87 protein-coding genes and 1 other RNA gene are annotated in these 101,799 nt (G+C 45.6%); 55 read left to right on the top strand and 33 right to left on the bottom strand.

Annotated elements, in window-relative coordinates; genetic code table 11:
- Both NO989_RS09010 and NO989_RS09005 read left to right on the top strand, forming a co-directional pair.
- Positions 1-780, top strand: a 780-nt coding sequence (locus NO989_RS09010; RefSeq protein WP_371342420.1) for a DUF885 family protein, incomplete at its 5' end; no start/stop codon positions are given.
- Positions 781-989: 209 nt separating this feature from the next.
- Complete coding sequence (locus NO989_RS09005) at positions 990-1,325, top strand: VOC family protein (protein WP_371342419.1); 336 nt, start codon at positions 990-992, stop codon at positions 1,323-1,325.
- On the opposite strand, the gene NO989_RS09000 is transcribed toward NO989_RS09005, so the two are convergent.
- The 5 genes from NO989_RS09000 to NO989_RS08980 form a co-directional block, all read right to left on the bottom strand.
- Entirely contained in the window at positions 1,322-3,412 is a 2,091-nt protein-coding gene (locus NO989_RS09000) for an FAD-dependent oxidoreductase (protein WP_371342418.1), read from the bottom strand. The two genes, NO989_RS09005 and NO989_RS09000, sit on opposite strands and share 4 nt — an antisense overlap.
- 331 nt (positions 3,413-3,743) lie before the next feature.
- The gene (locus tag NO989_RS08995) at positions 3,744-4,217 is read right to left on the bottom strand and encodes a DUF4426 domain-containing protein (RefSeq protein ID WP_278346555.1); all 474 of its coding nucleotides are present in this window, start codon (positions 4,215-4,217) and stop codon (positions 3,744-3,746) included.
- Positions 4,218-4,313: 96 nt separating this feature from the next.
- Positions 4,314-4,850, bottom strand: a complete 537-nt coding sequence (locus NO989_RS08990; RefSeq protein WP_342325881.1) for a YggT family protein — start codon at positions 4,848-4,850, stop codon at positions 4,314-4,316.
- A 20-nt stretch (positions 4,851-4,870) separates the two neighbouring features.
- Positions 4,871-5,692 carry a pyrroline-5-carboxylate reductase gene (gene proC, locus NO989_RS08985; protein ID WP_014950466.1) on the bottom strand — a complete coding sequence of 274 codons (822 nt, stop codon included), beginning with the start codon at positions 5,690-5,692 and terminating at the stop codon, positions 4,871-4,873.
- A gap of 70 nt (positions 5,693-5,762) precedes the next feature.
- Positions 5,763-6,449: a YggS family pyridoxal phosphate-dependent enzyme gene (locus NO989_RS08980; protein ID WP_371342417.1), complete on the bottom strand. Its 687-nt coding sequence runs from the start codon at positions 6,447-6,449 to the stop codon at positions 5,763-5,765.
- A 27-nt stretch (positions 6,450-6,476) separates the two neighbouring features.
- Between NO989_RS08980 and NO989_RS08975 the strand changes: the two genes are divergently transcribed.
- From NO989_RS08975 to NO989_RS08965, 3 genes are all read left to right on the top strand, one after another.
- Positions 6,477-7,520, top strand: coding sequence for a type IV pilus twitching motility protein PilT (locus NO989_RS08975; RefSeq protein ID WP_014950464.1), 1,044 nt, complete (start codon positions 6,477-6,479; stop codon positions 7,518-7,520).
- An 8-nt stretch (positions 7,521-7,528) separates the two neighbouring features.
- Entirely contained in the window at positions 7,529-8,641 is a 1,113-nt protein-coding gene (locus tag NO989_RS08970) for a PilT/PilU family type 4a pilus ATPase (RefSeq protein WP_014977241.1), read from the top strand.
- Between the two features lie 187 nt (positions 8,642-8,828).
- On the top strand, positions 8,829-9,146 hold the full coding sequence (locus tag NO989_RS08965; protein ID WP_371342416.1) for a DUF2007 domain-containing protein: 318 nt from the start codon (positions 8,829-8,831) through the stop codon (positions 9,144-9,146).
- Between the two features lie 24 nt (positions 9,147-9,170).
- Here NO989_RS08965 and ruvX read toward each other — a convergent pair whose 3' ends face one another.
- From ruvX to NO989_RS08945, 4 genes are all read right to left on the bottom strand, one after another.
- Positions 9,171-9,602, bottom strand: a complete 432-nt coding sequence (gene ruvX / locus NO989_RS08960) for a Holliday junction resolvase RuvX (protein ID WP_371342415.1) — start codon at positions 9,600-9,602, stop codon at positions 9,171-9,173.
- Positions 9,595-10,161: a YqgE/AlgH family protein gene (locus NO989_RS08955; protein ID WP_371342414.1), complete on the bottom strand. Its 567-nt coding sequence runs from the start codon at positions 10,159-10,161 to the stop codon at positions 9,595-9,597. Before NO989_RS08955 ends, ruvX begins: the two co-directional genes overlap by 8 nt.
- A 113-nt stretch (positions 10,162-10,274) precedes the next feature.
- Positions 10,275-11,228: a glutathione synthase gene (gene gshB, locus NO989_RS08950; RefSeq protein WP_371342422.1), complete on the bottom strand. Its 954-nt coding sequence runs from the start codon at positions 11,226-11,228 to the stop codon at positions 10,275-10,277.
- A gap of 137 nt (positions 11,229-11,365) precedes the next feature.
- On the bottom strand, positions 11,366-12,094 hold the full coding sequence (locus NO989_RS08945) for a 16S rRNA (uracil(1498)-N(3))-methyltransferase (RefSeq protein ID WP_371342413.1): 729 nt from the start codon (positions 12,092-12,094) through the stop codon (positions 11,366-11,368).
- A 780-nt stretch (positions 12,095-12,874) separates the two neighbouring features.
- Between NO989_RS08945 and NO989_RS08940 the strand changes: the two genes are divergently transcribed.
- Positions 12,875-13,717 (top strand): mechanosensitive ion channel family protein, encoded by an 843-nt coding sequence (locus NO989_RS08940; RefSeq protein ID WP_370243811.1) that lies wholly within the window; start codon positions 12,875-12,877, stop codon positions 13,715-13,717.
- 93 nt (positions 13,718-13,810) lie between these two features.
- Here the strand turns inward: NO989_RS08940 and NO989_RS08935 are convergent, their stop codons facing one another.
- Positions 13,811-14,608: a M48 family metallopeptidase gene (locus NO989_RS08935; protein WP_014999295.1), complete on the bottom strand. Its 798-nt coding sequence runs from the start codon at positions 14,606-14,608 to the stop codon at positions 13,811-13,813.
- 413 nt (positions 14,609-15,021) lie between these two features.
- Here NO989_RS08935 and NO989_RS08930 point away from each other — a divergent pair, with 413 nt between their 5' ends.
- Together NO989_RS08930 and NO989_RS08925 are read left to right on the top strand one after the other, a co-directional pair.
- Positions 15,022-16,824 (top strand): choice-of-anchor I family protein, encoded by a 1,803-nt coding sequence (locus NO989_RS08930; protein ID WP_371342412.1) that lies wholly within the window; start codon positions 15,022-15,024, stop codon positions 16,822-16,824.
- Positions 16,825-17,123: 299 nt separating this feature from the next.
- Complete coding sequence (locus tag NO989_RS08925) at positions 17,124-18,248, top strand: beta-ketoacyl-ACP synthase III (RefSeq protein WP_371342411.1); 1,125 nt, start codon at positions 17,124-17,126, stop codon at positions 18,246-18,248.
- Between the two features lie 40 nt (positions 18,249-18,288).
- On the opposite strand, the gene NO989_RS08920 is transcribed toward NO989_RS08925, so the two are convergent.
- Positions 18,289-18,414: a hypothetical protein gene (locus tag NO989_RS08920; RefSeq protein WP_371342410.1), complete on the bottom strand. Its 126-nt coding sequence runs from the start codon at positions 18,412-18,414 to the stop codon at positions 18,289-18,291.
- 57 nt (positions 18,415-18,471) lie between these two features.
- Between NO989_RS08920 and prsK the strand changes: the two genes are divergently transcribed.
- Together prsK and prsR are read left to right on the top strand one after the other, a co-directional pair.
- Positions 18,472-20,562 carry an XrtA/PEP-CTERM system histidine kinase PrsK gene (prsK, locus tag NO989_RS08915; RefSeq protein WP_371342409.1) on the top strand — a complete coding sequence of 697 codons (2,091 nt, stop codon included), beginning with the start codon at positions 18,472-18,474 and terminating at the stop codon, positions 20,560-20,562.
- A 75-nt stretch (positions 20,563-20,637) separates the two neighbouring features.
- Positions 20,638-21,999 carry a PEP-CTERM-box response regulator transcription factor gene (prsR, locus tag NO989_RS08910; protein ID WP_371342408.1) on the top strand — a complete coding sequence of 454 codons (1,362 nt, stop codon included), beginning with the start codon at positions 20,638-20,640 and terminating at the stop codon, positions 21,997-21,999.
- 97 nt (positions 22,000-22,096) lie between these two features.
- On the opposite strand, the gene NO989_RS08905 is transcribed toward prsR, so the two are convergent.
- The 4 genes from NO989_RS08905 to NO989_RS08890 all read right to left on the bottom strand — a co-directional run bounded on the left by NO989_RS08905 (position 22,097) and on the right by NO989_RS08890 (position 25,672).
- A complete protein-coding gene (locus NO989_RS08905; RefSeq protein ID WP_371342407.1) occupies positions 22,097-22,414 on the bottom strand; it encodes an ADP-ribosylglycohydrolase in 318 nt (105 codons plus the stop codon).
- Between the two features lie 18 nt (positions 22,415-22,432).
- Entirely contained in the window at positions 22,433-24,565 is a 2,133-nt protein-coding gene (locus tag NO989_RS08900) for a diguanylate cyclase (protein WP_371342406.1), read from the bottom strand.
- 128 nt (positions 24,566-24,693) lie between these two features.
- Positions 24,694-25,017 (bottom strand): replication protein RepA, encoded by a 324-nt coding sequence (locus tag NO989_RS08895; RefSeq protein ID WP_371342405.1) that lies wholly within the window; start codon positions 25,015-25,017, stop codon positions 24,694-24,696.
- Positions 24,977-25,672, bottom strand: a complete 696-nt coding sequence (locus NO989_RS08890) for an AAA family ATPase (RefSeq protein WP_014950447.1) — start codon at positions 25,670-25,672, stop codon at positions 24,977-24,979. The genes NO989_RS08895 and NO989_RS08890 overlap by 41 nt, the downstream gene beginning before the upstream one ends.
- A 225-nt stretch (positions 25,673-25,897) precedes the next feature.
- Here NO989_RS08890 and NO989_RS08885 point away from each other — a divergent pair, with 225 nt between their 5' ends.
- The 7 genes from NO989_RS08885 (at position 25,898) to NO989_RS08855 (ending at position 35,131) form a co-directional block, all read left to right on the top strand.
- A complete protein-coding gene (locus NO989_RS08885) occupies positions 25,898-26,638 on the top strand; it encodes a glutathione peroxidase (protein ID WP_014950446.1) in 741 nt (246 codons plus the stop codon).
- Positions 26,639-26,722: 84 nt separating this feature from the next.
- Positions 26,723-27,811: a carboxylesterase gene (locus tag NO989_RS08880; RefSeq protein ID WP_170870507.1), complete on the top strand. Its 1,089-nt coding sequence runs from the start codon at positions 26,723-26,725 to the stop codon at positions 27,809-27,811.
- A 235-nt stretch (positions 27,812-28,046) separates the two neighbouring features.
- The gene (locus tag NO989_RS08875; protein WP_371342404.1) at positions 28,047-28,292 is read left to right on the top strand and encodes a hypothetical protein; all 246 of its coding nucleotides are present in this window, start codon (positions 28,047-28,049) and stop codon (positions 28,290-28,292) included.
- Positions 28,289-28,507, top strand: coding sequence for a hypothetical protein (locus NO989_RS08870; RefSeq protein WP_371342403.1), 219 nt, complete (start codon positions 28,289-28,291; stop codon positions 28,505-28,507). The genes NO989_RS08875 and NO989_RS08870 overlap by 4 nt, the downstream gene beginning before the upstream one ends.
- A gap of 180 nt (positions 28,508-28,687) precedes the next feature.
- Positions 28,688-30,109, top strand: coding sequence for a TolC family protein (locus NO989_RS08865; protein WP_371342402.1), 1,422 nt, complete (start codon positions 28,688-28,690; stop codon positions 30,107-30,109).
- 5 nt (positions 30,110-30,114) lie between these two features.
- Positions 30,115-31,863, top strand: coding sequence for an efflux RND transporter periplasmic adaptor subunit (locus NO989_RS08860; protein WP_371342401.1), 1,749 nt, complete (start codon positions 30,115-30,117; stop codon positions 31,861-31,863).
- Positions 31,856-35,131 (top strand): efflux RND transporter permease subunit, encoded by a 3,276-nt coding sequence (locus tag NO989_RS08855; protein ID WP_371342400.1) that lies wholly within the window; start codon positions 31,856-31,858, stop codon positions 35,129-35,131. Before NO989_RS08860 ends, NO989_RS08855 begins: the two co-directional genes overlap by 8 nt.
- An 85-nt stretch (positions 35,132-35,216) precedes the next feature.
- Here NO989_RS08855 and NO989_RS08850 read toward each other — a convergent pair whose 3' ends face one another.
- Positions 35,217-36,431: a dipeptidase gene (locus NO989_RS08850; protein ID WP_371342399.1), complete on the bottom strand. Its 1,215-nt coding sequence runs from the start codon at positions 36,429-36,431 to the stop codon at positions 35,217-35,219.
- Between the two features lie 393 nt (positions 36,432-36,824).
- Between NO989_RS08850 and NO989_RS08845 the strand changes: the two genes are divergently transcribed.
- The 21 genes from NO989_RS08845 (at position 36,825) to mutT (ending at position 61,906) form a co-directional block, all read left to right on the top strand.
- The gene (locus tag NO989_RS08845; protein WP_014950439.1) at positions 36,825-37,595 is read left to right on the top strand and encodes a SapC family protein; all 771 of its coding nucleotides are present in this window, start codon (positions 36,825-36,827) and stop codon (positions 37,593-37,595) included.
- Between the two features lie 158 nt (positions 37,596-37,753).
- Positions 37,754-38,578, top strand: a complete 825-nt coding sequence (locus tag NO989_RS08840) for a hypothetical protein (protein WP_371342398.1) — start codon at positions 37,754-37,756, stop codon at positions 38,576-38,578.
- A 491-nt stretch (positions 38,579-39,069) separates the two neighbouring features.
- Positions 39,070-39,528 carry a division/cell wall cluster transcriptional repressor MraZ gene (gene mraZ / locus NO989_RS08835; protein WP_012519465.1) on the top strand — a complete coding sequence of 153 codons (459 nt, stop codon included), beginning with the start codon at positions 39,070-39,072 and terminating at the stop codon, positions 39,526-39,528.
- Positions 39,525-40,466, top strand: coding sequence for a 16S rRNA (cytosine(1402)-N(4))-methyltransferase RsmH (rsmH, locus tag NO989_RS08830; protein WP_371342397.1), 942 nt, complete (start codon positions 39,525-39,527; stop codon positions 40,464-40,466). The genes mraZ and rsmH overlap by 4 nt, the downstream gene beginning before the upstream one ends.
- Positions 40,463-40,798, top strand: a complete 336-nt coding sequence (gene ftsL / locus NO989_RS08825) for a cell division protein FtsL (RefSeq protein WP_014950436.1) — start codon at positions 40,463-40,465, stop codon at positions 40,796-40,798. The genes rsmH and ftsL overlap by 4 nt, the downstream gene beginning before the upstream one ends.
- Positions 40,795-42,570: a peptidoglycan glycosyltransferase FtsI gene (locus NO989_RS08820; RefSeq protein ID WP_014977227.1), complete on the top strand. Its 1,776-nt coding sequence runs from the start codon at positions 40,795-40,797 to the stop codon at positions 42,568-42,570. Before ftsL ends, NO989_RS08820 begins: the two co-directional genes overlap by 4 nt.
- Positions 42,560-44,125: a UDP-N-acetylmuramoyl-L-alanyl-D-glutamate--2,6-diaminopimelate ligase gene (locus NO989_RS08815; RefSeq protein ID WP_321824748.1), complete on the top strand. Its 1,566-nt coding sequence runs from the start codon at positions 42,560-42,562 to the stop codon at positions 44,123-44,125. Before NO989_RS08820 ends, NO989_RS08815 begins: the two co-directional genes overlap by 11 nt.
- A complete protein-coding gene (gene murF / locus NO989_RS08810; protein ID WP_321824747.1) occupies positions 44,122-45,531 on the top strand; it encodes a UDP-N-acetylmuramoyl-tripeptide--D-alanyl-D-alanine ligase in 1,410 nt (469 codons plus the stop codon). The genes NO989_RS08815 and murF overlap by 4 nt, the downstream gene beginning before the upstream one ends.
- Positions 45,525-46,607, top strand: a complete 1,083-nt coding sequence (mraY, locus tag NO989_RS08805) for a phospho-N-acetylmuramoyl-pentapeptide-transferase (RefSeq protein WP_014950432.1) — start codon at positions 45,525-45,527, stop codon at positions 46,605-46,607. Before murF ends, mraY begins: the two co-directional genes overlap by 7 nt.
- A 21-nt stretch (positions 46,608-46,628) precedes the next feature.
- Positions 46,629-48,173 (top strand): UDP-N-acetylmuramoyl-L-alanine--D-glutamate ligase, encoded by a 1,545-nt coding sequence (gene murD / locus NO989_RS08800; protein WP_371342396.1) that lies wholly within the window; start codon positions 46,629-46,631, stop codon positions 48,171-48,173.
- Positions 48,170-49,594: a cell division protein FtsW gene (gene ftsW / locus NO989_RS08795; RefSeq protein ID WP_321824746.1), complete on the top strand. Its 1,425-nt coding sequence runs from the start codon at positions 48,170-48,172 to the stop codon at positions 49,592-49,594. Before murD ends, ftsW begins: the two co-directional genes overlap by 4 nt.
- Positions 49,587-50,705 carry an undecaprenyldiphospho-muramoylpentapeptide beta-N-acetylglucosaminyltransferase gene (gene murG, locus NO989_RS08790; RefSeq protein WP_014950429.1) on the top strand — a complete coding sequence of 373 codons (1,119 nt, stop codon included), beginning with the start codon at positions 49,587-49,589 and terminating at the stop codon, positions 50,703-50,705. The genes ftsW and murG overlap by 8 nt, the downstream gene beginning before the upstream one ends.
- A complete protein-coding gene (murC, locus tag NO989_RS08785; RefSeq protein WP_014950428.1) occupies positions 50,705-52,150 on the top strand; it encodes a UDP-N-acetylmuramate--L-alanine ligase in 1,446 nt (481 codons plus the stop codon). The genes murG and murC overlap by 1 nt, the downstream gene beginning before the upstream one ends.
- 1 nt (position 52,151) lies before the next feature.
- A complete protein-coding gene (locus NO989_RS08780; RefSeq protein WP_014950427.1) occupies positions 52,152-53,135 on the top strand; it encodes a D-alanine--D-alanine ligase in 984 nt (327 codons plus the stop codon).
- Positions 53,136-53,137: 2 nt separating this feature from the next.
- On the top strand, positions 53,138-53,908 hold the full coding sequence (locus NO989_RS08775; protein ID WP_014977223.1) for a cell division protein FtsQ/DivIB: 771 nt from the start codon (positions 53,138-53,140) through the stop codon (positions 53,906-53,908).
- A 7-nt stretch (positions 53,909-53,915) separates the two neighbouring features.
- Positions 53,916-55,145, top strand: coding sequence for a cell division protein FtsA (ftsA, locus tag NO989_RS08770; protein ID WP_014980043.1), 1,230 nt, complete (start codon positions 53,916-53,918; stop codon positions 55,143-55,145).
- 108 nt (positions 55,146-55,253) lie between these two features.
- Complete coding sequence (gene ftsZ, locus NO989_RS08765) at positions 55,254-56,420, top strand: cell division protein FtsZ (RefSeq protein ID WP_014980042.1); 1,167 nt, start codon at positions 55,254-55,256, stop codon at positions 56,418-56,420.
- A gap of 214 nt (positions 56,421-56,634) precedes the next feature.
- Positions 56,635-57,546 carry a UDP-3-O-acyl-N-acetylglucosamine deacetylase gene (gene lpxC / locus NO989_RS08760; protein WP_014980041.1) on the top strand — a complete coding sequence of 304 codons (912 nt, stop codon included), beginning with the start codon at positions 56,635-56,637 and terminating at the stop codon, positions 57,544-57,546.
- 208 nt (positions 57,547-57,754) lie between these two features.
- Positions 57,755-58,633 carry a M23 family metallopeptidase gene (locus tag NO989_RS08755; RefSeq protein WP_014950422.1) on the top strand — a complete coding sequence of 293 codons (879 nt, stop codon included), beginning with the start codon at positions 57,755-57,757 and terminating at the stop codon, positions 58,631-58,633.
- A gap of 181 nt (positions 58,634-58,814) precedes the next feature.
- Positions 58,815-61,523: a preprotein translocase subunit SecA gene (gene secA / locus NO989_RS08750; RefSeq protein WP_014980040.1), complete on the top strand. Its 2,709-nt coding sequence runs from the start codon at positions 58,815-58,817 to the stop codon at positions 61,521-61,523.
- Entirely contained in the window at positions 61,523-61,906 is a 384-nt protein-coding gene (gene mutT, locus NO989_RS08745) for an 8-oxo-dGTP diphosphatase MutT (protein WP_061486402.1), read from the top strand. Before secA ends, mutT begins: the two co-directional genes overlap by 1 nt.
- Positions 61,907-62,025: 119 nt before the next feature.
- Here the strand turns inward: mutT and NO989_RS08740 are convergent, their stop codons facing one another.
- From NO989_RS08740 to NO989_RS08700, 9 genes are all read right to left on the bottom strand, one after another.
- A complete protein-coding gene (locus NO989_RS08740; protein ID WP_061486401.1) occupies positions 62,026-62,898 on the bottom strand; it encodes an aspartoacylase in 873 nt (290 codons plus the stop codon).
- 219 nt (positions 62,899-63,117) lie between these two features.
- Positions 63,118-63,345, bottom strand: coding sequence for a DNA gyrase inhibitor YacG (gene yacG, locus NO989_RS08735; RefSeq protein ID WP_061486400.1), 228 nt, complete (start codon positions 63,343-63,345; stop codon positions 63,118-63,120).
- 141 nt (positions 63,346-63,486) lie between these two features.
- Entirely contained in the window at positions 63,487-64,239 is a 753-nt protein-coding gene (gene zapD / locus NO989_RS08730; protein ID WP_039227984.1) for a cell division protein ZapD, read from the bottom strand.
- A 243-nt stretch (positions 64,240-64,482) separates the two neighbouring features.
- On the bottom strand, positions 64,483-65,094 hold the full coding sequence (gene coaE, locus NO989_RS08725) for a dephospho-CoA kinase (RefSeq protein ID WP_061486399.1): 612 nt from the start codon (positions 65,092-65,094) through the stop codon (positions 64,483-64,485).
- Between the two features lie 18 nt (positions 65,095-65,112).
- Entirely contained in the window at positions 65,113-66,006 is an 894-nt protein-coding gene (locus tag NO989_RS08720; RefSeq protein WP_061486398.1) for an A24 family peptidase, read from the bottom strand.
- A 52-nt stretch (positions 66,007-66,058) separates the two neighbouring features.
- Entirely contained in the window at positions 66,059-67,267 is a 1,209-nt protein-coding gene (locus tag NO989_RS08715; RefSeq protein WP_061486998.1) for a type II secretion system F family protein, read from the bottom strand.
- Between the two features lie 80 nt (positions 67,268-67,347).
- The gene (locus NO989_RS08710; protein ID WP_061486397.1) at positions 67,348-67,776 is read right to left on the bottom strand and encodes a prepilin-type N-terminal cleavage/methylation domain-containing protein; all 429 of its coding nucleotides are present in this window, start codon (positions 67,774-67,776) and stop codon (positions 67,348-67,350) included.
- A 569-nt stretch (positions 67,777-68,345) separates the two neighbouring features.
- Entirely contained in the window at positions 68,346-69,200 is an 855-nt protein-coding gene (gene nadC, locus NO989_RS08705; protein ID WP_061486396.1) for a carboxylating nicotinate-nucleotide diphosphorylase, read from the bottom strand.
- Between the two features lie 32 nt (positions 69,201-69,232).
- Positions 69,233-69,751 (bottom strand): TIGR02281 family clan AA aspartic protease, encoded by a 519-nt coding sequence (locus tag NO989_RS08700; RefSeq protein ID WP_061486395.1) that lies wholly within the window; start codon positions 69,749-69,751, stop codon positions 69,233-69,235.
- Between the two features lie 183 nt (positions 69,752-69,934).
- Here NO989_RS08700 and ampD point away from each other — a divergent pair, with 183 nt between their 5' ends.
- The 6 genes from ampD to lpdA all read left to right on the top strand — a co-directional run bounded on the left by ampD (position 69,935) and on the right by lpdA (position 79,045).
- A complete protein-coding gene (ampD, locus tag NO989_RS08695; protein ID WP_061486394.1) occupies positions 69,935-70,474 on the top strand; it encodes a 1,6-anhydro-N-acetylmuramyl-L-alanine amidase AmpD in 540 nt (179 codons plus the stop codon).
- 42 nt (positions 70,475-70,516) lie between these two features.
- Positions 70,517-71,419, top strand: a complete 903-nt coding sequence (gene ampE / locus NO989_RS08690; RefSeq protein WP_061486393.1) for a beta-lactamase regulator AmpE — start codon at positions 70,517-70,519, stop codon at positions 71,417-71,419.
- Positions 71,420-71,784: 365 nt separating this feature from the next.
- On the top strand, positions 71,785-72,531 hold the full coding sequence (gene pdhR / locus NO989_RS08685) for a pyruvate dehydrogenase complex transcriptional repressor PdhR (protein WP_014950397.1): 747 nt from the start codon (positions 71,785-71,787) through the stop codon (positions 72,529-72,531).
- Positions 72,532-72,742: 211 nt separating this feature from the next.
- Entirely contained in the window at positions 72,743-75,418 is a 2,676-nt protein-coding gene (aceE, locus tag NO989_RS08680; RefSeq protein WP_061486392.1) for a pyruvate dehydrogenase (acetyl-transferring), homodimeric type, read from the top strand.
- Between the two features lie 21 nt (positions 75,419-75,439).
- Positions 75,440-77,491: a pyruvate dehydrogenase complex dihydrolipoyllysine-residue acetyltransferase gene (aceF, locus tag NO989_RS08675; protein WP_061486391.1), complete on the top strand. Its 2,052-nt coding sequence runs from the start codon at positions 75,440-75,442 to the stop codon at positions 77,489-77,491.
- Between the two features lie 132 nt (positions 77,492-77,623).
- Positions 77,624-79,045 (top strand): dihydrolipoyl dehydrogenase, encoded by a 1,422-nt coding sequence (gene lpdA / locus NO989_RS08670; RefSeq protein WP_156086794.1) that lies wholly within the window; start codon positions 77,624-77,626, stop codon positions 79,043-79,045.
- A gap of 156 nt (positions 79,046-79,201) precedes the next feature.
- On the opposite strand, the gene NO989_RS08665 is transcribed toward lpdA, so the two are convergent.
- Entirely contained in the window at positions 79,202-80,284 is a 1,083-nt protein-coding gene (locus NO989_RS08665) for a LysR family transcriptional regulator (RefSeq protein WP_321824745.1), read from the bottom strand.
- Positions 80,285-80,688: 404 nt separating this feature from the next.
- Between NO989_RS08665 and NO989_RS08660 the strand changes: the two genes are divergently transcribed.
- The 7 genes from NO989_RS08660 (at position 80,689) to NO989_RS08630 (ending at position 89,299) form a co-directional block, all read left to right on the top strand.
- Positions 80,689-81,966, top strand: coding sequence for an efflux RND transporter periplasmic adaptor subunit (locus NO989_RS08660; RefSeq protein WP_321824744.1), 1,278 nt, complete (start codon positions 80,689-80,691; stop codon positions 81,964-81,966).
- Entirely contained in the window at positions 81,966-85,088 is a 3,123-nt protein-coding gene (locus NO989_RS08655; RefSeq protein WP_321824743.1) for a multidrug efflux RND transporter permease subunit, read from the top strand. The genes NO989_RS08660 and NO989_RS08655 overlap by 1 nt, the downstream gene beginning before the upstream one ends.
- A gap of 163 nt (positions 85,089-85,251) precedes the next feature.
- Positions 85,252-85,962, top strand: coding sequence for an SIMPL domain-containing protein (locus NO989_RS08650; RefSeq protein ID WP_014977212.1), 711 nt, complete (start codon positions 85,252-85,254; stop codon positions 85,960-85,962).
- A 271-nt stretch (positions 85,963-86,233) separates the two neighbouring features.
- The gene (locus NO989_RS08645) at positions 86,234-86,524 is read left to right on the top strand and encodes a DUF1289 domain-containing protein (protein WP_039228189.1); all 291 of its coding nucleotides are present in this window, start codon (positions 86,234-86,236) and stop codon (positions 86,522-86,524) included.
- A 40-nt stretch (positions 86,525-86,564) separates the two neighbouring features.
- Positions 86,565-87,389 carry an HDOD domain-containing protein gene (locus NO989_RS08640; protein WP_281716449.1) on the top strand — a complete coding sequence of 275 codons (825 nt, stop codon included), beginning with the start codon at positions 86,565-86,567 and terminating at the stop codon, positions 87,387-87,389.
- Positions 87,390-87,522: 133 nt separating this feature from the next.
- The gene (locus NO989_RS08635; protein WP_321824742.1) at positions 87,523-88,326 is read left to right on the top strand and encodes a DUF481 domain-containing protein; all 804 of its coding nucleotides are present in this window, start codon (positions 87,523-87,525) and stop codon (positions 88,324-88,326) included.
- Positions 88,327-88,540: 214 nt separating this feature from the next.
- Positions 88,541-89,299: a DUF481 domain-containing protein gene (locus NO989_RS08630; RefSeq protein WP_321824741.1), complete on the top strand. Its 759-nt coding sequence runs from the start codon at positions 88,541-88,543 to the stop codon at positions 89,297-89,299.
- Positions 89,300-89,425: 126 nt separating this feature from the next.
- On the opposite strand, the gene serA is transcribed toward NO989_RS08630, so the two are convergent.
- The 7 genes from serA to ssrS form a co-directional block, all read right to left on the bottom strand.
- Complete coding sequence (serA, locus tag NO989_RS08625) at positions 89,426-90,655, bottom strand: phosphoglycerate dehydrogenase (RefSeq protein WP_321824740.1); 1,230 nt, start codon at positions 90,653-90,655, stop codon at positions 89,426-89,428.
- 346 nt (positions 90,656-91,001) lie between these two features.
- Positions 91,002-91,658, bottom strand: a complete 657-nt coding sequence (rpiA, locus tag NO989_RS08620) for a ribose-5-phosphate isomerase RpiA (protein ID WP_014950385.1) — start codon at positions 91,656-91,658, stop codon at positions 91,002-91,004.
- Between the two features lie 90 nt (positions 91,659-91,748).
- Complete coding sequence (locus NO989_RS08615) at positions 91,749-92,369, bottom strand: 5-formyltetrahydrofolate cyclo-ligase (RefSeq protein WP_371342421.1); 621 nt, start codon at positions 92,367-92,369, stop codon at positions 91,749-91,751.
- A 314-nt stretch (positions 92,370-92,683) separates the two neighbouring features.
- Complete coding sequence (locus tag NO989_RS08610; RefSeq protein ID WP_269351340.1) at positions 92,684-94,312, bottom strand: ATP-binding protein; 1,629 nt, start codon at positions 94,310-94,312, stop codon at positions 92,684-92,686.
- A gap of 66 nt (positions 94,313-94,378) precedes the next feature.
- Positions 94,379-95,320, bottom strand: coding sequence for a nucleoside hydrolase (locus NO989_RS08605; protein WP_014977204.1), 942 nt, complete (start codon positions 95,318-95,320; stop codon positions 94,379-94,381).
- Positions 95,321-95,342: 22 nt separating this feature from the next.
- Positions 95,343-96,239, bottom strand: coding sequence for a ribokinase (locus NO989_RS08600; RefSeq protein WP_014950380.1), 897 nt, complete (start codon positions 96,237-96,239; stop codon positions 95,343-95,345).
- Between the two features lie 21 nt (positions 96,240-96,260).
- Positions 96,261-96,443: non-coding RNA, 6S RNA (gene ssrS, locus NO989_RS08595), on the bottom strand.
- A gap of 594 nt (positions 96,444-97,037) precedes the next feature.
- On the opposite strand from ssrS, the gene NO989_RS08590 reads away from it, so the two are divergent.
- The 4 genes from NO989_RS08590 to NO989_RS08575 all read left to right on the top strand — a co-directional run bounded on the left by NO989_RS08590 (position 97,038) and on the right by NO989_RS08575 (position 101,684).
- A complete protein-coding gene (locus NO989_RS08590) occupies positions 97,038-97,604 on the top strand; it encodes a UPF0149 family protein (protein WP_039228193.1) in 567 nt (188 codons plus the stop codon).
- A gap of 75 nt (positions 97,605-97,679) precedes the next feature.
- Entirely contained in the window at positions 97,680-98,999 is a 1,320-nt protein-coding gene (gene pepP / locus NO989_RS08585) for a Xaa-Pro aminopeptidase (RefSeq protein WP_371342395.1), read from the top strand.
- Positions 99,000-99,178: 179 nt separating this feature from the next.
- Positions 99,179-100,525 carry an FAD-dependent monooxygenase gene (locus NO989_RS08580; protein ID WP_371342394.1) on the top strand — a complete coding sequence of 449 codons (1,347 nt, stop codon included), beginning with the start codon at positions 99,179-99,181 and terminating at the stop codon, positions 100,523-100,525.
- A complete protein-coding gene (locus tag NO989_RS08575; RefSeq protein ID WP_371342393.1) occupies positions 100,512-101,684 on the top strand; it encodes an FAD-dependent monooxygenase in 1,173 nt (390 codons plus the stop codon). Before NO989_RS08580 ends, NO989_RS08575 begins: the two co-directional genes overlap by 14 nt.
- The last annotated feature ends 115 nt before the right edge of the window (positions 101,685-101,799 follow it).

Below are 101,799 nucleotides of genomic sequence, written 5' to 3'. Positions count from 1 at the left end.
AAGCCTGAAAGCCGTGAAGCGCTAACACAGAGCTATTACGATATTGGCCGTGAAGTTGATGAGAAAATTGATCAGTATTTTTCATTGTTGCCGAAGTCTGAGCTAGAAATCAAACCCTACGACCCTGCTATCGAGCAATTCAGTGCAGGTGGATCATATCAGCCGGGCACGCCAGACGGCTCTCGTCCAGGTACTTTCTACTTTAATGCCTACGATTTGCCTAGCCGCTTAACCACCGGCAACGTTACCTTGTATCTACACGAAGGCGCTCCAGGTCACCATTTCCAAGTGAGTCTAGCGCAAGAAAATGAAGCGCTACCTTCATTCATGCGCTTTAGCTTCCTACCAGCCTTCGGTGAAGGTTGGGCGCTGTATTCTGAAACGCTAGGGTATGAAATGGGGTTCTTTGACGATCCATGGAATCGTTATGGAACGCTTCAAGATGAGCAGTTGCGCGCCATGCGTTTGGTGGTAGACACAGGTATTCATGCGAAAGGTTGGACCCGCGAACAAGCCATCGACTTTATGCTTGATAACTCAGGCATGACCCGCACAGAAGTTGTTGCCGAGGTAGAGCGCTATATTGCGATCCCGTCGCAAGCGCTATCTTACAAAGTGGGCGCGCTTAAAATTCAAGAATTGCGCGCGCGCGCGGAGAAGGCATTAGGTGATGATTTCGATATCCGTGAGTTCCACGCACAAGTGTTAAACACGGGAGGCATTCCACTTGCTATTCTTGAGCAGAAAATTGATCGCTGGATCGCTAGTCAAAAAAGTTAAGGAATAATATTTTTATTTAAACTTTTTACAGCGCAATCAGCGTTAGGTTAAGAGCAGTAAGACGCCGATATTTGACGTAAAGCCAGTAATATTCAGTATTACTGGCTTTTTTCTTTTTGCGACTAATGGCAGTGATATTGTTCAAAAGCTTCACTAGAGTATTAATTGGTATAAGTGAACAATGGTTACGAAATTTAAGGGAGAATAAAGTGGAGTTAGGGCTATTTTCGTTAAGTTTAACGGTTAAAGACATCAGAAAGTCGAAAGCGTTTTATGAGGCCTTGGGCTTTGAAGCCATGCCTTCATGCGGCTCGGTGGAAGATAAATGGTTAATGATGAAAAATGGCACCACCATGATTGGGTTATTCGAAGGGATGTTTGAAGATAACATTATGACCTTCAACCCAAGTGATGTTAGGGCACTTCAGGCAAATCTAGTTGAACAAGGCATCGCTTTAGACGTGCCTGTGAAAGGCGATAGCGGCCCCGGGCATCTAATTGTTAAAGACCCGGACGGCAACGCTATCATGTTCGATCAGTTTTAAATTCGCGCTGCCAGTTCAGCGCCCTGACGAATAGCGCGTTTAGCATCAAGTTCAGCCGCTACGTCAGCACCGCCGATAATGTGCACGGTAAATCCTGCCTCTTCTAGAGGTTGTTGCAGAGGCTTAAACGGCTCCTGACCAGCACATACAATGACGTTATCGACCGGCAATACTTTGGGGGTGTCGTTAATCAGCACGTGCAGGCCTTCATCGTCTACTTTCTTGTAGCTCACACCATTTATCATTTGAACATTGTGGTGTTTCAATGATTGCCTGTGGATCCAGCCCGTTGTTTTGCCTAGCCCTTTGCCCACTTTAGACGTTTTACGTTGCAATAGATACACTTCGTGATCTGAAGGCTCTATGGCTTTTTCCTTTAGTGCACCCGGTGCCGCATAGTCTTTATCTATACCCCAATGCGCCAGCCATTTTTCTTTATCTTTGGCTAAATGTTCGTGTTCAACTAAGAACTCTGCTACATCAAAACCAATGCCGCCGGCGCCAACAATAGCCACTTTCTTGCCTACTGGCTTGTGGTCGCGCAATACGTCTAAATAACTCATCACTTTAGGGTGGTCGTGCCCGTCAATTGTAAGCGTACGAGGATTAATACCGGTGGCTAGCACCACTTCATCAAACCCCTTGTTTGAAAGGCTCTCTACGTTTACTTGGGTGTTAAGGTGAACCGTAACGCCCAGGCGAGCTAATTGATTGTCAAAGTAGCGTAGGGTTTCGTAAAACTCTTCTTTACCCGGCACTTGCTTGGCGTAATTAAATTGACCGCCAATTTCACTGGCTTTATCAAATAGATGTACCTCGTGACCGCGCTCTGCGGCATACATGGAAAACGCCAAACCCGCAGGCCCTGCACCTACTACCGCTAGTTTTTTCTTATTTTGAGTAGGGGTAAAGGAAAGTTCGGTCTCGTAGCACGCTTGTGGGTTTACCAAGCAACTTGCACGCTTTTGTTCGAATGCATGGTCTAGGCAAGCCTGGTTACAGGCAATACACGTGTTGATTAGCTTAGACTCATTGCGCATAGCCTTCGCTACAAAGTGAGCGTCAGCCAAGAAAGGTCGCGCCATCGATACCATATCAGCATGGCCTTGTGCGAGTACCGATTCTGCAACTTCAGGTGTATTGATACGGTTAGTGGTAATAAGAGGGATAGACACCTCTTTTTTCATGCGTTCGGTTATCCAGGTAAACGCCGCTCGAGGCACAGATGTGGAAATAGTGGGTACCCGTGCTTCGTGCCATCCAATGCCAGTATTGATCAGGGTAGCGCCTGCTTTTTCGATTTCTTTGGCTAAATATACGACTTCTTCCCACCTAGCGCCGCCTTCGACTAAGTCCAGCATAGACAGGCGATAAATAATGATGAAGTTAGTGCCCACTTTCTCGCGTACACCTTTTACTATCTCAATCGCTAGGCGAGCGCGGTTTTCTAAGCTGCCACCCCATTCATCATTTCTGTGGTTGGTGCGCTCACAGAAAAACTGATTTATGAGGTAGCCTTCAGAACCCATAATTTCTACGCCGTCATAGCCCGCCTTTTGAGCTAGGCTAGCGCATTTTACGTAGTCTTTTATTGTGCTTCTTACGCCGCGAGAGGATAATTCGCGGGGCTTAAAAGGGGTAATGGGGGACTTCATCGGTGAAGCCGAAACAGCAAGTGGATGATAACCGTAACGGCCTGAATGCAAAATTTGCATGCAAATTTTGCCGTCTTCTTTATGCACAGCATCTGTAATAACACGGTGTTTTTTCGCGTGGCGAGAGCGGGTCATTCTGCCAGCAAAGGGCGCTACCCAACCTGAAATGTTCGGGCTAATACCACCTGTTACGATTAGCCCCGCACCGCCTTTTGCTCGCTCAGCGTAAAACGCAGCAAGTTTGTCAAAACCGCCTTTCTCTTCTTCCAGGCCTAAATGCATTGAACCCATAAGGGTGCGGTTGCGAAGTTTGGTAAAGCCCAAATCTAACGGAGCTAACAGGTTAGGGAAGTAAGGTGAGAGTTGTTCCGAATTGTTAGCAGACTGCGGTGTAGCTGTCTGAGATACGGTCTGAGACGAGGGCGTATTCATAATTGTTCTCTTTTTATTTGCTATGAAGGCAGTTAGTGCATGTCGCTCTTTGCTGCGGCGCAGTGCTCAACTGTCTTTCGTGATTTAAGTGCTAATGGTTACACATAATCCGATCACACTAACTTGCCCGACCAGTTGCTTTGATTATTTACCACCGCATTCGATTGGTAAAGTGCAGTTCCCATATTTTTAACATAATAAAAAAGCGAGATACCGGGCTAACAGATATCTCGCTTCGTTAATCATGGCTTTTTCTCAAAAGCATAAATGTTTTATGGGTGAGCGCTTACTAATGCCATGGGCATTATTAAAGCGCTAATCGCCCTATGAATTACTCGTCTACGTACATTTTCTGCTGGAACTTGAGTGTTTGTTTGCTGCTACCTTTTTGCACGTCAATCTCAAACCTAAAGGTTTCCTGGTCGCGAAATGGCAGCACGGCAAGGTAATAGATAGCATCTCCTTCTTCCACCTTCTTGAAAGTCAGCTTACGCGAGTTGCCTAACAGGTTCTTAGCTGTACCTGTAACATCTGCCCGTTGCGCTTCACCGGAAACTTTGTTTAACACCGAAATGTTAACCAACGCATTAAACTTACTTCTTACAATGCCGTAGCTAGCCGCTACTTCAGGTGTCAGAAATGGTGTACTCACCACCATATAGTGAACATCCCATTCACCAAGCGTTTGCTTTTGCTCGGCAAATGCGGAAAAGCTTAAGCATGACATAGCCATCGCAAGAAGTGCTACGTAAGCTTTTTTGATATGTTTTATTCTACCCATGATAGAAACTACCTCTGCCTTCATCTTGTTTTTAATTCTTACCCATTACAGCTTGTTTCGCTCTATGACCCAAACTGCATGACCGATATTTTCACTAACCGTGTCTTTAACAGACATTGTTTACATAGGGAAAATGTCTCGGATCAGAAGCTGTAGAAACTGTAATGCGATGATGGCAATAAGCACTGATAAGTCCAAACCGCCTAATGGTGGGATGACTTTACGTATTGGCGCTAAAAACGGCTCGGTTAGCTGATACAGTACATAGTCAACCGGAGACTGACCTTGTGAGACCCAGCTTAAAATAGCGCGTAGCAGCAGCACCCAGAACATTAATGACAGGGTTTCTTTTATCACGCCAACCACTGACAAAATCGCAATGCCGACTGGGTTTAGACTACCGCCAAACATTAACCCTAGGGTTATCAGCTTAAGCGCGCATACCGCTACCGCTAACACAAAGGTAGCGGTGTCGAACCTGCCGATCGACGGAATAATACGGCGCAACGGCCCCACGATAGGGTGGGTTGCTTTTACTACAAATTGACTGAGTGGGTTATAAAAATCTGCCTGAACCATTTGTAACCAAAGGCGCAGAATAACCACCATCAAATAAAGGCTAAATAAGGTATCAACCAAAAATACCGTTGCGTTCATGTTGTGTTTTTCCTAAAACGTTATAGCTGTTTTGCCATTTCTTCAGCACGTGCTACGGCGGCGCGCATCGACTTGCTGACAATATCTTTTAAACCTTCATTAATGAAAGTGTTAACGGCTTCTGCGGTAGTGCCGCCCTTAGACGTAACTTGGGCACGAAGCTCGCTTAATTCAAGGTCTGGGTTGTTACAAACCATTTCGGCTGCGCCTAACATGGCTTGTTGAACCATTAAGCGAGATTGCGCTTTGTCAAAGCCCATGTTCATGGCTTCTTCCTGCATATTTTGTAAGAACAAGAAGAAATAAGCTGGGCTGCTGCCCGCTGCGGCGATAACACCGTTAATACCCTCTTCTTTATCTACCCAAACGGTTTCGCCAACGCTGTTCATTACATCGTCAACGTATTGCCTGTCTGACTCAGAAACCGTGTCGTCGGCATACATCCCAGACATGCCCTTGCCTAACAAGCTCGGGGTGTTTGGCATAATACGAACAACAGGGTATTCACCACCTAGCATTTCTTGCAATCTGGCTACCGGCAGCCCAGCTGCAATGCTCATAAACAACTTGCCCGAAAGGTCATTGTTTTTCTGAAGCTCGCCGCACATATCGCCCATTATTTGTGGTTTTACCGCAAGGACTATGGCATCAGCGAATTGGCAGGCTTCATCATTAGATTGTGTGGTGTGAATACCAAACTCGGCCTTCAGGCCGTCTAACTTTGGTGTGGAAGGGTTTGCCGCAAGGATGTTTTCTTTCGCGTACCCAGATTTGATAAGACCACTGATGATGCTGCGGCTCATGTTACCCGCGCCAATAAATGCTAATTTTTTCTGTTGCATGTAAATCCTATTTGTTGGTTGCGTTTAAGTCTGTGTAGCGAGGCGAAGCGCTATCATTCAGATTAGCGCGCTAGTTTCGCTTACCGAAAATAGCGGTACCGATTCGCACCATAGTCGACCCGTTTTGAATCGCTTCAGCCATATCACTACTCATTCCTACGGATAGGGTATCAAAATTGCTCAATGATGTATGGTAGTGGTCGAATAATTCTTTTAGCTTAGACAGTGTGGCGTGCTGCTGTTCTTCACTAGGATCAGCTTTAGGAATCGCCATTAAACCACGCAAAGTCAGGTGCTCCTGAGAGTTAACAAACTCCACTAGCGCATCTAATTCACTTAGGGCTACCCCAGACTTACTCTCTTCATCATCAATATTAACCTGAATGCACACGTTTAACGGCGGCATAGAGTCAGGGCGCTGCTCGTTTAAGCGGCGAGCAATTTTTTCTCTATCTACAGACTGAACCCAATCAAAGTGTTCGGCTACCACTTTGGTTTTATTCGATTGGATTGGACCAATCATGTGCCACTCTATATCGCTTAAGTGAGAAAGTTCTTGAACCTTTTCAACACCTTCCTGCACGTAATTTTCGCCGAACATACGTTGTCCGGCTTCATACGCTTCCATGATATCTGATACGGGTTTTGTTTTGCTAACCGCTAGCAATTTCACGGAATTTGGTGGACGATGTGCACTGGTAGCGGCTTGGTCTATTCCTTTTCGTGCGGAATCTAGTCTTTCTGCTATTGTTTGCATTATTCACCTTGTTTTGGAGAAGTGGTTGTGGATATTACCGAACTTTTGGCTTTCAGTGTTAAGAATAACGCCTCAGATTTACACTTATCAGCGGGCCTACCACCAATTATTCGTGTAGATGGCGAAATGCGTAAGCTGAACGTGCCAGCCCTCGATCACAAACAAGTACATGGTCTCGTTTATGAGATTATGAATGACATGCAGCGCAAAGAATACGAAGAAAACCTGGAAACCGATTTTTCTTTTGAAGTTAATGGCCTGTCGCGCTTTCGTGTTAACGCGTTCGTGCAAAACCGAGGCGCAGCGGCAGTATTACGTACTATTCCCAGTAAAGTATTAACCTTGGATGACCTTGGCGCGCCCGAAATTTTCAAGGAAATTATAAATCAGCCTACTGGCATTGTACTTGTGACAGGCGCTACCGGCTCGGGTAAAAGTACCACGCTTGCGGCCATGGTCGACCATATCAACACCCACAAGCGTGAACATATTCTTACCATTGAAGACCCTATCGAATTCGTGCACGACAACAAGCTTAGCTTAGTAAACCAGCGGGAAGTACACCGCGATACGCACTCGTTTAATAACGCACTGCGCTCGGCGCTTCGTGAAGACCCTGACGTAATTCTAGTCGGTGAGCTACGCGACCTAGAAACCATACGCCTTGCGATTTCAGCTGCCGAAACCGGCCATTTAGTATTCGGCACTCTTCACACCAACTCTGCACCAAAAACCATTGACCGTATTATCGATGTTTTCCCGGCAGAAGAAAAAGCCATGGTGCGTTCTATGTTGTCGGAATCATTGCGTGCGGTTATTTCACAGACACTGCTTAAGAAAGTAGGCGGGGGCCGAGTTGCGGCTCATGAAATCATGGTGGGGATCCCCGCTATTCGTAACCTTATTCGAGAAGATAAAGTGCCGCAAATGTACTCGGTTATTCAAACGGGCCAGGCTCACGGTATGCAAACTATGGATCAGTGTCTTCAGCGCTTAGTGGCGATGGGGGTTATCACCAAACAAGACGCCGCAGCAAAGTCAGTTGATAAACAGTCGATGAACAGTTTCTAGAGGCCAATATGTTAGATTCACTACTACAAAAAATGGTCGATACCAACGCATCGGATTTATTCGTAACGGCGGGATTCCCCGTAAGCGCCAAGATTAACGGCAAACTAACACCAGTAACGGAAAGTGCAACATCGGAAGAGGCATCGCTGGCGCTGGTTCACGAAGCCATGACCGAAAAACAGCAGAATGAGTTTCACACCACCAAAGAGTGTAACTTCGCCATAGTACGAGAGGGCATAGGTCGCTTCCGCTGCTCAGCATTTTGGCAGCGTGACCAAGCAGGTATGGTTATTCGCCGCATTGTTACTCAAATCCCAAAAGCTGATGATTTGGGCCTGCCGCGAGTATTAAAAGAAATTATTATGGCGAAACGCGGTCTGGTTCTATTTGTAGGTGGAACGGGTACGGGTAAATCCACGTCATTGGCTGCGCTTATTGGACATAGAAATGAAAATTCGCACGGGCATATACTGACTATTGAAGACCCTATTGAGTTTGTTCACGAGCATAAGAACTGCGTTATTACCCAGCGCGAGGTGGGCATAGATACCCAGTCTTTCGACGACGCCCTTAAAAGTTCGCTACGTCAGGCGCCTGACGTCATTTTGATTGGTGAAATTCGCTCAATGGAAACCATGGAATATGCCATGTCGTTTGCTGATACCGGGCATTTGTGTGTGGCTACGCTACACGCTAACAACGCAAACCAAGCGATTGAGCGCATTATGCATTTAGCGCCGAAAGATCAGCACGATAAGTTGCGCTTTGACTTAAGCTTGAATATTCGCGCCATCGTGGCGCAGCAGTTAGTACCAACGCCAGACGGCAAGGGTAGGGTTGCGGCAATAGAAATATTGCTAAACTCGCCGCTAGTACGCGACCTAATACAGCGTAATGAAATAGGCGCGTTGAAAGAAGCAATGAAAAAAGGTAAAGAGCAGGGCATGCAGAGCTTTGATATGGCGCTTTACGACCTTTATAAGGCGGGTAAGATTGATATGGACCAAGCGCTGCACCACGCCGACTCGCCCAATGACCTGCGCTTAATGATCAAGCTTGATACCAGCGACGGTTCTAGCTTAGGTACACTGTCAAATGTATCTATTGATATGGATGACTAATTGCTTTCGCTTTATGATGACATGTCATCCGAATGTGTTCATTGGAATATGTTGCATTTGGAAAAGCACTTCTTGCATGAAACAGTATCAGAACAATGCATTTTTCTAGCACAAAAGCAGCCTATAGGCTGCTTTTGTGTATATGCTTAACGGGATAGGCGCTAATTTTTAAACAACAGGACTGTCATTGAAAAAACTCTTCACTTCACCAGATGCTTTTGAAGTTCAAGCCGTTCGCAGCGAACTCGATGCGCTTTCTATTCCTTATATGGTAAAAAATGAGTTTGCCAGTGGCGCAATAGGTGAATTGCCTTGGCAGGACGCTCAGCAAGAAGTTTGGCTAGTCGACGATAGCTGGTATGCAAGAGCGTCGAAAGTCATTGAAGCCTTTACCCAGAAATCAAACAAAAGTGTGGTGCCCAACCAAGACTGGGTTTGTGGTAATTGCGATGAAGAAAACGGCAGTGCCTTTGATGTGTGCTGGCAATGTGGCGCAGACAAATAGCCACAGCAAGCAGCGTACGGATAGTTATTCGTACTGACTTTCGCTCCAGCTAGTGAAAATTACACAGGCCGACACACTATCTACCTTATCTTTGGTTAGTTTTTTATAGCCACCTAACTCAAACAACATAGCTTTAGCATCAGTCGTGGTTAGACGTTCATCACAGGTTTCCACTGCCACCTTAAAGCGCCCATGTAGTCGGTTTGCAAATTTGCGAGCGCGCTGTGTCATTTCCTGCTCAGTACCATCCATATTAAGCGGTAAACCCACTACCACAATATGCGGCTGCCATTCTTCATAAAGCTTTTCTATTAACGTCCAATCAGGAATGCCATCTCTTGCCTTAAGCGCGGCAAGAGGAGAGGCAGTACCAGTAATTTCCTGACCTACCGCCACACCAATGCTTTTAGTGCCAAAATCGAACGCAAGTACAGTACGGTTTCCAATATCAGGCATGTCCTGCTCCCGGTGCTAGTTGCCATACGTCCACACCGAGTTTATTTACCGTGGCTTGCCACTTCTTGTGCATTGGCGTGTTAAACAGGATTTCTTCATCTGCTTCGATGGTAAGCCATGCATTTTCCTGCATTTCTTTTTCAAGTTGGCCGGCTGTCCAACCCGCATACCCTAAAGCAATCAGTACATCTTCTGGGCCTTCATTGTTTGCGATGGCGGTCAGTATATCTTTAGACGTAGTAACCATAATACCCGGCGCAAGTTCTAAGCTAGATGCCCATTTTTTTTGCGATGAGTGAAGCACAAAACCTCGCTCTTGGCTTACAGGACCGCCCGCTAATACGATTTGTTCTGCTTTATCGTCAGACACAGTAAGCTCTTTGTCTGTTTGCTCAAGAAGCTGCTTAACGTTCATGGTTGAAGGCTGGTTGACAACAATACCCATAGCCCCTTCAGCGTTGTGTTCACAAACATAAATAAGTGAGCGAGAAAAGTACGGGTCGTCCAAACTAGGCATCGCGACTAAAAAGTGATTCTGTAAGCTTTTTAATTCCGTCATATTCTGTCTTATATCTACTATCTTTTGCTCTGTGGCGGTCTTTAAATGCTTATAGCCAAAGACTCGCTATTCACTCATGTATGGTTGAACAACACGCATGTGCCAAGCTTGCGTTATTTCTTGGCTAAACGTTTTTCAATGGCGTCGAAAAGCGCACCCATAATATTGATATCGTATGCTGCTTCTATTTCTCTTACGCAGGTTGGGCTGGTAATGTTTATTTCAGTAATTTTACTTCCAATAACATCAAGCCCAACAAATAAAATATTATTTTCTTTGAGCTTAGGCGCAATGGCTTCGGCTAGGGCGCGATCAGAATCCGATATTGGCTGCGGACGTCCTGTGCCGCCAGCGGCTAGGTTACCTCTGGTTTCCCCTTTGGTAGGGAGTCGCGCTAAGCAGTACGGCATCACTTCGCCATCCACAATTAACACACGTTTATCGCCATCTTTAATTTCTGGCAGGTACTCTTGTACCATCATGTAACGCGACCCTAACTTGGTTAGGGTTTCAATAATTACGCCTAAGTTATTGCCATCAGGCTTCACTCTAAAGATAGACGCGCCACCCATACCGTCTAAGGGTTTGCAGATAATGTCTTGATGTTTAGCGTGAAACTCACGAATTAATGCTTGGTTATTTGTCACCAAAGTGTTGGGGATATGCTCTGGGAAATACGAGGTAAATAATTTCTCATTGTAGTCACGTAGTGCCTGAGGGTTATTCACAACGAGTGCCCCTGCGTCCTGGGCTAGCGACAATACCTGAGTTGCATACAAAAACTCGCTGTCAAACGGAGGATCTTTACGCATAAGTAATACATCAATATCACCTAAATGCAGAGTAGATTCGTCTTCAATGGTGTAGAAGTCCGTCGCTTGGTCTTTTACCGATACGGTTTTACCTATTCCCATAGGCTTACCATTGTCTAAGTACAGGTCTTTTAATTCAAAATAAACAACCTTTGCACCGCGGCGCTGGGCTTCAAGCATCATCGCAAAACTTGTGTCTTTATGTGGCTTAATGCTCGCGATGGGGTCCATAATTACGCCAACGGTATATTGCATAATGTTCTCACCTTGAATGTTGATAGATACTGGCTCGGATGGCCCTGCTGGTTCAACTCTATATGGGGGCACACCTGAATTCTTCAAGTTATAGCACTATCACCCAACGAGTTTAAAGCTAGGCTTCAACAACGGACTTAAAAATCGCCGTGCTGAGCTTGTAGAATACTTAAGCTGGTTATCGCCGCTGTCTCAGTACGTAAAATTCGTGGTCCCAAACTTACCGACTGATAACCATTTTCGTTAGCTTGATGAATTTCCGTCTCAGATAAACCGCCTTCAGGCCCTATTAGCAAACGAAAACCCTGAGCATTATAAGGTTGCCTTGCCAAGCTTTGCTCTGCACCAGGTGCAAGCACTAATCTTGTGGTATTGGTGGATGAAGACAACCATTGGTTAAGACTTACCGGCGCATTAAGTACGGGAATGATGTTGCGGCCACTTTGTTCGCAGGCGCCGAAAATAATCTTTTGCCACTGCTGAATTTTTTTCTCCCAACGAGACTCGTCGAGCTTTACCGTACAACGTTCAGTGATGACCGGCGTTATTTCTGTCACGCCTAGCTCTACACTTTTTTGTAATACGGTATCCATCCTATCGCCCTTAGAGACACCTTGACCCAAATGCAGATGGAGAGGGGATTCTTTTGCTAATGATAAACAAGCATCAGCTTCTACGGTTACTTTTTTTCGCTGCACGCTAATGATTTGTGCACTGTATTCATTGCCGTCGCCATTGAAGAGCACGATTGGTCGATTGGGCTTTATGCGCAATACCGTCGCGATGTGATGTCCAGCATCTTCGGTTAACTCAAACTCTTGTTCTAACGGAATAGGATTGGGGTAATAAACTCTTGGTATACGCATAACAAATTAGATGTGTAGTTTTAACGCGTATAATACGTGTGTAGATACAGGTTGCAATGCTGTCGACGACATCGCGTAAGTAAAAATGCAAAAACTTACACAAACGACAGCATGCTGCCTATTTAAGAATCACATGACTCGTTTTCTACGCCGCTGTTGGCGAAGAGTTTCTCGAAGTTGATTTCAACACAGTGGATGAAGGCTTCGATTGAGGTGCTGGGCGGTAGTCCGCTCTTGCATACTTAGTATGTTTTCCTTTGTCGGTGCGAAGTGAATATAAAAATAGACACAGAACAACCGAAAAGAGGGTTATGAGAAGCAACATGCGTTAATCCTTTACGTGACATAGTTTGCTAAAGCTCCTTCATGAAAATGTTCAACACACACTGGCAGGGTGTACTGAACAGTCAACTTTCATGAGGCTTTAGTCTAAAACTTTGTGGCTAAAAAATCATCAAAAAAAATGCCTTAAAACTCGGTAACTTCCATAAAATGGAAAAGAACACGACGTGCACACAAGCTTCAATGAAAAAATAATGCGTTTGTTGAGTGACAAGCGTGTGACAAATGAAAAAAAATGATCAATCTTTAGTCTAAGTGGTGAAAGAAATCGAACTGATGTTTCGCTACTTTAGAATAATACTAACTCTTTCAATCACCTATGTAGATTAGACTTTAGAGCAAATTTAGTGTGTTTGAGCCTGTATTGTATTGGTCTTATTTCAAATTGCTGCTACCGTATTTGAGCAAATCACAACTAACCATGACAAGGACCATATTATGGAAGAAAAACTCTCGCTTTTTTCTGCAAGCGATGTTGAAAGGTATATAAACGACTACGCCATCCCATGGGGTATTAACATTTTGATGGCGATTGCGATTTATGTAATTGGTAGGATCGTAGTTGGAGCTATTTTATCTGTATTTAGACGTCTAATGGCCAAGTCTAAGTACGACAGTATGCTAGTAGACTTCCTAGAAGCCATCTTAAGCGCCATTTTAATGCTATTTGTTATTGTCGCTTCGCTTGATCAACTAGGTGTAGATACTACATCGCTTGTTGCTATTTTAGGTGCTGCTGGTTTAGCTATTGGTCTGTCACTGCAAGATTCACTTAAGAACTTTGCTGCAGGTGTCATGCTATTAGTATTTAAACCATTTAAAGCTGGCGATTTTGTTGAAGCAGCGGGTACTGCTGGTTCTATCGTTAAAATCGGCATCTTCACTACTACGATGAATACACCAGACAACAAGGAAATTATTGTTCCTAACGGCAATATTTATGGTGGCAACATCACTAACTATTCTGCTAGAGACACACGCCGTGTAGACATGGTTGTTGGTATTGGTTACGACGCCGACCTTCTTAAAGCGAAAAGAATCCTTGAAGAAATGGTTGCCGCTGATGAGCGTATTCTTGCAGAGCCTGCGCCAAAAATTGCAGTGTCTGAACTTGCTGATAGCAGCGTAAATTTCGTGGTTCGTCCATGGGTTAATTCTGCTGATTTCTGGGGGGTTAAATTCGACTTCACTGAAAACGTTAAATTGCGTTTTGATGAAGAAGGTATTTCGATTCCATTCCCTCAAATGGATGTACACCTACACAAAGCGGACAGCGAATAATTTCGTTGATGCAAAAACAAAAAAACGCTGCATTTCGCAGCGTTTTTTTTGGCTTAGAAAGGGGTGTGCGCACAAGGTCACACTTCTATGCTTTTAGCGACAGTTTGGACGATACGCGGTCGCTTGATAGTCTGCGTACGCATCAGGCATATTCGCTTGTAAATTCTCAATTCTTGTCTGAGGTGCGGGGTGAGTAGATAACAGCTCCATAGGGCGATTGCCTCCACTTGCCGCGTCCATATTTTGCCACAGGTTCACAGACTGTCTAGGATCGAACCCCGACTTCGCCATAAGCTGTAGGCCAATAACATCGGCTTCTGATTCATGGGTTCGGCTAAACGGAAGTTGAACACCTACCTGAACACCTAAGCCTATGGCGGCCATGATTGGGCCCGACTGGGGAACCTCATTCGCGGCGAGCACTTGACCCACTGCCTGACTCCCCATATTTATCAAGGTAGACTGAGACATGCGCTCATTACCGTGCTCTGCGATAACGTGACCCACTTCGTGGCCAATTACAGCAGCAAGCTGATGCTGATTTTCTGCTACGTTTAGTAGTCCCGTATATACACCGATCTTTCCGCCTGGTAGCGCAAAAGCGTTAACCTGTTCATCGTCGAAAACTACAACTTCCCATTGACCATCGAAAACACTGGCAGGCACTTGAGCAGTAATGGCGTTGGCTACACATTCTACATAAGTATTTTGAACGGCTTTATTTGAAATCTTTAACTCTTCTTTCATACCAGTGAAAGCTTGATCACCCATTTGCGCCAATTGAGTTTCAGAATAGAGCAACACTTGGTTTCTTCCTGTAGGCGATGTTGCGCAGGCTGTTAAGGTAAGCGCTGCCGCAATGACTGCCGAAGCGGTGAATTTCAATTTCATGGTTAATCCTTTTTAATAGCTGAATATTTCGTTTTGCTCACTCGTCACGCGACAAAACACATTGCCATCCAGTTTATACATCTTAATTCCAATATTAGTATCAGATAGTGCTTATAAATAAAACTATACCTTTGAAATAGATAGCATGTGTCATGGCTTTTGTTTTAGCCACCTGGGCAAATATGTGGATCAGAATCTTGAAATATATTCTTACAATTGTGGTCAGTGAAGCGTAAATGTCTGCTCTTGTTATAGAAAAATTACCCGCTTTTGCCTATTTAATATTTGTGTCATAAACTGTTTCTAATTTATACATAGAAGTTAGATAAATTTTCTGGTGTACTGGGTAAAGAAATATCGCATTTCTCGAACCTCATAACGTACGATAAAAATACAAATAAAAAGGAAATCAAATGGCAGTGCGTAATAAGTTTAAATATGGGTTACTCGCATTTTTAGTTTCAGCAGCGCTCACGGGATGTGGCCTTGATGGTGACGACGGTGCGCAAGGAGAGACAGGAGCACAAGGGCCTCAGGGAGAGCAAGGTGATCCTGGAACAGACGGTAGCGATGGAACGGATGCATCAATTGGTATCGCGATGGACATTGTTGGCCGTGCATTTCTAGGTAATCAAACGGCTGCAGAAATTGTTCAGTATCACGCTGAAACCAATACTATTTACGCAACGAATAGTGCCAATAACACTATCGCAGTCATCGATGCGTCAAGTGTATCAACGGCCACCATGGCGGATCCAATCAACAACACAACGCTTACTCAAACCACTATCGCACTGCCTGCCGATATCAACGGTGTGACCTTGGGCAGCGTAACAAGCATCGCAGTAAGCGGTGACCTTATGGCTGTTGCAGTTCCAGCAGACGTAAAAACTGACAATGGTTATGTGTTGTTTTATAACGGCTTAGACAGTTCTGCTCCTGCCTTTTTAGACTCTGTCGAAGTTGGGGCACTGCCTGATATGGTTACCTTTACGCCAGACGGCGGCAAGGTGTTGGTGGCGAATGAAGGTGAGCCTTCTGACGATTACACAATTGACCCTGAAGGTTCTGTTACTGTTATTAATATTCTTGCAAGCGGTGAACCTGAAGAAACAGGGACTACCGTTGGCTTTACTGCTCTAAACGGTACCGAAGCAGATTTGATGGCGCAGGGAATGATGTTTCCTAACCCCGCAGGGCGCACCATCAATGGCACGGCTATCACTTCGACGGTAGCGAAGGACCTTGAGCCCGAGTACATCACGGCGACTAATGACGTTGCTTATGTAAGTCTTCAAGAAAACAACGGTCTAGCGATTATTGATTTGGAAGAGCTTACGGTAGATGTGGTTGGCCTAGGCACCAAATCTTGGGCTGGACTTAATATTGATATTCAAGAAAACGACGCCGTAAGTTTTGGACAATACACGGGTATTTATGGTGTTTATCAGCCAGATACTCTTGCTAGCTTTACTTGGAAAGGTGCCACTTTCATTGTGACAGCTAACGAAGGTGACGCGCGCGAGTACTTCTTTGAAGCCGCTGATGAGGCTGCATGTACCGCCGCTGGTGGCATCTCATTTGATGCAGACGAGGGCTGCTTAGTTTATACCGACGAAGTTAAAGTTGAAGACCTTACTGCTGCGGCAAACTCTGAGCTAGCTATGCTACAGGCAACGGGTGAAGCTGATAATCTTCGTGTGACCTCAGCTATGGGCGATGCGGATGGAGACGGCGAATACGATGCAGCTTATACCTACGGTGCTCGCTCGTTCACTATCTGGGATCAAAACGGCTTAGTCGTATACGATTCAGGTGATGATTTTGAGCGTATTACTGCTTCAGTTCACGGTGCGCAGTTTAATAACGGCGACGATGAAAACGCAGGTGACTCACGCTCTGAGAATAAAGGGCCAGAGCCAGAAGCGTTAACTGTGGGGCAAGTTGGCGATCGCACTTACGCGTTTATCGGTACAGAGCGCATGGGCGGCATTTTCGTATACGACGTAACAAACCCTTACGACGTTCAATTTGCTGAATATGTGATTAACCGTGACCTTACCGAAGGCCTAGCTAATAGTGACGTTATAGGTGACCTAGCGCCGGAAAGCCTGGTATTTGTTAGCGCTGAAGACAGCCCAAGTGGTGTGCCTCTGCTTGTTGTAGGCAACGAAGTTAGCGGTACAGTAACGGTGTGGCAAATTAACCAGCTCTAAGTTTCTGCATTAAATATATTAAAACCCCGCTTTGAAGCGGGGTTTTTTATTTCTAGCTGTCTAGTACGTTCCATCGCATCCCATTTTTATATTAATTAAACAGAGGAATAGAGCTTTCCTTGCGTTCACCATGGTTACACCGTTAGAGGATTGAGGTAAGCTATAACCCATAAAACGCAGTCGTATTTTTGAATATGAATACGGCAAGGCTCAATTGCACTGGTATTAATGCGTTTAGGACACAAAGAAACGCAATGCTTAATACTACCGGTAGTGTTAATAAAAAATAGAGAATGCCTATGTCTCAGCAAGTTGTGATTAGCGGTGTGGGTGTATGGCACCCTAAAGACAGTATAACTAACGAAGAGCTTGTAGATAGTTACAATGCTTACGTTGATGCGTTTAACGAAGAAAATAAAGCGCAAATCGAAGCAGGTGAGGTTGCTGCGATGCCTTACTCAAGCGCAGAATTCATCGAAAAAGCATCGGGAATTAAGAGTCGCTACATTTACCAGAAAGAGGGTGCCTTAGACATCACTCGAATGAAGCCAAAGATTGCCCCAAGGGCAGACGACGAGCTTTCTCACCAAGCAGAAATTGCCGTCGAAGCGGCTAAGTTAGCAATGGCATCTGCCAATGTAACTGCCGATGACATTGATGCTGTAATTGTGTCGTGTGCTTACACGCAGCGCGCTTACCCTGCGATTGCAATTGAAGTACAGGAAGCACTTAATATCGAAGGCTTTGGCTTTGATATGCTAGTTGCTTGCTCGGCGGCAACGTTTGGTATGCACCGTGCCTATGAAATGCTTTGTGCGAAAAATGCGACCCGCGTATTGGTTATTAACCCAGAGTTAGTGTCGCCTCAAATTAACTATGCTGACCGCGACAGTCACTTTATTTTCGGTGATGTAGCAACAGCAACGGTGCTAGAGCTCGCTGAAACAGCTAAAAGCGAGCACGTGTACGACGTTCTAAGCACCAAAGCTTTAACGAAGTTTTCAAATAATATTCGCTCGAACTTTGGCTATATGACACGCGCCGAAGATGTTGACCCGTATGGGCCAGACAAGCTTTTCCACCAGGCCGGACGCAAAGTGTTCAAAGAAGTGTGCCCGTTGGCTGCAGCGCATATTGAAGCGCATTTGGCTAGTCACGACATTACGCCAGAGGGCGTTAAGCGTTGGTGGCTACATCAAGCTAATATCAATATGAATACGCTGATTTGTAAACGCCTACTAGGACGGGATGCAGACCGTACAGAAGCCCCAATTGTACTAGACGAGTTTGCCAACACAGCCTCAGCCGGTTCTGTGATTGCCTTTGGATTGAACCATGAAGACCTGGTTGCTGGTGACGTGGGTGTGCTTTGCTCTTTTGGTGCAGGGTACTCAATTGGCTCATTAGTAATCCGTAAAAGGTAGCTTAACTAAGCGCAGGCGATGCCTGCGCATGCGGTTGATATTAAGCACCCATAATGTTGGTTGAACACGGCTTGGCGTGAGTAACGTTTAGCGTGGTGCTATCGCGAGTAAGAACAACAGAAGTCGCTAACTGATACACAGTGTCGTTAGAGCAGGGACGGTGCATCGATGTGTTCCTGCATTACATCTCCTAAAAAAAGATAATAAGGGTGAGATAAAAAGGATGATTTCAGATGTAGGCTATGGGTTAAATAGTCTGGCGCACTTAGCCCTATTATTATTGCTGTTAACGGTACGCAAACCCGGCGTAGCTAAACACTTACTGGTACTGGCAACGGCGGCCACATTTTTGTGGTCTACTACGTTAATTACTTCACTGTTTGGGGCTGTCTCGCTAAGCTGGTTACTCAGTGCAGATGTTCTTAAACAACTTGCGTGGCTTCTCTTCTTAGCTGGCTGTATACAGACCAGTTTCAACAATATCTTCGACGTTTTAAAACGCCCCGTTACCTTAATTATTATCGCCCCTGCGTTAGTCGCATTACTTGCTCCTTATTTGTTGGTGGTGAATCCAGCGTGGAGTTTTCTCATTCTTATCGTACTTTCCTTGGAAGTCTTGGTGCTTCTAGAAGTCGTCTATCGACAAGCAGGGAGAGAACAGTGGGCGTTTAAACCTATTATTATTTACCTGGGTGCAACCAACCTGTTTGAGTTCGTGACCTACGCAAACGCTACCATGGTTAACCAAGTAGAAATTGGCTATATAGCGGCGCGTGGTTATATCTACTTTTTGTTAATGCCGTTACTCGTTATTTCAATTCGACGAATACATCATTGGGGCATTGATATATTTATATCGCGAGACGTGGTATTACACAGTTCTCTATTGTTAGTGGCGGGCGGTTATCTTTTTGTGATGGCTGTGGTTGGCTACGCCATCAACTATATGGGCGGAAACTGGGGGCCTACGGTTCAAATTATACTGGTTGTCATGTCATTCGCATTGCTGGCAACGGTATTTTTGTCGAATGGCTTTCGCACAAAGATAAAAGTTTTCATCACAAAACACTTCTTTGCAAACCAGTTTGACTATCGCGTTGAATGGGTAAAATTAACCCAATGGCTCACCCGTGCTGGCGATACGTCATCTGAAGTTTATCATGCTGGCCTGACGGGGATGCTCAATGCCATTCAGTATGAATCTGGTTTGCTGTTTAAAGTGACGCAGAATGGGTTTGAATGTGTAGCTGAGGCATCGCCTATCGTCAATACTGTGTCTACCGATACCGATACCGATACCGATACCGATAAGCTGGCATCTAGTTCACAAGAAAGCAGCACTACCCGTAAAATCTTAGAAACCTTAGCAGCCTACAGTGATAAAAACGGTTGGATCATAGATACAGACGCATATTTGGTTAAGCCCTTTGATTACGAAGGGCTTAAGTTAGACCGTGACACACTCAAAAAGTGGGGGTATCAACTTTTTGTACCTTTCTTAAAAGATGGAAAACCATGGGGATTTGCTGTTCTTGCGTCAGGTGATAACGAAAAAATCAGTCTCAACTGGGAAGTAAAAGACTACCTAACCGCTGTGTCCGAGCAGGTAGGCACTTACATGCAGCACCACGAGGCTGCGCAGGTGGTTGCTGAAAATGCTCAATTTGCAGCGTTCAACCGAATGTCCGCCTTTGTCCTACACGATTTAAAAAACGTGCTCGCCCAAGTCGATTTAATCCTAGCCAATGCCCAGCAACATAAACACAACCCAGAGTTTATTGAAGACACATTTGAAACCTTAGAACATACTAAGGCGAGAATGGAAAAGATGCTTAAACAACTCACAGACAAAAAAGCGGTTGAGGAAGGCGTTAACTCGGAGTTTTTATTATCAGAGCTTGCTAAGGATGTGGTAAACAATCGCTGTTCGGGGTTAAATCCACTTCCGACTGTGCATGTGTTGAAAGAAACCGCCGTCAACGTTGACCGGGAAAAGGTAGCCAATGTTCTTTATCACTTAATCAGCAATGCTCAGCAGGCAACCGCAGATGACGGAGAAGTCGACGTGGTGATTACTGGAAATTCTGACAACAAAACGCAGCTAGTTTTGATAGAAGATACAGGGTCAGGTATGGATAAAGCGTTTATTGAAGAGCGACTATTCAAGCCATTTGATACCACGAAAGGGAATGCTGGTATGGGTATTGGTGCATATGATGCAAAAACATATATCGAGTCTATCGGTGGCAAACTAACTGTTCAAAGTGAACCTGGACGCGGTAGCTGTTTTACGCTGTATTTTCCGATAGGATAGGGTGTATAACTAAAAAGTGGATATTATCAAATCCACTCCCTTTCGATGGATGAAGTAGAATAATAGGATGATGAAATGACCGATACCATTTTGGTAGTAGATGATGATTTAGGTATCCAAAAGCAACTTAAATGGAGCCTTACCGATTACAACGTTGTTTTTGCGGACGATCACACATCTGCCATAGCCCAGCTCCGTCGTTTTGAACCTAAGGTTGTTACCCTAGATTTAGGGCTTCCGCCAGATCCAGCGAATGCGTCGGAAGGTTTGCGTATTCTTCACGACATCATTGCGCTAGCGCCTAGAACCAAAGTTATCGTTGTTACAGGTAATAACGATAAACAACACGCATTAAAAGCAATCGATTTTGGGGCATACGATTTTTATCAGAAGCCTATCGATTCAGATACCATCAAATTATTGGTGCACCGTGCGCTTAACCTGTCTAAGTTAGAGCATGAGAATAGCATTCTTGCCCGCACCCGTTCTGGCATGTCCAGAATAGTGGGTAACAGCGAAGCTATTCAAAAAGTGGTACGTCGCGCTGAGAAAATTGCTAATACCGACATAAGCACTCTGTTACTTGGTGAAAGTGGCACAGGTAAAGAAGTTTTCGCGCGCAGTATTCATGAACACAGCCCTAGAAAAGACAAACCTTTTGTTGCTATTAACTGTGCGTCTATTCCAGAGAACTTACTGGAAAGCGAGTTGTTCGGTTATGAAAAAGGGGCGTTTACTGGCGCGAACAAAACCACCGTCGGCAAGATAGAAACAGCACAAGGCGGCACACTGTTTTTAGATGAAATTGGTGATATGCCCATTGGTCTGCAGGCAAAGATGCTTCGCTTTTTACAAGAACGGGTGATAGAGCGCGTTGGTGGGCGCAATGAAATTCCCGTAGACATCCGCGTTATTTGTGCAACACACCGCGATTTACAAGCGATGGTGGCACAGGAAACTTTTAGGGAAGATTTGTATTACCGAGTGGGAGAAATGCCAATCATGATCCCGCCTTTACGTGACCGAGACCAAGACATTATTTTACTGGCACGTACATTCTTAAATATCTATCGCGAAGAATTCAAAGCAAAAGCGAAGAGCTTTTCGGAATCTGCAGTTAACGCCATGCTTGCACACAAGTGGCCCGGCAACATCCGGGAAATGCAGAATAAACTGAAGTCAGCCGTTATTATGGCGGAAGGTACAGTAATACAACCTGATGATTTAGGTTTAATGCCGGTAGATGATGTTGATGAGCCCGAGACGTTAAATCTGCGGGAAGTACGTGAAATTGCTGAAAGTCGCGCTATTCGAAGAGCTTATCAAAAAGCAGATAAAAACATGTCAAAGACGGCAGAATTGTTGGGGGTGACCCGTCCAACGCTGTATTCGCTTATCGACAAATATCATATGGAAGATATTAAAAACAGCGATTAGCAAGGGCGTTAATGCGATACAGGTGGGAGGCGCACCTCTCACCCTGCTTTAACTCATCGACAAGTGTTCTCGACGACCTTTACTGCCTTCAACTCACTTAGAACACAAATTGGCGGTGAGACTCTGCTAACACGTCGTGGCCGCTGTAGGTCACGTCAACCGACACTTTATTGCAACCTCGCTCAACGAAAATGACGCTTCCACAGATATTACACACGTGGTGGGTTTCGTCATTAGCCTCGTGTAGTTCCGCTAGCGCTGACGGTGCACAGTCAATAACTAGCTGCTCTTTTTCAATTGTAACGCGCAGTTCACTGGTATCTGAATGGCTTAGCGTTTCGTCATCGGCGTCAAGCTCTCCGATATGATCAATTTCATATTGAATTGCTTGGCAGCTGCAGCTTCCTCTGTACATATCTCTATTCCTCTACTGCTATTTCTCGAGGGTCTCCGGCCATTTGATACTTGCCACGTTGTTGAACGATGTGGCAATTCTCGAACCAGGAAAATTAAACTTCGTATCTAGTGGAGTGGGGTATTCCCTTTGAGTTTTAAGCGTTTCGATTACGCCAACCCATCCATTTCTCCCTGATAACTTAGTGGCATACAGCGCGTAATCGATAACAGCGAATGTACGTTTCCACGCGGTATCAAAGTCTTTCTCTCTATCTGGAGGAAGCAGCGAAAAGCCAATGCTACAAGTAATATTGATTGGTTTTTCTAAGCCGATATCAAAAGGGGTGCTTGCGACCATTTCTCGGCAGCGCTCGGCAACCTCAGGGAGCTCTTCACGAGTGGATTGGCGACAAACCACAAGAAACTCCTCGCCTCCCCATCGAATGATTAAATCCGTTTGTCTGAACACCTCTTTGAGGACATTGGCAAACGCTGATAGCACTTTATCGCCGGCAATATGCCCATAGTCGTCGTTGATGCGCTTGAAGTGGTCGATATCAATAAGTAAGCAAAGTAAGTCTTGTTTCGTCTTTCCTGTACTGGGGCTTTGTTTTGCCGAGAACTGGCTGCGCCTTATTTCACCGGGAAGCTGCGATTCGAGGTAGTGCCTATTGTACAAACCCGTTAACGGATCGCGCAGGCTTACCTCTTCTAGCGTTTTATAGGCTCTTTCCAGTTCTTGATTTTTTTCTTGAAGATTGAGTGTTTGCTGGCGTACTTCTCGGCGCAAAATAATCGTTTGCTGACGTTGTTTGTAGCGGCTCCACACTAAAAACGTCAAGAGTAACGCTGCTAATGATATGCTCCAAAAAAGAGTCGTCTGCAGGTTTTCTCGCTCAGCTTGCGCTAACGCCAGCTGCTTGGATTCTTCCAGTTTCTCCAACGTCCTAGATTGCCTCACAAGCTCAATCTCAGCCTGCAGGCCTTCAATGGCAGACTTGTTTTCTGAATCAAGTAGTACTTCACGCAGCTGCTGCATAACAGATTGAATATCTAGGGCTTTTTTGAATTCGCCTAGTGATACAAAGGCGCTTAGCTGTAACGACAGAAAACTAAGCTGTCCTCTAAGGTCTCTATTTTTTCTCGCGTCAATGGTACCCGTGCGGGCCTCTTCTAAGGCTAATTCGAAACTCTGCTCTTTCATATAGGCTTGCGCTAAAGCGAGTCTGCCTTCTTTGACTAATTTTGCCTGACCCGATGAATCGGCAAATTGCATGGCTTCTTGCAATAACTCTCGCCCTTTAGCCGTATCGCCGTTTTCAACCAATGCTCTTCCCAATAGCATTTTTGCTTCGGCTATGGCCCCTACATCAGAGGTGGATAGCAGGAGTTCAAGACCTTCGTTAATTGCTCTTATCGCTTGGTCTACAGAGCCTGTTTTGAGAGACAGGGCACCAATACGAGTTTTGATCACACCAAGTAATCGGGTCTCCTGTGTTTCCTCGATACTGTCGAAAGCGTCTTGGTAGTAGGTATGAGCCAACGTAGCTTGGTTGAGCAAACTGTATATCTCACCGATGCGCAGCAACGTAACACTCATTTCACTGGCCATGTTATTTTCACGAAAATAACGTAGCGCTTGCTTTAACGGCTCCAAAGCGGTTTCAATTTCGCCTTGTTCTTGTTGAATTATGCCTAGCTCAAGGTTCAATTTAGCCTTAAGTAATTCATTACGCTCAATTTGAGCAATAGACATAGCGCGACGCACATAAGTCAGTGCAATGGAATAATTTGAGAGGTGTCTTTCTGAGGTGGCTAGTTGTAATAGCGTTGACGCCATTTTGTTTAATTCACCATCTGTGGTGTAGCGCTCTAAGGCGGCATTAAAAATGGCTTTTGACACCTCAAAACGCGATGCGTTTTGAAGTAAGAGTCCGAGGGCAGAAAATGTATCAGCAGACATTTGTTGCTGTTGTAGCGCTTGCTCTAAAAGCAACAGTGCCTTGCTATCGGCGTCAGCATATTGCTTGGCATTTAAAAGGTTCTCGACATCAGCAATCTCGGTATTGAAAAGCTCGAACGCTTCTACCATTTTTACCTGTGCGCCATGCACAGCAATTAGCAGGGCACACACCAGCACGCGCACTGTGCTAAATCCTTCACGGCCCATTCGATTGTATCTCCTATACGCTGTCAGAACATGCTGTCGGTGAGTATCCCAGTAGGCTAACGCCAAGGCAACATTATTATTGTGAAGGATAAAACGAATGAAATACGTATTTGGATTTATACTTTAGTCTAATTTGTGCTGTTATTTTCAATCCACTCTCGAATCAGTGCAGACTTGGCTTTACCTGTCTTTTGGGCAATGTTTGCAAGTTTTTCAATACATTGCGGTGTTAACGTAAAGGTAGCATGTCGCATACCTTCTGATTTTGCAGGCTTTCTTATCGGCACGACGCGGTCTGTACGAACGTCTTTTAAATCGTTTTTTGCCGCCGATGGTTGCTTTTTATCCACTTTACCTTGGGCATAAAGCAGCGCATCGTCGATAAAATCTTCTACAGTTCGTAGATTGGGCTTAGCTAACGGCTTCGACTTTTTGAGGTTGAGTAAACTCATAAGCATCCTCCACTTTGCCAGCTAGTAGCTCTTCAAACAAGGTTCTTATTTCTGTGGCCGCTTTACCTTCTGGTTCACTCTCAATAACTGACTGCCCTGACTCTTCTGAATCGTCATACATGTTTCTACTAAAAGTAACAGAGTTTAGGACGGGAATACCAAATGAGCGACACACTTCTTTTGCCTCTAGAATACGGTTTGCCAGGCTAGGTAGAGAAGGGCACTGTGTGATAACGAACGCGGCGTTCATTTTCGGGTTAACCATTTTACAGGTAGATAAAATATCTTCCATGTGAGGTACCGTTTTGAGATCGCGACGTTTGGGTCTAAGTGGAATCAGTATATGGTCAGCAACCGCCATTGACGAGCGAAGCGCTAGGTTATCTTGTCCACCACAGTCTATTACAACGTAATCGTAATACTGACGCAGGCTAAGTAATTCGTTACGTATTTTACCGTATAACTGAACACAGTTAATTTCAGCGAGACGAGGGTTAGCTTTACGCTCTTGGATCCAGTCTGAGGTTGTTCGCTGCGGGTCACAGTCGACCATTAACACCTTGGCACCTTTTTCAGTGCGAAGATACACTGCAATGTTTTGTGCCAGGCAGCTCTTTCCGCTACCGCCTTTTTCTCCACCAACCAAAATAATCATGGTGATAACCCTCGAATATCGCTTATGTTAAAATACTGAGCGTTACGGTGGGTCGTGAATGGTGTCACGACCGTACCTAACCTCCACTCAAAGCATAGGCAGGCTATCAGCTAGGTTCAGCATCAAAATCGATATTAACGAATGTAAGACAATACCTATTGATTTGTGCAAAAACTCATTCTAGTCTTCTTACTTTATAATTGAGATTACCGATAAGAGGTTGTTATGTCAGAAAGTCGCTTCACTTCCAAAGAAGGCCAAAAAGTACCTAGCGTTTCATTTCCGTGCAGAGAAGGTGAGACGTGGGTAACGAAAACGACAGATGAATTATTTTCTGGCAAAAATGTTGTGGTCTTCTCACTTCCAGGTGCTTTTACACCAACCTGTTCTTCTACCCACTTGCCTCGCTATAACGCTTTAGCGAAAAAGTTTGCGAAACACGGCATTGATGAGATTGTTTGTGTATCGGTAAACGATACTTTCGTTATGAATGCATGGGCCGCAGATCAAGAAGCCGCTAACATAACCGTTATTCCCGACGGTAACGGAGAATTTACCGATGGCATGGGTATGCTAGTCGATAAAGCGGATTTGGGTTTCGGCAAAAGAAGTTGGCGTTACTCGATGCTAGTGAAAGATGGCGTGGTAGACAAAATGTTTATTGAACCTGATGTAGCTGGCGACCCGTTTGAGGTGTCGGATGCAGATACCATGCTGGCTTACATTGCGCCAGAGGAGCAAACTAACGCACCTGTTTCTATTATCACAAAGCCGGGTTGTCCTTTCTGTGCTAAAGCGAAAAAACTGCTTGATGAAAAAGGCTACGAGTACGAAGAAATCGTGTTGGGCAAAGATGCATCACTAACCAGCTTAACGGCGATTAGCGGTCGTGAAACTGTGCCGCAGGTCTTTATCGGTGGTAAACATATCGGTGGTTCTGACGATCTAGAGGTTTACTTTAGCTAACGTAATATACGTATTAATCGTCACAAGAAACGGGAGCATGGTAAACTGCTCCCGTTTTTTATTAATTATCCGTAGCGGAGAATAATAGTGTCATCGAAGTTTTTTGTAAAAATGCTCATAGGTATTGTTGCGCTTTTAGGTGTAAATATGGCTATAGCCGCAAATTTATCTATACCCGATACGAGCGAAATGAAAAGCAGAAGTTTTTCAGACCTTCAAAATCAGTTCAAAGCATTTTACGAAAAAGAGTGGGGCCAAACCCAGCCGTGTAGAGAAACGGCACTCAATCGTTTTTCGGTATGCAGCAACGTATTGCGCAATGAAGGCAATTCGCCTTTCATGCTGACCAACAAATCAAGCAGCAAGGTGGCAGTGCTTATCCACGGCTTAAGCGACTCACCTTTCTTCATGCGTGAAATCGCCAACATCTTATTTGAACAGGGTTTCACTGTAGTCGTGCCGCTTTTGCCTGGGCATGGTAAACGAGATGCCGACGATGACATGTCTGACTGGGATTTAGCTGAGCGCTGGCAGGGGCATGTTGATGAAGTCATTAAATTGGCTGATAGCATGGGTGATACTTTGCTTGTAGGTGGCTTCTCTACAGGTGGTGCGCTGGCGGTTGAACATTATCTGGATAGTACAGGAAGCGAAGTAAATAATATTGATGGTCTTATGCTATTTTCTGGCGCGCTGGCGCTGTCTGATAATGCTGAAAGTATGTCTCGAATTTGGGGCATTAAACTTTTAGCCAGAATTATTGATGGAACCTATCAAACTCATGGCCCCAACCCTTACAAGTATCCAAATGTGGCAGGTTTAGCAGGGTTGGAATTGATGGATTTAATAAACATCATTCGGGACAAAGTCGAGGAAGGACAGCAAATTGAAGTGCCGCTATTTGCCGCTCATTCTCAAGCTGATGTAACCACGCCAATTCTCGGCATAGAGCAGTTAATGGACGCAAGTAAAGGTCCGAATACCTTTTTCGTTATCGATGAATCGTACGGGTTGTGCCATGCAGATTTAGTTGTGAATACAAGTTTGCTCAATAAAATGAATTTCAACGCAAGCATGGTTAATCAGCAAGAAGAGTGTGCGGTACCTAAAGCAAACCCGCTATTTTCAACCATGGGCCTTATGTTGCGAGATTACCTGTCTCAGTTTGAATAAGTTACTGGGGCCTGTTGACCTTTGGTGTACAACAAAGGTCAACAGGCCCTAGCTTAGCGAAATTAACGGCTGGCTTTACTGCTTGGTTACATCACGCTATTATTTCGTTGCACAATAGACAGCAATATTTTGAGTACAGTATTTGAGAAAGTTTCGGATTGGTTTAACGCGCAAACGGTATAGGTCGGCGAATGCAAGTTCGTTTATCCTTACACTGTTCTTAATGATGGCCCTCGTGTCGTCAGGTAGCGCTGTATCTATCGAACATTCATACGAACATGCCCATTCAATGTCGGTGATGACACCGCAGTCGGATGCTGCTCATGCTAACCATCAGGTTCGAATGCCTGAGTATGCTAATACACATTGTCAGCACCAAGAATTGTCATCACAACATGCGGATTTAAGTGTTAAAAACAGCAAGAGCAAACCCGCTCAGTTCGACGGCGTACAAGTTAGCGATGCAGGCGTAATAGCGTGAAAGCATCGAAGATGAGTGACATGTCTTGCTGCAAGGATGAATGTAATTGCCCAGCCGATCACTGTTTTAATCTTAGCGCGAGTGCGCTTATTCAGCCTACCGTTGAAACCGAAATATCGGTAGCCAGAATGGCTGCCACTGCACCTATACTGGGGCAGCGCTCATCTCCTCACTTCGGGCAGTTTCGCCCACCTAAGTCACTTTTCACAGCATAGATCTATCTCGCGGATTTATTTCGCAGCAGAGACGTTTTTATGTCACGACGTCGTTTTGAGATGTCTCTAATCTTTTATCTATGTAACGCGTGGTAAGCCTTTTTGCTAATCCCCTTTGTCGAATTTAGCGAAGAGCGGGGCAACGTCAACACGCCTTACACCTGAAAAGTGATGTTATACATGAGCAACTATTCGGTACCCAAAAAAGTGAACGAAAGCGCTAACAGACCTTGTAAAGTAAGCGCTTTGTTCGCCTTAATTTTTGTGCTTTCTTCTTTTTTGATGGCTAATAAGCCCGTTGTCGCGCAGACCCTAAGCCTGGAACAAGCGCTGCAGTTAGCTATTCAATACGACCCTTTGCTTAAAGGGAATGCGCATCGAAAGGATCGCTTTAATGCAGAAGCTGAAGCGTCATCATATTGGGCAAATCCTCAGGTTTCAGCGTCTGTACAAAACTTGCCTACCGACGGCTTCGTATTTGACCAAGAGCCTATGACGCAATTTAAAGTTGGTTTGAAGCAGCAGTTACCGCGAGGCGATGAAAACCTCTACAGCCAGCAAAAGTATCAGGTTATGGCTGATCAAATGTCGGTAGAGAGCCAAGCGAGAAAGGCGTGGCTTAAACGTGAGGTTACCCTTACCTGGTTAGATTGGGTCTATGCAACACGTCGCATTGGATTATTGGACAAAGAGAAATCATTGCTTACACAGCTACTCGATTTTACTGACTCCAGATACAGTCAAGGCGTTGGTGCAGCGGCGCAACAAGACATACTGCAAGTGCGCTTGGCATTGTTGTCACTAGACGACAAATATGTGCAGGCCTACCAGCAAAAAAATGAAGCGAGATCGGCACTTTCAAAATGGTTTGGTGCGCCGCTAGATGAATCTGTAAGCGCACCGCTGGCTCAATCAACGCAAGAATCAACGCTTTCTTATCCAAAGCGTATCGAGCTCGATGCTATCTTAAACGACAGCAACCTAAGCCTTTCTTCGTTCTTAACGGTTATTGATAGCAGTGAGCCTTTTTCAATACTACAGCATCATCCTGAGGCTATGCTGCTTCAAATTCAGACCCAGATAGAAGCGCAAAATGTGAACATAGCGCGAGAGCAAACTAAGTCTCAGTGGGCATTTGAAGCAAGCTATGGATACAGACAAGACGCGCAAAATGGTGCGAGCCGGGCTGACTTTGTGTCATTGGGTGTTCAAGTAGACCTTCCGCTTTTCAATAAATCTCGTCAAGACGCTTCAATAGCCGCGGCGGCTTCCAAAATGAGTGCGTCTGAAACGGACTTCCGCTTGAAAGTGAACGAGCTTGCCGCGAATGCAGAGGTGCTTAAATCACGCTTGTCGGCGCTAAGTGAGCGCAAAGCGCTTTATGAAACGGCGTTAATTGGAGAAACACAGCAACTTTCTGAAGCTGAACTGACAGCTTATACCACAGACACAGGTGATATCGGTGATGTTGTCAATGCCAACCTCAAGCAAGTACAGGTACAGGATGATTTACTCAAAATCGACATAGAGCGCGCCAGAACATTGGCGTCACTTGCTTATTTGTACCTGCCCACTCACGCCCATTTTTCGAATAAAGAGTAGTTAATATGACATCTTCAACTAACCCTGCTCCAGATACAAAAAGCACGCTAATAAAGGGCTTGCTAATAGGTCTGCTATTTGGCGGCCTGATAGCGTTCGGCTTGGCCTCACTATTGTTGTCTGATTCATCAAAACACGGAAATGGTGAAAGTGCCCACAGAGGTGACAGTGCCCACAGCGATAAAAGTGCCCACAGCGACGAAACTGATAATAAAGCCCCTTTATATTGGGTAGCGCCTATGGATGACAGCTATCGCCGTGACAAACCAGGAAAGTCACCAATGGGAATGGACTTAGTGCCCGTATACGCCAATGACGACGCAACGTCTGCGAAAAGTAATGAGCGTTCGCCTGGTACCGTAATGATTCCGCCAAATGTACAGCACAATATAGGGGTTAAAGTCGCGCCCGTTACCATTGGAACACTTCAACAGACCGTAACGGCGGTGGGCAACGTTGCTTACGATGAAGATAGCATTGTGCACATCCACCCTAGAGTATCAGGTTGGGTCGACAGGCTTTTCATTAAATCCCAAGGAGAGCAAGTAGAAAAAGGACAGGCACTTTATACCCTGTATTCTCCAGAATTAGTTAGCGCACAAGAAGAATACGTTTTAGCTCTTAAGCGAGGAGATTCACGTTTAATTGAGGGCGCCGCCGAGCGCCTAAGAACTCTAGGGCTATCAAAGGGCGTTATCGAAGAATTGCAGAAAAGTAGACGGGTAGCACAAACCGTCACATTTAACGCGCCGCAAAGCGGTGTAGTAGAAGCGCTGAATATCAGGGAAGGATTTTACGTTCAGCCCGGGACAACCTTGATGAGCATCGCACAGCTAGATACAGTGTGGGTGATTGCAGAGGTGCCTGAAAAGTACGCGCAAATCATAGCGCCTTATAATGGCGCTGTGGTTACCCTCGACGAAATGGACCATGGGTCCGATGCTAAATGGGAAAGTCACGTAGAGTATATTTATCCGTCTTTGTCAGAAACAACCCGAACCTTGAAAGTGCGCATACCGCTAAACAATAACAATCACACGTTAAAGCCCAATATGTTTGCTCACGTTGTAATTACGCCTACTCAACGCAAGGCGGCGTTACTGGTTCCTCGCAGTGCCGTTATTCGCACGGCAGAGGGCGCAAAAGTGGTACTCAGTGATGGCGATGGCAATTTTAAGTCGGTACGCGTAACACTGGGGCAAAGCGATAGTACACATTTTGAAGTAGTTGAAGGCTTGCTCCCCGAGGATGATGTTGTGGTATCAGCACAATTTTTGATTGATTCAGAGTCGTCGAAAAGCAGTGACTTTGAGCGAATGAAAGCGCCCGATCACCAGGCCACGACAACAGGTACAATTGAGGCAATTGAATTGCCAGCTGACACCGAAACGAATGGCGCTTCGAATAACGCAACGTTAGTAATCGCTCGCGGGCCGATTGAAAAATGGGGGCGGGGACCTGCGACAATGTCATTTGCGGTATCAAAGCATATTGACTTATCTCAGTTTAGTGAAGGTGACAACATCATGTTCACCTTTGTGACTGGCGAAGAATTCACGGTTATTGATATGCGAAAGCGTAGTGAAAATGCGGTGGACAAGGGCATGGTGCATGACTCAGGTCACAGCAATCATAAACATGATGCAGGCAACCTGAAGAGTAATGGAGAGCAAAGCGATGCTCACAAGTCGATGGTTCACAAGTCGGCAGAACAAAAATCGATAAATCATAAGGAGCATATGCACCATGATTGAATCGGTAATTCGCTGGTCGGTAAACAATAGAATACTGGTATTGCTGAGCGCTATTATGCTCAGTATTGCTGGTGTCTGGGCGGTGAAAAATACCCCCGTTGATGCTATCCCTGATTTATCTGATGTCCAAGTCATAGTGAAAGTAAGCTATCCCGGTCAGTCGCCGCAAGTGGTGGAAGATCAGGTGACGTTTCCTCTCACCTCTGCGCTAATGTCAGTGCCTGGCGCACAGACGGTGCGAGGGTATTCATTCTTCGGCGATGCCTACGTATATATAATCTTTGATGATGATACAGACATGTACTGGGCTCGAAGCCGTGTTCTGGAATACTTAAGCCAAGCGTCTTCGCAACTTCCAGAAGGCGTGACACCTCAGTTAGGTCCAGATGCGACAGGGGTAGGTTGGGTTTACATTTATGCGTTGGAGAACGATGCTAGTCAGCCAAATGCGCTAGATGCTGGTGAGTTAAGGGCGTTGCAAGACTGGTTCTTAAAGTTTGAGCTTCAGTCAGTTGAAGGCGTTTCTGAAGTTGCGTCTGTTGGAGGGATGGTTAAACAATACCAAGTTATTGTCGACCCTGAAAAATTACGTGCCTACAACATTCAGCCATCCATGATAGAAATTGCCCTTAAACGGGGTAACCGCGCGTCAGGCGCTTCGGTTATTGAAATGGCCGAGGCAGAGTACATGGTTAGTGCGCAAAGCTACATTCAGGGCATTGACGACATACTGTCGTTGCCTACAGGCGTTATCAAGGACGGCGTTAGCATAACGATTAATGATGTAGCACAAGTGGTAGAAAGCCCGTTGATGCGCCGCGGTATTGCTGAACTAAACGGGAATGGCGAAACCGTGGGTGGCATTATAGTGATGCGCTATGGCGAAAACGCAAAAGCCACTATCGATGCGGTTAAAGCTAAGCTGGATTCATTAAAAGCGAGCTTGCCGGAAGGGGTGAATATCGTTCCCGTGTACGATCGCTCCACCCTTATTGATAAGTCCGTCGATACCCTCACCAATAAGTTGGTGGAGGAATTGCTGGTTGTTGGTTTGGTATGCGCTATCTTCTTGTTTCACATACGTTCATCTATGGTTGCGCTAATCAGTTTGCCTATTGGTATTCTCGCCGCGTTTATCGTAATGAAGCTGCAGGGACTTAATGCCAACATCATGTCTTTAGGTGGCATTGCTATCGCTATTGGTGCAATGGTGGATGGCGCTATTGTTGTGGTTGAAAATTTACACAAGCACATTCATCAGCATGCTGTTTCATCAAGTCAGGGAGCCTCAGCGAGTCAAAGGGATTCAGCGAGTCAAAGGGATTCAGCAAGTCAGGTTGGGTCAGGGAGTGCCCAGTCGCGAACACCTATACCAACCTTTGCGCCAACATCTGCAAAGCTTTCGGCAGTCAAACGTTGGGAACTGGTGATTAAGTCGACCACTGAAGTTGGCCCAGCTTTATTCTTTGCGCTCCTAATTATAACCGTATCCTTTATTCCTGTTTTTGCGTTAGAAGCACAAGAAGGGCGTCTTTTTGCGCCTCTTGCCTTTACCAAAACCTATGCCATGGCAGCAGCTGCGGCGCTGGCAATTACTTTAGTTCCTGTGCTGGCGGGTTATTTCGTACGCGGAAAAATACGATCTGAAGCCCAGAACCCGGTAAATCGAGCTTTAGAACGTGTGTATCAGCCATTGCTAACGCGGCTGCTTAACTACCCACTGCTCACCTTGGCGGGGGCATTTTGCTTATTGCTTTCCATGTACTGGCCGTTAAACCAACTAGGTAGCGAATTTATGCCCGAACTGGACGAAGGCGATTTGATGTATATGCCTACTACCTATCCGGGTATTTCAGTGGGTAAAGCCAGAGAGCTTTTACAGCAGACGGACAAGCTTATTGCAACCTTGCCCGAGGTTGAAACGGTATTCGGGAAAATTGGACGCGCAGATACGGCCACAGACCCTGCACCATTGACGATGATTGAAACCTTCATTCAGCTTAAACCGAAAGCCCAGTGGAGGGCGGGCATGACCACTGAAAAGCTCAAAGAAGAGCTTAACGCTCTGGTGCAATTTCCAGGGCTGACCAATGCGTGGGTAATGCCAATTAAAACCCGTATCGACATGTTGGCAACCGGGATAAAAACCCCTGTTGGGATCAAGATTGCGGGGCCTGACCTAGCAGGCATTGAAGCCATAGGAAAGGATATTGAGATACTGCTTAAAGACCTGCCCAATACAGCATCAGTATACGCTGAGCGTGTGGTGGGTGGCCGTTACGTTTATATCGATATCGACAGGCAGTTGGCGGCGCGCTACGGCATGACGATAGACGATGTTCACAGTATTGTAGGCTCGGCAGTGGGCGGCAAAGTGGTTACACAATCAGTGGAAGGGCGTGAGCGTTTTCCTATTGCCATGCGCTTTTTACAGCACTACCGCGATACGCCTGAATCTTTAGCATCCATGCCTTTCGTCACACCAAGCGGTGTTCACATTACCCTTGGCGATGTGGCGACCGTGCGTATTGACGACGGGCCGGCTGGGATTAAAAGTGAAAATGCCCGATTAAACGGATGGGTATACATTGATATCTCGTCAGACTCAGCCACGGGTATTGACTTAGGGGGTTATGTAGATAGCGCAAAACGTCATTTGTCAGAGCAATTTGATTTACCCACTGGATACTCCATTACGTGGGCGGGGCAGTTTGCTTACCTTGAGCGCGCGAAAGCAAAACTGTCGGTGGTTATACCGCTAACGTTAGCCATTATCTGCCTTTTGCTTTATCTGGCATTTAAACGCCTTCGCGATGTGGCACTCATACTCGCGACCTTACCGTTGGCGCTGGTGGGCAGTGTATGGTTGCTTTACCTTCTTAACTTCAATCTGTCGGTGGCGGTAGGTGTTGGGTTTATTGCCTTAGCAGGTGTAGCGGTAGAAATAGGCGTTATCATGCTGGTCTATCTAAACCAATATGTATCAGATGCACTTACTAAGCACGAAACAGAAAATGGCAACACTAAAAAAGATGCGCTTGTGAAAAAGGCTATTGTCCATGCCGCCTCGGCAAGACTTCGCCCAGTTATGATGACATCGCTTTCTATTATTGTTGGCTTGTTGCCTGTGCTTTATGCCACTGGAACTGGTAGTGAAGTGATGCAGCGAATTGCGGCGCCTATGGTAGGCGGTATGGCGAGTGCACTGGTATTAACACTGTTGGTATTGCCAAGCGCGTTTTACTTAATTGTGTCACGCAAAAAATAATAGAGTTGAAAGTGCAGTAGAGTAGATAAAGCATGTGGAAGCGATAACACGCTTCCCTACGCTTCATTTTTAAAGCATTGCGCGACTAGTGCGCTTTCGCATAGTCTTCAACTTGTTGCCAAACGCGCAAAAGGTTTCCGCTCAATATTTTTTCAATGTCGGTACGGCTATAACCTCTATCCAGCAATCCTTGTACTAGGTTTGGAAAACTCGCCACATCTTTAAGCCCAATGGGGAGTGAGTCACCTACACCGTCATAGTCTGAACCAATACCTACGTGATCAACTCCAATCAGTTTTACCACGTGATCGATATGGTCAAGCACTTCGTCTAGGGTTGAATAAGGGTATGCCACTTCTTTGCGATAATTCTCTTCAAAGTTCTCTAGCTTAGGGCTGTCTTCGCCTTCTTTTTCAACCAAGGCTTTGCGCGCTGCAGTAAGGCCACTACGCCACTTGCCAGCTTCTTTAGATACAAAACTAGAACCAAAGTTAATCATAATAACACCGCCATTTTCGCCGAGTTTTTTGATCATCTCGTCGTCCATGTTGCGCTCAAAACCGGGGGTAAAGCGGCGCAGTGAAGAATGTGATGCTATAACTGGCACCTTTGTTAACTCAATAACCTGATAAAAGGCGTCGTCAGACACATGGGAAATATCCAGCATAATACCAATGTTGTTCATTTCGCCCACTAAGGTTTTGCCAAACGGGCTAAGGCCTTTCCATTTTCTGCGCAGGTCATACGAAGAGTCAGAAATGTGGTTAGCTTGACTATGAGCAAGGGTGATGTAGCGAATCCCGCGCTCGTAAAAAGCCGTTAGATTCGCCAAGTCACCTTGAATAGGAGAACCATTTTCCATGCCCATTGGCAGTGAAATTAACCCTTTTTCAAATTGGGCTTTTACGTCAGAAGGGCTTTTAGCAATGGCAAATTTATCAGGTGCGCGGGCAACAATGGCTTCTACTGAATCGATGAGCTCATGGGCAAGCTGCGTAGATTCTGGAGAGTTGTCTAAACTAGCAGGCACGTAGATACTCATAAAAGGGGCGTTCAAACCACCAGATACTGCACGAGGGTAGTCGAAGTCACCGTCCTGCGTGGCTTTAGTGACATCAACCCACTTTTCCTTTACGCGATAAGGAACATCAATGTGTCCATCAACAATAATAGTTTCTTGTGCGATCTTGATAGCTTTTTCAGATGCTGAATAAGTAGAGGTCTCAGCAAGTACAGAGTGTGAAGCAAAAAGCGCAGAGATAAGTAATGCGCAAGATGAGAGTGGGAAGCGCCCCTTCATAGAAAATCCTTATTTTGTTTTTTTATCGCTTAGGTCAATAACCGCTAACTTAATAGCAATACGAGACTAAAGGATAATGCGCACTGCGACAATAGGCTTTTACTTGCTATGCATTTACCCCAGATTGCTCTCGCTAAGCGCTAAATTAGTCGATATTGCTCATTTTTAGAGCGCTTGTGCTTGTTTACTTCAAGTTTACATTGCAATAAAAATTTAAAACTTGTTATGGTGAAGACTGCGTGACTTCATTGCGCGAATACGGGATACTCCCAAGCGCTCCGCCAATTATCGATGACTACTATGCATCAGCGCGGCCGACGTAATTTTTTAGTGGCACCCGCTCTTCTCACATAATCAAGCCGGGGCCACAGTTAACAAGTATGAGAAATAAATATGGCTATTAATTTTGTACCGCTAGATAAAGAAAAGCATAAAGACCTAAAGGTTGCGGTAAATACATCTTTCAGCTTTGCGAAAAATACACACCTTGCAGCAGCAACGATCCGTGAATTTGCACAACTAGCTGCGACAATGCCGCTAGTGTTCATTGAAGACACTACATCAAAGCGTCACCACGTTGTGACTATGCTTGGTATGGAACAAGGTCAAAACCTTTTTCTAACTGGCGACAGCTGGAAAGGCCCTCACGTTCCAATGAACATCCTTCGCTATCCATTCGACGTGCGTCCAGACGGCGACAAGCTTGGCGTTTACATTGATGAAAACTCCGACCTTATTTCTGACGAAGGCCAAGCGCTATTCACTGAAGCTGGTGAAGCAAGCGAGTTCCTAGATAACCGTCAGAAATTCCTAGCAGACCTTGCGAATAGCGAAATGCTAACTCAGCGTTTTGTTGCGAAAGTCGTTGAACTGGACCTTCTTGATCCAATTCAAATTCGCCTTACATACCAAGATGGTAAACAGCGCAATGTTACTGGCATGATGAGCATCAATGAGAAGAAGCTTCTTGAGCTGCCAGAAGAGCAGGTGCTTGAGCTACACAAGCAAGGCTTCCTAGGTGCTATCTACGCAGTAATGATGTCTGTTGGTCAGCTAAACCGCCTTGTTGAGCTTTCTAATGACACAGAAAACCCAATTCGCAGCATGCAGCTTTCTGCGGTTAAAGCAGAAGAAGCAGCACCTGAAGCGGCGCCAAACGCGTAATCGTTCCCTCATTTTGAAGTTTAAAAGCCCGCAAAGTTGCGGGTTTTTTTGTACCTAAAATTCACGTTCAGACTTCGTCATGTTTCGTTCAGAAACCGTTAAGTTTTAATGTCTTATCTTACACATCGTTCCCAACACATTTTTTAAGGACAAAAGACATGAACACTAACACTAATAAGCTAAAAACTACGCTAACTGCACTATCACTTATCACGGCTTCAGTATTTACAGTCTCAGCAGCACATGCAGCTACACAAAACGAAGTACAGTTTACCGCTGTCGATCCTGAAGGATTCGATGACAACCTCTACGGTGCAAGGTATGTGCGCTACCTGGAAGAAGTTAGCGGAAACAGCGGCGCTTACCTTATAAACCCTTATCTTCAGCGTGTATCGAGTTTATCTGGTGGTTACGCCAATTTAGATGGTGCCGACTTTTTTAATCTTGGAGCGACGTTTTACATCGATGAAAACTTAATGTTAGCAATCGAAGGGGTTCATAGGAAATGGAACAATGGCTATGGCGAATCTGATAGCACCGACATAAATGCTAAGCTGGGTTACAACTTATCACGTGAGTGGCAAGTTGGCGCAGGTTTGACTTATCAGCACTTCAGCACTGAATATGCCTTCGAAGATGACGTGTTTGAAGCTAGCGGTAACGAATCTTCTGCATTAATTTTTACTCGTTACACAACTGTTGGAAAGGAGGGTAAAGGCTGGGATTTTATGGCCGAGTATATAGCTGAAAGTAATGACGTTTTTTATGGCTCAGCTCGTTACTTCTTCAGTAAAGGTTTCAGTGTTGCTGGCTTGTTCACCTATTCAGATGCGCCAGACGGCTTTGTAAATGAAAAGGCTGTTGGAGTAGCACTCGATTATTGGGTCAATGAACAGTTTTCAATATCAGCAAGCTATGAAACGGATATTGATGGGGAAGAAAGTAGTGACGTTGCTTCACTTTCAGCATCCTATCGTTTCTAAGTAAGAACTCCCTGATTATTGCTATGCGTTAGCACGCGTTGATGTAAATGCAGTGAGTTAGCACTAGTCGTGTTAACTCACTCGTTTTTTAACGTGCTGATGTGGCGCAGCTGTTTGAATTACGACTAAGCATACGCGCAATACCGCTGAAAACAGCGTTAAACATAATCGTGAGATCTCGCCGCTTATTTACAGTCAAAAACAGCAGTTCATCGATTAATTACACCTTTATTTTTTCTCACCTGAATATTTTTTAATCTTTTTTACACGCCTAATCATACACTTCCTAAAAACACTGTATATCCAACCAGTTTAAACCCAGTGTTTATGCGGCCTTCACGCCTTTTTTCTACTTGACAGTGGGGATCATTGATACCTAAACTGTATCTCAGTGGGTAAATGTGGCGAATTGTGGATCAAATCATCATCACTTTGCAGATTAGTACTCAAAAAACAAGAAAACCAAGAGCAAATAATAAAAGGCTAGGGGAATGTTCCGCGGCGCTAACGCAATCAATCTGGATACAAAAGGCAGACTGGCTATACCGACGAAGTATCGTCAGTCGCTGCTGGATGATTGTCAGGGACAACTGGTCTGCACAGTCGATACACAACAAAGTTGTTTGCTACTTTACCCACTTCCCGAATGGGAAGAGATTGAGCTTAAACTCTCTAAACTTTCAAGCATGATACCAGCCGAGCGTCGCTTGCAGCGATTGCTACTAGGTTATGCTTCTGAAGGTGAGATGGATAAAAGCGGGCGCATTCTTGTTCCTACTCCACTGCGAAGTTTCGCAAAACTCTCAAAAGAAGTCATGTTAGTTGGTCAGTTAAACAAATTCGAAATTTGGGATGCCGATATTTGGGCACAACAAGTTGAAGCTGATATAGACACCGAACGCAAAGGCGAATTTGAACTTACCGAACGATTACAGGACTTTTCTCTATGACGCAGCCTAGCGAATTTAAACATATTTCAGTATTGCTTGATGAATGCATTGAAGCCCTAGCGATCAAACCAAACGGTATCTACATTGACGCCACTTTCGGCCGTGGGGGGCACTCAGCACATATTTTGGATGCATTGGGCGAACACGGGCGACTCATCGCCTTTGACCGTGATCCGCAAGCAATCAAAGCGGCAGAACGTTTCGCCGATAATAAGCGTTTTAGCATTATCCACTCACCGTTTGGTGATATGGCAGAAGAAATCGAAGCGCTGGGACTAACCGGTAAGATTGACGGTGTGCTTATGGATTTGGGGGTGTCTTCACCTCAGCTAGATGATGCCGAGCGTGGTTTTAGCTTCCTTCGTGACGGCCCACTGGATATGCGTATGGACACCTCACGTGGACAAAGTGCTGCAGACTGGTTGGCTAACGCCGAAGAACAAGACATTACGCAGGTTATTAAAGAGTTTGGCGAAGAGAAGTTCGGCAAACGCATAGCCCATGCCATTGTAAACACGCGAAAAGAAACACCCATTACGCGCACAGCTCAGCTAGCCAAAATTATCGACGAAGCGGTTCCTGTAAAGGATAAGTTTAAACATCCGGCAACCCGTGCATTCCAAGGTATTCGCATTTATATCAATGCGGAACTTGAGCAACTTCGTGTTGGCCTTAAAGCCGCGACACAGGTGTTGGCGAAAGAAGGACGTCTTGCCGTTATTTCGTTTCACTCTCTTGAAGACCGTTTAGTAAAACGCTTCATTAAAGATCAAAGTAAAGGGAAATCAGTACCACACAACTTACCGATTACTCAGGCTGAAATAGATGCAGATAAAGTGTTAAAAGCCTTGGGCAAAGCGATAAAACCTTCAGAACAGGAGATCGCGAACAACGTTCGCTCTCGCAGTTCGGTATTACGTGTGGCAGAAAAGTTATGACCAAAGCCGCGCCAGACAAGGCCAGCACTAATTTTAAATTACTGCTAATAATTGTTTCAGATTTGACCCGCAACAAGTTGCGGGTTTTGTTGTATTTAATGGTTATCACAAGTGCCATGGCGGTCACACTTAGCAGTCATCACAACAGACAGCAGGTCATTGCCCTTGAAGACCTTATGCAAGAGAAAGATGAGCTTGATGTCGAGTGGCGTAACCTCGTGCTTGAGCAACGCGCGTTGACTGAGCATAACCGCATAGAAAACCTGGTTGAAAAACAGTTAGAAATGTACCGTCCAACCGCAGACGATGAAGTAGTGGTGAAATTAAAATGAGTACAACAGCACTTTCTCGCCAACGTAAAAAAACCGGTGCAAAACAAAATGTAACGCCAAGCCTAGTGCACTGGCGCTTTGTCGTTGTGCTTGTTGTTATTATGCTAGTTTTCAGCGTGCTCGCCGCCCGTGCAGCCTATATTCAAGTTATTGAGCCAGACGAGCTAATTCAACAGGGCGACAACCGCACACTAAGAACCCGTGATATGCCAACCTATCGCGGGCTTATTACCGATAGAAATGGTGTTGAGCTGGCGGTGAGTGTGCCTGTTCGGGCCATCTACGCAGACCCTAAGGTTATCCATGAAAACAACGGCTTCGAGGAAGAACGCCGTTGGGAAGCGCTGGCAGATGTACTGCGCCAAGACGTCAATGAACTCAAAGAAAAAGTGGCAAACCCCAAACGCCGCTTTGTTTACTTGCAGCGTCAGGTGTCGCCTGCCATGGCAGAGTACGTTGATAAACTGGACATTCCAGGCATTTATCTTCGCCGTGAAAGCCGCCGCTACTATCCTACAGGTGAAGTTTCAGCGCAGTTAATCGGCGTAACCGATGTTGACGACACGGGCGTTGAAGGCTTGGAGCGCATGTATAACGAGTGGCTAACGGGCACGCCGGGTTCTCGTAAAATACGCCGCGATGCAAAAGGCCGTCAGGTAGAGATCTTAGAAACAAAATCAGGCGAAAAAGCCGGCGACCTGCAGCTGACTATTGATCAGCGTATTCAGGCACTTGCTTATAAAGAAATTAAAGAAGCCATGATTTATTACCAATCAAGCTCGGCTTCCGCCATTGTCATCGATGTAAAAAGCGGTGATGTGTTAGCCATGGTGAATGCACCGTCGTTCAATCCGAATGACAGAAGCGATATTTCTGCGCACAGAATGCGTAATCGGGTAATTACCGATGCGTTCGAACCAGGCTCGGCGCTAAAACCGCTGGCCGTTCTTACTGCATTAGAGTTCGGTGAAGTGGAGCCTGAAGACTCAGTAAACACTCATCCAGGATGGATGCGATTAGGCGGCAGCCTAGTAAAAGATTCGCGCAATTACGGCGAACTAACGCTAGAAGAAATTATTCAGCATTCCTCAAATATGGGGACGTCTAAGCTGGCGCTTTCTGTGCCTAAACAGTTCCTGCTGGATACCTATTACAATATGGGCTTAATGAGCGATACCGGGCTTAATATGGCGGGTGAGAGTAGCGGTATCTTTCATGAGCGCAGCCGCTGGTCTGAATTTGAGCTAGCCACGCTGTCATTTGGATACGGCATTTCGGTTACCACTGCACAGTTGGGGCGTCTTTACGCAACGTTGGCGAACGGCGGTATTAAAACACCACTTAATGTCATCAAGTCGCCAGAGCAACCTTCATGGCAGGCTCAATCTGAGCGGGTGATCAGCGAAGAAAACGCTAACGCTATTGTTCAAATGATGGAAAGCGTAACCCAGCGTGGCGGCACAGCAACAAAAGCGTCGGTACCAGGTTATCGCGTTGCTGGGAAAACAGGAACAAGCCGAAAAGCGGTGGCTGGTGGATACGGCGAAGAGTACGTCAACATTTTCGCTGGTATCGCACCTGTGTCTGACCCCAGGCTAGTAACTATTGTATTGATCAACGAACCCGGCGGTGATTTGTATCACGCGGGGGATACCGCTGCACCTGTCTTTTCATCAATTATGGGTGGCGCACTGCACATGTTAAACGTTACGCCCGATGACAAGCAGGTTACATCTAGCCGCTTATTGAAAGGAGGTCAAAGTGGTAGTTAGTGCCTTTATTCAAAGTATAAAAGCTTTATTGGCGAAATTTGGTGTAGACGCCCCAGATATCCGCATTGAAGGTTTAACGCTAGACAGCCGAGAAGTGAATACACGCTTAGCGTTCTTGGCAATTAAGGGCCACGAACGTGATGGTCGAGATTTTATACCCCAGGCAATAAGTTTAGGGGCCCGTGTAATTCTGGCGCAAACTGAAGACAGTAGCGCCCATGGTCAAATGGAAATGCGCGACCACAGCGTCATTATCTCGCTGTATGAGTTACCACAAATGCTCTCTGCATTAGCTGCTGCATTTTACGACTACCCTGCTCAGAAAATGACGACGGTAGCAGTGACAGGGACAAACGGAAAAACCTCTACAGTTCAATTGCTTACCCAGCTTAAGGATGCGTTAGGTACACGTAGTGCAAGCATCGGAACGCTAGGGAGCAGTGTGTTTGAAGGCGATGAAACCCAGTGGTCGAACACGCCGGCAGCAAACACTACGCCCGATGCCATACGTATGCAGTATTTGTTGGCAGACTTTGTGCAAAATGAAGTGCGCCATACGGCCTTTGAAGCGAGTTCTCACGCATTGGTTCAAGGACGGCTTGGTACAGTAAAAACCGATATCGCTGTTTTCACCAACCTTACTCGAGATCATCTCGATTATCACGGCACAATGGAAGAGTACGGCAAAGCCAAGCGCTTGCTGCTTCAGCAGCCAGGTTTAAAGGCTGTGGTATTAAACACTAATGATGATGAAAGTAAGAAGTGGGATGGTGCAGCAGATAAGACGATTACACGCGTCTGGACAGGTATAGACGAAAGTGGACTGGATCGAAGCGGTGAAAGTGAGTTGATGCGAGCGCATAACAATCCTCAAAGTCGCCATTGTTTCGCCACAAATGCTTCTTATCATGCAGGTGGATGTAGCTTTGAGCTAATGAGTTCGTGGGGACGCGCTGCCATTTCGCTGCCGCTATTCGGAAAGTTCAATATCAGCAATGTATTGAGTGCTATAGGTACGTTACTCGCTGAAGGTGAGCGCTTTGATGACGTGGTTAACGCGGTAAACGCAATCACGCCCGTTCCCGGGCGAATGGAAGTTTTCCCTGTAACGGGTGCTGCTAACTTGGTGGTGGACTACGCGCATACGCCAGACGCTCTGGAGAAAGTGCTATTAAGCGCCAAATTCCATACAACGGGCAAAGTGTGGTGTGTGTTTGGCTGTGGTGGAGATAGAGACAAAGGTAAGCGACCGTTAATGGGGCAGGCTGCCGAGGTTGGTGCTGACGCTATTGTGATCACCACAGATAACAGTCGCAGTGAAAGCCCTGAATCTATCGCCGAGGATATCATTGCGGGTTTGAAGAACCGTGAGCTGGCAGTGTCTATACCTGATCGCGAGCAAGCTATTCGTCATTGCCTTGAGCATGCGCATGAAAGCGACATCATCATTGTGGCCGGGAAGGGCCATGAAGATTACCAAATTATTGGTGACAAAAAGACTAACTATAACGAACGTGCAGTTGTGGCGCGACTGCAACAGGAGTACAGCAAATGATAACAACAACGCTGTCATGGATAGCCGAAAAGGTTAATGGGAAATTATTAAAAAGCGCTGCTGGCGTTGAAGTGTCTGCAGTAAGTACCGATACCCGCACCCTAGAAGATGGCGCAGTTTACTTGGCCTTGAAAGGCCCGAATTTTAATGGCCATGATTTTATTTCAACGGCAGAGAAAGCGGGAGCAAGTGCGGTTATTGCCAGTGAAGACGTAGCAACCTCATTACCTGTCATTAAGGTTGAAGATACCAAAGAAGCACTTGGCCTGTTAGGTGCAGCAGTGAAAGCTCATGTGGCGCCCAAAACGATTGCGATTACCGGAAGCAGTGGCAAAACCACCGTAAAGGAAATGTGTGCCGCTATTTTGGAGCGAAGAGGCAATGTATTAGCCACAAACGGTAACTTCAATAATGATATCGGTGTGCCGCTAACCCTTTTACGCCTAGAGCCTCAGCATGAATACGCGGTCATGGAGTTAGGTGCTAACCATATCGGTGAAATCGCCTATACCACAAACCTCGTTAAGCCGGACGTCGCGACTATCGTAAACGCCGCCGCTTCTCACCTAGAAGGCTTCGGAAGCTTGCTTGGTGTGGCGCGCGCCAAAAGTGAAATTTTTAAAGGCTTAGGCAGTGACGGCGTGGCTGTAGTCAATGTTGATAGCCAGTTTGCTGAATTTTGGCAAGGCAAACTTAAACAGACCAAAACGCTAACGTTTTCGCCCCAGCAGAAAAACGATGCTGACTTTAGAGCAGAAGATATCACCATTGGATTAGATGGCTGCGCCGCATTCCACTTGGTTTGCCCGCAAGGTGATATGTCTATTCAGCTTACTATTCCTGGCGTTCACAACGTGGGGAATGCCCTTGTTGCTGCAGCGCTAACGCTGCAAGTTGGCGCCACACTAGAAAACGTGCGAGACGGTTTACTTGCTATGAAGCAAGTTAGCGGCCGCTTGAATGTAAAACAGCTTACCGAACAGGTTCGCCTGTTAGACGACACCTACAACGCCAACGTGGCGTCTGTAAATGCGGCAATCGATACGCTAAGTAGCTTTTCAGGCATTCGCGTTCTTGTGCTTGGCGACATGAAAGAGTTGGGTGAAAAAGCGCGTTTTTACCACGAGCAGGTGGGGGAATACGCTAAACAAAAAGGAATTAATTACCTGTATACCATGGGTGTTTTGAGTCAATCAGCCAGTGCTGTGTTTAATGAAAATGGTGGCCATTTCAGCGATGTTGAAAGTTTGTTGGCCGCAATGGAGAGTGATTTGTTAGTGCAGCAGCGCGATATTTCAATTTTAGTTAAAGGTTCACGCAGTTCCAGAATGGAACGTGTGGTAGAGGCGGTCGAGGCCTCTGCGCTGGGAAAGCACGATAGCCGTCGGGAGCGAATAGCATGTTAATTTGGCTAGCCGACTGGCTGACACAATTCGATTCAGGGTTTAACGTATTTTCATACCTTACCCTTCGCGCAATTTTAAGTACGCTGACCGCGTTACTTATTGCCATTCTTATTGGCCCTAAGATGATTCGTTATTTGCAGCGTATGCAAATTGGTCAAACCGTACGTGATGATGGCCCGCAAAGCCATTTATCAAAATCCGGCACACCCACTATGGGCGGGTTACTTATACTCGCAGCAATTGTCGTAAGTGGCCTGCTTTGGGCTGATCTGACTAACCGCTACGTGTTAGTAACCCTTACTGTGGTTGTGGCCTACGGGATCATTGGGTTTGTTGACGACTACAGAAAAGTGATCCGCAAAGACTCGAAGGGGCTTATCGCCCGTTGGAAATATTTCTGGCAATCTGTAGTTGCGTTAGGGGTCGCATTCTATCTATACAGCAGTGCAACGATAAGCGCTGAAACCTCACTACTGGTGCCTTTCTTCAAAGAAGTGTTCCCGCAGCTGGGGGCGTTCTTCATCATCATTACTTACTTTGCCATTGTAGGCACAAGTAACGCGGTAAACCTTACCGATGGATTGGATGGACTTGCCATTGTGCCCACTATTTTGGTGGCGGGTGCATTTGCCATATTTGCTTATGTAACAGGTAATGCGAACTTTGCCGAATACCTGAATATTCCTCATATTCCGCTCACCAGCGAACTGGTGATTGTGTGTACCGCCATGGTCGGTGCAGGCTTAGGCTTTTTATGGTTTAACACGTATCCGGCACAAGTATTTATGGGCGACGTTGGCTCACTAGCGTTGGGCGGCACACTAGGCGTGCTTGCTGTATTGGTGCGCCAAGAATTGGTGTTAATCATCATGGGTGGTGTTTTTGTTATGGAAACCCTGTCGGTCATCCTTCAGGTAGGTTCTTACAAACTGCGTGGCCAGCGTATTTTTCGTATGGCGCCTATTCACCATCACTATGAATTGAAGGGCTGGCCAGAGCCGCGCGTAATAGTGCGTTTTTGGATCATTTCAATCATTTTGGTGTTGGTGGGTCTTGCTACCCTCAAACTTAGATAAGCGGTAAAGAGATAAGTATTAATGTCGTATAACGTACGTGAGCATAGTTATGTAGTCGGTGGCCTAGGTGTTACAGGTCAGGCTTGCGTGCGCTTTTTGTTGCAAAAGCAGGCAACGGTTAAAGCATTTGATACCCGTGCTAATTTTACTCTAGTTACCGACCCTGATTCTGATCTTGATACCGACATGCAAGCGTTTATGGCAGAGAAGGTCACTTGCACTGCTCTAAGCGAAGATTACTTTGATGGTGTAGACACCTTGGTGTTAAGCCCGGGGCTTGCTCTGAATATTGAACAAGTGGCTTTAGCGCAAAAGTGTGGTGTTGAGGTGATCGGCGACGTGGAATTGTTTGCCCGATTAAATGCCTCCACGAGTGATGCTACGCCAGCTAAGCGCGTAGTAGGTATAACCGGCTCTAACGGCAAAACCACGGTTACTTTATTAGTGAACCATCTGCTCAAAAGCTGCGGCGTAAAAAGTATTGAAGCGGGTAACGTAGGTCGCCCTGTGCTTGAAGCGCTTCAAAGTGATGCAGATGTAGTGGTGATGGAGTTATCAAGTTTTCAACTTGAAACAACGTCTAGCTTGGTGCTCGAAGCTGCTACTGTCCTTAATATTTCCGATGATCACCTAGACCGTCACGGTACCCTTGAAGCCTATATCGATGCCAAGCATCGCATTTTTGATAACGCGAAATCTGCGGTTGTGTGGCGAGACGGTGAGTTTGTAGCACCTTACGAGCAGCTTATTACCGATGCTAAGGGGATTGCTGCATCAAATGCAGTATCTGATGGCGAATCTAATGCTGTATCTAATGCCGAATTTAATGAAGACGCGCTAGCGTCAAAAAATATCGTTGAATATGGACTGGGAGAGTCGACCACAGGGCTTGCGATTGCGTCTTTTGACGGTGACGATAGTGCTCGTGACGATGAACAAAGTCTATATATAACGTTTAAAGGCGAAAAGCTTATTGCCCTTAGCGATATTCATTTGGCGGGCATGCACAACGTACTAAACATCATGGCTGCATTGGGTATCTGCCTTCAGCTAGGTGTTTCGCCAGCGCTCGCGGTTAAACATCTACACAGTTTTAAAGCTGCACCACATCGTTGTGTGGAAATAGCCCGTGTAAACGACATCCGATATATCGACGACTCCAAAGCAACCAACATTGGCGCCACTATAGCTGCCCTTGAAGGGTTAGCCCCGACTATACAAGGGAAGCTCATTCTTATTGCAGGTGGTGACTCTAAAGGCGCTGATATAGCCAGCCTCTCGCCTTATCTAACTAAATATGTATCGCACGTGTTTGCTTTGGGCAAAGATGCACACCTGTTTGAAAAGAGTTTTGCGCATACAACTCGTGTGGCAACGATGAAAGACGCCGTAAAAGCAGCAACAAGACTTGCTGCCCCTGGTGATGTTGTTCTGCTTTCGCCTGCGTGTGCAAGTTTAGATATGTTTAAGAACTATATGCATCGCGGTGACGTGTTTAAACAAGATGTACACGACCTACTTAATCTACACAGTAAGAACGACGACGCTGTGGAGGCCACATCATGATTGCTGCCTCTACCAAACTTAGCGCGTTATTTGCCGCGAAGCACGACGGACAACCTTCGGCAACGCAACCCTATGATGTGACGCTGATATTAATTGCGCTTGCACTGATGAGTATTGGCATTATTATCGTCACCTCGGCGTCGATGCCGGTGGCCGATAGGCTGCACGACAACCCCTTCTATTTTGCTATTCGCCACGGTATTTACATTGTTGGGGCGATCGTTGCCGCTATGGTAGTGCTGAATTTGCCCATGCAGTTTTGGCGCATGACTAATCCCTATCTTCTGCTCGCGGCCATCGCGCTATTGTTAGCAGTTCTGGTAGTTGGGAGAACTGTAAACGGGAGTACCCGTTGGTTGGCGATTGGGCCTATAACCATTCAAGCTGCCGAGCCCGCTAAGCTCTTTTTCTTTGCCTATTTGGCGGGTTATCTGGTTCGCCGCTACGAAGAAGTGACCGAAAATCTAAAAGGATTTATTAAACCCCTTGTCGTGTTCTTTGCGTTAGCGATGCTATTACTGCTACAGCCAGACTTAGGTACCGTCGTTGTGATGTTTGCAACCACGATTGGCTTGCTGTTTTTAGCGGGTGCACGACTTTGGCAGTTCTTCGCACTGGTGTTTGCAGGCATATTGGCGGTTGTAGCGCTTATCGTGTTTGAAGAATACCGAATGAAACGGGTTACTTCCTTTTTAGACCCTTGGGCTGATCCGTTTGGCGCTGGTTATCAGCTAACCCAGTCTTTAATGGCCTATGGCCGGGGTAACTGGTTTGGGCAAGGCCTAGGCAATAGCTTGCAAAAACTGGAATTCTTACCCGAAGCACACACTGACTTTGTTATGGCCATCTTGGCGGAAGAGCTGGGCTTCGTTGGTGTGCTTGCCGTACTCGGCCTTATTTTGTGGATGGTGTTGCGTGCACTGAGCATTGGAAATAAGGCACTTGAAAAAGGGCGAGCGTTTGATGGTTACATGGCTTACAGCATAGGCATCTGGTTCAGTTTCCAAACGGCGGTAAATATTGGTGCAAGCGCAGGTATTCTGCCAACAAAAGGGTTAACACTGCCGTTAGTTAGCTACGGCGGCTCGTCACTTATCATCATGTCAGTAGCAGTAGCCATATTACTTCGTATCGATTTTGAATTACGGGTTGATGGCGTACAGGCGATTGGCCGGGGCGACAGCAAATCCGGTAAGAGCAAGGCCCGCCGTAAAAAGCCTATTCCTACAAGCGCGTCGCAAACTAAAGCGTCACAAGCTGAAGGTGAGGCAAGTGTAGAGAGCGGGGCCGATGAAGCGGATTTTTCTACAGCGACGGTTGAAGCTAAACCTGGCGCCAAAACATCAAGTGCAGAAGATGAAGGAAAAGCTGGCATTAAAGCTATACTCGCGCGGGTAGCGCAGGAGGCTGATAATGGCTAAGCGTTGCTTAATTATGGCTGGCGGTACAGGCGGGCATGTTTTCCCAGGCCTTGCAGTGGCAAACGCGCTTCGAAAGGAAGGTTGGGACATTCATTGGCTAGGCACCGCCGAGCGGATGGAAGCGCAAGTTGTGCCTAAGCACGACATACCTATTCACTTTATTCCGGTAAAAGGGCTTCGTGGCAAAGGTGTTACGGCACGTCTTCAAGGTGCTGTTGCGTTAGTTAAAAGCTTATTTTCTGCAAGGCGAATTATAAAGCGCCTTCAACCTGATATCGTTGTTGGGTTTGGCGGTTACGCTAGCGGCCCTGGTGGGGTTGCTGCAAAAAGCTTAGGTATTCCCGTTATTGTGCATGAACAAAATGCGGCGGCAGGCATGACCAATAAGCTTCTTAGTAAATTCGCAAGTCGCGTGCTTCTGGGCTTTGACGATGCCAAAGAACAATTTTCAGGTGGCGCTACTAAGGTGCATACTGTGGGCAATCCTGTTCGTGATGAAATTTGGCAGGTGAAGCCCAAATCTGTAGACATTGACGCAGACGCTCGTGAAAACACCACAGAGCATAAACAAGGCCTTAATTTACTTGTTGTAGGCGGCAGTTTAGGCGCACAAATTCTCAATGAAACCGTGCCGGAGACTTGCGGGGTGCTAGAAGGTTTATCAATAAAACACCAGTGCGGTAAAGGCAACAGTGAAGGTGTCATTAAAGCCTACACGTCGGTGGGCGCAGATATGTCGAAAATCGATGTCAGTGACTTTATTGATGACATGGCCGCAGCTTATGAATGGGCAGACTTTGTTGTCTGTAGAGCCGGTGCGCTTACGGTAAGTGAAGTTGCAGCTGCCGGACGCGCGGCGATTTTCGTACCGCTACCTTTTGCGGTAGACGATCACCAAACAAAAAATGCGCAGTCGTTAGTTAAGCAAAATGCGGCACTGATGATTGCTCAATCTGTATTAAAAGAAAATTTAGGGCAGGCGGTGCGTCAGTGGTTACAACACCCTGAAGACTGCTTAAAGATGGGCGCTGTAGCAAAAACATGTGCAAGCACTCATGCCACGGAAAATGTAGTAAGCCACGTAAAAAGCGTGGTAGGAGTAGGGGACTAATGGTTTTTAAAACCCCATTTGAAAGCCCGCAAATGCGCAGGGTTAAAAATATATTCTTTATTGGTATCGGCGGTGCCGGTATGGGTGGTATTGCCGAAGTATTATTAAACGAAGGTTATGCTATTGCTGGCTCTGACATTCAAGAAGGGCCAATGACACAGCGGCTAAGCGAATTAGGTGCTGATGTGAAAATAGGCCACCGTGCGGAAAATGTTGAAGGCATGGACGTTATTGTGGTGTCTAGCGCCATCAACGAGCAAAACCCAGAGATTATCGTGGCTCGTGAAAAGCGCATTCCGATTATTCGCCGTGCAGAAATGCTGGCAGAATTGATGCGATTCCGCCACGGTATTGCGGTGGCGGGTACCCACGGCAAAACTACCACAACCAGTTTAATTTCAACGATTTTCGCAGAAGCGGAGTATGACCCTACGTTTGTTATCGGCGGTTTGCTTAACAGTGCTGGTACGAATGCGCGTTTGGGTAAAAGCCGTTATCTTATAGCAGAGGCTGACGAGAGCGATGCGTCCTTCCTTCACTTGCAGCCGATGGTTTCCGTGGTGACCAATATTGAAGCCGACCATATGGATACTTATGGTGGCGATTTCTCAAAGGTGAAAGATACCTTTGTTGATTTCTTGTCGAACCTACCCTTTTACGGGCAGGCCATCGTGTGCGGTGACGATGCAAATATTCAAGAGATTCGCCCTCGTATAGGCCGAAGTATTCTGACCTACGGTTTTGAATCTCACAATGACTATCGCGCAGAAAATGTTTCACTGTCATTCGGTAAAGCGAATTTTACGGTTATTCGCCCAGAACGCGAACCGTTAGATATAACGCTGAACCTCACCGGTAACCACAATGTGCTTAATGCGCTTGCCGCTATCGCTGTAGCAACGGATGAAGGTGTAGATGACGACGCTATCATTCGCGCACTAGCTAGTTTTGGCGGCATAGGTCGTCGTTTCGAGCAGCTAGGTACGTTTACTACCAGTAAGGGCGAGGTGTGTTTGGTGGATGACTATGGTCACCACCCAACCGAAGTAAGAGCGACTATCGCTGCGGCTCGTGCAAACTGGCCTGATAAGCGCTTGGTTATGGTTTATCAACCACATCGCTTTACGCGAACCCGCGACCTTTACGAAGACTTTGTTGAAGTACTGTCGAGTGTTGATGCCTTGTTGCTTCTGGATGTTTACGCAGCCAGTGAACAACCTATTGAAGGCGCTGACAGTAAAGCGTTGTGCCGCTCCATTCGTCAGCGTGGTCAAATCGAGCCTGTATACGTAGGTGACAAAGACGCCTTACCAGCTATTTTGGCGAATATCATGCAAGATGGCGACATCGTCATGACACAAGGGGCGGGCAACATCGGACAAATTGCTAAGCTCTTAGCTCGTCACGCGCTAGAGCCGATCACACTTGCAAAGGAAGGGGAATAGGATGTTTACACCTTCAGTAAGTATTCACTCACAGAAAACCCACTCGCCGAACGAGTATGGCAAAGTAGCTGTGCTGCTCGGCGGTGACTCTGCCGAACGGGAAGTATCGCTTAATTCGGGCAATGCGGTGTTAAATGCATTGTTACGACAAGGCGTAGATGCGTTTGCGTTTGACCCAGCAGAGCGACCTCTGACCGACCTTATCGACCTTAACGTCGATAGAGCGCTCATTATGCTGCACGGTCGCGGTGGTGAAGATGGCTCTATGCAAGGAGCCCTTCAGTTCCTAAAAATCCCCTACACGGGAAGCCGAGTTTTAGGTTCTGCGCTGGCAATGGACAAAATTCATACTAAGCAAGTGTGGCAAAGTTTAGGCTTACCCACTGCAAAATATGAAATTGCTGATAAAAGGCACTTTGAAGCTGGTAAGTGCAGCGCTATAATGGATAAATTGGGGAATGAAGTCATGGTAAAACCGGCCAGAGAAGGGTCGAGTATTGGCATGGCGAGAGTGACAAGCGCTAAACAGCTCGAAACTGCCATTCAGGACGCCTTTAAATACGATAATCAAGTCCTGTTAGAGCAGTATATAGATGGCCCCGAATTCACTGTTTCTGTATTGCAGGGACAGGCGTTGCCGTCTATTCGCATGTCTACTCCACATACATTCTATGATTATGCTGCGAAATATCAGGATAATACAACAGAATACTATTGCCCAAGCGGCTTGTCTGAAGAGCAAGAAGCACAGCTAGCAAAACTAGCATCCCGTGCTTTTGATGCTATTTCTGGCAGCGGCTGGGGTAGAATTGACGTTATGCAGGACAACCAAAGGCAGTTTTATTTGCTAGAGGCGAACACAGTGCCTGGCATGACAGAAAAAAGTTTGGTGCCTAAGGCAGCCAAAGTTGCAGGATTAACTTTTGATGAACTGGTATTAAGTATTCTTTCTACCAGTTTTGATGACGTTGCAAACAAGGCGTAAACGTGGCTGATACCAACACTAATCAAGGTAAGCCCGCTTCTGCAAAGAGCGGCAAAAGTAAAACGGCAGTGTGGGGCGGCGTCGCTTTCTTACTGTTTGTTATTGCTGGATTAGTGTTTGGTGGGCTTAAAGCAAACCAGTATTTGCAGGATGAACAGCAAATGCCGGTACAGGTTATTGATTTTTCTGGTGATTATCAGCACATCGATATTACCAAGCTAGAGCGGTTAATACGCAAGGCGCAGCCTGGAAGTTTTTTCGCGCTTGACGTCAACGAAGTATTTGAGCTTGTTGAAGCGCAGCCTTGGGTTTATCGCGCGTCAGTAAGAAAGAAGTGGCCAAATACGTTAAAAATTTATTTGGTTGAGCAGCAGCCGGTTGCACAATGGAATGAAGATTTGTTGTTAAACCCTTATGGCGATACGTTTAACGACGAAGGCGTGAAGTTAGACTTACCGCGCCTTTACGGCCCGGGTGGCAGCGAAAAAACCGCCCTTGAAGGCTACAACGCCATGCACGCGTTGATAGCGACGACGGATATGACGTTAGACGAGCTGTCCTTAAGCGAGCGATTTGCATGGCAAGTGCAGTTGAAAAACGGCATTAAATTGAATTTAGGACGTCAGGAGTTTATCGATAGGCTACAACGCTTTATTGATGTTTATCCACTTCTGGCGCAACAAGAGAAGGCGGTGAAATACGTCGACCTTCGCTATGACACGGGCGTAGCAGTCGGATGGAAAGACGACAGCGCCACAGATGAAGAGAGTTAAGGAAACCATGTCAAAACCTGCTGAACGCAATTTGATTGTAGGACTAGATATCGGCACCAGCCAAGTAAAAGCTGTTGTGGGTGAATTACTAGAAGATGATCAAATCAGTATTGTTGGCGTGGGCACCCATGCATCGAAAGGCATGGATAAGGGCGGCGTTAACGATTTGAACCTGGTGGTGAAATCGGTCCAGCGTGCAGTAAACGAGATGGAGTTAATGGCAGATTGCCGAGTGTCTTCAGTTTTTATGTCTATCTCGGGACGACACGTTAAGTGCCAAAATGAAAATGGCATGGTACCGATTAACAATCAGGAAGTAACACAAGAAGACGTAGATAACGTTATTCATGCAGCGCGCAGTGTGCCAATTGCAGCGGAACGTCGTCTACTACACGTGTTACCACAAGAATTTACTATTGATGTGCAGGAAGGGATTAAGAACCCTATTGGCATGTCGGGAGTAAGAATGGAAGCGGATGCTCACATTATTACCTGTGCCGACGATATGGCGAAAAACATGGTGAAATGTGTTGAGCGTTGTGAACTTAATGCCGATCAGCTGATCTTTTCAGCGTTGGCATCAAGTTATGCGGTACTGACTGACGACGAGCGCGAGCTTGGCGTATGTGTGGTTGATATCGGTGGTGGTACTATGGATATGGTTATCTACACCGATGGCGCTATTCGTCACACGGCGGTAATACCGGTTGCGGGTAATCAAATTACCAGCGACATTGCTAAAATATTTAGAACGCCTATCAGCAATGCAGAAGAAATTAAGGTGAATTACGCCTGTGCATTGAAGGATATGGTGAGTATGGAAGACAGCATTGAAGTGCCTAGCGTGGGCGGACGCCCAGCTAGAGTGATGTCTCGTCATACGTTAGCTGAGGTGATTGAACCTCGCTATCAAGAGCTTTTTGAGCTGGTACATGATGAAATTCGTGCCAGCGGTCTGGAAGAGCAAATCGCTGCAGGCCTTGTGCTTACAGGCGGTACCGCTAAGATGGAAGGTGCCGTGGAATTTGCCGAAGAACTTTTCCAGATGCCCGTGCGCGTGGGCAAACCCATCAACGTAAAAGGCTTGTCCGAATATGTTGATGACGCTGGATTTGCGACAGTCGTAGGACTGCTGCAATATGGCAAAGTACAATCTGACAATAAGAAGTCCAGTACGCAGAAGACCGGTGAAAGCTTATTTCATCGAGTGCAAAGCTGGTTTAAAGGTGAATTTTAATTTTATTTTGGGGGCGCTATAGCTACGGCATCAAGGCTAGCAGGAAGCAATTAGCCTAAGGGAATGACCTGGCGTAGTGTTTAAAAGACGTACAACCGGAGAGTAAGTATGTTCGAATTAATGGATAGTCACGGCGAAGAAGCCGTAATCAAAGTCATCGGTGTCGGTGGCGGCGGCGGCAATGCCGTTGAGCACATGGTGTCTCAAAGCATTGAAGGCGTAGAATTTATTGCAGTTAACACCGATGCACAGGTGCTTCGCAGCTCAAGTGCAGACGTTACACTTCAAATTGGCTCAAGTGTAACAAAAGGGTTAGGTGCGGGCGCCGATCCGAACATTGGCCGAGAAGCAGCACAAGAAGACAGAGAAACCATTCGTCAGGCGCTAGACGGTGCAGATATGGTTTTCATCACTGCCGGTATGGGCGGTGGTACAGGAACGGGCGCAGCGCCAGAAGTGGCAAAGATTGCTCGCGAAATGGGCATCCTTACGGTAGCGGTAGTTACTAAGCCATTCCCATTTGAAGGTAAGAAACGCACCTCGTTTGCGGAACAGGGCATTGTTGAGTTGTCTAACAACGTTGACTCGCTAATTACCATTCCTAATGAAAAGTTGTTAAAAGTAATGGGGCCAGGCACGCCGCTTCTTCAAGCGTTTAGCGCTGCAAATGACGTATTACGTGGTGCAGTTCAAGGTATTGCTGAACTGATTACCCGTCCTGGTCTAATCAACGTTGACTTCGCAGACGTACGTACCGTTATGTCTGAGATGGGTAAAGCGATGATGGGTAGTGGCGCTGCAAGCGGTCCAGACCGTGCTGAAGAAGCTGCTGAAGCCGCGATTGCCAGCCCGCTTCTTGAAGATATCGATTTGTCAGGCGCGCGCGGTATTCTTGTGAATATCACTGCGGGTCCAGATTTCGCCATCGACGAGTTTGAGACTGTTGGTAACGCCGTTAAAGCGTTTGCCTCAGAGAACGCCACAGTGGTTGTGGGTACAGTGATCGATATGGAAATGACAGACGAGCTTCGCGTAACGGTTGTTGCAACCGGTATTGGCGCAGAGCGCAAGCCTGACATTTCGCTAGTAAGCTCTGAAGGCTCTCGTCTAACACAGCCTGCAAAAGAATACGGTAACACGCAATCAAGTGAACCACGTTCTGCAGTAGGCGGTACAGAGGGCAATCAGGCGCTGAAGGCCGACGACAGTGCACAGCCAGAAAATGATTTGGAATATTTAGATATTCCTGCATTTCTTCGTAAGCAGGCAGACTAATTTAGCTGCCTGAAACGGAAGGGAATTATTTCGCGTTTGTGATGTCTCACCTAGTAAGGTGTATTTACACAACGTGAAAAATTTCGCGTGGATAGGTTGATTAAATACGTAATCTGACAGAGTTAAATCCGTCAGAAAGGGTGTTTTTTGACATGTGAGTAATAACTCACTATAATTCGCGCCCGCTTTTTTTAATAGGTAAAAGCTTAAGCAGATGATTAGACAACGTACAATCAAGCAATCGGTACAAGAGACCGGAATTGGGCTTCATAAAGGGGAAAAGGTCACAATGACTCTCCGACCTGCGCCAGCAAACACGGGTATCGTGTTTAGGCGTGTTGACCTTGAACCACATGTTGACATACCTTCGCGTGCGAACGCGGTAGGTAATACCATGCTGTGTACGTGCCTGAATAACGAAGACGGTGTGACTATCCAAACGGTAGAACACTTAGCGTCTGCGCTTGCAGGTTTAGGTATCGACAATATTATTGTTGAAGTAGACAGTAACGAGCTGCCAATTATGGACGGAAGTGCTAGCCCGTTCGTATTCTTGCTTCAATCTGCCGGTATCGAAGAGCTAAACGCGCCTAAGCAATTTATTCGTATTAAAAAGCCAGTTCGTGTAGAAGATGGCGATAAGTGGGCCGAATTAGTGCCTTATGACGGTTTCCGCGTTGATTTCCAAATTGACTTTGATCATCCTGTGATCAGCCAAACTCGTCAGCATATGGTGATGGATTTTGATTCATGCTCATATGTAAGCGAAGTTAGCCGTGCACGAACTTTTGGTTTTATGCGCGACTTAGAGTACATGAATGCTAACAACCTAGCGTTGGGTGGCAGCATGGAAAACGCAGTGGCGTTGGACGAATTCCGCGTACTCAACCCTGAAGGGTTGCGCTATGACGATGAGTTCTTAAAGCATAAGATTTTGGATGCTATCGGTGACTTATACCTTGGCGGCCATAGTCTAATTGGTGAATTGCGTGCGTACAAAACAGGCCATGGTCTGAATAACAAGCTATTAAATGCAGTACTTGCGCAAAAAGAGTGTTGGGAGTTCGTGACCTACGACTCGCAGGAAACAGCACCAATTCGTTATGCTCAGCCCGCATTAGCGTAAGAATTTTAAAAAGCCGCCTTACGGGCGGCTTTTTTTCGTATGGCATTTACTGAAATAAATGATACAGTAGCCGAATAATTAATATAAATTTCACCCATGTGACATAAAAACTATAGGTCGAAGGTTGTCGCCTTTGGCTAAAAACACATTCATCGTTGTATGAAGTGGTATGAAAAGAGTGGCGTGAAACAGCAATTTTCTTCGTGGTATGAAACTAACAATTACACTCGCTGGTAAAAATAAACGCTATAGGCACAGTATTAGTGTCCGTACGCTTGTGAGCGCAACCGTGCTCTCGTCTATTTTTATGCTAGTGTCGAGCCGTTCAACAGAATCGGTATCAGAAGATATTGCACGAGTTCGTTTGGCGCAGACTGAAGTCAACGAGCGACAAAAAGACGTTGAAGCGTTAAAACAGCAAACAACGGTCAAATTACAAGCTTTGCTTTCTCACGTCGCAGAGTTATCTGCGCAGGCTACATTGCTGGACGAGAAAGGTAAGCAAATCGCAACAGAATTAGGTATGTCAGCGGCTGACCTGGACGCTTTCGTACCGGTATCGATACCGGATAACCTTCAAGACGATCCCATCCTTCACGAAATAGCCAAACTAGAGCAATCACTCGATTTGAAGTCTCAACAGTTGTCTATGCTTGAAAGTTTGGTCAGGGGTCACCATATCCACGAACAGAGCCAATTATCTGGTCGTCCGATAGAGTCAGGGTGGTTGTCTTCTTATTATGGTATGCGGGCCGACCCGTTTACCGGCGAACCAACTATGCACAAAGGGCTAGATTTCGCTGGTAAGGCAGGGGAAAACGTAGTGGCAACTGCTGCAGGTATTGTGACCTGGGCGGGTGATCGCTACGGCTATGGCCAACTTGTAGAAATTGATCACGGTGATGGTTTTGTTACCCGCTATGGGCATAACGACACCCTTACTGTCTCAATAGGCGACGTGGTAACCAAAGGGGAACCTATCGCTAAAATGGGCAATACGGGGCGCTCAACTGGCGTTCATGTTCACTACGAAGTAATAAGAAACGGAAAACAAGTCGATCCTCTGCCTTTTGTCTACAAAAAGTAGCATAGGTAGCAGCCAGGTAATTCTCGTAGACGGTGCCTTTATTAATTAAAAGTCATCTAAAACGAAGAAGCATAATTTTAGAACATCGCAAAACACAACGTGGTTACCGTTGTGTTTTATACGTTTAATTTAGCTGTGCACATTGTGCGGCGCCTCGACAAGTAGTGGAATAATAAAGCTAATGTTTTCAAGCATCCTTCGAAAAGTATTCGGTAGTAGAAACGACCGACTATTAAAAAAATTACGCAAAAACGTAGATGCCATCAATGCACTGGAAGCAGAATTTGAAAAGCTTTCCGATGAGGCGCTAAAGGCTAAGACAGACGAATTTAAAGCGCGTATTGAAAAGGGTGAAACCCTTGACGATATTCTTGTAGAAGCCTTCGCTACTGTGCGTGAAGCAAGTAAACGCGTATACGGCATGCGTCACTTCGACGTTCAGATGCTAGGTGGTCAAGTACTTCACCAAGGTAAAATTTCAGAAATGCGCACGGGTGAAGGTAAGACGCTTACTGCTACCTTGCCAACTTACCTTAATGCTTTGTCTGGCAAAGGGGTTCACGTTGTTACTGTGAATGATTACCTTGCTCGTCGTGATGCTGAGTGGAGTAACCAGTTATTTACTTACCTAGGCATGCGCGTTGGCTGTAACGTGCCTGGCATGTCGCCACAGCAAAAACGTGAAGCTTACCAAGCAGACGTAACCTATGGTACGAACAACGAATTTGGTTTTGACTACCTTCGTGACAATATGGCATTTAGCCCACAAGACCGCGTACAGCGCCCGCTTAACTATGCGGTAGTGGATGAAGTTGACTCAATTCTTATCGACGAAGCCCGTACACCACTTATTATTTCTGGTCAGGCTGAAGATAGCTCAGAGCTGTATCGCCGTATCAACACTATTATTCCTAAACTTGTTCAGCAAGAAAAAGAAGACGAAGAAGGCCAAGAGGGTGACGGTGATTACACGATTGACCTTAAAGCCAAACAAATTCACCTTACCGAGCGCGGTCAAATTCACGTTGAAGAAATCCTTCAGCAAGAAGGTATGTTACCTGAAGGTGAGTCGCTGTTTGCCGCTGGCAATATTTCACTGCTTCATCATATTAACGCTGCGCTTCGTGCACACAAGTTGTTTGCTAAAGACGTAGACTACATCGTTAAAGAAGACCAAATCGTTATTGTTGACGAGCATACGGGTCGTACGATGGAAGGCCGTCGCTGGTCTGAAGGTTTACACCAAGCTGTAGAAGCGAAAGAAGGGGTTCGTATTCAAAACGAAAACCAAACCCTTGCGTCAATTACCTTCCAGAATTATTTCCGCTTGTATAACAAGCTTGCGGGTATGACAGGTACAGCAGATACAGAAGCCTTCGAATTTAACCATATTTACGGCTTAGAAACGGTAGTTATCCCAACAAACCGTCCTATGCAGCGTAAAGATATGGCTGACCTCATCTACCTAACGGCAGAAGAAAAATACGAAGCCATTGTTGAAGACATTAAAGAGTGCGTTAAACGCGGTCAACCTACGCTTGTGGGCACTGTGTCTATCGAGAATTCAGAACTCATTTCTCGCATTCTTAAGAAGTCGAAAATTCCTCATAAAGTGCTTAACGCTAAGTTCCACGAACACGAAGCAGATATCGTCGCTCAGGCTGGTAAGCCAGGCGCGGTTACGATTGCGACTAACATGGCAGGTCGTGGTACCGATATCGTGTTAGGTGGTAACTGGCAGGCAGAAGTAGAAAAGATTGAAAATCCAACTGAAGCGCAGATTGAGAAGATCAAAGCCGAATGGAAAGAAAGCCATGACGCTGTGCTTGCCTCAGGTGGTTTACACATTATTGGTACAGAGCGTCACGAGTCTCGCCGTATTGATAACCAGCTTCGCGGTCGTTCGGGCCGTCAAGGTGACCCGGGTTCAAGCCGTTTCTACCTATCATTAGACGACGCACTTATGCGTATCTTTGCCTCTGAAAAAATGGGCAACATGATGAAGCGTTTAGGTATGGAGCGTGGTGAAGCCATTGAGCATCCGTGGGTAACTCGCGCCATCGAGAATGCACAGCGCAAAGTAGAAGGTCGTAACTTCGACATTCGTAAGCAGTTGCTTGAATACGATGATGTGGCCAACGACCAGCGTAAAGTCATCTACGAGCAGCGCAATGAGCTTCTTGATGAAGGCGATATTAGCGAGACTATCGCGGCTATTCGTGAAGACGTTATTTCAAGTGTTGTCGATGAGTACATTCCGCCACAGTCTCTTGAAGAAATGTGGGACGTAAGCGGACTTGAAGAGCGCATGCGTGCCGATTTCGCCGTAGACTTGCCAATCAAGACCTGGCTTGAAAATGACGACAAACTTTACGAAGAGAAGCTTCGCGAGCGCATTCTTGGCGAAGTCGTTGACGCTTATAAGCAGAAAGAAGCGGTAGTGGGCGAGCAGGTACTGCGCCAGTTTGAAAAAGCGGTAATGCTTCAAAACCTAGACAGCCATTGGAAAGAGCATTTGGCGGCAATGGATCACCTGCGCCAAGGTATTCATTTACGCGGCTATGCGCAGAAAAATCCTAAGCAAGAATACAAGCGTGAGTCGTTTGCTTTGTTCTCACAAATGTTAGAAGCGCTTAAAGTTGAAGTGATCACTATTCTTGCGCGTGTAAAAGTACAAGCTGAAGAAGACGTGCAAAAAGTAGAAGAACAACGTCGTCAAGCTGACGATGTGCCTAAGAACTTCGAGCACGAAGAAGCGAACGCAACGCCAGAAGAGGCAAGCGACAAAGTACGTACGCAAGTTCGCGAAGGTGCGAAAGTGGGCCGTAATGACCCATGTCCTTGTGGCTCTGGTAAAAAGTATAAGCAGTGTCACGGCAAGCTTAAGTAATGAAAGTAGTACATGTTGCTGTGGGCGTTATCGCCCGCGGCGATGAAATATTCATTACTCTTCGCCCTGACAATGTTCATCAGGGCGGAAAATGGGAATTTCCCGGCGGCAAAGTAGAAAACGGTGAGACCGTTCTACAGGCGCTGAAGCGAGAGCTTGCTGAAGAAGTTGGGATTATTGTGAACCGCAGCGAGCCTGTGATTGTGATCACCCATGATTACGGCGACAAGCAAGTTAAACTAGATGTTCATCGCGTGTGTGATTTTACCGGCGAGCCGCACGGCAAAGAAGGCCAACAGTCGCGGTGGGTCAAGGTAACGTCACTAAAAGCCTCTGACTTTCCTGAAGCGAATATACCCATTATTAGCGCATTGCAAAAATAATAAAAACGGCCACATCTTAAAGTGGCCGTTTTCTTTTAGAGCAGTTCTATTTTAAGCGATTTCTTTGCTTTAGATTGGAAAATTAAGAGCGCTCAAGATATACCTTTTCGGAGCTACACCTACAAGGTTATTCGTTCAGCGGTGGCAAATGCCACATCCAGTTTGAAATAAGCGGCTTCATTAATAAAGTGCGGGTAGGTTTCAGCTTCGTTTTCCCATAGGATATCTTTGCCGTCAAACGTTCGAAATACAGGTGCCCCAGGTATGAGAGGTTTGAAATCGTTATCTTGCAGTGAATGATGGATCATGGCGGTACGTTTTCCATTAGCATCTAACGGAAAAGACACATTATCGCCTAAACGAAAAGCTTCACAGGCAGGCAAAGCGTCAGTACTGATTTGCCCTTTATTATACGCGGCACAAAAATCCAATATTGCTTCAGCCATGGTTTGTGTTAGAAGGTAAACATCTTCTCTTAACACGCCCTGTGGCTGCCCACCCACTTCTATCATTACACCTTTCTTACCAGTTGTGCACAGGTAACCATGTTCAAGGTAGGGCTTTTCGTCTTCTACCAAAATGTTGGCTTCTGGCATTTGCTGCTTTACGTATCGCGCCAGCTGAATATGAAATTCATCCGCTTCCAAAATGATAAGCGTAGCACCCATTTCGCTGGTGGTGTTGTGAATATCAATCACAAAATCTGTGTTCGAATCACCCTTAGGCCCTAACTGTTGGTTAAGAGCCTTAGCAAGCTCAGCTTCTTTCGCAGAATTGTTATTCGATAAACGTTCAAAGGTAAACTGACGGTTTAAGTCTTCGTCTACGAAACGAACGTTTGCCGCAATGGCCGCTTCATTGGCGATGCTTAACGAAACATTTAGCTCATTAAATCGCGAAGGTAGCCCAAACTGTTGCCAGTTTCGAATAAGCTGAATACCACTGGTTTCATTTCCATGAGTACCACCAACAAGCGCGATAGAATTAAACATTCATGTTCCTTTTTGTATAGGTTGAAGATGAGGAAGGCTGCGCAGCGAGCTATTGAGTAATATTGTGATGAATTAATACGTTCGCTGTCTGCGCATCTACCCACGACTTGGAGAGCAAGTAAACCGATACTACACCACTGCGCTTTGTACGAGAATACGTCTTAGTAGAATTTACCTAAATACTGATGTTTGCCAAATTGTGGGGAAAGACAGCGCGTATTAGTGCTTAAAGAAGTCATCTGATTGCTGTGCTAGCATCGCCTCTATCTCTTCAACATCGATATGCTTGGGCGTTGCGTCTTCTGCAGGCTTGCCGGTTATTTTTCTGTCTTCAGCGGCCCATTCACCTAAATCGATAAGTTGGCATTTTTTACTGCAAAAAGGGCGATATTCGCTTGTTGGTGCCCAAACAACCTGCTTGGCACAAATAGGACATTTCACTTCCATTATTTACTCCAGTGAAATACGTCTAAACGGCGAAGTTTGCGATTTGCTTATACTACCGCAGACGGTAAATAATAAATTAAAGACTCTGGCCTGCTGATCTTTTGATCTTTGCGGTACATCACACGTCAGCAGGTCTTAAGTTTAACAGGCCGCTAAACGAAACTGAATACTGCTTTCCACTGCGCCAGATTGGCCCTCTTGAGGAGAAAATAGCATGAAGCGGAGTGCGTAACGGTATTTGTTGCCGCTAAGCGTAGGGTAATACCCTTCATCAACGCTACATTTAACGCGAATTAACTCGTTTTTATCTTCTGCAGCGCCTTGATAAAAACCGTTGTCAGCAACCACATTGACAAATTGACCGCGTTCGCGAATGAACGACAGGCTAACAGCAATAGCATCATCGAGTAAGGCTAACGTTTCAAGCCATTGCGCTATTTCAGCGAGGCGTTGTTCAAGGGGTTGTTGTAACCAAAAATGAAGATTGGGCAAATCGAAGCTACACGCGCCACCTGGAATGGCAAAGCGCTGCCTGATTGCGCTTAGCAGTTTATCTTCTTTCAAAGCACTACCAAAACGGCGGTCTGTTTTTAGCTTTTGTTTTAGGGTAAGCACGGTTTTTAGCGCTTGCTCTAAGGCGGTGCTGTCAATTTTCGGGTGTTTAGACCAATAAACCAAGTTCTTTTCATGGGCTTCGAGGTCTTTGGTAAGATCGGAGCGAAGATCCAGTCTTTCAATGAGATCAAGTAATTCGAAAAGCTGTTCAAAAAACACCAGCTGCAGATGAGTATGTTCTGATTTAGCCGTAATTTTAAGTTGTCCAAGCAGCTGCTCAACACGTAAATAGTTACGTACTTTTTCCTTTAGTGGAAATTCGAAAACAGCGTGACCCATGGAACCCCTTAAAACACATAGACTTAGAGAAATGTCGCTAAAAATTTAGCTGAACAGTGAAAGGCAACAAGCCTAAAGCATCAAAGCGTTTAAGCCAAGTATACTTGTTCGCCAAATCTTTACTTTGACGTTAATTGGTCAAAAAAGTTTCAAAAATCAATCCGTAAGGCTGTAACGCCTTGCGTTTAGGTGGTGAATTTAGTTATTAGGGATGTGTTTTTGCGTTAACTTCGTCTATCAACTTCACGCTTTAGATAGCAAAAGTAAGTGTTCATGCAAGGTCGAAACTTGCGAAGAGAGGGCGTTTAGGCTGGTGCTATTGTCTAATACATGGTCTGCAGCGCTCAGCCGTTCTTTACGGCTTGCTTGCGACGCCATAATACTTTTTATCGTTGCTTCAGAGCTACCATCTCGCTTTAAGGCGCGTTCAAGCTGAAGCACTTCAGGGCAGTCAACCACTACTACGTGGTTACACATTTCAGTAAGCTTGTTTTCAACCAATAGTGGAACAGACAAGATGCAATAGGGGGAAGCCGATTCCATGATTAGCTGTTGCATGCGAGAACGAATAAGCGGGTGGAGAAGGCCGTTCAGCCAGGTTTTTTCATCTGGGTTAGCAAAAACCTTCTCTCGAAGTGCGGCGCGATCAAGGCTACCGTCTTCAAGCAAAATACGCTCGCCAAAATGCTCAGCTATTTGAAGCAACCCTTGTGAGCCCACGGCAACCACATCTCTTGCGACCTCGTCGGCATCCACGATGTCTATGCCTAACGACGCAAAAATATCAGTGGCAGCAGATTTACCGCTACCTATCCCGCCAGTAAGGCCTACTACAAAGGGAGTCTGCTTATTCATAATGCCGGCACCTTCAAACTAAAGTACGTAATCAAGATAGGTGGTAATAATGGCATCTTTAAAAAGCAGTGTCAGCCAACCCGCCACTGCGAGATAGGGACCAAAAGGAATTGCCAGCGACTTGCCTTTGTTTTGAATCACCATTATGAGTATGCCTGCAATTGCACCAACAAACGAAGAGAGCAAAATAATAATGGGCAAGCCTTGCCAGCCCGTATAAGCGCCAAGTGCGGCGAGCAGCTTGAAATCGCCATAGCCCATACCTTCTTTGCCAGTGGCAAGTTTAAATAGCCAATAAACAGACCATAAACTTAAATAACCCGCCGCTGCGCCAATAATAGCGTCGGTGGTGCCTACAAAAATGTGTTGCGTGCTCAACAGTAACCCCAACCACAGTAGAGGCAGTGTCAACTGGTCAGGTAATAGCATCTTATCTAAGTCAATAAAAAGCAGAGCAACGAGTATGTAGGTAAACAATACGGCCCATAGTGCTTGCGATGTGACACCAAATTGATAGGCCGCAAACGTACAGGCTAAAGCAGTAAACAATTCAACCAGCGGGTAACGAACTGATATTCCAACTTTGCATTTAGCGCACTTACCTTTAAGGAACAGGTAGCTAATAACAGGAATATTTTCCCATGCGCGAATTTTGTGGCCGCAGCTAGGGCATGTGCTGTCTGGTTTTACAAGGTTAAATACTTCTTCTTTCGCTGATGAGTTTTTATCATTAGGTGTCGGCTCACCCTCGCTAAAATAGCTTTGGTACTCTTGCTGCCAGCTGCGTTCCATCATAATAGGCAAGCGGTAAATCACCACATTCAAGAAACTGCCAACCATTAAACTTACAAAAAAGACTAGGGAATAGAATACAGCAGGGTAAAGCTGACTAAGCGTAATTATCGCGTCCATGGTATGTGGTTCTTATAATTGTTGATTTTCGTTCTTTTGGTGCTGAGCCACGTTATACCACGTTACCCATCTGGAATATAGGGAGGTACATAGCCACAATCAAGCCGCCGATTACCACGCCAAGTACGGCCATGATCATTGGTTCTAGTAGGCTAGTTAAACCGTCTACCATATCATCGACTTCAGCTTCGTATATGGTGGCAATTTTACTAAGCATTTCATCAACCGCGCCCGACTCCTCACCAATGGCAATCATCTGCGTCACCATGTCAGGGAATACTTGTGTAGCGCGCATTGCAACATGCATTGGCATACCGCCCGCCACTTCTTTACGCATGTATAAAATGGCTTCGCGGTATACTGCGTTGCCCGATGCACCTGCGGCGGATTCAAGTGCGCCAATAAGCGGCACACCTGCTGCAAAGGTTGTGGCTAAGGTTCGGGTAAAGCGCGCAATGCTGGCTTTTTTTAGAATTTCTCCGATAACGGGAATTTTTAAAATGTTGCGGTCCACCGTGTCACGTAGCTTCTGGCTTCGCTTATAGGTGCGCATAAACATAAACCCAGCACCACCAATACCTATGGCGATAAAAATACCGTAGTCTTGGACGAACCGTGAAATAGCCAATACGAACTGGGTGAAGGCAGGGAGTTCTGCGCCAAAGCTGCTGAAAATTTCTTCAAACTGCGGCACAACAAATATAAGAAGGATGGTCGTAACAATAAAAGCAACAACCAAAACTGCGATAGGGTAAAACATCGCTTTTTTGATTTTTGATTTTAGTGCTTCGGCTTTCTCTTTGTAGGTCGCGATGCGGTCATAAATGGTTTCAAGTGCGCCCGACTGCTCACCGGTGTAAACCAAGTCGCAATATAAATCGTCAAAATATAGGGGGTGTTTTCTAAGGGCCGATGAGAGCGGGTTACCAGATTTAACCTCATCGGTAATTTCGCCTAAAAGTTTCCGCATCGATGGGTTTGCATGTCCCTGAGCAATCATATCCAAGGACTGAATAAGGGTAACCCCAGCGGCAAGCATGGTGGCGATTTGACGAGAAATGACAGAAATGTCGGCTGGTGTGATTTTTTTCGCACCACCGAAGAGCGGTTTGGATAATTTTTTAACTTTATTTGCAGAAATGCCTTGGCGTCGCAACAGGTTTTTAGCTTCTGAAATGGTCGCAGCTGTTATTTCGCCTTTTTTTGATTGCCCATGACGGTCTTTACCCTGCCATGTGAATGTAGATACTGCTTTTGCCATTTGCATTTGCCTCAAGAAATTATCACTTTAATATCAAAAAAGCCCAGTATCATACTGGGCTTTTCGGATTTCTTTGGTGATTAGCAAAGCGTTGCTGGAACACAAGCTGATGACCATATGATTCGGTTGTTGTCTAAGTTAGGAGTAAGAGTGTATGTGCCCGCTCCAGTTAGACCTAAATCGCCGTGTTGCGTAGCAGTAATTACACCGTTAGCAGTAGCAACGCCAACAACGTCAACACCAGCACCAGCCGCTGAAGCTGCGATATCTGCTGGGATACCATTCGCACCACCATCACACGCCGCGATGTCATTTGTTGAAGCGTAGCAGATTTCTACCGCAGTTTTTGCAGCAGCAGTTGCGTTAGAAACCTCTGTAAACTTCGCTTTTTGCGTGTAGTTTTGGTAAGCAGGAAGTGCGATTGCTGCAAGGATACCGATGATTGCAACAACAATCATTAGTTCGATTAGGGTGAAACCTTTTTGGTTTTTAGTATTCATGTTCATCATGGTTTTTCTCCGGGACGTGTATAACACGTAAAGTTTAAATCTAATTCAAATTGACGTTTATACCCGAGTCGTCCATTTAACGCCCCTGGTACTTGATACTCAGTATAGAATTTTATTTGTTACTGACAAGTATAGGCAAATATACCTATGTCTAGCTTTTTCAGTATGACACGGTTCGCCGCGCCTTGGCAGGCTTTATCACTTGAACTTTCGTATAAAAGTTAATGACTTAAGTGCGTATGTCTATCTATACACAAAAAGCATTATCGAGAAATGACTGAACAGAATGACGAGTAATCGTATTGTAAATTATACATCTACTCGGTGATTTAAAATCACTGTGTAACCTCAACCATTAAGGTCTCAGCATTTAAAGCCACAGTATAGGGAAGTGATAATTGCGGTAACGTAAATTTCACTGAAACACTGTATCTTTATAATAAAACACGTGCAACAAAGAAGCCGCGTTATAAAGGTGGAAGTACAAGGGGATAAGCAACACATTCGCTTACCTAATGTTAAATCCACCTTTATAGCTTTTAATTTGGCTCTTTATCTTTCTTGCTCTGCTATGACAAATTAATGCGCAGCGACAAATCAATGGCCTGAACGTGCTTGGTTAAAGCTCCAGATGAAATGTAATCTACGCCTAGCTTAGCGAGAGACGCCAGTCGTTCATCAGTAATGTTTCCTGATACTTCTAGTTTACATTGACCTTTGTTGAGCGCCACTGCCTGTTGGATCTGTTCGTTAGAAAAATTATCCAGCATGACAATGTCGGCACCTGCACCAAGGGCTTGTTCAAGCTCGGTTAAGTTCTCTACCTCTACTTCAACGGGCTTGCCCGGCATCATTATTTTCGCTCGGCTTACGGCTTTTTCGATGTTTCCGCAAGAAAATATGTGGTTTTCCTTAATTAAGAATGCATCGAACAAACCCACACGATGGTTTTGACCACCACCACAACGCACCGCGTATTTCTGTGCGTGCCGCAGACCTGGCAACGTTTTGCGGGTATCGAGAATTTTGGTGTTGGAGCCATCTAAAAACTTAGCGTAAAAGGCAGTAACAGTGGCGGTTGCTGACAGGGTTTGTAGGAAGTTAAGCGCCGTACGTTCTGCCGTCAATATCGCGCGAGCAGAGCCTTCCAAACTAACCAGTACGGTGTTGGCATCAACCTTGTCACCATCTTTTACATGCCACGTTAGCGACACCGACTCGTCGATTAGTGCAAACGCTTGGTTTGCCCATGCGATTCCACATACCACGCAAGGCTCTCGCGTAATAATAGTGGCTTTTGCATTAACGCTTTCATCTATCAGGTTCGCCGTAATGTCGTTTGCAGCATTTAATTCGCCGCCAAGATCTTCAATAAGCGCGTTCGATACTTGCTTTCGAATCGCTTGCATGTCTGGTGATGTCATCTTCATCGCTATGATCTATGCTATCTGTGTATTTAAAGGGTACGCAATATTAACCATTCTCCGCGCTGAGTAAACTCTAATTGGCGAAGAACACTCATTCCCAGCAATATATGGTCATCTTGCATACCGGGGTTTAAGTTTGCTTTTACATCGCGCACCACAATTTTACCAATGCGCAAAGTTTCAATGGTCGATTCGGCGACTCTTACCACGCCGTTAGCTGTGCTGGCTAACCCTTCTCGACCCGCTTTGAGTTGAAGCTTGTTAGCCAAATGAGCGGGAACGGCCACGTCAGTGGCACCCGTATCAACAAGAAATACGACTTCCTCACCATTAATATAACCTGTTGTCACATAGTGACCTTGGCGATTTTGCTTAAGTCGGACTTCGGTCTGTGAACCAATACGCTCTGATGTTGGTTCGCTATTTGGGTTAATTTGTTTTTCTAGAAGATCTGAGAAAATAAAAACCAGTAGACCAAAACCGCAAATCCAAGTAAGCGCAACCATCCATTTACCCGTTGACGCTGTCGGGTCTTGTTGTTCATTCATGCTTCTACCTTTCTTATAATAGTGGGGCACCGCTTTTCGTATCGCTAAATACTCGGCGTAATCTCTTAAGCAAAGGACTAACGTGCTGATTAGCTTGTTAGAATGCAATGTATAGCCCTATACACTTATATCCATATACAATGTAGGCTATAACGTAGAAAATCAATTATCGAAGCAAATACTATGGTGCTTTACAACGAAGCAAAGTACACAGCAAGTCCGCATTATGATGCCCGTCCTGACAGCGCAGACATTAGCCTGTTAGTGATACACAATATTTCACTACCTCCTTCACAGTTTGGTACGCCGGGCATTCGCCAATTGTTTACCGGAACCCTCAATCCTGATGAACATCCTTTCTATAGAGAAATTGCTGGGTTACGGGTCTCTGCTCATTGTGTAATTTATCGAACGGGTGAAATAGAGCAATTTGTGCCCTTTGAACAGCGGGCATGGCACGCAGGCCTGTCTTCATTTCAAGGCCGCAGCCGCTGTAACGACTATGCTATAGGTATTGAACTTGAAGGCACTGATACGTTGCCTTACACCGATGCACAGTACCAAGCCCTTGGCGAACTCACTGATTTTATTACGAGATACTATCCTCGGATCACTTTAGGGCGTATCGTAGGCCATAATGATATAGCTCCAGGGCGAAAAACTGACCCTGGTGCAGCTTTCGATTGGGCAAAATATAGAATGCGCGTTGCTGGGTTTAAATAATTTAACTAATCCGCACTGCAGAAAAAAGGAAACTCAATACCTATGATGTTAATGAGCTTGCTATTGGTTCTCAGCCTCGAGCGGTTGATAACAAAAACACCTAATTGGCATATTGAAAAGTATGCCGCTAAATATCGTGCTTTTCTTCAAGATAAAGGGTTGATTAAGTTTCAAGAAGGAAATGAAGGTGAGGACGAGAGTAAAAAGGTCTCATCCACAGCACTTTATTTCTATCTTTTACTTCCCGCAGTAGTGCTGGGAGCAATTGAATACTGGGTACTTGGCGCATTTCTTACGTTTATAGAGCAAAGCATAATTTTGTTCATCTGTATTGGCTGCCCCGCATTGCGAGCCGTCTACAAGAGTTTTTTGAATGCTGCTGATCGAGGAGACCTTCAGGCGTGCAGTATGTACACCGACCAACTAGGGCATTGTGCAAGTCAAACAGACAGTGACGGAAGTGCGGGTACAGAAGGCAAAACTTTTGGCCAACACCTTACCTGGCTTAACTATCAACACTATGCCGCTGTGGTGCTGTGGTTTATTGCTTTTGGTGCACCTGGCGCGCTGTTTTATAGCTTGAGTCGAAGCACAACCGAGGCATTGTGTGATGCAAATCACCCTTTAAAAGCCGCTGCTGGCAGATTAATGTTTGCGCTTGATTATATTCCTGTTCGCGTTACCGCTTTTGGCATGCTGATGATGGGACATTTCTCACGAGCGTTGCCTGAGTGGATTAAGTATGCACTTCAGTTCGATGTATCTGCATACGATGTGCTTACACAAATTTCTTCGAAAGCTGAGATTCTAACGCCTGATGAACAGCAGTTGCAGGCTGAAAATGCAGCAATAGAACCGAAGGTGCTTGTAAAGTTAGCAAAACGTAATGTTATTTTTCTTCTTGTAATAACATCAGCGCTCACGCTTGTAGGTAGTCTTGCATAGTCATTATTTTTAACATTTACTAGTCTACTTGGCTTAGAAGGGCGTTTGGTCTATTTATTAATTGTATGTAGATCAGGCGCTTTGCCCCTATTGCTGCATTCTCCCTTCCTCATCAGACCAGTTTGCGGTTACTGATTTTTCTTAACAAATTCAACAATAAAGCTTAACACCCGGCAAAAGGTAAATGCTTTGCTATGCTTGTGAGTATTTACCTCGAAATCGATCTGCCTTAAACTAGATAGGTAAAATGGTATTACCAATTGTGTTTGTGACTAAATATTCCACGATTATTTTTTACATTCACCGCTCTTATAACGTCACTATTGTTATAGAGCACGGTTTAAATAAAAGGATACGTAGAGCGCATGCGGCAGCAGCGAAAAAAACTCTCTGATGTGATTACCGAGCAACTCGAGTCAATGATACTCGACGGTACGTTATTGGCTGGTCAGAAATTACCGCCAGAGAGAGAGCTTGCGCTTGAATTTGATGTATCGCGACCTTCGCTTAGGGAAGCCATTGGTAATTTACAGGCACGTGGGTTGGTAGAACGTAAGCAAGGCGGCGGTACGTTTGTTAATCGCAACCTTAATTCTGCCATGACAGACCCCCTAATGGACTTAGTTAGCCAGCGTCCTGAAACTCAATTTGATTTGCTTGAATTTCGTCATGCGCTTGAAGGGATGGCGGCGTACTACGCGGCACTTCGTGGTCAACCTGAAGATTACAACGCATTGAAGCAAGCATTGAACGACGTACCTACGCCTAAAGCGCACGAAAGCAAGCGTGCCCAAGCAGAGGCGCTAGGACAGTTTTATATCATTATGGCAAGAGCATCACACAATATGGTGTTGTTGCACGTAATGAGCACCATGCAAAGCATGCTGGTGGACAATATTGAACGAAACTTTGACATGTTGGCAGCGCACCCTGAAGCGGTGGAAGATATTGCTAAGCAGCGTCGTGAAATTGTAGAAGCCATTGCTTCTCGCGACCCTGAAGCTGCGCGTCAGGCATGTAATACGCATTTGGCGTTTATTGAAAAAACGCTATTAACCATTAATCAACGCGATACCCGCGTACAGCGCGCATTGCGACGATTAGAGATTTAGTTACTAGTCTGACTTTTCATAAGATAAGGGCTAGATAGCTATTCATTCGCAGAGGCCGGTCAGGTTTTTCCTGTGCCACTGCAAAAGCAGGTGAGCCAGATTGGGTCACTGTGAGTACAACGTAATTTAGTTTTCCTTCTTTTAGCGCCTTTAAGAGTAGAGGCAATGCTAAGGGAGGATTTTCTATATAAGCAAAAAATAGGATGGCACCATGTCTGATATGATGCACCAAGATGTAGATCCTCAAGAAACTAAAGAGTGGATTGATGCGCTTGAGTCGGTTTTAGAAGAGGAAGGCGTAGAACGCGCCCATTATTTACTCGAAAAACTTATTGATAAAGCACGTCGCAGCGGAGCGCATCTACCGTATGACGCAACTACTGCCTACATCAATACTATCCCAGTAGCGCAAGAACCAAAAATGCCTGGTGACTTGACCATCGAAGCGCGCATCCGTGCGGCGATTCGTTGGAACGCATTGATGATTGTATTGCGTGCATCTAAGAAAGACCTAGAGCTTGGTGGCCACATTGGTAGCTTTGCATCATCGGCTATGCTTTATGATGTAGGTTTTAACCATTTCTTCAAAGCACCTAATGAAAACCAAGGCGGGGACTTTATTTTCGCGCAGGGCCATATTTCTCCAGGTATTTATGCGCGCTCATATATGGAAGGCAACTTAACTGAAGAGCAGTTAAACAACTTCCGTCAAGAGTGTGCTGGCGATGGTCTGTCGTCATACCCACACCCTCACTTGATGAAAGACTACTGGCAGTTCCCAACCGTATCTATGGGTCTTGGTCCACTTCAAGCTATCTACACAGCGCGCTTCCTTAAGTACCTAACTAACCGTGGTATCAAAGACTGTTCAGGTCAGCGCGTTTACTGCTACATGGGTGACGGTGAGTGTGATGAACCAGAGAGCTTGGGTGCAATTGGTCTTGCTTCTCGTGAAGGCCTAGACAACCTAACGTTTGTTATCAACTGTAACCTTCAGCGCCTAGACGGCCCGGTACGTGGTAACGGCAAGATTATCCAAGAACTTGAAGGTACGTTCCGCGGCGCTGGCTGGGAAGTAGTGAAAGTTATTTGGGGTAGCTACTGGGATGAGCTATTAGCTCGTGATAAATCTGGCAAGCTAATTCAGCTTATGGGCGAAACGGTAGACGGTGAATACCAGAACTGTAAAGCCAAAGGCGGCAAGTACACCCGTGAAAACTTCTTCAACAAGTATCCTGAAACAGCGGCACTTGTAGCGAACATGTCTGACGACGACATCTGGCGCTTGAACCGTGGTGGCCACGATCCAGTTAAAGTATTCGCGGCTTACCAAAAAGCGATTGATACAAAAGGTCGTCCAACGGTAATCCTTGCTAAAACGGTTAAAGGTTTCGGTCTTGGTGCATCAGGCGAAGCACAAAACGTAGCGCACAACGTTAAGAAAATGGACGTTGATTCAATCAAAGCGTTCCGCGATCGTTTCAATATTCCTGTAGCAGACGAGAAAATTGCTGACCTGCCATACTTCAAGTTCGACGAAGACAGCGAAGAAATGAAGTACCTTCGCGAGCGTCGTGAAGCACTAGGCGGTTACTTGCCTTCTCGCCGTGAACAGGCTGAAGAACAGCTGGAAGTTCCTGAGCTAAGTGCATTCGACGCCATCTTAAAAGGTTCAGGTGACCGTCAAGTATCATCAACCATGACTTTTGTACGTGTACTTAACGCGCTATTGAAAGATAAGAAAATTGGTAAGCGTATTGTGCCAATTATTCCTGATGAAGCCCGTACATTTGGTATGGAAGGCTTATTCCGTCAGGTAGGTATCTACGCCAATGAAGGCCAGAAATACGTACCTCAAGATGCCGACCAAGTCGCTTACTATCGCGAAGATAAGAAAGGTCAGGTATTACAAGAAGGTATTAACGAGCTAGGTGCAATGGCGTCGTGGGTTGCGTCAGGTACGTCTTACTCAACGTGTAACGCTACCACTATTCCGTTCTACATCTACTACTCGATGTTTGGTTTCCAACGTGTTGGTGACTTGGCATGGGCAGCAGGCGATAGCCAAGCACGTGGTTTCCTTTTAGGCGCAACTGCGGGTAGAACCACACTTAACGGTGAAGGTCTACAGCACCAAGACGGCCACTCACATGTGCAAGCGAACCTAATTCCTAACTGTATTACTTACGACCCAACGTATGGCTACGAAGTTGCAGTTATTGTTCAAGACGGTCTACGTCGCATGTACGGTAATAACGAGAACATTTTCTATTACCTAACGTTGATGAACGAAAACTATCAACACCCAGAAATGCCTGAAGGCGATGATATTGCTGAGCAAATCATTAAAGGCATTTACAAGCTAGAGCGCGTTGAAAATGACAAGTCTAAGCTGAATGTTCAGTTGATGGGCTCAGGCACTATCTTGAACGAAGTGCGTAAAGCGGCGCAGATTCTTTGTGACGACTACAACGTATCTTCTGACGTTTACTCAGTGACCTCGTTCAACGAGCTAGCGCGTGAAGGTCAAGACGTAGCACGCTGGAACATGCTAAACCCAGAAGCTGAGCAAAAAGTACCTTACATTGGTCAGGTAATTACGAAAGACGCAGGTCCTGCGATTTCTGCCACTGACTATGTGAAGAACTACTCAGACCAAGTACGTGCGTTTATCGAAACTGAATACCGATGCCTAGGTACAGACGGTTTCGGTCGAAGCGATAGCCGTGAAAACTTGCGTACTCACTTTGAAGTTAATGCGTCATACATTGTGGTGGCATCACTTTACGAATTGGCTCAGCGCGGTGACGTTGAGAAGAAAGTGGTAGCAGAAGCCATTAAGCGTTTTGAAATTAACGCTGAAAAACTTAACCCACTTTACGCGTAAGCCAGATAAGGTATTTTACATATGTCAGATATTCAAAAGATTATCGTACCCGACGTAGGCGGTGACGAAGTTGAAGTTATCGAGCTATGTGTTGCCGTAGGCGACAACATTGAGGCTGATGAAGGCGTTGTTACTGTTGAAAGTGACAAGGCGTCAATGGACATCCCAGCACCGTTTGAAGGTGAGATTGTAAGCCTGTCTGTATCAGTAGGCGATAAAATCAAAGAAGGCGATGTGATTGGTGAAATGAAAGTTGCCAATGGTGACAGTGCCGATGAAGGCGGGTCTGAAGAAAACGCTTCAGATGAATCTTCTAAAGAAGATGCACCTAAGCAAGAAAAAGCACCAAAAAGCGAAAGCAAGTCAGAAGCAGCGCCAGCTGCGTCTGGCAACAGCGAAGTGATTGAAGTTGCAGTACCGGATATCGGTTCTGACGACGAAGTAGACGTAATCGACGTATTGGTTTCAGTGGGCGACACCATTGAAAAAGAAGATGGGCTAATTACCCTTGAAACCGATAAAGCAACCATGGACGTTCCTTCAACACACGCAGGTACGGTGAAAGAAGTATTCATCAGTACTGGTGATAAAGTGAAAGAAGGTACGGTAGTGATCAAGCTTGAAGTAGCGGGCTCAGGCTCGTCTTCAAGTGAATCGGCGTCTAGCGATGCTTCTTCTGAAGCATCTGCACCGGCTGCGCAGGAAAGTTCAAAGCAAGAATCAGCGCCTGCGGCGTCTGCAAGTAACGAAACCATTGAAGTTGCTGTACCAGACATTGGTGAAGACGGTGAAGTTGACGTCATCGACGTACTTGTATCGGTTGGCGACACCGTTGAAAAAGAAGACGGCCTAATTACGCTAGAAACTGATAAAGCGACCATGGATGTGCCTTCAACACATGCAGGTACGATTAAAGAAGTCTTTATCAAAGCGGGCGACAAAGTTAAGCAAGGCACCTTGGTTGTTAAGCTTGAGACCAGCGGTGGTTCGTCTTCAAGTGCAGCTGAAAAGCCTGCTGAAGCGCCTAAGCAAGAAGAGACTAAACAAGACTCACAGCAAGACGAGGCTCAACAAGCGTCACAGCAGGAAGCCTCGCAAGGTCGCTCTCCTGTGCCTCCAGCGCCAGAAGCCAAGAATACAGGTAAAGCACATGCTTCTCCTTCGGTTCGCCGTATTGCTCGTGAGTTTGGTGTAGACCTGACTCAAGTTAACGGCTCTGGCCCGAAAAACCGTATCTTGAAAGAAGACGTTCAAGCCTACGTGAAAGCTGAGCTTGCGAAACCTCGCACAGCAGCAGCTTCAGGCAGTGCGCCTGTGGGCGACAACGTACTTCAAATCGTGCCAGTTAAGCCTGTTGATCACAGCAAGTTTGGTGAGATTGAAGAACAAAAGCTTTCTCGAATTCAAAAGATCTCTGGACCGTTCTTACACCGTAACTGGGCGACTATCCCGCACGTTACGCAGTTCGACGAAGCAGATATCACTGAAGTTGAAGAATTCCGTAAAGAGCAAAACGCTTACCACGCGAAAATTAAGTCTGGTCTTAAGATCACGCCACTAGTATTCGTTATGAAAGCGGTAGCGAAAGCGCTTGAGAAATACGAAGTATTCAACTCATCACTGTCTGACGACGGCGAGAGCTTAATCATTAAGAAGTTTATCAACATTGGTATTGCGGTTGAAACACCGGGAGGCCTTGTTGTACCTGTTATTCGTGACGTGAATAAGAAAGGTATTGAGCAGCTGTCTCAAGAGCTTATTGAAACATCTAAGAAAGCCCGTGAAGGCAAGCTTAAAGCGGCTGACATGCAGGGTGGAACGTTTACCATCTCTAGTCTAGGTGGTATTGGTGGCACGGCGTTTACGCCTATTGTAAATGCACCAGAAGTCGCCATATTAGGTGTGTCTAAGTCTGAGATGAAGCCTAAGTGGAATGGTAAAGAGTTTGAGCCGCGCTTAATGGTGCCGCTAAGCCTGTCATACGACCACCGAGTCATCGATGGTGCGGTAGGTGCAAGATTCTCTACTGAGGTTGCTGCAAACCTAACTGACTTACGCAGAATCATACTTTAAATAAAAGGTCGAAAAAGTTTACAATATCAGTAACATTTTCGACGATTTTATAAGCCCATTTGGTGGCATTTAGGTTATGCTATTACACAAAAGTAATAGCATGACCCTACAAGAACAGGATTGAGGTTCACAATGAGCGAAATTAAAACGCAATTGGTGGTACTGGGCGGCGGCCCTGGCGGTTATTCAGCAGCATTCCGTGCGGCTGACTTAGGTATTGAAACAGTTATCGTAGACTCTCGCGACACGCTTGGTGGTGTTTGTCTTAACGTTGGCTGTATCCCTTCAAAAGCCCTTCTTCACGTTGCTAAAGTGATGAAAGAAGCGAAGCATCTTGCTAGCCACGGTGTATCGTTTGGCGAGCCTACCATCGATTTAGATAAAATCCGCGAATACAAAGACGGCGTTGTTAAGCAACTAACAAATGGCCTTAGCGGTATGTCTAAAATGCGTAAAACCAAGCATGTACAAGGCTTCGGTAAATTTACAGGTGCAAACACCCTAGAAGTAAAAAATGGTGACGACGTTACTACTATTACTTTCGAGAAAGCGATTATCGCTGCGGGTTCTGAGCCAGTAAGCCTACCGTTCATCCCAGAAGATGATCGTGTAATTGACTCAACTGGCGCACTGGAAATGAAAGACATTCCAGAGAAAATGCTAGTACTAGGCGGTGGTATCATCGGTCTAGAAATGGGTACTGTGTACGAAGCACTTGGCTCGAACATTGATGTAGTTGAATTCTTAGATCAGCTAATTCCAGCAGCTGACAAAGACATCATGAAAGTGTTCATGAAAGACTACAAAGACAAGTTTAACATCATGCTTGAAACCAAAGTGACTGCGGTTGAAGCAAAAGACGATGGCTTGTACGTAACATTTGAAGGCAAGAAAGCGCCTGCAGAGCCAGTACGCTACGACAAAGTACTTGTTGCTGTTGGTCGTAAGCCAAACGGTAAGCTAGTTGGCGCAGATGCAGCTGGCGTAAACGTTGACGAGCGTGGCTTCATCAACGTTGATAAGCAAATGCGTACTAACGTTGACCACATCTTCGCAATCGGCGACCTTGTAGGTCAGCCAATGCTTGCGCACAAAGCGGTTCACGAAGGTCACGTTGCAGCAGAAGTTATTGCTGGACAGAAGCATTACTTCGACCCACGTGCTATTCCTTCAGTAGCGTACACTGAGCCAGAAGTTGCTTGGGTTGGTCTAACTGAAAAAGAAGCGAAAGAGCAGGGCGTAAGCTATGAAACAGCAACGTTCCCATGGGCTGCTTCAGGCCGTGCAATTGCATCTGATGCAACTAACGGTATGACTAAGATGATTTTCGAAAAAGAAACGGGCCGCGTAATCGGTGGTGCTATGGTAGGTACCAACGCGGGCGAAATGCTTGGCGAAATCGGCCTAGCTATTGAGATGGGTGCTGACGCTGAAGACGTAGCATTGACTATCCACGCTCACCCAACGCTTAACGAATCAATTGGTCTTGCGTCTGAAATCTTCGAAGGAAGTATTACTGACCTGCCAAACCCGAAAGCAAAGAAAAAGAAGTAAATTAGCTTCTTTGTTCGAACTACGAAAAAACCGCTCTTTGAGCGGTTTTTTTATTAGGGCTTTGAATGTTTTAGAACCACTTTACCTGCGATAGCACAACGCAATGACGAACATGTTAAGTCTCGCCGAGTGTGTAGTTATCTAAGCAGGCTAGTATTAAGCTGTTTCTTTTCCAACTGCTACGGTGTCGCGTTCTTCGTCCATTTCATCATTGCTGGGCGTTTTCAAATGCGCTGGCGTGAATTCTTCACAGTCCATATTGCGCTGGTCCATAAAGCGTTTAACCGTTTCGGCGCAATAGGCTTTTCTACAGCATTGAGAGAGCAGCATTTCATGACGCTGTACACGCTCGCGAATAAATCTAACCACGAGACCTCTAAGCCACTGTAAACCCGCGTCTTGATCCTGACGTTTGTGCCACATTACAGACAGCGGAGAGCTGACAATTTCTATTGGCGTTTCAAATACCGCCAATTCCCCTGAGAAAATTTCTTTTTCCATTACCAAAGATGGTGCTACACAAATAAGGTTGCTCTCTTTTAATAACGGTGTAGCGTTATAAAACTGGTTTACTGACATTGCCACGCGGCGCTTAAGGCCTAAATTCGCCAGCACCTGATCTGTAGGGCCAGTCACATCGCCTGTAACAGAAACCAGAAGATGATCAGCCGCGACAAAGTCTTCTAAAGTCAATTGAGATTTTGCTAATGGATGATCGGGGCGCATTACCACAACCCAGCTTGGGTCGAGAACATGTTCGGCATGAATAACAGAGCCAGGCTTCTGATATTTAGAGAAAGTGAGCTCTGCTTCAGCGTCCTTGAGTATTTTGTCGGTTTCCATGTCGTAATTAGGAATGGCATGGATGTTAATACCTGGCGCTTCATTCTCAATAACTTTGCGTAGCGGCCCCCACACCATAGAAACGATGCTGTCAGTTGCAGCTATACGAAAGGTACGCTTAGCTGTTGTAGGGTTAAAGTCAGTTGGGTTAACGGCGACTTCGAGTTCGCCTAAAGGGCCCTGAATCTGACTCCATAAGTTTTTAGCAAATGAGGTAGGTTGAATACCACGGCCGTCTTTAACGAACAGTTCATCTTTCCAGGCTGTGCGCATACGAGAGAGTGCGTTAGATACCGCAGGTTGCGTCATCGACAGCCTGTCAGCTGCGCGGGTAATTGCACCTTCGGTCATGATGGCATCAAAAATCATCAATAAATTTAAATCATGTGGACGCATGGTTGTCTCCGGTGTCTATTGCGGACAATCTACTTTCATCTACCGAACGATGAAAAAAGCTGCCGTTTACTTCTTTTTTGACTATGTAATTTAACTGACATAGTTTAGTTATAGGTTATAGCTAAAAGCATTTATTTTCCAAATGAATGCGACGAGCGACACTGGTACACTATATCGCTGTAACCGTTGATTTCTCTAAGCTCTCGCTTTTTATACGGTTATTCTCATTTTCTCTGCGAAACCATTCTTCTAAATTTTTAAAAGCAGTTGTCTCTGTCAGCCCGATCTCCAATATATAACATCATGTGATGTGTTGCATATAAAAAGATAATTATTTTTATTGTTGGTGGCGATGCATAATGCACGGCATCAAACTTTAGTTTAATTTTTAAGAGAATCTTGCAATGAAAACTTTTACCCGTTTATTGGCAATAGTAAGCCTAACTGCGCTTGTCGCTGCATGCGGTGGTGACGAGCAGGATCCAAGTCAATCAATGAGCGCTGGCGCAAATGCTGGTGTTCCTGTTGATGTGGCAACGGTTGTGTCTCAGCGTTTAACCGAGTGGGATAATTTTACAGGTCGTTTAGAGTCTCCGCAAATTGTTGCGCTTCGCCCTCGCGTGTCGGGCTATATTGATTTTGTTGCATTTGATGAAGGCGAATATGTCGAACAAGGGCAAACCCTATTCTTAATTGATAACCGCACGTTTAAAGCAGAAGTTGATCGATTGACTGCACAGCTTGAAGAAGCCAAAAGTCGCGTTCAGTTGGCTGAGCAAAACTATAGCCGTGCTTTTAAACTTCGTAAAACCCAGGCGGTTTCTGAAGAAGTTCTTGATGCCCGTTTAGCTGAGAAAAACCAAGCGCTTGCAAGCTTAAACCAAACGCAAGCCGCACTTGAAGTAGCGCGCCTAAATCGAGGCTTTGCTCGTGTTGAAGCACCTATTTCTGGACGTATTTCTCGCGCAAACATTACTGAAGGTAACTTTGTTACCGCAGGACAAACAGAGTTGACTCGCATCGTATCGACCGATCGTTTATATGCGTATTTCGATATTGATGAGCAGACCTACCTAAACTATCTAATCGATAAATCAGCGGCTTCAACAGCAGTGAGCGAGCAGCCGGTAGCGATGCGCCTTGCTAACGAGTCTGATTATAACCACTGGGGTCAAATTGATTTTATCGACAACCAGGTTAACGGTAGCACCGGCACACTTCGCGTTCGGGCCGTATTTAATAACGATGAAGGTCGTTTAATTCCGGGATTATTTGCACACTTAAAATTGGCAGGTGGCACCGATGAACAGGGCATTCTTATTAAAGAGAAAGCAATCGGCACAGATCTTAATAACAAGTTTGTACTGGTTGTAAACGACGAAAGTGAAGTGGAATACCGCGTGGTTAAGCTAGGTGACAAAGTAGGCAGCATGCGTATCATCACAAGCGGCTTGAATGTAAACGACACCATTGTGGTTGATGGCTTACAGCGTGTTCGCCCTGGTGCCCAAGTTGCCGCTAACGAAGTGCCTATGGGTGATGAAGATGCTCTGGCAAACTTATCTAGATGGCAGTCACGTGTTGATAACGCAACGCAAGTAACTCAAAACATGGCGCAGTATGAGGATGTTTTATCTGGTGGTTCATTTGCCACAGGTACAGCAACAGCAGGCCTTAAGTAATGAACATTTCGCAGTTTTTCATTAGCCGCCCGATTTTTGCGGGCGTGCTTTCCCTACTTATTTTTGTAGGTGGTGCAATTGCTGTCTGGCAACTGCCTATCACTGAATACCCAGAAGTAGTGCCGCCTACCGTGGTGGTAACTGCGAATTATCCCGGTGCAAACCCAGAAGTTATCGCCGAAACAGTTGCAACGCCGCTAGAACAAGAAATTAACGGTGTTGAAAACATGCTGTATATGTCATCACAGGCAACCAGTGATGGCCGTATGACCCTAACAATTACGTTTGCCATTGGTACGGATCCAGATGAAGCCACAACGCTGGTACAAAACCGTGTAAATCGCGCGACACCGCGTTTACCTCAAGAAGTGCAGCGCTTAGGTGTGGTAACTGAAAAATCGTCACCAGATTTAACCATGGTAGTGCACCTGACGTCGCCTGATAATCGTTATGACATGCTTTATCTTTCAAACTATGCTGATCAGTTTGTTAAAGACGAGCTAGCGCGAATCAATGGCGTTGGGCAAGTGCGCCTGTTCGGTGCTGGTGAATTCAGCATGCGAGTATGGTTAGACCCTAACAAACTGGCTGCGCTCCAGTTAAACCCTGGCGATGTGGCAGCCGCTATTGCCGACCAAAACCAGCAAGCGGCGGCAGGTAGCCTAGGTGCACAGCCTACGGGTACCAGCGAATTTCAGCTGCTTATCAATGTGCGCGGCCGTTTAAAAGATGAAGCCGAATTTGAAAATATTATTGTTAAGTCGGGTGAGAATGGTGAAATAACCCGTCTTAAAGACGTTGCGCGTATTGAACTAGGTTCAGAGTTTTATGCACTGCGTTCACTTATTAACAATAACCCTGCGGCAGCGGTGCCGGTTTTCCAAGCACCAGGCTCCAATGCAATCCAAATTTCAGATGACGTTCGCGCTCGTATGGCGGAACTGTCTAAGGCGTTCCCTGAAGGCCTTGAATACGAAATTGCCTACGACCCTACCGTATTTGTTCGCGGTTCGATTGAAGCGGTAATTAGTACACTTCTTGAAGCTGTATTGTTAGTTGTACTTGTTGTTGTACTGTTCTTACAAACATGGCGTGCGTCTATTATTCCACTCGTTGCAGTACCTATTTCACTTGTGGGAACATTCGCCTTTATGCAGCTAATGGGTTTCTCGCTGAATGCACTGTCGCTGTTTGGTCTTGTGTTGGCAATCGGTATTGTTGTGGACGATGCTATCGTTGTTGTCGAAAACGTAGAGCGTAATATCTCTGAAGGCAAAGCGCCGTTTGAAGCCACCGTACAAGCAATGAAAGAAGTAACCGGTCCTATCATTGCCACAACACTGGTACTTGCTGCGGTATTCGTACCTACCGCTTTCATGAGCGGTCTTACCGGGCAGTTCTATAAGCAGTTTGCCCTAACAATTACTATCTCTACGGTAATTTCTGCAATTAACTCGTTAACGCTTAGCCCTGCATTATCTGCATTACTGTTGAAACCTCACGGTAAAGCGAATGACTGGTTAACCCGTTTAATGGATAAAGTGTTTGGCCGCTTTGTATTTTCACCGTTTAACCGTTTCTTTGACCGCAACTCAAAGCGCTACACTGGTGCTGTGGGTGGGCTTATCCGTAAGAGCAGTATCATCATGGTGCTTTACGCGGGTCTGCTAGGACTCACGTACTTCCAGTTTGCCAATACACCAACAGGCTACGTTCCGCCGCAAGATAAGCAGTATTTGGTCGCCTTTGCTCAACTGCCTAATGCAGCAAGCTTAGACAGAACTGAAGAAGTGATCCGTGAAATGTCTCGTATTGCTATGGAACACCCTGGTGTTGAAGATGCAATTGCATTCCCTGGCTTGAATATTAACGGGTTTACCAATAGTCCAAGCTCAGGCGTGTTGTTTGCAACGCTGACTGACTTTGATAAAAGAACGACGCCTGATCTATCTGGTGGCGCCATTGCTGCCCAGCTTAACCAGAACTTTGGATCTATAAAAGGTGCCTTTGTGGCAATATTCCCGCCGCCACCAGTAATGGGGTTAGGCACGATTGGTGGTTTCCGTTTACAGGTTGAAGACAGAGGAAACCTAGGCTTTGAAGAACTTGAGCGTGTAACGCAAGAAGTGATCGGCAAAGCGTGGGCACACCCAGCGCTTACCGATGCATTCACTAGCTTCACTGTTGCTGTACCTCAGCTCGATGTGGATGTAGACCGTGAAAAAGCGGTAAGCCAAGGTGTAAACATCGATACCTTGTTTACCACCATGCAGGGCTACTTAGGTTCGTTATACGTGAACGACTTCAACTTGTTCGGTAGAACTTACCAAGTAAATGTACAAGCTGATGCCCAATACCGTCAGGATATTGAGAACATTACCCAGTTTAAAGTGCGTAATGCACAAGGTGAGATGATCCCGCTTGGCTCATTCTTGAACATTGAGCACAGTGCAGGCCCTGACCGTGTTATGCACTATAACGGATACGTCACCGCTGAAATAAACGGTGCAGCAGCGCCAGGCTATTCGTCTGACCAAGCGAAGGCCGCTATTGAAGAAATACTGGCTGAAACGTTACCACTTGGTATGACTTACGAGTGGACTGAGATCACCTATCAGCAAATATTAGCGGGTAATGCATCAGCGTTTGTATTCCCATTAGTTGTGCTTTTGGTGTTCTTAGTACTGGCTGCACAATACGAAAGCCTGCGTTTGCCACTGGCAATCATATTGATCGTTCCCATGACCTTGCTGAGCGCGCTTATTGGTGTGCAAGTTTATGGCGGCGACAACAATGTTTTTACCCAAATAGGTTTGATTGTATTGGTTGGCCTTGCAACGAAGAACGCTATTCTTATTGTCGAGTTTGCAAAAGAGTTACAAGACAAGGGGATGGACGCGCTTTCAGCCATTAAAGAAGCCAGTCGCTTACGTCTTCGTCCAATACTAATGACATCCATTGCTTTTATTATGGGTGTGCTGCCAATGGCGGTATCAACCGGTGCCGGCTCTGAAATGCGTCAAGCCATGGGTGTAGCAGTATTCTCAGGCATGATTGGTGTTACCGTATTTGGACTTATCTTGACTCCGGTATTTTATTACCTGATACAGCGTAAAGATTAACTCTCCCGTCTACCCAAGCGTTGCCCTCTTAAAGGGCTCTTTAGGCCACTCATTTGAGTGGCCTTTTTTTTGCCACCTTTGGTCAGCTTTTATCTCGTTTTTTGAAACCGAAAAGCTTATATTCGCTTGTATACTGGTGAAAACAGAAAGAATGGAGATTCGAATGAAAATAGGTGCGGCGATAGTAATGGCGATGGGCATGGTGGTTGCTGTGTCTTTACTTGGTGTTCAGGTGTCTTCCGCCATGAACGATATGCAAACGTGGGATAGAGTAGTAACCGTAAAAGGATTGTCAGAGCGAGAATACATTGCTGATCAGGTTATTTGGCCTATTCAATTTGTCGACGCGGGCAATGACTTACCTCAACTATATGAACATATTGAAAAGAATAGCCTTCAGGTGGCTAGCTTTTTAGAAGAGAAGGGCATTTCAGCAGAAAGCATTACTATTGGAAAGCCTGAAATAAATGACAAATTGGCGCAACAATACGGAAGTAGTGAAAAAGCGCCATTTCGCTACAGTGCCATTCAAACCGTTACTGTCTTTTCAAATGATGTTGAAAAGGTGCGAGCGCTTATGCAGCAAATTGGGGAGTTAATTAAAACTGGTATTGTATTATCAGACCAAAGCTACCGCGCTCAGCCCGACTATGTATTTACCCGCTTAAACGAAGTAAAGCCGGAAATGATTGAAGAAGCTACGCTCAATGCGAGAGAGGTTGCGGAAAAATTTGCCAAAGATTCAAAAAGTACGTTGGGCAAAATTAAGCGCGCTAACCAAGGGCAGTTCAGTATTTCTAGTCGCGACAGTCATCATCCACATATAAAGAAAGTGCGCGTGGTTTCTACTATCGAATACACACTTATCGACTAGCGCATCAGGCTTTCGAACATGGTGTAGCAGTCAACAGGCCGTATTTCGTGCTATGCTTTGTCATATCGAAAAGGCCTGCGAGTCGAATTGCTTAGTTTTAAAGCAGCGTGGCTTAGATGATTGGAATGCCTTACTGCTAATGTCTAGTGGCTAGATGTTGGAGTATGCGTTTTAATTTATATTGATAAAGCTAAAGCGTGGCCACTGTTGCTTGCTTGAAAATGCAGCCTAAGTGGTATTCGTTTCACCTTTTGAAGGTTATGCCACTGACATGACGGAACAAAAATCACAATCCCAACAGCTGGAGTTTTTTGAAATTCCAAGCCCATGCATTGGTGTGTGTGAGTCAGGTCCAAGGGGTTTCTGTAAAGGGTGCTATCGAAGTCGCGACGAGCGCCTGTACTGGCTTAAGGTTGATGATGCAACTAAACGTAAAATAATCAGCGCCTGTGCTCGGCGCAAAAAAGCGGTGCTGACGCGCGCTCGCAAGCAACAGCAAAAAGAGCTGGGGGAATCAATTGGGCAGTTCACGCTGTTTGATGATCCGCCAAGTTCAGAATAAGCGGCCTTGAGTTTGTAAAAAGTAGACTGAGAGTTTCTAGATGTCGTTAGATAAGTATGTTTCGTATGCCGCGAAATCATTTACGTTACCGGATATATGCGTGCGCCTGCGTTCAACATTAGACGATCCCCGTTCCAGCGCCGAGGATATTGGCGAGCTTATAAGTGCTGATCCCTCTCTTACCGCGAAGGTACTAAGGCTGGCGAATAGCTCGCTGTTTCGGTTTCCTTCTCAAGTAGAATCTGTTGCCAAAGCAATCAGTGTGATTGGAGGCGAAGCCCTGTATAACTTGGTAATTGCAGAAACTGCCAGCACAGCATTTAAACGCTTTGATACTAAGTTAATAAATTTAGACAAACATTGGTATGCATCAGTGTATTGCGGCATGGTGGCCAAAAGTCTTGCGATGAGACTTAACGTGCGCGGAGCAGAACGCTTCTTTGTAATGGGTATATTGCAAAACTTAAGTGAACTGGTCGTGGCCAAGAAAGAAACTAAACGCTATCAGTCATACCTGAATGCTGAGACGAACGGGTTACCGCACGTTAATCAGTTGGAGCATTTCGGTTTTACGTTTGCTCATTGCAGCGGTATCATACTAGAAAATTGGCACTTACCTATTGGGTTGTACTATCCGGTAACGTTCATGAATGATGAAGCTAAACATAAATCTGATGTAGATATCTGCGTCCTGTGTTTAGCAAATCGAATTACGGTAAGTCAGTTAAATAAAGAAAGTTACGCTGACATTGAACTTTTTACCCCTGAGATAGCCAATACAGTAAGTCTCAACATGGAAGTGATAAGTAATTCAATTGAATACGCCGAACAAGAAACGGCAAAAATTGTGTCGCTTATTCACTGAGCTTTCGGTGCAACAACTCCGTTACTTTACTGATAATTAGCAAAATGTAGTAAAGCTCATCCAGAGGATTGGTATAACAAGCGTCGTACTAAGACGTAATCTAAAAACTATAAAGCTCAACGTAAATCAGATTATGTTCAAAAAAATCTTCCGGCCAAGCATTGTTGTTGGCATTGTTTGTTGCTGCGTGTGTGTGCACGCAAGTGCGAGGGATCTTATACAAACCCTCTATCACGCAGACTTCACGCCCGACACCGATGATGAAATTCCTCGTTTTACGCTAGACGGTGAACTAGGTGCACTTGTAAACACCGGAAACACCTCAGCTGCCAGCGTGAAAGCCGCGGTCAATGCGGACCATGAAACAGAAAATTGGAGCAGTATCTACTTCGCAGAGTTGCTCTATAAAGAAAGCGGTACGCCAACAACAGAGCGGGACATCAGCGCCCAGCGCTTTTTCACTAGCGCGCAGTTCGACTATAAACTAATGACGCCTGGTCGCCGTCTTTTTATGTACGGTGATTACGAAGACGATCAATTTACCGGTTACGATCACCGTGCTTCGCTGGCAGCGGGCTGGTCTCAGCGCCTCTGGCGCAGTGAAGACAGTGAGTTTCGCTATAGCATTGGTCCTGGCTACAGTTTTATTGAAGCTGAAGAAGATAATGAAAGCGTAGTCAACGATGGCATCATTGTAAGAGCGTCCGCCGAATACAAATACCACTGGAGTTCAGGTGCCAAGCTAAGGCAGTTTGTTAGCACTGAGGCGGGTGAAGAAAATATGAAATCGCGGTCAGAAACTTCGCTTTCAGCCAACGTATTCGGTTCACTGGCGATGAAGCTATCCTTCATACTAAACCATGAAACAGACACCGCAGAAGATGTTGCAGCCTTAAGCACAGAGACCTCTGTGGCGCTGGTCTATCAGTTTTTTTAGTCAATTAGTGTAAATTAACGGGTTATCTTTGGCTTTTTATCGTGTTCGCATTGACTGAGAGCTTTGAAAATGTACACTGCGCACCATTGTTTCTAGTGCTTGTCGCCTCGCGGCGCTGTCTAGCAGATCTCTTTTAAAAACTCGTGTTGTACCGCCTTGCAGTTCAAAAGGTATCGAGTACAACGAATGGACCGATAATCAATAGGATTGTTCAATGAAAAAGCAAGTGCTTGCATCTTTAATTGCAATTTCTCTTTCTCCAGCCGCTTTTGCTCAAGACGATGACGTTAAGCCTTTTACAATGGAAGGTGAGCTAGGTTTTATTTCGACTTCAGGTAACACTGAAACCACGTCAATCAGTGCGGGTATACAGGCTCACCAAGAGCTTGAAAAATGGAGTAACGACTACGTTTTAAAAGGTCTGTACAAACAGGAAACTGTTCAACAAGAAAATGATGCAGGCGAGCAAGAAGATATCGAGTTTACTTCTGCACAGAAGTTCTTTGGCTCAGCCCAGGGTAACTACAAACTAGAAAATCCTGATAACCGTTTGTTCGGCTTCGCTTCATATGAAGACGATCGCTTTAGTAACTTTAATTACCAATCAACTATTGCTGCGGGTTGGAACCAAAAAGTACTTGAGAACAAGCGTCACACCCTTGAATACTCAATCGGTCCTGGTTACTCATTCATCGAAACTCAGGATGGTGAAAGCTTAGATAGCATGATTGTTCGTGCGTCATCAGCTTATTCTTGGAAAATTTCTGATACCGCTAAATTTACGCAAACAGTAAGTACCGAAGTGGGTTCTGATAACACGAAATCTCGTGCTGAGTCTGCCCTTACAGCTACAATCAGCGGTAACCTTTCAATGCGTCTTTCTTTTAAGCTTGACCACAACACCAATGTTGAAGACGACGTTGAAAAACTAGACACAGAAACTGCAGTTAGCTTAGTTTACAACTTCTTCTAAGCCGACCTTAGTTGCTCGGCGTATCGAAGTAGGGCTGGGCACTTCAACGCATTGAAGTAAAATCATAGGCATAAAAAAACGCTGCACATTGTGCAGCGTTTTTATTTAGTCTTAAAACAACTCTTCTTAGTGAAGAATACGTGTCTTAATTGTGCCATCAATTTGCTGAAGCTCTGCAAGTGCCTCATAACCACGGTCTTCTTTAACATCCACTACTACATAACCAATTTCTGCGTTAGTTTGTAGGTACTGGGCTTCGATGTTAATGCCTTTTTCTGCAAACGCTTGGTTAATCTGAGTAAGAATACCTGGCTGGTTTTTGTGTACGTGAAGTAGGCGTGAACGACCAGTATGCTCTGGCAGTGACACTTCAGGGAAGTTAACGGCTGACAGCGTTGAACCGTTGTCGCTGTACTTCGCGAGTTTACCCGCCACTTCAATACCAATATTTTCTTGCGCTTCTTGTGTGCTACCGCCCACATGCGGGGTCAGAATCACATTATCGAATACGCGAAGCGGCGACTCGAATTCTTCAGTATTAGATTTAGGCTCAACTGGGAATACATCAATAGCAGCGCCGTTTAGTTGGCCGCTTTCCAATGCCTTCGCAAGCGCATCGATATCCACCACAGTACCGCGAGACGCGTTAATCAAAATGCTGCCTTTCTTCATTTGAGACAATTCTTTTTCACCAATCATATCCTGAGTTTGTGGTGTTTCAGGAACGTGAAGTGAAACAACGTCAGAGGTATTAAGCAGCTTTTCAAGCGATTTGACTTGGGCAGAATTACCTAGCACAAGCTTGTCTTCGATATCGAAAAATTGAACGCGCATACCTAAGTGTTCAGCAAGGATACTCAGCTGTGTGCCTATATGGCCATAGCCAATGATACCCAGTGTTTTTCCACGGGCTTCATATGAGCCGACTGCCGTTTTTTCCCACTCACCGCGGTGAGCCTTGGCATTTTTACTCGGCACTTGGCGAAGTAAAAGGATAATTTGGCCAAGTACAAGTTCTGCAACCGAACGAGTGTTGGAAAATGGCGCGTTAAACACGGGAATGCCGCGGCGTTGGGTGGCTCCAAGATCAACTTGGTTGGTGCCAATACAGAAACAACCGATAGCCACAAGTTTTTGTGCTGCTTCAACTACCTTCTCTGTAATTTGAGTGCGCGAGCGAATACCAACAAAGTGGGCGTCTTTAATTTTCTCAATTAACTCGTCTTCAGGAAGAGAGGTTTTGAGAAATTCAATATTGCTATACCCATTGCTTTTTAGTGTCTCCAAAGCACTTTGGTGAACACCTTCCAACAACAAAATTCGGATCTTATCCTTCTCTAATGAAACTTTGCTCATGAACTCGCTATCTCTCACTGATGTAATTGTGGTTTGCTTGCACCGCCAATCCAAGACTCTCAGAAACTTGCAGTATTCAACACAAAGCTGTGTATAACCTGCGCTGCAACGACATCGCTTTGCAGCTCTGAAAGGCTTGCTTGGGCGTTATTGCTACCAAACTTTTATAATCACGTTGATTGCTTTCGTTATTAAGGAATTGGCCTTAACTAACGTAAAGGTTGAGACGCTTAGTGAACTTTTTTAAGGACATCTAGACGTCTAAACGGAAACTAACAGAAAACGCGTTAAGTTGAAAGTAGTATTTTGTATAGCTTTTCACCGCACTATACGTCTTACTCAGTTATCACTTAAAGGTTTCAACACCACTATCTGTAGCACTTAGCACTATGTCCGCGCCTCGTAGTGCGAAAATGCCGTTCGTTACCACGCCAGGAATGTTATTTATTTTTTGTTCTAGCTCACGAGGATTCAGAATCTCAAGGTTGTGAACATCTAAAATAACGTTGCCGTTATCGGTGACAACACCTTGCCTATATTCAGGATCGCCACCAAGCTTTACTAGCTCTCGTGCTACGAAAGAGCGAGCCATGGGAATAACTTCAACGGGAAGGGGGAACGAGCCCAACACAGGAACGCGCTTGCTTTCATCAACAATACACACAAACGTGGTCGCCGCACCGGCTACAATTTTCTCGCGAGTGAGTGCTGCGCCTCCGCCTTTAATCATATGCTTGTGTTCGGTGACTTCATCGGCACCGTCGATATAAACCGATAGATTGCTGACTTCGTTTAACTCGAACACCTCAATGCCCAAGGCTTTTAAACGCTCGGTAGAGGCTTCTGAACTTGATACTGCACCCTCAATTTTGTGTTTAATTTTACCGAGTTCTTCAATAAAAAAATTTACGGTAGAACCTGTACCCACACCGACAATGCTGTCTGCTTCAACATATTCGATGGCTGCTTTGGCTACGGCTTGTTTTTTTGCGTTCTGATCCATGGTCATTCTCCGACTTATTGTGTTCGCAAGTGTAACTTATAAGCGCACGTGAACCCACAAGTTCGTATGTTCAATTTGTTATAATGACTATCACGGTTTAGTGAATTGCAGTGTGCGCGAGGGCGTCACGATGGCATCAAGGGGGACATCCCATGGTGCAATGGGCAGAGCATCTACTTCTTGAATGTCGTGGGCAATACCCACTAACTTGGGCGTTTTACTGCCCGAAAGTGAATGTGAATCTGGCGCGCGTTGGGTAAAACTTAAAGTTCGGTCGTAGTAGCCGCCCCCCATACCGAGGCGATTGCCGTTTACATCAAACCCTACAAGAGGCATAAGAATAACGTCGCATTGCCTAACGGGAACGACGTTTTCACACGACAATACTGGCTCTTCAATGTTGTACTTATTCTTCACCAATTGAGAGTGCTGGGTATAAGACAAAAATAACAAATGTCCTTTACATACGGGGTGTAATACAGGTAGTGCGAATTTTTTATCATGTGAAGACTGCCAAATAGACTCAATAAAATACGTTAAATCGACCTCGCCATCGTTAACCAAATATCCGGCTATGGTCGTGCTGTTATCAAGAAAGGGCATTGTACGTAGTCGTGAAGCAATGCGCTTAGCGGCGTCCGTATGTTGCTGGTTAGTTAACCCTCGGCGTGCCTCGCGAAGCTTTTTTCTAAGCTGAGCGCGGGCCTGCATATCTTCTTTAGAAACGCTTGTTTGTATGGTTTGCGACGGCGCAATATGCGTTGGTTTCATTGCTAAAGCTGGTGCTGAAGCCGTTTCCGTTGAATTAACCTTGTTAGACGTCAACGATCTAGAAGTACCGCTTCCTGAAGATGAGGGGGACATGGTAGAGGAGTTCTCCTGTCTTACAATTGAGTTAGCTTATACTACCACGGCTGTTAAAAAGGTTTGCTGAGCCAGATAAAGATGACTCAGGTAAAATCACTTTGGTAAAACTACTTAGACAAAACTATTTAGATAAAGCTACTTAAATAAAACAAATAGAATCATTGGTCTGGATGCCCTAAATAGTGATTGAGCACACGCATCAATTCACTACTATCTATGGGTTTAGTGAGTACGTCATCAAGACCTTGTTCTCGCAAATATTCAGGCTGGGTAATGACATCGGCCGTCAATGCAACAATAGGCAAGTTTGGCTTAAACCCCTTTATTTTTACTGTTGCTTCATCGCCTTGAATACCTGGTAAATTAAGATCCATAAGAACTAAGTCGACGGGATTAGACTTGGCGTATTCAACGCCTTCCTCGCCAGTGCTTACCACAGAAAGCGACACGCCCAGTTTTTCAAACAAAGTTTGAATAACCACTTGGTTTATATAGTGGTCTTCAACTACCAATACATTTACTGAGTTATCTATGTTTACTTGGGCAACAAAGCTACGCGGTTGTGCCTCAACGAACTGGTTTGCGCTTAGGGCGTCGGCAGGTAAGGTCACACTTATTCGGGTACCGTGATTCAATTTACTACTAACTTTAATAGACCCGTCCATGAGCTCGACAAGGCGCTTCGATATGTTCAAGCCTAAGCCGGTTCCACTTATTTGACGGGCGTTTTCCATTCGCTCGAAAGGTGTAAAAAGCCGTTTTTGATCGTCATCGCTCATACCAATGCCTTGATCAATGACATTAAATATTACCTTGCCGCTTTTGTATTTTACCTGCGCTTTTACTGACTTGCCCTGATTAGTGAACTTAATCGCATTCGACAGCAAGTTAAGCGCTACTTGACCAAATTTGGTGTCATCGAAAAACAACGAGTCGGGCACAGCGTCATCAATACTGGTGCTAAATACGATACCGCTGTCTTCAGCGCGGATCTTAGTAAGCGAAAATAAGTGGGTGAAAAAGTCTTTGGTATTCACCGCGCGTGGCATTACACGCATTTTCCCCGCTTCTATCTGCTTTATATCTAAAACAGAATTTACTATTTCTAAAAGCCTTTCACCGCTTTGGCTTACATGAGAAAGCGGGGTGGTAAATGACGAGGGCAAATTTAACTTTTGGGCTTCGCCTTCAAGTAACTGACTAAACGTATTTATGGCATTAAGCGGTGTTCTAATTTCGTGGCTTACGTAAGAAAGAAAGTCAGACTTGAATTGACTGGTGCGCTCAAGCTCTCGGTTTTTCCGCTTTAACTCTAAATGTGCTACTACCGATTTACTTAGTGTTTGAAGTGATGCTTTTTGTGTTTCGGTCAGGTTACGTGGTTTGCAATCAATGGCGCACAGCGTGCCAATTGCATGGCCAGACGGGGTAATCAGTGGTGCGCCGGCGTAAAACCGAATATCAGGCGCGCCAGTCACTAGCGGGTTATCGTGAAACCGGGGGTCTAACGTAGCGTTAGGTATTTCAAACACATCGCTTTGCAAAATAGCATGTGAGCAAAACGCGATATCTCGTGATGTTTCTTCTGCGTCTAAACCTACCCGTGATTTAAACCATTGGCGGTTTGGATCAATGAGGCTGATAAGCGCGATAGGGGTTTCACAAATTTGAGAGGCCAGGGCTGTAAGGTCATCAAAGAGTTGTTCAGCTTCAGTATCAAGTACGTCGTAGCTGAGCAGTTCGGCAAGACGTTCATCTTCATTTTGAGGGAGGGGCGCCGCTTTCATAACCGTTAAGTTTAAACCTAGCTTTAAATAAAAAAGGGATTGTGTATTAACAATCCCTTAACCATATCATAGAGCGTAGGTGTCTATGAATAGTTGTTCCAGCTTTTTGTGGTCAACTTTAGTCGCTACCTTTATGGTATTTGCTTCATTCCATAGCGGACTCGGTGTTGTACCTTTAGGCGCAACTACGGTTTGCCCTCTATCTAGTGTCCCTGTTCCAACGCGTACGTGACCTTCAGTCAGTTCAAATAGCTCAGGGTGACGAAGGTGGGCAATCGGGAAGGCATCGTGGAAGAAACACACGCGATCTTCACGGTTTTGCGAGTAGAAATCCATGTAGAACTGAGCGCTTTCTTTCACAAAACCACCAAGGGTATTGTTTTTCTCTTCAAGCTTTTCAACAAAGGCTGGTGAGAATGGCGTGAAGTTTGTCACGTCCAAACCAAACATGGTCAGTTCCCAGTCTGCTGCGAAAACGATTTCTGCTGCATGTGCATCGTTCCAAATGTTCGCTTCAGCTACCGGCGTAACGTTACCTGGTACAAACGCTGCACCACCCATTATGCTAACGCCTTTTACCAACTTAGGAAGTTCTGGCTCAAGACGAAGCGCAAGGGCCAAGTTACCTAGTGGGCCAATAGCAACAATGGTGACTTCACCAGGGTACTTACGTGCCATATCAACAATAAACTGCGCAGAACTGCGTGGGTCAAGCTCGGTTTTAGGCGCTTCTGGTTTAATATGACCGAAGCCGTGCTCACCGTGTACGAAGTGTGCGTACGTTGACTCTGGGCCAACCCATGGCATGCCAACACCTTTAGTTACAGGAATATCTTTACCTGCAATCTCGCAAAGCGTCAGTGCGTTTTGCGCTGCCATTGTTACTGGAACGTTACCGTAAACGGTCGTTAAGCCAAGTACTTCAATGTCTGGAGACTGAAAGGCGAAAAAGATCGCCATTGCATCATCAATCCCCGGATCCGTATCTAATATGATCTTATGTGCCATCAATTTATCTCAGTGCGTCTTGCTAGTTGGCGTGTTTCGCTAAGAAACGATCCACTTCTTTTTGTGTTGGAATACTCTGCGCTGCGCCCTCGCGGGTTACCGCAATGGCTGAAGCTGCACACCCGCGACGCAATGCTTGTTTAGCATCGGTGTGGTTGCTATATGCAGACAGGAAATAACCGATAAAGGTGTCACCGGCTGCGGTGGTATCAACCGCGTCTACAGAGAATGCTTTTACTTCTACAACATCGTTTTTGCGCAGCATCATTACACCCGCTTTACCCAGTGTAATAATAACTTCGCTGTGTGACCACTGCTCTTTGAACACTGTCACAATATCTTCAAGTTCTTCTTTACCGGTAATCGCAGCAGCTTCGGTTTCATTTACAATAAGTAAATCTACACAGTCTAACGGAAGCTGTTTAACCGATTCGCTCATAGGCGCCGGGTTAAAGGCTACTTTAAGCTGCTTTTCTTTCGCTTGGCGAAGTACTTCTTCAATGCTGCTTGTTTCATTTTGGGTTAGTACCCAATCTGAAGGACGCGTATCGTCTAACGCTTGCATTACGGTTTTTGCGGTAATGGTTTGGTTAGCACCACCAAATAATACAATGGCGTTTTCACCGCTAGGCGTGACTTGGATAATCGCGTGACCTGAAGGAACTTCTGAGCACTTTACGCCACGACAATCAACACCCTTCTTAATAAGAGCTTGTTTAAATGAGGCGTCGTTTTCGTGAATGCTGCCGACGTGTCTTACGTCTGCACCTGCTTGCGCTAAAGCAATAGACTGGTTTGCACCCTTACCACCTAATAAGGTTTGATAATGGGTAGAGGCCAACGTCTCACCAGGTTGTACAAAGTGATCTACCTGATAAACGTGGTCAATATTTATAGAGCCAAAATTTATTATTGCCATTTCTTCTTCCGTCGAAAGAGGGCGCTTCCCAGAATGCCGCTGTCCATGTTTCGCCCGTGAACCGAAAAGTTCAGGGCGGAAGTATCACAATTGCCGTAGGCTTCTCGATACGCGTCGAGCTTGCACAATAGCAGCTGTTTCAACTTCCTTGGTTTAAAGCATCGGCCAGGGACATGAATGAACTAGCAAACATCCCAGGAAACATTGTTGTTGTATTAACGCAACAGGGTATAACAAACGCGAGATCCAGTGAAGAGGATCACCTAAAGCGCTTTATAACTATTTTGCGTGGTGATTATAAAAGCGGTAAAAAAATATTACTTTTCTTGACCAATTGGTCAGCAATTATACACGCATATAAGAGAAGCTCAATAATAACCAACAAGCTATTCAGGCATTAAAGGCTAATGAACGTTGTCACGCTGTTGCGAAAGGAATTCCGTATCCAACACCAGCGATCTTAGATGAATTCTGACGATGTTGCTAGCCGTCCGGCAACGAATTTAGCTAAATAGCCGCAAATTAAATATCGTTTGAACAGTGAGTAAACAACGTTTAAGTACCGTTGTGTAAAGTGTGTACGACACAGTGTTATTAGACCTTCAATGTACTTTTGCTGTTTGTTCAAAGTTAGAGCAGTGGCAGGGCAAAAAGAGGCGTTACACATTGATTTTTGCTAGTATTAACTCCATCAAGAGATGACAGTGACGTAAGTCGCCGCCAAAATAGACGGTAGTTAATCGCTATATAAAAGTGGCGCCTGTATCTCAAACTATTCAAAACAAAAGAGAACAATTCGTGGAAAAACAGCTCGATTACGATAGCGTAAGTAATAAATTGTCTCAGCAAGGCGTAATTGTTGATGCTGCAGAAGTGCATGGCATCCTGTGCGGTATGCTTTGCGGAGGCATGTCGCTTACCGACCAAAAATGGCTAGAAGCGTTAAGTGAAACCATTAATCAGGGTGATGCGTTTAGCGACCCTACCCAGCACCTTTTAAATAGCCTTTTCAATCAAACCTGTCAGCAGCTTCTTGAGCCTGAATTCGCGCTCAATTTGTTACTTCCTGATGATCAAGCGCCTATCAACGATCGCGGTGCTGCGCTAATAAACTGGGTGCAAGGTTTCATGCTTGGGTTTGGTCTACACCAGCAAGACCTTATGCAATGTTCTGACGACGTAAAAGAAGCACTTGAAGACTTTTCAGATATTTCACGTATGGAAGAGCCAATGGACGCGGACGAAGAGTCTGAGAAGGCGCTGTTAGAGGTTGAAGAATACGTGAAAATTTCAGCAATTTTATGCTTCAGCGAACTGGGCCAATCACTTCTAGATGATCAACAAGACACGCCATCCGTACACTAGTAATTAACTGAAGATATTAAAAGTGGCCGTAAGTCGCCATCCGTTTTAACGAGATTTTTTAGGGTTTTCTCTTTTATGATTAGTGCGCAAGAGTTTATCGCCAGGCAGGACCGACTGCTTGCACAGTGCGAGCCGAATAGTGTGTGTATTGTGCCTGCAGCAGGTATGGTAACCCGAAGTCGCGATACCGAATATACATTCAGGCAAGATAGCGACTTTTGGTATCTGACAGGATTTGAAGAGCCTAATGCTTGGTTGATATTGTCTAACCACCCTCGTTACGGTGAAAGTTATCGTGCAATGGTGGTACAAGAGAAAGACAAAAGTGCAGAAATTTGGCACGGCAAACGTTTAGGGGCTGAAGCTGCACTTGCTCGATTTAGTCTAGATGAAGCGTTTGAGTTGCAAGAACTTGAAGAAGCGCTGTTAGCGTCAATTCAAGGTCAGGACAATGTGTACTTTTCGTTGGGTCACAAGAAAGACAATGACCTGTTATTTTCTGAAGCGCTAAACACCTTGCGCGATGCGCCTAAAGAATCACTGGCGCCAAGGGCGATTCACGACTTACAGCCTATTTTACACGAAATGCGCTTATTCAAGTCAGCGTGTGAAGTGGCCATGATGAAAGCGGCGGGTGAGATAAGCGCACGTGCGCACAAGCGATCTATGCAGTTCGCCGCGCCTGGTTGTTACGAGTACCAGCTAGAAGCTGAAATTCACCATGAATTTGCGATGGCGGGAGCCCGTTCACCTGCTTATAGCACTATTGTTGGAAGCGGCGACAATGCGTGTATTTTGCATTACACGCAAAATAACGCGCAGGTAAATGACGGTGACTTGATCTTGATCGATGCAGGTGCTGAATATCAAGGTTATGCTGCGGATATCACGCGAACGTTTCCTGCAAATGGAAAGTTCACACATGCTCAGCGCGAAATTTACACCGTTGTATTAAAAGCGCAAAAAAGCGTGTTAGACATGTTAGCGCCCGGCGTTACCTTGTCACAAGCTATGTTACATAGCGTAGAAATTATTACTCAAGGTTTAGTTGACCTTGGCGTTCTTGAAGGTAGTGTGGCAGAAAACCTTGAAAATGAAACGTGGCGTCAGTTTTACATGCATGGTTTAGGGCACTATTTAGGTCTAGATGTGCATGATGTAGGCAACTACAAGATTGACGGTGAAGACCGTCCGTTAAAGCCTGGCATGGTGATCACTGTTGAGCCCGGCATTTACATTAGCCAAGACAGCAACGTGCCGGAAAAATACAAAGGCATTGGTGTAAGAATTGAAGACGATGTGGTGATTACTGCGACGGGTGTCGATATTCTTACTGCAGACGTGCCAAAAGACATTGATGAAATTGAAGCGCTTATGGCTGAAAGCAGAGACTAGTTGTCAAAATTTGCTAGTTTTACCAAGGTTTGAAAAACTGCGATAAGTGTGAAATACGGAATTTTGGTTTGAGTTACCGGTTTAAGTTACGCTAAAAACTAGCCTTTAACATAAAGAAAAAATCTCAGAATTAACGCTTTTAATAATTATAGCCTCTGGGCGACAGGAAAATAAAAACAGTGGAATCGGCAGCAGCGGTTGATGTAGTAATTATTGGTGGTGGTATTGTCGGTACTGTATTAGCCAAAGCACTCGCAGAGAAAGTATCTCCTGCAAACAGCGCTGGCTTATCTGTCACCCTAATTGATGCGGCTGACCCAGAGCAAACCAGTAAGAGCTTAGTCGACTTTAACCCTTTTACCGACACCCGAGTGATTGCCTTGGCAAGACGTACTGTTGAAGAACTGTCTCACATGGGGCTAAACCTTGACGATGTAGCTAAGCAGCACAACGGTGAGTTACCTCCTCAAATTAAGCTTATTGAGGTTAGCGACAAAGGGCACTTGGGGCTATTAAACCTTCAAAGCAGTGACTACCACATTGACGCGTTCGGCCAGGTGGTGAGCTTAAGCGCACTAACGCGATTGGCGGCAGGTGCAACCTCAAGCTACCAATATATCGCACCAGCTAAAGTAACTAACGTAAAGCAGCAGTCTAATTTTGTAGAGGTGCAGCTAGATAGTGGGCAATCGCTTACTACAAAGTTGCTGGTATTGGCCGATGGCGGTCGTTCAGGATTAGCTGACCAGGTTGGCATTTCAAAAACAGTCAATGATTATCATCAAACGGCCATTGTCTTTAACGTTCACACTCAGCTCCCTCATGAAAACAGAGCTTACGAGCGTTTCACCCAAAGTGGCCCGTTAGCGTTCCTGCCTTTCGACAGTGAAATCGACGATATCAAGGCTAGTGGAAACGGCTTTTCAGTTGTATGGACCGTAGATACCGAAGCCGCAAAGTCGTTAATGGCATTAAATCAACGCGCATTTATCAAGGCCCTACAGGAAGCATTTGGCTATCGACAGGGCAAAGTACTGAGAGTCAGTGAGTTGGCAAGTTACCCGTTAGCGCTTACTAAGGCGCAGCAAGTTGCTAGTCATCGCACCGTGGTGGTAGGCAATGCGGCACAGGCGCTACATCCTATTGCAGGGCAAGGCTTCAATCTAGGCTTACGCGACTTAAGTGCTTTAGTGTCTGTTCTGCAAGCGTCAGCGGAAAAGCACGGTGAGCATAATTCATACGAAGAGAAAAGCGATACAATCGCATCAGCTAATTTCGATGCAGGCGCTTTTAGTATTACTCAGCATTACGCCAATTCGCGTAAGAATGACAGGGATAACACGATAGCCCTGACCGATACGCTAGTTCGCACCTTTTCAAACCAGTATTTTCCAACGGTAATTGGGCGTAATTTGTCGTTATTTGCATTAAGCATGATGCCCCAGGCGAAAAAAGCGTTTGTTAAATACACGACGGGCTATGGCGAAACACCACTAAGAAAAAGAGATAACAATGCAGCATGTTGATATAGCGATAGTGGGCGGCGGAATTGTAGGGCTAACCCTTGCAGCGGCGCTTAAACACAGTGAATTGAGCATAGCAATAGTCGATAAAGCGGCGTGTTATCAGACTCTGGACGAGAAGCCTACGGCGAGAGTGAGTGCCATAAACCAGGCTAATATTAAAGCGTTGCAGCAGTTTGATGTGTGGTCGCATTTGCAGCAAGACCGCGCCAACCCTTACACCGACATGCATGTATGGGACAAAGATAGTTTTGGCGACATTCATTTTTCATGCGATGAAATGGGCAGTGATGCGCTTGGCGTGATTGTAGAGAATCAGGCTTTAGTCAATGCATTGTCTAAATCTGTGGAAGCGCAGCCTAACGTGGAGTTGATCACCGCGGGTATTGATAGAGTATTAGCTGGACCAAATCAAACCATGCTGATGCTTGATAATGATGACGTGCTAAGCTGCAGGTTGTTAGTAGGCGCCGATGGCGCAAACTCGTTTGTGAGAAAGCAGGCTGGCTTGCCTATTACTTTTAAAGACTACGAGCATACGGCGATTGTCGCTAATATCAAAACGGTAGAGCCGCATAATAATGTGGCGAGACAAGCGTTCACACCCACAGGACCGCTCGCGCTACTGCCTATGTCTGAGCCAAATGTATGTTCTATTGTATGGTCGCAAACGCCAGAGCAAGCAAACTCATTAATGGCGGTGGATGACGCCGCGTTCTGCAATGCATTAACTGCGGCTAGTAATAGCGTTCTTGGCACTATTTCGCTTGAAACCAAGCGCGCCGCTTTCCCGTTGACCATGCGTTATGCACGCCAGTGGGCGAAAGACGGTGTGGTGCTGGTAGGCGATGCATCGCATACCATTCACCCGCTTGCAGGGCAGGGCGCTAACTTGGGAATGCAAGATGCGCTCGCATTGGCAGAAACCCTAAATGACTTAAAGGCGTCGGGTAAAGACATAGGTTTGTACAAGCATTTACGCAGCTACGAACGAAGCCGTAAAACAGAAGCCACGAAAATGATTGCCGCAATGGACGGCTTTAAATTCTTATTCGACGGCGACGACCCCCTCAAAAAGTTGCTCAGAGGAATTGGCCTTACAACCACAGACAAACTCAGCACCATTAAAACCGCCTTTGTCAGCCATGCCATGGGCCTATAAATCCAAAAAAATGGGGTCACAAAAAATGGGGTCAGAGTCTGAGGTATCCCCACAAATAATGACTAAAATTCAGTAAGATAAAAAATAAAGGGAACATTCATGACGTTTGGTGATC

The sequence above is a fragment of the Alteromonas sp. DY56-G5 genome (genome assembly GCF_041414725.1).
In the GTDB taxonomy this organism is placed as follows: domain Bacteria; phylum Pseudomonadota; class Gammaproteobacteria; order Enterobacterales; family Alteromonadaceae; genus Alteromonas; species Alteromonas macleodii.
Note: the sequence above shows the minus strand (reverse complement) of the source record. Positions and strands in the feature narration are given on the sequence as shown.

Coding starts and splice junctions, on each gene's coding strand:
- NO989_RS09000 (WP_371342418.1), bottom strand. CDS start 3,412: ATGAATACGCCCTCGTCTCAGACCGTATCTCAGACAGCTACACCGCAG.
- NO989_RS08995 (WP_278346555.1), bottom strand. CDS start 4,217: ATGAAGGCAGAGGTAGTTTCTATCATGGGTAGAATAAAACATATCAAA.
- NO989_RS08990 (WP_342325881.1), bottom strand. CDS start 4,850: ATGAACGCAACGGTATTTTTGGTTGATACCTTATTTAGCCTTTATTTG.
- proC (WP_014950466.1), bottom strand. CDS start 5,692: ATGCAACAGAAAAAATTAGCATTTATTGGCGCGGGTAACATGAGCCGC.
- NO989_RS08980 (WP_371342417.1), bottom strand. CDS start 6,449: ATGCAAACAATAGCAGAAAGACTAGATTCCGCACGAAAAGGAATAGAC.
- NO989_RS08970 (WP_014977241.1), top strand. CDS start 7,529: ATGTTAGATTCACTACTACAAAAAATGGTCGATACCAACGCATCGGAT.
- ruvX (WP_371342415.1), bottom strand. CDS start 9,602: ATGCCTGATATTGGAAACCGTACTGTACTTGCGTTCGATTTTGGCACT.
- NO989_RS08955 (WP_371342414.1), bottom strand. CDS start 10,161: ATGACGGAATTAAAAAGCTTACAGAATCACTTTTTAGTCGCGATGCCT.
- gshB (WP_371342422.1), bottom strand. CDS start 11,228: ATGCAATATACCGTTGGCGTAATTATGGACCCCATCGCGAGCATTAAG.
- NO989_RS08945 (WP_371342413.1), bottom strand. CDS start 12,094: ATGCGTATACCAAGAGTTTATTACCCCAATCCTATTCCGTTAGAACAA.
- NO989_RS08940 (WP_370243811.1), top strand. CDS start 12,875: ATGGAAGAAAAACTCTCGCTTTTTTCTGCAAGCGATGTTGAAAGGTAT.
- NO989_RS08935 (WP_014999295.1), bottom strand. CDS start 14,608: ATGAAATTGAAATTCACCGCTTCGGCAGTCATTGCGGCAGCGCTTACC.
- NO989_RS08930 (WP_371342412.1), top strand. CDS start 15,022: ATGGCAGTGCGTAATAAGTTTAAATATGGGTTACTCGCATTTTTAGTT.
- NO989_RS08925 (WP_371342411.1), top strand. CDS start 17,124: ATGTCTCAGCAAGTTGTGATTAGCGGTGTGGGTGTATGGCACCCTAAA.
- NO989_RS08920 (WP_371342410.1), bottom strand. CDS start 18,414: ATGCACCGTCCCTGCTCTAACGACACTGTGTATCAGTTAGCGACTTCT.
- prsK (WP_371342409.1), top strand. CDS start 18,472: ATGATTTCAGATGTAGGCTATGGGTTAAATAGTCTGGCGCACTTAGCC.
- prsR (WP_371342408.1), top strand. CDS start 20,638: ATGACCGATACCATTTTGGTAGTAGATGATGATTTAGGTATCCAAAAG.
- NO989_RS08905 (WP_371342407.1), bottom strand. CDS start 22,414: ATGTACAGAGGAAGCTGCAGCTGCCAAGCAATTCAATATGAAATTGAT.
- NO989_RS08900 (WP_371342406.1), bottom strand. CDS start 24,565: ATGGGCCGTGAAGGATTTAGCACAGTGCGCGTGCTGGTGTGTGCCCTG.
- NO989_RS08895 (WP_371342405.1), bottom strand. CDS start 25,017: ATGAGTTTACTCAACCTCAAAAAGTCGAAGCCGTTAGCTAAGCCCAAT.
- NO989_RS08890 (WP_014950447.1), bottom strand. CDS start 25,672: ATGATTATTTTGGTTGGTGGAGAAAAAGGCGGTAGCGGAAAGAGCTGC.
- NO989_RS08885 (WP_014950446.1), top strand. CDS start 25,898: ATGTCAGAAAGTCGCTTCACTTCCAAAGAAGGCCAAAAAGTACCTAGC.
- NO989_RS08865 (WP_371342402.1), top strand. CDS start 28,688: ATGAGCAACTATTCGGTACCCAAAAAAGTGAACGAAAGCGCTAACAGA.
- NO989_RS08860 (WP_371342401.1), top strand. CDS start 30,115: ATGACATCTTCAACTAACCCTGCTCCAGATACAAAAAGCACGCTAATA.
- NO989_RS08855 (WP_371342400.1), top strand. CDS start 31,856: ATGATTGAATCGGTAATTCGCTGGTCGGTAAACAATAGAATACTGGTA.
- NO989_RS08850 (WP_371342399.1), bottom strand. CDS start 36,431: ATGAAGGGGCGCTTCCCACTCTCATCTTGCGCATTACTTATCTCTGCG.
- NO989_RS08845 (WP_014950439.1), top strand. CDS start 36,825: ATGGCTATTAATTTTGTACCGCTAGATAAAGAAAAGCATAAAGACCTA.
- NO989_RS08840 (WP_371342398.1), top strand. CDS start 37,754: ATGAACACTAACACTAATAAGCTAAAAACTACGCTAACTGCACTATCA.
- mraZ (WP_012519465.1), top strand. CDS start 39,070: ATGTTCCGCGGCGCTAACGCAATCAATCTGGATACAAAAGGCAGACTG.
- rsmH (WP_371342397.1), top strand. CDS start 39,525: ATGACGCAGCCTAGCGAATTTAAACATATTTCAGTATTGCTTGATGAA.
- ftsL (WP_014950436.1), top strand. CDS start 40,463: ATGACCAAAGCCGCGCCAGACAAGGCCAGCACTAATTTTAAATTACTG.
- NO989_RS08820 (WP_014977227.1), top strand. CDS start 40,795: ATGAGTACAACAGCACTTTCTCGCCAACGTAAAAAAACCGGTGCAAAA.
- murF (WP_321824747.1), top strand. CDS start 44,122: ATGATAACAACAACGCTGTCATGGATAGCCGAAAAGGTTAATGGGAAA.
- mraY (WP_014950432.1), top strand. CDS start 45,525: ATGTTAATTTGGCTAGCCGACTGGCTGACACAATTCGATTCAGGGTTT.
- murD (WP_371342396.1), top strand. CDS start 46,629: ATGTCGTATAACGTACGTGAGCATAGTTATGTAGTCGGTGGCCTAGGT.
- ftsW (WP_321824746.1), top strand. CDS start 48,170: ATGATTGCTGCCTCTACCAAACTTAGCGCGTTATTTGCCGCGAAGCAC.
- murG (WP_014950429.1), top strand. CDS start 49,587: ATGGCTAAGCGTTGCTTAATTATGGCTGGCGGTACAGGCGGGCATGTT.
- murC (WP_014950428.1), top strand. CDS start 50,705: ATGGTTTTTAAAACCCCATTTGAAAGCCCGCAAATGCGCAGGGTTAAA.
- NO989_RS08780 (WP_014950427.1), top strand. CDS start 52,152: ATGTTTACACCTTCAGTAAGTATTCACTCACAGAAAACCCACTCGCCG.
- ftsA (WP_014980043.1), top strand. CDS start 53,916: ATGTCAAAACCTGCTGAACGCAATTTGATTGTAGGACTAGATATCGGC.
- ftsZ (WP_014980042.1), top strand. CDS start 55,254: ATGTTCGAATTAATGGATAGTCACGGCGAAGAAGCCGTAATCAAAGTC.
- lpxC (WP_014980041.1), top strand. CDS start 56,635: ATGATTAGACAACGTACAATCAAGCAATCGGTACAAGAGACCGGAATT.
- NO989_RS08755 (WP_014950422.1), top strand. CDS start 57,755: ATGAAACTAACAATTACACTCGCTGGTAAAAATAAACGCTATAGGCAC.
- secA (WP_014980040.1), top strand. CDS start 58,815: ATGTTTTCAAGCATCCTTCGAAAAGTATTCGGTAGTAGAAACGACCGA.
- mutT (WP_061486402.1), top strand. CDS start 61,523: ATGAAAGTAGTACATGTTGCTGTGGGCGTTATCGCCCGCGGCGATGAA.
- NO989_RS08740 (WP_061486401.1), bottom strand. CDS start 62,898: ATGTTTAATTCTATCGCGCTTGTTGGTGGTACTCATGGAAATGAAACC.
- yacG (WP_061486400.1), bottom strand. CDS start 63,345: ATGGAAGTGAAATGTCCTATTTGTGCCAAGCAGGTTGTTTGGGCACCA.
- zapD (WP_039227984.1), bottom strand. CDS start 64,239: ATGGGTCACGCTGTTTTCGAATTTCCACTAAAGGAAAAAGTACGTAAC.
- coaE (WP_061486399.1), bottom strand. CDS start 65,094: ATGAATAAGCAGACTCCCTTTGTAGTAGGCCTTACTGGCGGGATAGGT.
- NO989_RS08720 (WP_061486398.1), bottom strand. CDS start 66,006: ATGGACGCGATAATTACGCTTAGTCAGCTTTACCCTGCTGTATTCTAT.
- NO989_RS08715 (WP_061486998.1), bottom strand. CDS start 67,267: ATGGCAAAAGCAGTATCTACATTCACATGGCAGGGTAAAGACCGTCAT.
- NO989_RS08710 (WP_061486397.1), bottom strand. CDS start 67,776: ATGATGAACATGAATACTAAAAACCAAAAAGGTTTCACCCTAATCGAA.
- nadC (WP_061486396.1), bottom strand. CDS start 69,200: ATGACATCACCAGACATGCAAGCGATTCGAAAGCAAGTATCGAACGCG.
- NO989_RS08700 (WP_061486395.1), bottom strand. CDS start 69,751: ATGAATGAACAACAAGACCCGACAGCGTCAACGGGTAAATGGATGGTT.
- ampD (WP_061486394.1), top strand. CDS start 69,935: ATGGTGCTTTACAACGAAGCAAAGTACACAGCAAGTCCGCATTATGAT.
- ampE (WP_061486393.1), top strand. CDS start 70,517: ATGATGTTAATGAGCTTGCTATTGGTTCTCAGCCTCGAGCGGTTGATA.
- pdhR (WP_014950397.1), top strand. CDS start 71,785: ATGCGGCAGCAGCGAAAAAAACTCTCTGATGTGATTACCGAGCAACTC.
- aceE (WP_061486392.1), top strand. CDS start 72,743: ATGTCTGATATGATGCACCAAGATGTAGATCCTCAAGAAACTAAAGAG.
- aceF (WP_061486391.1), top strand. CDS start 75,440: ATGTCAGATATTCAAAAGATTATCGTACCCGACGTAGGCGGTGACGAA.
- lpdA (WP_156086794.1), top strand. CDS start 77,624: ATGAGCGAAATTAAAACGCAATTGGTGGTACTGGGCGGCGGCCCTGGC.
- NO989_RS08665 (WP_321824745.1), bottom strand. CDS start 80,284: ATGCGTCCACATGATTTAAATTTATTGATGATTTTTGATGCCATCATG.
- NO989_RS08660 (WP_321824744.1), top strand. CDS start 80,689: ATGAAAACTTTTACCCGTTTATTGGCAATAGTAAGCCTAACTGCGCTT.
- NO989_RS08655 (WP_321824743.1), top strand. CDS start 81,966: ATGAACATTTCGCAGTTTTTCATTAGCCGCCCGATTTTTGCGGGCGTG.
- NO989_RS08650 (WP_014977212.1), top strand. CDS start 85,252: ATGAAAATAGGTGCGGCGATAGTAATGGCGATGGGCATGGTGGTTGCT.
- NO989_RS08645 (WP_039228189.1), top strand. CDS start 86,234: ATGACGGAACAAAAATCACAATCCCAACAGCTGGAGTTTTTTGAAATT.
- NO989_RS08640 (WP_281716449.1), top strand. CDS start 86,565: ATGTCGTTAGATAAGTATGTTTCGTATGCCGCGAAATCATTTACGTTA.
- NO989_RS08635 (WP_321824742.1), top strand. CDS start 87,523: ATGTTCAAAAAAATCTTCCGGCCAAGCATTGTTGTTGGCATTGTTTGT.
- NO989_RS08630 (WP_321824741.1), top strand. CDS start 88,541: ATGAAAAAGCAAGTGCTTGCATCTTTAATTGCAATTTCTCTTTCTCCA.
- serA (WP_321824740.1), bottom strand. CDS start 90,655: ATGAGCAAAGTTTCATTAGAGAAGGATAAGATCCGAATTTTGTTGTTG.
- rpiA (WP_014950385.1), bottom strand. CDS start 91,658: ATGGATCAGAACGCAAAAAAACAAGCCGTAGCCAAAGCAGCCATCGAA.
- NO989_RS08615 (WP_371342421.1), bottom strand. CDS start 92,369: ATGCAGGCCCGCGCTCAGCTTAGAAAAAAGCTTCGCGAGGCACGCCGA.
- NO989_RS08610 (WP_269351340.1), bottom strand. CDS start 94,312: ATGAAAGCGGCGCCCCTCCCTCAAAATGAAGATGAACGTCTTGCCGAA.
- NO989_RS08605 (WP_014977204.1), bottom strand. CDS start 95,320: ATGGCACATAAGATCATATTAGATACGGATCCGGGGATTGATGATGCA.
- NO989_RS08600 (WP_014950380.1), bottom strand. CDS start 96,239: ATGGCAATAATAAATTTTGGCTCTATAAATATTGACCACGTTTATCAG.
- pepP (WP_371342395.1), top strand. CDS start 97,680: ATGATTAGTGCGCAAGAGTTTATCGCCAGGCAGGACCGACTGCTTGCA.
- NO989_RS08575 (WP_371342393.1), top strand. CDS start 100,512: ATGCAGCATGTTGATATAGCGATAGTGGGCGGCGGAATTGTAGGGCTA.